The sequence below is a fragment of the Nocardioides sp. GCM10028917 genome, from assembly GCF_042666175.1.
Lineage (GTDB): Bacteria > Actinomycetota > Actinomycetes > Propionibacteriales > Nocardioidaceae > Nocardioides.
In genome coordinates this window covers 341,591-456,475 of the sequence record NZ_JBHTFL010000003.1, presented here as the reverse complement: position 1 = coordinate 456,475, position 114,885 = coordinate 341,591, and the positions used below count along the sequence as shown (strand labels likewise).

At 71.0% G+C, this 114,885-nt stretch carries 98 protein-coding genes and 4 tRNA genes (2 of these 102 only partly in view); 63 read left to right on the top strand and 39 right to left on the bottom strand.

What is annotated here, in order from left to right:
* From ACFQW6_RS05525 to ACFQW6_RS05515, 3 genes are all read right to left on the bottom strand, one after another.
* Nucleotides 1–253 carry the 5' end (the start) of an AI-2E family transporter gene (locus ACFQW6_RS05525; protein WP_378542093.1) on the bottom strand. Its footprint begins 869 nt before the window's first position, so the window shows 253 of its 1,122 coding nt (coding positions 1–253); it begins with the start codon at nt 251–253; the stop codon falls past the left edge of the window.
* Nucleotides 254–358: 105 nt separating this feature from the next.
* A complete protein-coding gene (locus tag ACFQW6_RS05520; protein ID WP_378542091.1) occupies nt 359–2,503 on the bottom strand; it encodes an alkaline phosphatase family protein in 2,145 nt (714 codons plus the stop codon).
* A 91-nt stretch (nt 2,504–2,594) separates the two neighbouring features.
* On the bottom strand, nt 2,595–3,275 hold the full coding sequence (locus ACFQW6_RS05515) for a GAP family protein (RefSeq protein WP_378542089.1): 681 nt from the start codon (nt 3,273–3,275) through the stop codon (nt 2,595–2,597).
* Between the two features lie 295 nt (nt 3,276–3,570).
* Here ACFQW6_RS05515 and ACFQW6_RS05510 point away from each other — a divergent pair, with 295 nt between their 5' ends.
* The 6 genes from ACFQW6_RS05510 (at nt 3,571) to ACFQW6_RS05485 (ending at nt 9,198) form a co-directional block, all read left to right on the top strand.
* Nucleotides 3,571–3,789, top strand: a complete 219-nt coding sequence (locus ACFQW6_RS05510) for a hypothetical protein (protein ID WP_378542087.1) — start codon at nt 3,571–3,573, stop codon at nt 3,787–3,789.
* Between the two features lie 98 nt (nt 3,790–3,887).
* The gene (locus ACFQW6_RS05505) at nt 3,888–4,550 is read left to right on the top strand and encodes a PAS and ANTAR domain-containing protein (protein WP_378542086.1); all 663 of its coding nucleotides are present in this window, start codon (nt 3,888–3,890) and stop codon (nt 4,548–4,550) included.
* 122 nt (nt 4,551–4,672) lie between these two features.
* Nucleotides 4,673–5,071 (top strand): hypothetical protein, encoded by a 399-nt coding sequence (locus ACFQW6_RS05500; RefSeq protein ID WP_378542084.1) that lies wholly within the window; start codon nt 4,673–4,675, stop codon nt 5,069–5,071.
* Between the two features lie 235 nt (nt 5,072–5,306).
* Nucleotides 5,307–6,953 carry a SulP family inorganic anion transporter gene (locus ACFQW6_RS05495; protein ID WP_378542082.1) on the top strand — a complete coding sequence of 549 codons (1,647 nt, stop codon included), beginning with the start codon at nt 5,307–5,309 and terminating at the stop codon, nt 6,951–6,953.
* The gene (locus tag ACFQW6_RS05490) at nt 6,950–7,627 is read left to right on the top strand and encodes a GAP family protein (RefSeq protein ID WP_378542080.1); all 678 of its coding nucleotides are present in this window, start codon (nt 6,950–6,952) and stop codon (nt 7,625–7,627) included. Before ACFQW6_RS05495 ends, ACFQW6_RS05490 begins: the two co-directional genes overlap by 4 nt.
* A 401-nt stretch (nt 7,628–8,028) precedes the next feature.
* Nucleotides 8,029–9,198, top strand: a complete 1,170-nt coding sequence (locus tag ACFQW6_RS05485; protein ID WP_378542078.1) for a tyrosine-type recombinase/integrase — start codon at nt 8,029–8,031, stop codon at nt 9,196–9,198.
* 215 nt (nt 9,199–9,413) lie between these two features.
* On the opposite strand, the gene ACFQW6_RS05480 is transcribed toward ACFQW6_RS05485, so the two are convergent.
* The 3 genes from ACFQW6_RS05480 to ACFQW6_RS05470 are packed head-to-tail and all read right to left on the bottom strand — an operon-like array spanning nt 9,414 to nt 13,086.
* The gene (locus ACFQW6_RS05480; protein ID WP_378542077.1) at nt 9,414–10,679 is read right to left on the bottom strand and encodes an aminotransferase class V-fold PLP-dependent enzyme; all 1,266 of its coding nucleotides are present in this window, start codon (nt 10,677–10,679) and stop codon (nt 9,414–9,416) included.
* A complete protein-coding gene (locus ACFQW6_RS05475) occupies nt 10,658–11,719 on the bottom strand; it encodes a serine hydrolase domain-containing protein (protein WP_378542075.1) in 1,062 nt (353 codons plus the stop codon). The genes ACFQW6_RS05480 and ACFQW6_RS05475 overlap by 22 nt, the downstream gene beginning before the upstream one ends.
* Nucleotides 11,720–11,760: 41 nt before the next feature.
* Complete coding sequence (locus tag ACFQW6_RS05470) at nt 11,761–13,086, bottom strand: alpha/beta hydrolase (protein ID WP_378542073.1); 1,326 nt, start codon at nt 13,084–13,086, stop codon at nt 11,761–11,763.
* A gap of 161 nt (nt 13,087–13,247) precedes the next feature.
* Between ACFQW6_RS05470 and ACFQW6_RS05465 the strand changes: the two genes are divergently transcribed.
* Nucleotides 13,248–13,631, top strand: a complete 384-nt coding sequence (locus tag ACFQW6_RS05465) for a response regulator transcription factor (protein ID WP_378542072.1) — start codon at nt 13,248–13,250, stop codon at nt 13,629–13,631.
* Here ACFQW6_RS05465 and ACFQW6_RS05460 read toward each other — a convergent pair.
* Together ACFQW6_RS05460 and ACFQW6_RS05455 are read right to left on the bottom strand one after the other, a co-directional pair.
* Nucleotides 13,533–15,641: a histidine kinase N-terminal 7TM domain-containing protein gene (locus ACFQW6_RS05460; protein ID WP_378542070.1), complete on the bottom strand. Its 2,109-nt coding sequence runs from the start codon at nt 15,639–15,641 to the stop codon at nt 13,533–13,535. The two genes, ACFQW6_RS05465 and ACFQW6_RS05460, sit on opposite strands and share 99 nt — an antisense overlap.
* 1 nt (nt 15,642) lies before the next feature.
* Nucleotides 15,643–16,962, bottom strand: coding sequence for a histidine kinase (locus tag ACFQW6_RS05455; protein WP_378542068.1), 1,320 nt, complete (start codon nt 16,960–16,962; stop codon nt 15,643–15,645).
* Between the two features lie 230 nt (nt 16,963–17,192).
* Between ACFQW6_RS05455 and ACFQW6_RS05450 the strand changes: the two genes are divergently transcribed.
* Both ACFQW6_RS05450 and ACFQW6_RS05445 read left to right on the top strand, forming a co-directional pair.
* Nucleotides 17,193–17,957, top strand: coding sequence for an ABC transporter ATP-binding protein (locus tag ACFQW6_RS05450; RefSeq protein ID WP_378542066.1), 765 nt, complete (start codon nt 17,193–17,195; stop codon nt 17,955–17,957).
* 3 nt (nt 17,958–17,960) lie between these two features.
* Complete coding sequence (locus ACFQW6_RS05445) at nt 17,961–20,498, top strand: ABC transporter permease (protein ID WP_378542064.1); 2,538 nt, start codon at nt 17,961–17,963, stop codon at nt 20,496–20,498.
* Between the two features lie 52 nt (nt 20,499–20,550).
* Here ACFQW6_RS05445 and ACFQW6_RS05440 read toward each other — a convergent pair whose 3' ends face one another.
* Nucleotides 20,551–21,252, bottom strand: coding sequence for a response regulator (locus ACFQW6_RS05440; RefSeq protein ID WP_378542062.1), 702 nt, complete (start codon nt 21,250–21,252; stop codon nt 20,551–20,553).
* Between the two features lie 39 nt (nt 21,253–21,291).
* Entirely contained in the window at nt 21,292–21,690 is a 399-nt protein-coding gene (locus ACFQW6_RS05435; RefSeq protein ID WP_378542060.1) for a RidA family protein, read from the bottom strand.
* 542 nt (nt 21,691–22,232) lie between these two features.
* On the opposite strand from ACFQW6_RS05435, the gene mobF reads away from it, so the two are divergent.
* From mobF to ACFQW6_RS05420, 3 genes are all read left to right on the top strand, one after another.
* Nucleotides 22,233–25,016: a MobF family relaxase gene (gene mobF, locus ACFQW6_RS05430; protein WP_378542058.1), complete on the top strand. Its 2,784-nt coding sequence runs from the start codon at nt 22,233–22,235 to the stop codon at nt 25,014–25,016.
* A 170-nt stretch (nt 25,017–25,186) separates the two neighbouring features.
* A complete protein-coding gene (locus ACFQW6_RS05425) occupies nt 25,187–25,426 on the top strand; it encodes a hypothetical protein (protein WP_378542056.1) in 240 nt (79 codons plus the stop codon).
* Nucleotides 25,419–25,616 (top strand): helix-turn-helix domain-containing protein, encoded by a 198-nt coding sequence (locus ACFQW6_RS05420; protein WP_378542054.1) that lies wholly within the window; start codon nt 25,419–25,421, stop codon nt 25,614–25,616. The genes ACFQW6_RS05425 and ACFQW6_RS05420 overlap by 8 nt, the downstream gene beginning before the upstream one ends.
* Before the next feature lie 463 nt (nt 25,617–26,079).
* Here the strand turns inward: ACFQW6_RS05420 and ACFQW6_RS05415 are convergent, their stop codons facing one another.
* From ACFQW6_RS05415 to ACFQW6_RS05395, 5 genes are all read right to left on the bottom strand, one after another.
* Entirely contained in the window at nt 26,080–29,874 is a 3,795-nt protein-coding gene (locus ACFQW6_RS05415; protein ID WP_378542052.1) for a PKD domain-containing protein, read from the bottom strand.
* A gap of 1,033 nt (nt 29,875–30,907) precedes the next feature.
* Complete coding sequence (locus ACFQW6_RS05410; RefSeq protein WP_378542050.1) at nt 30,908–31,468, bottom strand: hypothetical protein; 561 nt, start codon at nt 31,466–31,468, stop codon at nt 30,908–30,910.
* Nucleotides 31,469–31,931: 463 nt separating this feature from the next.
* Nucleotides 31,932–32,006 (bottom strand) — tRNA-Val (locus tag ACFQW6_RS05405).
* Between the two features lie 21 nt (nt 32,007–32,027).
* A tRNA-Cys gene (locus ACFQW6_RS05400) sits at nt 32,028–32,098 on the bottom strand.
* Between the two features lie 36 nt (nt 32,099–32,134).
* Nucleotides 32,135–32,207: transfer RNA gene (locus tag ACFQW6_RS05395), tRNA-Gly, on the bottom strand.
* 138 nt (nt 32,208–32,345) lie between these two features.
* On the opposite strand from ACFQW6_RS05395, the gene ACFQW6_RS05390 reads away from it, so the two are divergent.
* From ACFQW6_RS05390 to pyk, 12 genes are all read left to right on the top strand, one after another.
* Nucleotides 32,346–33,173, top strand: a complete 828-nt coding sequence (locus ACFQW6_RS05390) for an aminotransferase class IV (protein WP_378542048.1) — start codon at nt 32,346–32,348, stop codon at nt 33,171–33,173.
* Nucleotides 33,170–33,532 carry a phosphoribosyl-AMP cyclohydrolase gene (gene hisI, locus ACFQW6_RS05385; protein ID WP_378542046.1) on the top strand — a complete coding sequence of 121 codons (363 nt, stop codon included), beginning with the start codon at nt 33,170–33,172 and terminating at the stop codon, nt 33,530–33,532. The genes ACFQW6_RS05390 and hisI overlap by 4 nt, the downstream gene beginning before the upstream one ends.
* The gene (locus tag ACFQW6_RS05380) at nt 33,525–34,169 is read left to right on the top strand and encodes a Trp biosynthesis-associated membrane protein (RefSeq protein WP_378542044.1); all 645 of its coding nucleotides are present in this window, start codon (nt 33,525–33,527) and stop codon (nt 34,167–34,169) included. Before hisI ends, ACFQW6_RS05380 begins: the two co-directional genes overlap by 8 nt.
* Nucleotides 34,170–34,211: 42 nt before the next feature.
* Complete coding sequence (locus ACFQW6_RS05375; RefSeq protein WP_378542042.1) at nt 34,212–34,412, top strand: HGxxPAAW family protein; 201 nt, start codon at nt 34,212–34,214, stop codon at nt 34,410–34,412.
* 78 nt (nt 34,413–34,490) lie between these two features.
* Nucleotides 34,491–35,288, top strand: coding sequence for an indole-3-glycerol phosphate synthase TrpC (gene trpC / locus ACFQW6_RS05370; RefSeq protein WP_378542040.1), 798 nt, complete (start codon nt 34,491–34,493; stop codon nt 35,286–35,288).
* Between the two features lie 2 nt (nt 35,289–35,290).
* Entirely contained in the window at nt 35,291–36,616 is a 1,326-nt protein-coding gene (trpB, locus tag ACFQW6_RS05365; RefSeq protein WP_378542607.1) for a tryptophan synthase subunit beta, read from the top strand.
* Nucleotides 36,613–37,416, top strand: coding sequence for a tryptophan synthase subunit alpha (gene trpA, locus ACFQW6_RS05360; protein WP_378542038.1), 804 nt, complete (start codon nt 36,613–36,615; stop codon nt 37,414–37,416). The genes trpB and trpA overlap by 4 nt, the downstream gene beginning before the upstream one ends.
* Complete coding sequence (locus ACFQW6_RS05355) at nt 37,406–38,002, top strand: SCO family protein (RefSeq protein WP_378542036.1); 597 nt, start codon at nt 37,406–37,408, stop codon at nt 38,000–38,002. Before trpA ends, ACFQW6_RS05355 begins: the two co-directional genes overlap by 11 nt.
* 8 nt (nt 38,003–38,010) lie before the next feature.
* Nucleotides 38,011–38,943, top strand: coding sequence for a prolipoprotein diacylglyceryl transferase (gene lgt / locus ACFQW6_RS05350; protein ID WP_378542034.1), 933 nt, complete (start codon nt 38,011–38,013; stop codon nt 38,941–38,943).
* A 151-nt stretch (nt 38,944–39,094) separates the two neighbouring features.
* Nucleotides 39,095–43,636, top strand: a complete 4,542-nt coding sequence (gltB, locus tag ACFQW6_RS05345) for a glutamate synthase large subunit (RefSeq protein ID WP_378542032.1) — start codon at nt 39,095–39,097, stop codon at nt 43,634–43,636.
* Nucleotides 43,637–43,698: 62 nt separating this feature from the next.
* Nucleotides 43,699–45,183, top strand: a complete 1,485-nt coding sequence (locus tag ACFQW6_RS05340; RefSeq protein WP_378542030.1) for a glutamate synthase subunit beta — start codon at nt 43,699–43,701, stop codon at nt 45,181–45,183.
* A 113-nt stretch (nt 45,184–45,296) separates the two neighbouring features.
* Nucleotides 45,297–46,745 (top strand): pyruvate kinase, encoded by a 1,449-nt coding sequence (pyk, locus tag ACFQW6_RS05335; protein WP_378542028.1) that lies wholly within the window; start codon nt 45,297–45,299, stop codon nt 46,743–46,745.
* Nucleotides 46,746–46,814: 69 nt separating this feature from the next.
* On the opposite strand, the gene ACFQW6_RS05330 is transcribed toward pyk, so the two are convergent.
* Nucleotides 46,815–46,887, bottom strand: a tRNA-Leu gene (locus ACFQW6_RS05330).
* A 40-nt stretch (nt 46,888–46,927) separates the two neighbouring features.
* Here ACFQW6_RS05330 and ACFQW6_RS05325 point away from each other — a divergent pair.
* The 7 genes from ACFQW6_RS05325 to ACFQW6_RS05295 all read left to right on the top strand — a co-directional run bounded on the left by ACFQW6_RS05325 (nt 46,928) and on the right by ACFQW6_RS05295 (nt 53,424).
* Nucleotides 46,928–47,575 (top strand): ANTAR domain-containing response regulator, encoded by a 648-nt coding sequence (locus ACFQW6_RS05325; protein WP_378542026.1) that lies wholly within the window; start codon nt 46,928–46,930, stop codon nt 47,573–47,575.
* A gap of 201 nt (nt 47,576–47,776) precedes the next feature.
* Complete coding sequence (locus ACFQW6_RS05320) at nt 47,777–48,934, top strand: branched-chain amino acid ABC transporter substrate-binding protein (RefSeq protein ID WP_378542024.1); 1,158 nt, start codon at nt 47,777–47,779, stop codon at nt 48,932–48,934.
* A 136-nt stretch (nt 48,935–49,070) separates the two neighbouring features.
* Nucleotides 49,071–50,000 carry a branched-chain amino acid ABC transporter permease gene (locus ACFQW6_RS05315; protein WP_378542022.1) on the top strand — a complete coding sequence of 310 codons (930 nt, stop codon included), beginning with the start codon at nt 49,071–49,073 and terminating at the stop codon, nt 49,998–50,000.
* The gene (locus tag ACFQW6_RS05310) at nt 49,997–51,136 is read left to right on the top strand and encodes a branched-chain amino acid ABC transporter permease (RefSeq protein WP_378542020.1); all 1,140 of its coding nucleotides are present in this window, start codon (nt 49,997–49,999) and stop codon (nt 51,134–51,136) included. The genes ACFQW6_RS05315 and ACFQW6_RS05310 overlap by 4 nt, the downstream gene beginning before the upstream one ends.
* Nucleotides 51,129–52,064, top strand: a complete 936-nt coding sequence (locus tag ACFQW6_RS05305; RefSeq protein ID WP_378542018.1) for an ABC transporter ATP-binding protein — start codon at nt 51,129–51,131, stop codon at nt 52,062–52,064. The genes ACFQW6_RS05310 and ACFQW6_RS05305 overlap by 8 nt, the downstream gene beginning before the upstream one ends.
* Nucleotides 52,048–52,764 (top strand): ABC transporter ATP-binding protein, encoded by a 717-nt coding sequence (locus ACFQW6_RS05300; protein ID WP_378542605.1) that lies wholly within the window; start codon nt 52,048–52,050, stop codon nt 52,762–52,764. The genes ACFQW6_RS05305 and ACFQW6_RS05300 overlap by 17 nt, the downstream gene beginning before the upstream one ends.
* Nucleotides 52,765–52,854: 90 nt before the next feature.
* The gene (locus ACFQW6_RS05295; RefSeq protein ID WP_378542016.1) at nt 52,855–53,424 is read left to right on the top strand and encodes a GNAT family N-acetyltransferase; all 570 of its coding nucleotides are present in this window, start codon (nt 52,855–52,857) and stop codon (nt 53,422–53,424) included.
* A 36-nt stretch (nt 53,425–53,460) separates the two neighbouring features.
* Here ACFQW6_RS05295 and ACFQW6_RS05290 read toward each other — a convergent pair whose 3' ends face one another.
* Nucleotides 53,461–53,916 carry a hotdog fold thioesterase gene (locus ACFQW6_RS05290; protein ID WP_378542014.1) on the bottom strand — a complete coding sequence of 152 codons (456 nt, stop codon included), beginning with the start codon at nt 53,914–53,916 and terminating at the stop codon, nt 53,461–53,463.
* 84 nt (nt 53,917–54,000) lie between these two features.
* Here ACFQW6_RS05290 and polA point away from each other — a divergent pair, with 84 nt between their 5' ends.
* A complete protein-coding gene (gene polA / locus ACFQW6_RS05285) occupies nt 54,001–56,703 on the top strand; it encodes a DNA polymerase I (protein ID WP_378542012.1) in 2,703 nt (900 codons plus the stop codon).
* On the opposite strand, the gene ACFQW6_RS05280 is transcribed toward polA, so the two are convergent.
* On the bottom strand, nt 56,697–57,965 hold the full coding sequence (locus tag ACFQW6_RS05280) for a polysaccharide biosynthesis protein (RefSeq protein WP_378542010.1): 1,269 nt from the start codon (nt 57,963–57,965) through the stop codon (nt 56,697–56,699). The genes polA and ACFQW6_RS05280 overlap by 7 nt on opposite strands.
* A gap of 58 nt (nt 57,966–58,023) precedes the next feature.
* On the opposite strand from ACFQW6_RS05280, the gene ACFQW6_RS05275 reads away from it, so the two are divergent.
* Together ACFQW6_RS05275 and ACFQW6_RS05270 are read left to right on the top strand one after the other, a co-directional pair.
* Nucleotides 58,024–59,700 (top strand): hypothetical protein, encoded by a 1,677-nt coding sequence (locus tag ACFQW6_RS05275; protein ID WP_378542008.1) that lies wholly within the window; start codon nt 58,024–58,026, stop codon nt 59,698–59,700.
* A 78-nt stretch (nt 59,701–59,778) separates the two neighbouring features.
* Nucleotides 59,779–59,937 (top strand): DUF2613 family protein, encoded by a 159-nt coding sequence (locus ACFQW6_RS05270; protein ID WP_378542007.1) that lies wholly within the window; start codon nt 59,779–59,781, stop codon nt 59,935–59,937.
* Between the two features lie 26 nt (nt 59,938–59,963).
* On the opposite strand, the gene ACFQW6_RS05265 is transcribed toward ACFQW6_RS05270, so the two are convergent.
* A complete protein-coding gene (locus tag ACFQW6_RS05265) occupies nt 59,964–61,121 on the bottom strand; it encodes a glycosyltransferase family 4 protein (protein ID WP_378542005.1) in 1,158 nt (385 codons plus the stop codon).
* Nucleotides 61,122–61,168: 47 nt separating this feature from the next.
* Here ACFQW6_RS05265 and ACFQW6_RS05260 point away from each other — a divergent pair, with 47 nt between their 5' ends.
* From ACFQW6_RS05260 to ACFQW6_RS05250, 3 genes are read left to right on the top strand one after another with little or no spacing between them, the layout of a single operon-like run.
* Nucleotides 61,169–61,918 carry a class I SAM-dependent methyltransferase gene (locus tag ACFQW6_RS05260; RefSeq protein WP_378542003.1) on the top strand — a complete coding sequence of 250 codons (750 nt, stop codon included), beginning with the start codon at nt 61,169–61,171 and terminating at the stop codon, nt 61,916–61,918.
* Complete coding sequence (locus ACFQW6_RS05255; RefSeq protein ID WP_378542001.1) at nt 61,915–63,780, top strand: hypothetical protein; 1,866 nt, start codon at nt 61,915–61,917, stop codon at nt 63,778–63,780. The genes ACFQW6_RS05260 and ACFQW6_RS05255 overlap by 4 nt, the downstream gene beginning before the upstream one ends.
* Nucleotides 63,777–65,012: an acyltransferase family protein gene (locus ACFQW6_RS05250; protein ID WP_378541999.1), complete on the top strand. Its 1,236-nt coding sequence runs from the start codon at nt 63,777–63,779 to the stop codon at nt 65,010–65,012. Before ACFQW6_RS05255 ends, ACFQW6_RS05250 begins: the two co-directional genes overlap by 4 nt.
* On the opposite strand, the gene ACFQW6_RS05245 is transcribed toward ACFQW6_RS05250, so the two are convergent.
* Both ACFQW6_RS05245 and ACFQW6_RS05240 read right to left on the bottom strand, forming a co-directional pair.
* Complete coding sequence (locus tag ACFQW6_RS05245) at nt 64,916–69,052, bottom strand: DUF3367 domain-containing protein (protein ID WP_378541997.1); 4,137 nt, start codon at nt 69,050–69,052, stop codon at nt 64,916–64,918. The two genes, ACFQW6_RS05250 and ACFQW6_RS05245, sit on opposite strands and share 97 nt — an antisense overlap.
* Before the next feature lie 78 nt (nt 69,053–69,130).
* Nucleotides 69,131–70,033 (bottom strand): decaprenyl-phosphate phosphoribosyltransferase, encoded by a 903-nt coding sequence (locus ACFQW6_RS05240; RefSeq protein WP_378541995.1) that lies wholly within the window; start codon nt 70,031–70,033, stop codon nt 69,131–69,133.
* A 173-nt stretch (nt 70,034–70,206) separates the two neighbouring features.
* Here ACFQW6_RS05240 and ACFQW6_RS05235 point away from each other — a divergent pair, with 173 nt between their 5' ends.
* Genes ACFQW6_RS05235 through ACFQW6_RS05220 form a run of 4 tightly spaced genes read left to right on the top strand, consistent with a single transcriptional unit; the run spans nt 70,207 to nt 75,514 of the window.
* Complete coding sequence (locus ACFQW6_RS05235; RefSeq protein ID WP_378541993.1) at nt 70,207–71,112, top strand: DUF3068 domain-containing protein; 906 nt, start codon at nt 70,207–70,209, stop codon at nt 71,110–71,112.
* Between the two features lie 33 nt (nt 71,113–71,145).
* Nucleotides 71,146–72,123 carry an AAA family ATPase gene (locus ACFQW6_RS05230; protein WP_378541991.1) on the top strand — a complete coding sequence of 326 codons (978 nt, stop codon included), beginning with the start codon at nt 71,146–71,148 and terminating at the stop codon, nt 72,121–72,123.
* On the top strand, nt 72,120–73,313 hold the full coding sequence (locus ACFQW6_RS05225) for a DUF58 domain-containing protein (protein ID WP_378541989.1): 1,194 nt from the start codon (nt 72,120–72,122) through the stop codon (nt 73,311–73,313). The genes ACFQW6_RS05230 and ACFQW6_RS05225 overlap by 4 nt, the downstream gene beginning before the upstream one ends.
* A complete protein-coding gene (locus ACFQW6_RS05220) occupies nt 73,310–75,514 on the top strand; it encodes a transglutaminaseTgpA domain-containing protein (RefSeq protein ID WP_378541986.1) in 2,205 nt (734 codons plus the stop codon). Before ACFQW6_RS05225 ends, ACFQW6_RS05220 begins: the two co-directional genes overlap by 4 nt.
* On the opposite strand, the gene ACFQW6_RS05215 is transcribed toward ACFQW6_RS05220, so the two are convergent.
* The 3 genes from ACFQW6_RS05215 to ACFQW6_RS05205 are packed head-to-tail and all read right to left on the bottom strand — an operon-like array spanning nt 75,495 to nt 78,483.
* Complete coding sequence (locus ACFQW6_RS05215) at nt 75,495–76,250, bottom strand: decaprenylphospho-beta-D-erythro-pentofuranosid-2-ulose 2-reductase (RefSeq protein ID WP_378541984.1); 756 nt, start codon at nt 76,248–76,250, stop codon at nt 75,495–75,497. The genes ACFQW6_RS05220 and ACFQW6_RS05215 overlap by 20 nt on opposite strands.
* Before the next feature lie 17 nt (nt 76,251–76,267).
* A complete protein-coding gene (locus tag ACFQW6_RS05210; protein ID WP_378541982.1) occupies nt 76,268–77,638 on the bottom strand; it encodes an FAD-binding oxidoreductase in 1,371 nt (456 codons plus the stop codon).
* Between the two features lie 26 nt (nt 77,639–77,664).
* Complete coding sequence (locus tag ACFQW6_RS05205; protein WP_378541980.1) at nt 77,665–78,483, bottom strand: class I SAM-dependent methyltransferase; 819 nt, start codon at nt 78,481–78,483, stop codon at nt 77,665–77,667.
* A 59-nt stretch (nt 78,484–78,542) separates the two neighbouring features.
* On the opposite strand from ACFQW6_RS05205, the gene ACFQW6_RS05200 reads away from it, so the two are divergent.
* From ACFQW6_RS05200 to ACFQW6_RS05190, 3 genes are all read left to right on the top strand, one after another.
* Nucleotides 78,543–79,445, top strand: coding sequence for a phosphotransferase family protein (locus ACFQW6_RS05200; protein ID WP_378541978.1), 903 nt, complete (start codon nt 78,543–78,545; stop codon nt 79,443–79,445).
* A 220-nt stretch (nt 79,446–79,665) separates the two neighbouring features.
* Entirely contained in the window at nt 79,666–81,150 is a 1,485-nt protein-coding gene (gene rpsA / locus ACFQW6_RS05195; RefSeq protein WP_378541976.1) for a 30S ribosomal protein S1, read from the top strand.
* Between the two features lie 110 nt (nt 81,151–81,260).
* Entirely contained in the window at nt 81,261–82,103 is an 843-nt protein-coding gene (locus ACFQW6_RS05190) for a patatin-like phospholipase family protein (RefSeq protein ID WP_378541974.1), read from the top strand.
* Nucleotides 82,104–82,152: 49 nt separating this feature from the next.
* Here the strand turns inward: ACFQW6_RS05190 and ACFQW6_RS05185 are convergent, their stop codons facing one another.
* Both ACFQW6_RS05185 and ACFQW6_RS05180 read right to left on the bottom strand, forming a co-directional pair.
* Nucleotides 82,153–82,407 (bottom strand): hypothetical protein, encoded by a 255-nt coding sequence (locus tag ACFQW6_RS05185; protein WP_378541972.1) that lies wholly within the window; start codon nt 82,405–82,407, stop codon nt 82,153–82,155.
* Nucleotides 82,408–82,460: 53 nt separating this feature from the next.
* The gene (locus ACFQW6_RS05180; protein WP_378541970.1) at nt 82,461–82,619 is read right to left on the bottom strand and encodes a hypothetical protein; all 159 of its coding nucleotides are present in this window, start codon (nt 82,617–82,619) and stop codon (nt 82,461–82,463) included.
* A gap of 94 nt (nt 82,620–82,713) precedes the next feature.
* Between ACFQW6_RS05180 and ACFQW6_RS05175 the strand changes: the two genes are divergently transcribed.
* Both ACFQW6_RS05175 and ACFQW6_RS05170 read left to right on the top strand, forming a co-directional pair.
* A complete protein-coding gene (locus ACFQW6_RS05175; protein WP_378541968.1) occupies nt 82,714–83,664 on the top strand; it encodes a GlxA family transcriptional regulator in 951 nt (316 codons plus the stop codon).
* A gap of 76 nt (nt 83,665–83,740) precedes the next feature.
* Entirely contained in the window at nt 83,741–85,030 is a 1,290-nt protein-coding gene (locus ACFQW6_RS05170; RefSeq protein WP_378541963.1) for an aminotransferase class I/II-fold pyridoxal phosphate-dependent enzyme, read from the top strand.
* Nucleotides 85,031–85,034: 4 nt separating this feature from the next.
* Here ACFQW6_RS05170 and ACFQW6_RS05165 read toward each other — a convergent pair whose 3' ends face one another.
* Nucleotides 85,035–86,882: an ABC transporter ATP-binding protein gene (locus ACFQW6_RS05165; RefSeq protein WP_378541961.1), complete on the bottom strand. Its 1,848-nt coding sequence runs from the start codon at nt 86,880–86,882 to the stop codon at nt 85,035–85,037.
* A gap of 82 nt (nt 86,883–86,964) precedes the next feature.
* On the opposite strand from ACFQW6_RS05165, the gene ACFQW6_RS05160 reads away from it, so the two are divergent.
* Genes ACFQW6_RS05160 through ACFQW6_RS05150 form a run of 3 tightly spaced genes read left to right on the top strand, consistent with a single transcriptional unit; the run spans nt 86,965 to nt 89,353 of the window.
* On the top strand, nt 86,965–87,396 hold the full coding sequence (locus ACFQW6_RS05160; protein WP_378541959.1) for a MarR family winged helix-turn-helix transcriptional regulator: 432 nt from the start codon (nt 86,965–86,967) through the stop codon (nt 87,394–87,396).
* A complete protein-coding gene (gene coaE, locus ACFQW6_RS05155) occupies nt 87,393–87,989 on the top strand; it encodes a dephospho-CoA kinase (RefSeq protein ID WP_378541957.1) in 597 nt (198 codons plus the stop codon). Before ACFQW6_RS05160 ends, coaE begins: the two co-directional genes overlap by 4 nt.
* 41 nt (nt 87,990–88,030) lie before the next feature.
* Nucleotides 88,031–89,353 carry a glycoside hydrolase family 3 N-terminal domain-containing protein gene (locus tag ACFQW6_RS05150; protein ID WP_378541955.1) on the top strand — a complete coding sequence of 441 codons (1,323 nt, stop codon included), beginning with the start codon at nt 88,031–88,033 and terminating at the stop codon, nt 89,351–89,353.
* Nucleotides 89,354–89,512: 159 nt separating this feature from the next.
* On the opposite strand, the gene ACFQW6_RS05145 is transcribed toward ACFQW6_RS05150, so the two are convergent.
* Complete coding sequence (locus ACFQW6_RS05145; RefSeq protein ID WP_378541953.1) at nt 89,513–90,475, bottom strand: RNA polymerase sigma factor RpoD/SigA; 963 nt, start codon at nt 90,473–90,475, stop codon at nt 89,513–89,515.
* A gap of 184 nt (nt 90,476–90,659) precedes the next feature.
* Here ACFQW6_RS05145 and ACFQW6_RS05140 point away from each other — a divergent pair, with 184 nt between their 5' ends.
* The 3 genes from ACFQW6_RS05140 (at nt 90,660) to ACFQW6_RS05130 (ending at nt 93,229) form a co-directional block, all read left to right on the top strand.
* Complete coding sequence (locus tag ACFQW6_RS05140) at nt 90,660–91,379, top strand: 5-oxoprolinase subunit PxpA (RefSeq protein ID WP_378541951.1); 720 nt, start codon at nt 90,660–90,662, stop codon at nt 91,377–91,379.
* Between the two features lie 387 nt (nt 91,380–91,766).
* Nucleotides 91,767–92,369, top strand: a complete 603-nt coding sequence (locus tag ACFQW6_RS05135) for an allophanate hydrolase subunit 1 (protein ID WP_378541949.1) — start codon at nt 91,767–91,769, stop codon at nt 92,367–92,369.
* Nucleotides 92,366–93,229: a biotin-dependent carboxyltransferase family protein gene (locus ACFQW6_RS05130; RefSeq protein WP_378541947.1), complete on the top strand. Its 864-nt coding sequence runs from the start codon at nt 92,366–92,368 to the stop codon at nt 93,227–93,229. The genes ACFQW6_RS05135 and ACFQW6_RS05130 overlap by 4 nt, the downstream gene beginning before the upstream one ends.
* Before the next feature lie 19 nt (nt 93,230–93,248).
* Here ACFQW6_RS05130 and ACFQW6_RS05125 read toward each other — a convergent pair whose 3' ends face one another.
* Nucleotides 93,249–94,550, bottom strand: a complete 1,302-nt coding sequence (locus ACFQW6_RS05125) for a DNA polymerase IV (protein ID WP_378541945.1) — start codon at nt 94,548–94,550, stop codon at nt 93,249–93,251.
* A gap of 191 nt (nt 94,551–94,741) precedes the next feature.
* Between ACFQW6_RS05125 and ACFQW6_RS05120 the strand changes: the two genes are divergently transcribed.
* Both ACFQW6_RS05120 and ACFQW6_RS05115 read left to right on the top strand, forming a co-directional pair.
* On the top strand, nt 94,742–95,734 hold the full coding sequence (locus ACFQW6_RS05120) for a DUF4192 domain-containing protein (RefSeq protein ID WP_378541943.1): 993 nt from the start codon (nt 94,742–94,744) through the stop codon (nt 95,732–95,734).
* A 53-nt stretch (nt 95,735–95,787) separates the two neighbouring features.
* On the top strand, nt 95,788–97,251 hold the full coding sequence (locus ACFQW6_RS05115; RefSeq protein WP_378541941.1) for a glutamate-cysteine ligase family protein: 1,464 nt from the start codon (nt 95,788–95,790) through the stop codon (nt 97,249–97,251).
* Nucleotides 97,252–97,266: 15 nt separating this feature from the next.
* On the opposite strand, the gene ACFQW6_RS05110 is transcribed toward ACFQW6_RS05115, so the two are convergent.
* A complete protein-coding gene (locus ACFQW6_RS05110; RefSeq protein WP_378541939.1) occupies nt 97,267–97,602 on the bottom strand; it encodes a hypothetical protein in 336 nt (111 codons plus the stop codon).
* The gene (locus tag ACFQW6_RS05105) at nt 97,599–97,721 is read right to left on the bottom strand and encodes a hypothetical protein (protein WP_378541937.1); all 123 of its coding nucleotides are present in this window, start codon (nt 97,719–97,721) and stop codon (nt 97,599–97,601) included. Before ACFQW6_RS05105 ends, ACFQW6_RS05110 begins: the two co-directional genes overlap by 4 nt.
* 125 nt (nt 97,722–97,846) lie before the next feature.
* On the opposite strand from ACFQW6_RS05105, the gene ACFQW6_RS05100 reads away from it, so the two are divergent.
* The 4 genes from ACFQW6_RS05100 (at nt 97,847) to ACFQW6_RS05085 (ending at nt 101,684) form a co-directional block, all read left to right on the top strand.
* The gene (locus tag ACFQW6_RS05100) at nt 97,847–98,248 is read left to right on the top strand and encodes a universal stress protein (RefSeq protein WP_378541935.1); all 402 of its coding nucleotides are present in this window, start codon (nt 97,847–97,849) and stop codon (nt 98,246–98,248) included.
* A gap of 84 nt (nt 98,249–98,332) precedes the next feature.
* The gene (locus ACFQW6_RS05095; protein WP_378541934.1) at nt 98,333–98,899 is read left to right on the top strand and encodes an HhH-GPD-type base excision DNA repair protein; all 567 of its coding nucleotides are present in this window, start codon (nt 98,333–98,335) and stop codon (nt 98,897–98,899) included.
* A 147-nt stretch (nt 98,900–99,046) separates the two neighbouring features.
* Nucleotides 99,047–100,537: an RNA polymerase sigma factor gene (locus ACFQW6_RS05090; RefSeq protein WP_378541932.1), complete on the top strand. Its 1,491-nt coding sequence runs from the start codon at nt 99,047–99,049 to the stop codon at nt 100,535–100,537.
* A gap of 139 nt (nt 100,538–100,676) precedes the next feature.
* The gene (locus tag ACFQW6_RS05085) at nt 100,677–101,684 is read left to right on the top strand and encodes a M28 family metallopeptidase (protein ID WP_378541930.1); all 1,008 of its coding nucleotides are present in this window, start codon (nt 100,677–100,679) and stop codon (nt 101,682–101,684) included.
* 7 nt (nt 101,685–101,691) lie between these two features.
* On the opposite strand, the gene ACFQW6_RS05080 is transcribed toward ACFQW6_RS05085, so the two are convergent.
* Nucleotides 101,692–102,852 (bottom strand): CapA family protein, encoded by a 1,161-nt coding sequence (locus ACFQW6_RS05080; protein WP_378541928.1) that lies wholly within the window; start codon nt 102,850–102,852, stop codon nt 101,692–101,694.
* 80 nt (nt 102,853–102,932) lie between these two features.
* Between ACFQW6_RS05080 and ACFQW6_RS05075 the strand changes: the two genes are divergently transcribed.
* On the top strand, nt 102,933–103,475 hold the full coding sequence (locus ACFQW6_RS05075; protein WP_378541926.1) for a hypothetical protein: 543 nt from the start codon (nt 102,933–102,935) through the stop codon (nt 103,473–103,475).
* Nucleotides 103,476–103,488: 13 nt separating this feature from the next.
* Here the strand turns inward: ACFQW6_RS05075 and ACFQW6_RS05070 are convergent, their stop codons facing one another.
* From ACFQW6_RS05070 to ACFQW6_RS05060, 3 genes are all read right to left on the bottom strand, one after another.
* Entirely contained in the window at nt 103,489–104,316 is an 828-nt protein-coding gene (locus ACFQW6_RS05070; RefSeq protein ID WP_378541924.1) for an EamA family transporter, read from the bottom strand.
* A 10-nt stretch (nt 104,317–104,326) separates the two neighbouring features.
* A complete protein-coding gene (locus ACFQW6_RS05065; protein WP_378541923.1) occupies nt 104,327–104,803 on the bottom strand; it encodes a DUF456 domain-containing protein in 477 nt (158 codons plus the stop codon).
* A gap of 109 nt (nt 104,804–104,912) precedes the next feature.
* Nucleotides 104,913–105,161: a hypothetical protein gene (locus ACFQW6_RS05060; protein WP_378542603.1), complete on the bottom strand. Its 249-nt coding sequence runs from the start codon at nt 105,159–105,161 to the stop codon at nt 104,913–104,915.
* 235 nt (nt 105,162–105,396) lie between these two features.
* On the opposite strand from ACFQW6_RS05060, the gene ACFQW6_RS05055 reads away from it, so the two are divergent.
* The 4 genes from ACFQW6_RS05055 (at nt 105,397) to ACFQW6_RS05040 (ending at nt 111,315) form a co-directional block, all read left to right on the top strand.
* Nucleotides 105,397–107,469, top strand: a complete 2,073-nt coding sequence (locus tag ACFQW6_RS05055; RefSeq protein WP_378541921.1) for a type IIA DNA topoisomerase subunit B — start codon at nt 105,397–105,399, stop codon at nt 107,467–107,469.
* The gene (locus tag ACFQW6_RS05050) at nt 107,469–107,996 is read left to right on the top strand and encodes a GNAT family N-acetyltransferase (RefSeq protein WP_378542601.1); all 528 of its coding nucleotides are present in this window, start codon (nt 107,469–107,471) and stop codon (nt 107,994–107,996) included. The genes ACFQW6_RS05055 and ACFQW6_RS05050 overlap by 1 nt, the downstream gene beginning before the upstream one ends.
* 218 nt (nt 107,997–108,214) lie before the next feature.
* Complete coding sequence (locus ACFQW6_RS05045; protein WP_378541919.1) at nt 108,215–109,798, top strand: GMC family oxidoreductase; 1,584 nt, start codon at nt 108,215–108,217, stop codon at nt 109,796–109,798.
* Nucleotides 109,795–111,315: an aldehyde dehydrogenase family protein gene (locus ACFQW6_RS05040; protein ID WP_378541917.1), complete on the top strand. Its 1,521-nt coding sequence runs from the start codon at nt 109,795–109,797 to the stop codon at nt 111,313–111,315. Before ACFQW6_RS05045 ends, ACFQW6_RS05040 begins: the two co-directional genes overlap by 4 nt.
* A 10-nt stretch (nt 111,316–111,325) precedes the next feature.
* Here ACFQW6_RS05040 and ACFQW6_RS05035 read toward each other — a convergent pair whose 3' ends face one another.
* The 4 genes in view from ACFQW6_RS05035 to ACFQW6_RS05020 are tightly spaced (at most 20 nt apart) and all read right to left on the bottom strand, a layout consistent with a single transcriptional unit that may run on beyond the window.
* A complete protein-coding gene (locus ACFQW6_RS05035; protein WP_378541915.1) occupies nt 111,326–111,820 on the bottom strand; it encodes a beta-class carbonic anhydrase in 495 nt (164 codons plus the stop codon).
* A 20-nt stretch (nt 111,821–111,840) separates the two neighbouring features.
* Nucleotides 111,841–113,610: an MFS transporter gene (locus tag ACFQW6_RS05030; RefSeq protein WP_378541913.1), complete on the bottom strand. Its 1,770-nt coding sequence runs from the start codon at nt 113,608–113,610 to the stop codon at nt 111,841–111,843.
* The gene (locus tag ACFQW6_RS05025; RefSeq protein ID WP_378541911.1) at nt 113,607–114,338 is read right to left on the bottom strand and encodes an LppX_LprAFG lipoprotein; all 732 of its coding nucleotides are present in this window, start codon (nt 114,336–114,338) and stop codon (nt 113,607–113,609) included. The genes ACFQW6_RS05030 and ACFQW6_RS05025 overlap by 4 nt, the downstream gene beginning before the upstream one ends.
* 4 nt (nt 114,339–114,342) lie before the next feature.
* Nucleotides 114,343–114,885, bottom strand: the end of a protein-coding gene (locus ACFQW6_RS05020; RefSeq protein WP_378541909.1) for a DNA topoisomerase (ATP-hydrolyzing) subunit A. It continues 1,965 nt past the right edge of the window; the window shows 543 of its 2,508 coding nt (coding positions 1,966–2,508); the start codon falls outside the window, past its right edge; it ends in the stop codon at nt 114,343–114,345.

The following is a 114,885-nucleotide window of genomic DNA, read 5'->3' as shown; positions in this document are numbered from 1 at the left end:
CGAGGGCGGCCAACGTCGCCAGCCAGCTCGGCCAGCGGCTGCGCGCCCACCGGCGGACGGGCAGGACCGCGATCGTGAGCACGAGGGCCAGCACCGCCGGCGCGACGATCCCGGCGGACGCCTTGATGCCGACGCCCATCGCGACGACGCCCACGATGCCGAGCAGGACGACGATCGAGCGGGGCAACGTGCTCGCGGTGGCACCGCCGACGTCGTGGGCGGAGCGCGACCCGTCCGCGGGAACCAAGGGCATGGAGTCACGATAGGAACGAGTGCCCCGACCGGCGTCACCCATGAGGGGTGACGCACGGTCGACGACGCGTCGGTCCGGCCTTGGGAGCCGGCTGACGGGAGCAGGTCATGGCTCGGTGACGTGGATGGGTGCAGCGCCGTCGTACGCGACGCCCTGGCGGTGTCCGCAGTGGCGCAGGATCCCGCACAGCGCCACGTGCATGGCGTCGGCGCCGATGACGCGGTCGGTCGGGAACGGCAGGTCGGCAGGAACCACCACCATGGCCCGGTCCTGCCATCCGCCCAGCCCGCCGTGGCAACCCACCAGCCCCTCGAAGGCGGCGACCTCCTCGGTGCCCGGGTCGACGAGGCTGTTGACGTAGATGTCGGGGGCCTCGGGGCGGTGGGCGACGCGAGTGACGAACTCCGGGGCGTGGAACCCGAACGGCGCGAGAGGGTCATCGCCCTCGATGTGACCGTCGTCGAGCCGGTGTGACCCGCGGTTGCCCAGCGCGATCGGCCCGTCCCGGTCCATCACGACGACGAAACCCACGCCGGGGTGCAGCGCCAGGCCCTCGACCAGCCGGGGGAAGCGCCGCTGGAGCTCGGCGCGGTCCAGGCGAGCCTTCTCGCCCCGCACGTAGATGAGTCCCAGATTGCCTGAACCGAAGACGTGGAAGGTCTCGGCGCCGGTGGCACCGCGATCGGCGGATCGGGCGGAGGTGTCTCCGGGGCTCACCTGCTCGGGCTCGTTGCGGCTGCTTTTGTCCATCGCCCGCGCAGCACTGGTCATCCCGCGTCCACTCACGTTGCCCGCGGAGGCCAGCTCGTCGACGAGGGCCTGCGTGCGGCCCCAGCCCTCGACGCTGTCGTCGGACGCGGCCACGTCGCTGTCGGTGAGGCGCGCCACCAGCGCCGCCAGGTCCTCGCCGTAGCGGTCGGCGAAGACGGCACCCTGGGACTGGCCGTGGTCGGAGAGGATCACGAAGCGGTACCGCCGGGGTGCCGCGGTCGCCACGAGCTCCAGCTGGTGCAGCACGGCGTCGACGGCCTCGAGCGCCTCCAGGCTCTCGGGGCGCAGGACGCCGGCGTGGTGGGCGATCTCGTCGTAGTCGACGTAGTCCACGTAGATCGACCTGGTGCCGCGCAGCATGTGCTGGGCCACGAGGATGGTGTTGAGGTCGCGCAGCGCGCCGTTGGTGACCGCTCTCAGCAGTGCGGTCTCCCACGTGCGCTCGCACCGTGGTTGCACGTCACGCCGGACAGCCCGCTTGGCCTGGAACCGGTCGCGGGTCAGCTCGGACACCGAGCGGGACAGCGCCCTGGTCAAGCCGGACGGGCTCACCACGAAGTTGGCGACCGCCCGTTGGGCGAGCTCCCCGCCGCGCACACGTCGACTCATCGTCAGCACTGCTGCAGGTGCGTCGCCGGTGAACAGGTTGCTGATGCTGACGCCGTCGTCGACGAGCAGCCCCCGGCCGGTGGACATGTCGGCCTCGATGATCGCGGCGTCGGCGGGCTTGTTCGCCACCATCACCTTGTCCCTCGCCCGGTCGTACCAGCGGAAGGCAGGTATCCCGTCGATGACGCCGTGCAGGATGCCCATCTGGCTCGCCGGAGTCGTCGCGGGAAGCTTGGGAGTCCACTCCGTCATCGTGTGGCTACCGGACCGGATCCACCGGGTCAGCGTCGGCACGGTGCCCGCAGAGACGGCCATCTGGAGCACCGGGAACGGAACCCCGTCCATCTGCACGAACAGCACGCCGTCCACCTCGGGGTCCTCGACCTGGACCCGGTGACGCCGATGGCTCGACACGAGCCGCCCCACCAGCACCTGCGAGGTCCCCGCGCTCCCGATCCAGCCCAGGAGCGTTCCGACGAGACCGACCACGATGGCGACGACGAGGGCCGACCAGTAGTCGTCGAGGGTCACCATGGGCAGCAGCCGGGCCGTGATCATCACGACGAGGGCCTGCCCCAGGAAGGCGAGCAGGAGCACCCCCAGCCAGCCGAGCCGGACCGCCGCGCCCACGAGGACCGGTTGCAGGACGACCGCCACGAGCGCCAGGACGGCGGCGAACAGGAACGGACCGCCAGGCGGGCCTGCGTGGAAGCCCGGCAACGCCCAGTCACAGATCCACACGGCGGGGACCGTGACCAGGACGGTCATCACGTAGGCACCGAGCTGAGCGGTCCACGGCCGCCGGAAGCTCTCGCGGGTCAGCTCGCCCGCGACCTGCACGTGGTCCGACCTGGTCTCGTCATTCGCCATGGCATCTCCTCCGGCCCCGCCGCCCGCTCCGATACCAGCCGACCGCGCCCCGCGGCGCCTCACCCGAGGTGGATGAAGAGCAGCTCCCGCCTCAGAGCAGGAGCCGCAACAAGCCGTCCGCAAGGAGAGCCCCGCCGAGGAGGAAGGAGAGCCACGTGCGAAGTCGTGCGCCGTGCGCGCTCACCCACGACTGACCTCGGGCGAGGATCGCCGCGGCTCGGTCGCCCGCGACGACGACGATGCCGATCGGCACCGAGACGAGGGCGGTGGACACGGCGATGTACACCACGACCAGGCCCGCGTCGACGACGTCTCGCAGCCCCGCGTCGGTGACCGCGGCCATGGCGATGAACGTGAGCAGGAGCCGTTTGGGCCCTCCGAAACCGAGGAGTCCGGCCATGGAGGAGGACGCCGCGGGGCCGACATGGCTGAGCCCGTCGAGGATCGCCGCCGCGCGACTGCTCCGTGCCTCCGGTGGTGTCGCCCCCGTACGTCTGGCCTGGACGCCGACCGCGAGCAGGGCGAGGCCGAGCGCCACCGTGATCACGGCCTTGAACGTCTCGTGGGAGTCGAAGCGGGTGACGACAGCCTGGCCGACGGCGAGGCCGATGCCGCAGGCGACGACGGTCCCGAACACGAAGCCGCTCAGGAAGGCGATCCCGTTCGTGCGCGGGCGCGCGCTGCGAACGACGAGGAAGGTCGCGGTCAGCACGAGGAAGCTCGCCGCCGCAGCCAGCGCGTAGAAGACGACCTGCACAGCCGCGTAGATCATCCGCAGCACCGTCCCCCGGAGGCCCCGGTCATGGTTCTTCCTTCCTCAGCGGTGTGGCACGCACCAGCAGACCGAGTGCGAGGGGGTCGCGCCATCACCCGAGGAGGGTGAGCACCAGCATGCTCCCTGACCGGGCGCGGCAGCGTGAGTGCGGGGCCCCCGACGGTCAACCTCACCCTCGGCGGGTGAGGGCTGGCAGCGACGAGGAGCGCATCGTCGTCGGAGAGGCCACCGTCGACCCGGGCGTGGGCTCCGTGCACCGTCCGCACCGTGTGCGCGAGGGAGAGGCGGACCCATGACAGGCATCGGCCGTTCCCGCCCGAGCGGTGTGAGGCGGATCATCGGTGTCGTCAGCGACGGCACCGGACGTTCGCAGGACGAGGTGGTCCTGCTGGCGACCCTGGGCGCGGCCGTGATGATGACCGTCGCCGTGCGGCGAGGCATCGCCTGGGCGGTGCAGACCGCCACGGACCAGGACCCCTGGCCCGACCCGCCGGCATGGAGCCGCCCGTAGCCCCCTGTCTCGGGTCGCCTGAACCTTTCTCGCCGGACGGTTCGGGAGAGCGCGAATTGCCTGTTGAGAAGCGCCTCTGGCGGGTGCACCATGTGCTCATGGACGGACGGAGGGCGGGCGGGGAGCTCCCTGCATCGCGCCCTGCCCTGGTCGGTCGCTTCACGTACCGGCCGAAGACCGACGAGTGGTGGTGGTCGGACAACATGTTCCGCATCCACGGGTTCGACCCGGGCTCGGTCGTACCGACCACCGATCTGGTGATGCGGCACATCCATCCCGACGACGTCGACCGGGCGTGGGAGTCTCGGGAAGCGGTCGTCGAGGAGAAGGAGCCGTTCTCGTTCCTGCATCGCCTGATCACCGCCACCCGGGCCGAGCAGGTCGTCCTGGCCGCCGGGCACCTGGAGGACGACGACGGGGAGCCGGTGGTCAACGGGCACCTGATCGACATCACCGACGTCCGCGAGGACGCGGTGAACGACGAGCTCGACTCCGCGGTCGCCGAATTCGTCGGACAACGGGCGGTCATCGAGCAGGCCAAGGGCGTGCTCATGCAGCTCTACAGCGTCGACGCGGACACGGCATGGGCGTTGCTGCGAGCGTTCTCGGCGGACACCAACCGGAAGGTGCGCGACATCGCGGGTCTCTTGACCACCGCCGCGAGCGCGGACGTGACACCGGTGAAGGGTCGCGCGCCGTCGGCGACGCTGATGCTCGAGCGGCTCTACGTCGGCAACCCCGCCGACGGCGGGCCACGCTGAGCCGTACGCCCCAGGCCGGGGGAGCGCTGCGGTGCAGCAGCGGAGCCTCCTGGTGGCCCGTGTGCGGCCAACGGTTGTGCTGCGGTGACCGGCGCGAGACGATCGGGCGGGAGGTGCGGCGGATGAAGGTGCGACCAGGAGCTGTGGTCCGCGGAACCGGTGTCGCGCTCGCCTGTCTCGCAGGTGACGCCTCCAGGCGCTCGCCCATCCTCCTCACTGGCTTCGCCATCGGCTGGTTCCTGAACAGACCAGGGCTCCAGACCGTCACCGTCATCCCTGACACCGAAGAGCCCTGGAAGCGCACCACGGTGCCCTTCGCGACCTCGGTCGCGTCCTGGTCGGCCGTGATGCTGGCGGCCATGACCGCGCTGCGGAGGACGAGGCTGCCGGTGCCGATCGCTGCGGTGGTGCTCGGAGGCGGGCTCGTCGTGGTCGACTCCCTGCTCGCCGATCTGGGCGAGGCTCGTGACGCCGCTGGCGTCGAGGTGGCTCACGCGGAGACCGAGGCTTCCGCCACCTAGGGTGTCCACCGCGAGGCCTATGGAGCGGTGCGCTCGCCCACACGACGGCCGTGTCACCCGCCGCGGGGGAGCCCCACGCCGAGCGTCGCTAGGCAGTGTGAGCGTATGACGTCACCAGATCCCGGGCGCGTTGGCGCACCTCTCCCTCGATGGCGCCGCTACCCAGGTCCTTGCCCAGCCTGATACGTCATGCGCCTCCTTCCCGAGCTGCGCTCGGAACGGGGCAGGAGGTGTAGTGCAGAAGCCACTCGTCGGATTGAATCGTGCGAACCTCGTCCGCGAGGCGACCGCCGGGATCACCTTGCTCGCGATCGCGATCCCGCTCAACATCGGGTACGCCCAGATCGCCGGGCTGCCGCCGACCGCGGGCCTGTACGCCTTGGTGCTGCCCGGCGTCCTCTACGCCCTGACGGTCTCCTCCCGGCAGGTGGTGGCCTCGCCCGACGCCGCGGCGGCTGCTCTCGTCGCGTCGTCGGTCGGCGCACTGGCCGTGGCCGGTAGCGAGGACTACCTCACGATGTGCCTGGCCCAGGCGCTGCTCTGCGGCGTCATGTTCGTCGGACTCGCGGTGTTCAAGCTGGGGTTCCTGGCGAACTTCCTCTCCAAGCCAATCCTGGTCGGCTTCGTCGGCGGCCTCGCCCTGGACATCGGCGTCAGCCAGGTCGCGAAGATGCTCGGCATCACGATCGACTCCGGTGGCGAGTTCGTCGAGAAGATGGAGGACCTGCTCACCGGGCTCGGCACGGTCAACGGCTGGTCGGTGGCGATCTCGGTGGCCTCGGTGGTCGTCCTGGTCGGCGGCAAGCGCCTGGCGAAGGGCATCCCGTGGGCGCTGCTGGTCCTGGTGGTCGCCACCGTGGTCGTCGTGCTCGGCGACCTTGCGGACGAGGGCGTCAAGGTGCTGGGTGCGGTCGAGTCCGGTCCACCGAGCCTGGTGTGGCCGGACCTCTCCTGGAGCCAGTGGCTGGCCCTGGTGCCGTCGGCGATCGCGCTCACCCTCATCACGACCGCGGAGGGGTTGCTGGTCTCGCGCAGCTACAGCGAGAAGCATGGCTACCGCACGGACCCGAACCAGGACCTGTTCGCCTTCGGTGTCGGCAACGTCGCAGCCGGGGTCAGCGGCGGTTTCGCCGTCGGTTCGTCCACCTCACGGACCGCTGCGATGGACCAGGCCGGCTCCCGCACGCAGCTTCCGTCGATCGTCACCGCCGCTGGCACGCTGCTGCTCCTGGTCTTCGGCACCGCGCTGCTCGAGGACATCCCCTCGCCGGCCATCGGAGCGATCGTCGGCGTGGCGATCCTTCCGTTGCTCGGGATCAAGGAGTTCCGCGAGCTCTGGGCCGCCGACCGCGCCGAGTTCCTCATCGGCGCGGTGTGCTTCGGGGTCACCCTCTTCGTCGGATCCATCGCGGGGATCGTGGTCGCCTTCGTGTTCGCACTGGTCAACCTCGCCCGCCGGGCCGCCAACCCAGCCATCGACGTGCTCGAGGCCGACGGCAATCCCGGCCACTCGCTGCTGGCCGAAGCGCCGACCGGCACCTCGACGGCTCCCGGTGTGCTGGTGATCCGGATGGCTGCGCCGCTGTTCTTCGCCAACGGAGCAGTGTTCGGCGATGCCGTCCGCCGGGCCGTCCGCGCGACCGACGGCATCCGGCACGTCGTGATCGACATGGAGGCGGTCACCGACGTCGACGTCACGGGCGCCGAGGCCTTCGAGGCGCTGCGCACCTGGTTGGCCGGCAGCTCGGTCGAGCTGTCCTTCAGCCGCGTCCGTGACGATGCCCGCCAACGACTCGAACAGCTCGGCCTGCTCACCGACGAGCACGTCTTCGACACCAACCGCGAGGCCGTCGCCGCGCTGACACCGGAGGAACAACCATGAACGTCGTGATCGGCGAGATCCTGCCGCTCGCCCTCGGCATCGCGGTGAGCCCGATCCCGATCATCGCCGCCATCCTGATGCTGCTCTCCCCCAAGGCGAAGGGCACCAGCGTCGGATTCCTCCTCGGCTGGGTCGTCGGCATCGTCGTGGACGTCACCGTCTTCACGCTGCTCGCGTCGGTGCTCCCGGAGAACGACGACGACGCCTCCAACCCCACCGCGGGCTGGATCAAGATCGGGCTCGGCGTCCTGCTCCTGCTGATGGCCGTCAAGCAGTGGCGTGGCCGCCCGACCGGTGACCAGCAGCCCGAGCTCCCGGGGTGGATGAAGGCGATCGACACCATGACCGCGGCCAAGGGAACCGGGCTCGGCTTCCTGCTCTCCGCGGTGAACCCGAAGAACCTGCTCATGGCGGCCGGAGCCGGCGTCATCATCGGCGGCACCGCCGCCGGCCTGGACACGGGGGAGGAGGCGGTGGCGATCGCCGTCTTCACCGTCATCGCGGCAGCGTCGGTCGCCGTCCCCGTCGTCGGCTATCTCGTCGCCTCGAAGAAGATGTCGGGTCCCTTGGAGTCGATGCACCAGTGGCTGGTCAAGGAGAACGCCGTGGTGATGGCCGTGCTGCTGCTGGTCATCGGTGTGGCGATGGTCGGCAAGGGGATCGGCAGCTTCTGACCCCGGCGACCGAGACGGCGACGAGCTCGCCGGGTTGGGGACCAGCATGTCGGGCAGCCATGCCCCCTGGAGGCGGGCCAGCGGCCTCGAGCCTTTCGGTCGACATCCCCTCGTCACCGCCGACCTGCGCCTGTACCTGCCCCGGGACGAAGTCCGCAGTGGAGCCTGGGTGCCACCTCCACTGCGTCCTCTCGGCTGACGGCCCCCGATCGTCCGGTTCTACCGCGATCCGACTGACGCGCCAGAGGCCGGTTCCCTCGCGGAAACCGGCCTCTGACCTGCATGTTCTCTGGTGGGCGATACTGGGTTTGAATTTTTCTGCTTGAGTCGGGGCGATACTGGACAGAAGTGGTCATTAGGCCTCTGACCTGCAGTAATACGATTTTGTATCGCCTCTTCGCGTGGACGCGAACGGACGCTTTCTGACATCCTTGTTGCACGTTGTTGCACGCGAGGGAGAATCAGGGATGGCACGCAGGCGCGGTTTCGGTGCCATCCGGAAGCTCCCATCTGGACGGTGGCAAGCCTCCTACCTCGGCCCGGACACCCTCCGACACAAGGCAGCGGTCACCTTTGAGACGGCTGAGGACGCCGAGGGGTGGCTTACTGACCGACGTCGCGAGATCAACCGCGAGGACTGGACCCCGCCCACGACCAAGCGTCCGATCACGTTCGGGGAGCACGCCGAACGCTGGCTGACCAACCGCACCCTCAAGCCGCGCAGCCGTTATCACTACCGAAAGATGCTCGACGCGAAGCTTCTCCCCACCTTTGGCGACGTAGCGCTCAAGCACATCACGGCCGACCTTGTCGACGACTGGTACTACCGGCTGGGGGACTCGGCCCCTACGTCTCGAGCGCACGCCTACGGGCTGCTCAGGACCATTCTCGGAGACGCCGTGCAGCGTCGCCTCATCACTCACAACCCGTGCCACATCCGCGGCGCCGGGAACGTAAAGCGTGCCAAGCAGATCGAGCCAGCGACCCTGCCGGAACTGGAAGCGCTCGCTCAGGCCATGCCGGAGCGCTACCGGCTGATGGTGCTGCTCGCCGCCTGGTGTGGCCTCCGATTCGGGGAGATCACCGAGCTTCGCCGACACGACGTCGACCTCACCCGCGGCGTGGTGAAGATACGCCGTGCAGTTGTGCGGGTTGATGGCACGTTCGTCATCGGCACCCCGAAGTCAGACGCAGGTATACGAGATGTAGCCATCCCGCCGCACCTGCTCCCCGCAGTCAAGACACACTTGGCCAGCAACATCACCGGAGGCCGTGACGGACTGCTGTTCCCCGCAGCCGGAGACCCGACCAAGCACCTGGCGCCCGCCACGCTCTATAAGGTCTTCTACAAGGCCCGCGAGGAAGCAGGGAGGCCCGACCTCAGGTTCCACGACCTTCGCCACACCGGAGCGGTCTTGGCAGCGAGCACCGGCGCCACGCTGGCCGAGCTGATGGCCCGTCTCGGACACTCCACCGCAGGCGCAGCACTGCGCTACCAACACGCGGCCAAAGACCGCGACAAGGTCATAGCCGAAGCCCTGTCTATTCTGGCGACAAAGAACCTGTCATGAGCCGCGACGTAGCCAGTCCACCGCCGCGTTCAAAAGCGGTTTCGGGTGGCACATCGACGCTGGCGATTCGTCGCTAAATGGTTCGAGGCCTAACCGGGGGAGCAAGACAGAACGGCTCGTGACGTGCGGAAACGCGGGTCACGAACCGTTTCGCATCTCGGGTGTGGAGGCTATGCATCGCCGGCGTGTGAACGGCTGGTCGGCAGGTCCCGAAACTACGTCCCTGGCGACTCGGATGATGGCGGCCCGACAACACCGCTTCGCGGGCCGTTTGACGTCATCTGGCGTGCGGGTGAGGGAAGTGCGTCGATGAGTCTGCGCAGCTCTTCCTCGGTGTTGTAGTAATGGACGGATGCCCGCACGAGGTCGGGTAGGCCTCGCTCGGGAAGATCCAGTCGGGCGTACTCGACGAGGGACACGCTGACGTTTATGCCGTGAGCTGATAGAAGACTCTGCACCTGGCTGGCCGGGATCCCGTCGACCGAGAAGCTGACGATGCCACAGCGGCGGATGCCTTGGTCATGGACTCGAACCCCTTCCACGTCTTCCAAGAGCCGCCGCAGACTGTCGGCCAGCATGGTGATGCGTGCCTCGATGGCCTCCATTCCCCAGGACATGGCGTAGTCGACTGCGACGCCGAGGCCGATCTTGGCCGCGTAGTTGGTCTCCCAGTTCTCGAACCGGCGGGCATCCGGACGAATCTCAAAGCGGTCGACGGCTGTCCACGCTGCTGCGTGGAGGTCCAGAAACGGTGGTTCGAGCAGAGCCAAGGCGCTCTCGCGCACGTAGAGGAAGCCAGTGCCACGGGGACCTCGCAAGTACTTTCGACCAGTGGCGGAGAGAAAGTCGCAGCCGATCCGATCCACGTCGATGGGGAGCTGTCCGACCGACTGGCAGGCGTCTAGGAGGTAAGGGACTCCCGCTTCTCGGGCAGCTGCCCCGATCTCCTCCGCCGGGTTGACAAGTCCACCCTGGGTTGGGACGTGGGTGATTGCGACCAGCTTCACCTGACCACCCCCGGTGCCCAGTCTCCGGCGCAGGTCCTCGAGCGAAAGCTGACCGGAGTCATCGTTGTCGACGACCTCGATGACCGCGCCGCTGCGTCTGGCCACCTGGAGGAAGGCGATGACGTTGCTGGAGTACTCCGCGCGCGCCGTCAGGATCCGGTCGCCCGGCGTGAAAGTGAGCCCGTAGAACGCCATGTCCCAGGCTCGTGTGGCGTTCTCGACGACGGCCACTTCGCGGGGGTTGCAGCCGATGAGCCGAGCGATGGCGTTGTAGGTGTTGTCCACCTGCTCACGCGCAGCATCAGCTGCCTCGTATCCACCGATCGCAGCTTCCCGTCGAAGGTGCGCGATCACCGCGTCGGTGACGGGTGTGGGAGGCAGCGCGGCGCCGGCGTTGTTGAGATGGGTGACGTGCTGGGTCCCGGGGGTGTCGCGACGAGCACGCGCGACGTCTAGAAACTGGGTGAGTTCCATGGGATGCCCTTCAGCTGGGTGAAAAATCGATCGGTCTGCCACGCGGCCGTGGTGTTGGCCACCGCGACGATGGCGAGTCGCGCCTCCGGATAGACGCGCATGGCGTTCCAGAACCCTCCACCCGTGCCGTAGTGCTCCACGAAGCCAGGACTGCGGGAGGCGTCCTCGGGCCTGCGGAACCAGCCGGTCCCGTGGTCGAACCGTTTGCCGCGGATGGTGATCCTCCGCATCGTCTCGATGTCCTGCTGCTGGAGTACCGGGTGCGGGTCGGTGGCTGCAGTTGCGTGCGCTGCCGCGAGGAGCGCGGCGTCACCGGCGGTCCCGACCAAGCCGCCGTAACCGGCACCGTTGACCAGGAACGGGTGAAGGCTCGTGTACCCCCCAGTCTGTGGTCCGACGATGTCGTGGGGCAGCAGTCGCCGCAGCCCCGGCCTGAGGATGGTCGGCATCCGTACGTAGCCGATGGCGCGCGGGGCGGCTGGGTCGTACCGATAGCCGGTCGACCGCATGCCCAGGGGTCCAAGCACGGTGTCCTGGACGCAGTCCTCGATTGGTCGGCCGGTGACCGCCCGAATCACCTCGGCGGCAAGCAGGTAGCCAATGTTGGAGTAGGAGCCCTGAGCGCCGACTGGCTTCACAGGCGTGCCATGGCGTGCGAGGGTGCGGTGCACGAAGTCTGGATGTGGTGGCTCGTTCTCGGGGTGGACCCAGCGGACGGGCAACGGGTTTGCCAGACCGGCCGTGTGGGTGAGGAGGTGTCTGGTGGTGGGGTGGCCGTGCCTCGGATGGGGGCTGTATTTCGGCAGGTAGCTCCCGATCGGCGCGTCAAGGTCGAGGCGTCCTTCCGCGTGCAGCCCTACGGCGGCGGTCGCCGTGGCGATCTTGCTCATCGAGAACCACGGGAACTGGTCCTGCGGGGTCGTCGGCCGACGTCGCGCAAGATCGGCATACCCGTCCGCTCCCGTGAAGAGGATTCCTTCCGGCGTGGCGATCGCCAACGACATTCCGGGGATCCTGTCGCGTGTGATGGCCTTGCGCATGAGTTGGCCGACAATCGGTGCGTAGGTGGGTCGGCGGGAACTCATCGACCTGCCCCCTCCGCCAGCAGCGCGGCGTCGAAGTGGTCGACGACGCGACGTTCGTAGGCCCGAGCCTCGTCGTGGATGGCGTTGGTGTGGCCCGCATCGGGCAGGGTCCAGAGCTCCACCGGCTCGTGGGCGGCCTGAGCGTAGACGCGGGACATGGCGATCTCCGTCGGCAAGCTCCCGGCTGCAACGAAGAGCAGCGGCGTGGGCGAGACCCGGGCGGCGAGCTCGCGCAGCGGGGGACCGGGCGCGGTACCGGACAGCAGCTGCACCGTCGCCATCACAGGCGCCATGGTGATCGTGCTCACCACGTCCCCCTCGAGCACGTCGGCGAGCGAGGCGCCAGTCGCGCCGTCCGCGACGACCGCGCCGATCCGCCGGTCCGTCGACGCCACCTCCAACAGGACGTCCGCGCCGGTCGACAGGCCCAGTGCGCCGATGCGGCCGTCGTCGACATCGGAACGCCTGGTTAGGAAGTCGAGTGCGCCGTCGACGTCATGGTCCCAGTCCCAGCCGTAGCCGTTCGGGCTGCCCTCGCTCTCGCCGGACCCACGGGCGTCGTAGAGCAGCACGCCGTAGCCGTGCTCCACCAGTAGCCGCCCATGCGCCACAGATCCGAGCCGGTCCCCTCCGGCGCTGTTGACCAGGATCACGGCAGCGCGGTTCCGCGACGGCGCGTACCAGCCGGACAGGGTGAGACCGTCCGAAGACTCGAAGGTCACCTCACCGAAGCCGGGTGAAGGCGCTCCGATCTGGTCGCGGAACAAGTGCGTCTGGACGATCCCTACGCACACGGACAGCACGACGAACTGCATGCACAGGCCGACCGCTACGACGGTCGCGATGCGCACGCCCCAGCGCGGCCAGGGGCTGAGTCCCCGCTCGCCACGGTGCAGGAACGGGAGCGCTGCTGCCATGAGGAGCAGCACGGCCCCTGCGGCTGCTGCGAGGACTCCCGTCACGTCGCTGCCGGAGAGCTCGCCCGACGAGACGTGCACCACGTGCAAAGCGCCGTTGGTCACGGTGAGCGACCCGACGACCAGCGCGAGTGCAGCGCGGACGCCGGTGCCGCCGCTGCGGAAAGCGAGCATCGCCAGCGCTGCGCCGAGGGTGACCACGAGGAGCGCGGGGAGGTGCCGGTCGACCGGCACGCCGGGTTGGCGGTTCAGCACCGCGTCGTCGAGCGCGTGCAGCAGGCCGACGGTGGTGGCAGCAGCGAAGACGCGCAGCGCCGAGTCGGTGGACGCAGTCGGCGAGCGTCGCGCGGCCCTCGGCAGGCCGCGGCGGGAAGGACGTGTCAGGACACCGGTCGGGGAGGTCATGGTCCGACGCTAGGAAGTCGCGGCAGAGGTGACGATCGGGTCCTCCGCACAGCCGGCTCGCGGGGCCGCATCCCCCGGGCGGGAAACCACCTCGGCGAGGTGCGGTCACCACCATGCGGCACTCCCGCTCGGTACGGCACCCTGAGGGGAGGAGGTGTGGTGTGGCCGACGTGCGTGTGCTGGTCGTCGACGACCAGGAGCCTTTCCGCGACGCTGCCGCCGCAGTCCTGCACGCCACCAAGGGTTTCGTGCTCGTCGGCTACGCGTTCGACGGAGCAACGTCGCTGCTGGCAGTCGAGCAGCTTCGACCGGACCTGGTGCTGATGGACGTGAACCTGCCCGGCATGGACGGCCTGGAGGCGACCCGGCGCATTCGCGCGTCCGGAGGGCCGCCCGCCGTTGTGCTGGTGTCGACCTACGCCCGCGGCGACCTGGGTGCAGATCTTCTAGCCACCGGTGCCGACGCCTACGTCGCCAAGGTCGACTTCGACTCCGAGTGCCTCCGCAGCGTCTGGACCGGGATCCGACGGCGGGCCCAGGAGTAGACGCAGGGTCATGGTCGTCCTGCCCTCGACCTCGGAGACGTTCACGGACCCGTCGAGTGCGGCCACGCGGTCGTGGATGTGCTCGATCCGTGACGGTGACGGCGGCGGGGGTGGCCCGGTCACCTCCACCTCGAGCGTGCTGGCGACCGTCCGCAGCGCGACCGCGCCGGGTCCGTCCAGCTCGCGCAGGAGCTCGACGACACAGAAGTACGCCGTGCTCTCGACGGCCGGCGCGAGGCGATGGGTCGCAATGCTGGTGCGCACCGGCTCCGCGCCGGTCGAGTCCAGGTAGGCGTCCAGCGCCGCCACCAGCCCTCGCCTCTCGAGTTGGGTAGGGAACACGCCGCGGGTCAGGCTGCGCAGCGACTCCAACGATGTGCGGGTGAGGGCGGACGACTCCGCCAGGACTGCCTCGGCGCCGCCCTTGTCGCTCTCGCTGGTCAGGTCGCGTCGGAGGAGGCTGACCAAGTTGTCGCGCACCACGTGCAAGTCGGGGACCACGGTCCGGCTCAGGGCTGCCTCGAACCGACGTCTCTCCCCGTCCTGGGCCAGCGCGAGCCGGTGGGCCGACGCCTCGAGCGCGACCGTGCTCTCACGCAGCCGACGGACCTGGTTCGTGAGCGCGGACTCGAGGTGCACGTTGCGGAGGGCGCGCGCGAGCTGCGCCGCGAAGTCCTCGAGGAGCCGGAGCTCCTCTGGCTGCAGGGACGTGCGGGGCGGCATCGTCACCGAGAGCTGCCCGAGCGATCCCGCCGCGTCGGCTACCGGCAGTGTGATCGTGTCGCCCAGTCCGCGCGAGGCCTGCTCCGGCCAGGCCACCTCGTGCGTGGCCCGGTCAGTCGTGTCGACCACGATCTTGGCCTGCCGTGCTCCGACGGCGCGTGCCACGCTCTCGGCTACGCGACGGAGGAGCGGCTCGGTCCCAGGGGACTCCTGGAGCCGCTTGCTGAACTCGGTCAGCTCGACGTACGGCGCCGCCCGCCGGCCGTAGACCAGCCGGGCAGCCAGCCGTTCCGCCCACTCGCGGACCGGTTGCACCGCCAACGCGACCAGTGCGGTCGCGAGCAGGGAGGGCCAGAAGCGGTCACGCGCCAGGGGCAACGCCGTGCCGATGAGGACCACCACGGTGACGTAGCCGAGGAAGACGAACCCGGTCAGGATCGTGAGCGTGATGGCGCGGTTGAGGAACACGTCAATGTCGTAGAGGCGGTAGCGCAGGATGGCCACGGCTGTGAAGACCGGCAGGCAGGCGTAGCTGGCCATGAGTGGTTGCTCCCGCACCCAGGTGGGGCCGTCCATGACGGCGGCGAGTGTGTTGATTGACATCCCCGCCAGCAGGACGGCAGCACCCAGCACCATGAGCTGCAGCTGCTGGCGTACCTCCCCTCTCGCCCGGCGCAGCCGCACCCACATCGAGAGGAGCCCCGCGAGCACGCCGACGAAGACCGCCACGCTCGACGCGACCAGCAGGGTGGTCAGGGCGGGCCCCGGCTCGCCCTGGAGCTCTCCCCCCGGGTTGAGCTCGTCGGGGCTCACGGTCATGACCGCGCCGATGTGCGTGAGCAGGCCTGCGATGGTCAGCCACAGTGCCCACCTCCAACGCCGCGACGCCAGGTGCCCGTCCGGCGCGAGGAGGAAGAGGACCGCCAGGAGCGACACCACGAACACGCCGCCGGTCTGGACAGATAGCCAGATGGCGACATGTCCCCCGGGCGCGCCCTCGAGGCTGCCGGACACCGCCCCGTACCCGTAGTCACCGAGGGCGACACCGACCTCGCTGAGGAGCTGCCCCCCGAGGAATAGCCACCCGATGGGGTGGCCGGGATAGCGGCTGATGATGAGCACGCCGACGAACGCGCCGCCGAGCGCACCCAGCGTCACGAGGGGAAAGCCCTCCGCCATCACCTCCTCGCTGAGGAGAGGTCGTTCCTCCAGCACCAGCACGATCACGTGCAGCACGGCAACGACCACGGTGACGCCGAAGAGGATCCAGGCCAGTCGCACGCGCATGTCAGGCCGGCCCCCCCGACTCGCTCAGCCGGGGGCGTGGGACGTGCACGGCGATCCGCGTGCCCCCGCCGGGTCGCCCACCCAGCACGAGGCGGCCTCCGACCGACGCGGCGCGCTCGGACAGGTTGGCCAGGCCGCTGCCCTGGTGTGCCCCCGGCGCGATACCCGACCCGTTGTCCTCGACCGCCACCGACACACCCGCAGGACCTGACTCGAGCAAGAGGTCGATACGTGTGCTGTCCGCATGCTTGGTGGCGTTCTGCACGGCCTCGAGCGCGCAGAAGTACAGCGTGGCCTCGACGCCTCCTGGGAGCCGAGGGACGTCCCCGCCACGGACGAGGACCGGGACGGGATTGGCCGCCGTCGCTTCGCTGAGAGCCGCGGCGAGCCCCTCCTGAGCCAGTGTCGCAGGCAGCATGCCTCTGGCGAGGTCGGTCAGGGTTTGTATTGCGCTGCCGGTGGCTGCCAGCTGCTCCTGGAGGACCTCCCGAGCAAGCTCCGGGTCGGTCCGGACGTGCACCGCGGCCAGCTTGAGGTTGATCGTCAGCGCGACGAGCTGTTGCTGGGCGCCGTCGTGGATGTCTCGTTCCAGCCGGCGGCGCTCGGTGTCTTGGGCGGTGACGAGTGCCACGCGCGCCCGGCGCAGCTCGCGCTCCCTGACGGTGAGCTCCTGCACGCGCAGGGCCAGCTCCTCGCGCAGCTGTGCCGACTCCAGCACCATGCCGGCCTGTGCGGCGAGCCCGCCCAGCAGCCGTTCCGCGGTGGGGGCCAGGGGGCGGTCCTGCCGCCCCATCACGCGCACGACGCCGAGCGGACGTCCGGCGTGGGCGACCGTCACCGCGTGGACGCCGCCCCGCCTCCGGTCGTCGTAGAGCCGCGGAGCCGCCTCGTCGACAACGGCCTCGGGCGGGTGTGTGGCAAGCAGGCGGAGTTCCTCCCCGACCAAGACCCACACCTGAGCCCACTCGAGGGCAAGGCCCTGGACCAGCATGCGGGCGATCAGCGCAGGGGCTCGGTCACCCGCGTCGGAGTCGGCGACACGCGAGAAGTCCGCCAGGACGTCGTACGGCGAGGTGGTATCGCCGAGCTTCTGCGCCCTCGCCTGCTCCGCCCGCGCCCGGACGAGCGGCGCCACCCCCGCGACCAGGGCGGTCGCCAGGATCGAGAGTGGGAGACTCGGTGACTCGGTGCGGCCCATGAGGGCGCCGCCCCCCAGCACAACGGCGAGGTAGATCACAAGGACGGACGCCGCAGCTGCGCCCCACCCCGCGAGCACGACGGACCGCGATCCCTCGTGCCCCACGACCGTCGCCCGGCTCATCCCCCGAGTGTGCTCCCGTCGGGGTCGTCCGGCACAGGCGTATTTCCGCCCCCGGGCAGGACGGGTGACCGCAGGCCGCGGGGCGGAGTGCCGTACGCAGGCGCCGAGGAAGCTCGGCGGCCAGCCACGCGCACCGTGCGCACGACCCCCTGCCACCAAGGGTCGCCGTTCCGTGGAATGGGCTCATCCGGTCGACCGACCGGTCTCGTTCCAGCCAGGAGCTCACTCACATGTCAACACTTCTCTCCGCTCCCAGTGGGACCGGCGCCGCCGTCGCGGCCGCCCGTGCCACGGGCGTCACCAAGGCGTACGGCACCGGCGACGCGCAGGTGCTGGCACTCGACGACGTCAGCGTCTCCATCGAGTCGGGTCGCTTCACCGCCATCATGGGGCCCTCCGGGTCTGGCAAGTCCACCCTGCTCCACGTCCTGGCCGGTCTCGACCGGCCAACCGCGGGGCAGATCTTCATCGGCGACGCGGACATCACCACCATGAACGATCGAGACCTGACCCTGCTCCGTCGTGACCGCATCGGGTTCATCTTCCAGGCGTTCAACCTCCTACCCACGCTCACCGCGGCAGAGAACATCGCCCTGCCGTCGAAGATCGCGGGCCGCAGACCGGACCCCCTCTGGGTCCAGTCGATCGTCGAGACCGTGGGCCTGGGCGATCGGCTCGGCCACCGGCCCTCGGAGCTGTCCGGCGGCCAGCAGCAGCGTGTAGCCGCCGCGCGGGCACTGGCGACCAGGCCGGAGATCGTCTTCGCGGACGAGCCGACCGGCGCCCTTGACTCGCAATCGGGGGAGCAGCTGCTGCAGTTCCTCCAGCACGCCGTGCGTGAGATGAACCAAACCGTCGCCATGGTGACCCACGACCCGGGCGCTGCGGCCCACGCCGACCGGGTCCTCTTCCTCAAGGACGGCGACATCGTCGACGAGATGTCGAGCCCCACCTCCGACGAGGTCCTCGACTACATGAAGCAGCTAGGAGCCTGAGCCATGTTGAGCGCCACGATCAAGGGGATGCTGGTGCACAAGCTCCGGCTCTTCCTCACCGTCACGTCCATCGCGTTGGGCGTCGCCTTCCTGTCGGGCACGCTAATGATGAACAGCAGCATGCAACGGGCCTTCGACGGACTCTTCCGGAGCATCAATGCAGGCACCGACGCCGTCGTGCGCGGTGCGGTCGAGGGTGAACAACCGGGCCCCGGCGAGCCGCGACCAGCGGTGCCGGCCTCGGTCCTCGAGGACGTCCGCGGCGTGGAAGGCGTCACCGCAGCCGAGGGGATGGTCGAGGGCTACGCGCTCCTGACCGACTCCGACGGCCAGCCGATCCAGCCCGCTGGCGCACCCACGCTCGGGATGACCCTCCCGACGGATCCCTCGCTCTTGGGCGAGACCGAGCTCCGCGCCGGCCGGCCACCGGCGAGCGCGGACGAGGTCGCCGTCGACGCCAGCTCGTTCGAGAAGGGAAACCTCGCCCTCGGCGACAAGATCACCGTGATGTTCCAGGGGCCGGCCAGGACGTTCACCGTCGTGGGCGCAGTTGGTTACGGGGAGGCCGACGACCTAGGCGGCGCCACCGCGGCGTACTTCGACGTGGACACCGCCCAGCGGCTGCTCGGCAACAAGGGTTCGTTCGACTCCGTCGTCGTCAAGGCCGCGAACGGAACGTCGGACGACGACCTCACACAGCGGATCCAAGCCTCGCTGCCCGCCGGTCTCGAGGCGATCACCGGCGAGGAGGTCGCCGACGAGCAGACGGAGGCGGTCACGGGCGGTCTCGGCTTCATCACCATGGCGCTCACCGGGTTTGCCGGCATCGCGCTGTTCGTGGGCTCCTTCATCATCTGGAACACCTTCTCGATGCAGGTCGCCCAGCGGACCCGCGAGCTGGCGTTGCTGCGGGCGATCGGTGCGACGCGACGTCAGGTGCTGCGCACGATCGTCGTCGAGGCGGCCGTGCTCGGCGCCGGCGCCTCGGCGATCGGCCTGCTGCTCGGGGTAGGCATGTCACGCGGCCTGACGAGCCTGATGGGGTTCTTCGGGCTGTCGATGCCCTCGGCGCCACTCGAAGTCGAGGCGAGCACGATCGCAATCGGGCTCGCCGTCGGCACGCTCATCACGGTCGCCGCGGCAGTGGCGCCTGCCCGCCGGGCCACCAAGGTGCTGCCCGTCGAGGCGCTGCGCGACACGCCCCCCGCAGCGGAGCGGTTCTCCCGGATCCGGCTCGGCATCGGTGCGCTGATGGTCACGGTCGGGGTCGGGATCCTCGCCACCGCACTCTTCGGACCTGCCGACGCCCTCATGATTCCGGTGGGCGTCGTGGCCTCGATCCTCGGCCTCACCACACTGGCACCGCTCTTCATGCGCGGTCTCGCCGGCGTGATCAGCTGGCCGCTGCTCAGGCGGGGCGTACCAGGCGAGCTGGCTCGGCAGAACGCCATGCGCAACCCGAAGCGGACCGCCTCCACCGCCATGGCCCTGGTCATCGGGCTCACGATGGTGGCCACGGTCTCGGTCTTCGCGGCGTCGTTCAAGGCGTCGTTCGCCGACGCCCTGTCCAGCTCGACGAACGCCGACCTCTACGTGTTGACGCCCAGCAGCCAGTCCAAGGGCTACAGCCCCGAGGTCGTCGACATGGTGCGCGACGTCGAGGGGGTAGAGACGATCTCGCCGACCTCGAACGGGAAGGCTGAGTTCGACGTGGCCGAGGCGGCCTTCACCTCGATCGATCCTGCGACGGCTGGGGATGCCCTGAACCTGGGGATGGTCCAGGGAGCCGTGACCGACCTCACCGATGACGGAGTGGTCGTCAAGGAGGCCGTGGCCAACTCACACGGCTGGGAACTCGGAGACGTGATCGCCGGCTCGTTCCCGGGTGCCGAGCATGCTCGACTCGAGATCCAGGGAACCTACGAGGCGAAGGGCATGGTGAACACCGACTACGTCATCTCGGGCGGCGCGCACACGACGTACTTCCCGGACCGGCTGGAGGGCACCGCCATGGTGCTCGTTGCAGACGGCCAGGACATCGAGGTCGTCGAGGACCGCATCGCCGACGTGATCGTCGACCAGCCGGACGCGACGGTGATGACCCAGTCGGAGTTCGAGGGCGAGGCCAGCGCGGTCATCGACCAGATGCTTGGCCTGGTGACGGTGCTGCTCCTGCTCGCCGTGGTCATTGCCCTGCTCGGGATCGTCAACACCCTGGCGCTGTCGGTCTTCGAGAGGACACGCGAGCTCGGACTCCTGCGAGCGGTCGGCATGACGCGAGGTCAGGTGCGGGCGATGGTCAGGTGGGAGTCGGTCGTGATCTCGCTGATCGGCGCCCTGGTGGGGGCCGGACTCGGGGTCGGGCTCGGCGCGGCGTTGACGCGGGCACTGGCGGATGAGGGTCTAGAGAAGATCGCCATTCCCCTCGATCAGCTGGGGCTGTACGTCGTCGCAGCGGCGCTCGCGGGCGTGCTGGCGGCGATCGGTCCCTCGAGGTCGGCGTCGAACGTCGATGTGCTCCGGGCAGTCGTCACCGACTGACAACCCGTCCGATGGTCCTTCCGGGTCGATGCTCCGACCCGGGAGGACCGTCTCACGACGGACGCTCCCCGCGCGTCGGTCCTCCGGGCACTCCGCCGGCCTCGAGGAACGCCAGCACCGCGCTGACCCGGCGGTTCACCTGCGACTCCTCGCTGAGGCCCAGCTTCTGGAACACGGAGGTGATGTGTTTCTCGACGGCTCGCTCGCTCATGTAGAGCTGCGCGGCAATCGCGGCGTTGCTCAGGCCGGTGGCCATCCGCTGGAGCACCTCGGTCTCCCGGTCAGTGAGGCCCAGCAGCGGTGAACTGGCCCGTTCGGAACCGCGCCGCAGGAGGCCCTCGACGACCTTGGGGTCGAGCGCCGAGCCGCCACGCGCTACCTCGTGCAGCGCACGCACCACCTCGTCGATCTCGGAGACCCGCTCCTTGAGCAGGTAGCCCAGCCCGGAGACCCCATCCTCGAGCAGGTCGAACGCGTACTCCTCCTCCACGTACTGAGACAGCACGACGACGCCGATGGCGGGATAGCGAGACCGGATCTGCTTCGCCACGTCGATGCCCTCGGTGGTGAAGGTCGGAGGCATTCGGATGTCGGTGAGGACCACGTCCGGCTGATGCGTGTTCACGGCCACGAGCAGCGACGCCGGGTCGCTCACCGTCTCCACCAACTCGATGTCAGGCGAGGTCGCGAGCAGAGCCGCCGTACCCGACCGCACGAGGTAGTTGTCGTCGGCGAACACGACACGCAGTGTCATGACGTCGACGATAGACCTGCCGGTCTGGGGTACAGCCCGCTAAGGCTCCTGATCGTTGCCCACGATGGCATCTAACTCGGTCTCGACCAGCCAGGCCGCGTCGATGAACCGCGACACCTCCACGAACGTCGCAGACGGCCGGATGTCGGAAAAGTACTCGCCGTGCACCGCGGCAGCCTCTCGCCAGCGGGTGATGTCGGTGAGCATGATTCGGGTTCGTACGACGTCGCTCAGACTCGCTCCAACTGCGGAGAGTGCCTCCTCCGAGATCTCCAGACAACGTCGGGTCTGCGCGGCGACGTCATCCTCGCCGACGGTCTTCCCGTCGGGGCCGAGGGGCGCAGTCCCGGCTACAGCGACGTGCGACCCGACCCGGGTCGCACGGCAGAACCCGATCTCTGGCTCGAGGGGTGAACCCGAGGACGCGCGTTGTCGCATGAGTCGATCAAAACAGCCGAGGAGCGACGGTCACAACCCATTCAGTCCCTGCGAACTGAACGCGCCCGGGACTGCAGATGGACCTCGGGCCCATCGTGCGCCCTGGCCTGCGCTTTGGAGAACGGCAACCGCAAACGCGCTACGGCCCTGATGGGGCCGTGAGGTGAAAAGGGAGACCCGCTCAACTCAACCGAGAACAGGGCTTCGGGTCAATGACGCGGTGCGAACACGGGCATGGGCGGCGCGTCGGGTATCCGACGAGTGACCAGCTCAAAGCTGCGTAACCAGCGTCCAGGGCGCTGAGATTTCTCAATCGCACACACAGCATCTCCATCTTGCTGCTCAGGCGCCTATCAGCCCTCCTGCCGCTCCAGCCGACCCTTCGTTGACGACGAGAGACGACTCTCGGAACGCGAGCGCCGAAGCACTCCTGAACCTCTGACAACTCTGCGGCACGCATGCTACGAAGGTCCGTAGATCGGTCCGCCCCTCGGGGCGGGCCGAGCGTCATTTCAAGGCTAGGTGACGAGTGCTGACGGGCGGTGACGAGCACGATGCACGGTGGGGTCAAGTTCTACCGGGGGTCTGCGGCCGCCGCGCGCTCATACGTTGAGGCCGACCACTCGCGCGCCGACGACTACTACCTCGCCGAGGGCACCGGGGTGGCTGAGCGATACGTCGCCACCTGTTCCCGGGACGCGGGGGGACGCGGCGTTTCCGCAGTTCAGAACGGGGGGACGCTGGATGGGGACGCCTTCGAGCGGTGGGTCGCCGGCCTCGACGTCGTGACGGGGATGCCGAAGGGTCGGCTGCGTGACGACACCCATGCCCTGCGGTTCGTCGAGGTCGTCGTCAACGGCCCGAAGTCCTGGTCGCTCGCCGCCGCACTTCACCCCGAGATTGCGACGGCGTACGACGCCGCGATGGATCGGGCGGCGGGTGAGGTGATCGGGTGGGTGGCCGAGCACGGCACCACGCGGGTCGGGCCACGTGGCCGTCAGGTGCAGGTCGCCGTGGAGAAGCTTGAGGCGGCTGTCGTGCGTCACTACACCTCGCGGGCTGGTGACCCGCACCGTCACCTTCACGTGCAGATCAACGCCCGCGTGTTCGCGCGCGGGGCGTGGCGTGGTCTGCACTCGGTCGGGGTCGTCGACAGCATCGAGGCGCTCAACGGGATCGGGCACGCGGCCGTGATGTGTGACCCCGAGTTCCGGACCGCGCTTGCTGCGCGGGGTTACACGCTCGACGACGCCGGCGAGATCCAGCAGCTCGCGCCATATGTTGGTGGGTTCAGCCAGCGTGCCGCACAGATCAGCCGCAACGTCGACCGGTACGAGGCGGACTGGCGTGCCGAGCACCCCTACGAGGAGCCGGGGCCGCGGCTGCGCCAGTCCTGGGACCGGCGTGCGTGGGCGGATGCGCGGCCGGACAAGGTCGTGCCTCGCAGCGGCGCCGATCTGGCCGCCGCGTGGAACACGGAACTGCGCGACCTCGGCTTCACGCCACCGACCCGACCGACCCACCCGGCGTCAGCGCCGGGTCTGCAGATCGGTCGGCTCAACCGCGACGTCGCCGCCGACCTCGTGCTCACCCGGCTCGGCGCCAGGCGGTCGGCGTGGAACGCACCCGACATTCGTGGGGAGGTCGAACGACTGATCGCCGCTGTGGGGGTGGTCGCCGAACGACCCGTCCGTCATGAGCTGGTCGAGGACATCGCCGAGCGCGCCAGGACGCGGTCTGTGCCGTTGTTGCAGCGAGGGGACGTACCTGAGCACATCCGCAGCCTGACGTCCGAGCGGGTACTCGCTGTCGAAGCCGACCTGGTCGACACACTGGCGGCGCGCGCCTCGCAACCGGTGACCACTGCGGGCCGGCTCCGCGGCAGCCAGCACCTCGACCCGGCGCAGCAACGCGTCGTCGCGGCGCTGGCCGGCGGCGCTGGTCTGCTCGTGATCGAGGGCGCCGCCGGAACGGGCAAGACCGCGACCCTGGCCGCGGCACGCGCCGTACTCGACGCATCGGAGCGGCGGCTCGTTGTTGTCGCCCCGACGCTCAAGGCTGCCCAAGCGGCACGGCAGCAGGTCGGCGCCGATGCGTTCTCCGCCGCCTGGCTGGCCCACCAACACGGGTACCGCTGGGACGACGACGGCCATTGGACACGAGTCGACACGAGACCCGACGCCGCACCCGAAGCCCGTCCCGATGCACGCGCACGCCTGCTCCCCGGTGATGTCCTCCTCGTCGACGAGGCCGGCATGCTCGACCAGGACACCGCTCGCGCGCTGTTCGCCATCGCCGACCGAGCGCACGCCACCATCGCGCTGCTCGGAGACCGCCACCAACTCCCAGCCGTTGGGCGCGGCGGCGTCCTCGACCTTGCCGCACGCTGGGTGCGACCCGCAGCGCATCACGAGCTCGAGTCGGTCCACCGGTTCAGCGACCCCGCGTACGCCGACCTGAGCCTGCTCATGCGCACTGGTGAGCGGTCTGATGAGGTCTTCGAGAAGCTGCTCGAGCGTGGCCAGATCGTCGTCCACGCCAGCGAGGTCGAACGCACCGCAGCCCTGGCCGCCATCAGCGTCAACTGTGCCCGTGACGGTGCTGATGACGGTGACCAGCTGATCATCGCTGACACCCGGGATCAGGTCAGCTTGCTGAACGCAGCCATCCGCGACGGCCGTAACGGTGCCGGCGAGCGCCTTGGTGAGCAATCTGGTGAACGGTCTGGTGAGCGGTCTGATGAACTGGTCACGCGTCGTGGTGAGCGGATCGGTCTCGGTGACCGGGTCGCCACCCGACGCAACGACCGCGATCTCGGGGTCGCCAACCGGGACACCTGGACGGTGGCCGGGACCGGCGAGGACGGCAGCCTGATCGTCACCGGCCGCGCGGGCCAACGTGTCCTTCCCGCCGAGTACGTCCGCGAGCACGTCGAGCTTGCCTTCACGACCACCGCCTACGGAGCCCAGGGCGAGACCGTCGACTCGGCCCACTTCGTGCTCGGGGAGACGACCGGCGCCGCATCGGCGTACGTCGCCATGACCCGCGGCCGTCACCGCAACACCGCCCACCTGGTCGCCGAGTCCGTCGACGACGCCCGTAGCCAATGGGTCGAGGTCTTCAGCCGCGACCGGGCCGACCTCGGACCACGCCACGCCGCACAGAGGGCCGCCAACGACATCGACCGGTACGGACCGAACGCGCCGTCGCGGCGGTCGCCTGCCGCGGCGATGCAGGCGGCGGCGTTGCAGGAGGGCGCTCAGCGGCGTCCGGTCCCTCAGCCGATCCCGACCTCCACGTCGACGCCGCGCGGGATCGGCCGCTGACCGACTTCCTCGCGTCGAGTGATCGCCCGGACAGACCTGCACGACATAGGTGACCAGGAGAGCTTCCGGTTTCGACAGCAGTGGTCACAGACGTCCGATCTGCCGAGCGCGAAGTTGCTTCTCCTGATGGGCCGCTGAACCCGTCGGCGGCCAGGACGAGAGGCGAAGCGATGGTGACACCCATCGGCATCCCAGACGACTGGGACGACAACAACCTGATCCTGTTCGAGGAGTTCTGTGAGCTCATCCGTACACCGCAACGCACCGTTCGTGACTGGCGCCAGCGGGGCGTCGGCCCACGCTGGACTCGGTTCCAGGGTGTCGGCCGGCTCTACATCACTGTCGCCGAGGCCCGACGCTTCCTCGCCTCGGCCACCGTCACGCGATCGGAGGCGAGGTCCGATGGCTGAGCGACGCGCCATCCCGGTCTACCTCAGCCTCGAGGAGGCTGCTGACTGCATGTCGGTCTCGGTCAAGACGATCCGGCGATGGATCGCCGCCGGCACGCTGCCTGCTTACCGCTGTGGCAAGCGCGCCATCCGGATCAAGCTCGACGACCTCGAGGCCTCCCCTCGGAAGATACCCGCCGCGCGGATCTAGGTCCGTCGGCCACAGCCAGGAGAGCATGTCGATGGTGAACTGGCTATGGCGACATCCGCACATGCCGATGTGCGGTAAGCGAGGGCAGTGGACGGCACCCACTCCGTCGCGCTGGTTGCCGACGAGTGGGCGAGTGCGGATGGCCGCCCTGTAGCCCATCCACGGGTGGCAAGGTCAACCCCCAACGCTCGGTGGTGCCGCGTACGACGCCAGTGGTGCGGGCAGCGACGGCGGGCGTCGCGTCGATGCCGCGCGACCTTCGTGCCAGGCAGAACACGACGGCGGCTGCATGAGGTACGAAGTCGGAACCACGGCGGTGGCAACAGGTCCGCACTGCAGCACCGTTGTTGTGGCCCACGTGCCAATGCGTTGAGGGGCCGCCCGCCCCCGTTGGGGGGCGGGCGGCCGGTGGGCCCCGGCCGTGCGTGGGGTTGGGACCGGGGCCGCGGGGGGAGGCTGTGACTCAGCGGGCGACGCGGAAGCCTTCGACGTAGGCCGTGCCCCGCTTCACGACCAGCCGGAGGCGGTGCGGGCGGTCTGTGCCGAGGCCGGAGACCACCGCGTGCCGGTCGAGGCGCGGGCTGGTGCGTCGGCCCTTGAATGACACCGTCCCGATGCGGGTGCCGTCGATGAAGAGGACGGCCTTGCCGCCCTTCCGGGCCCGGCCCAGGACCAGGTCGATCGCGTCGCCTTGGAAGCCGACCCGCAGGACGTCGCGACCGGCCCGCCTGCCGCCGTTGTCGCAGTAGGACCCGCCCGGCGCGTCACCCTGCACGACGCGCCAGCTGCCAAGGTGGCCGACCGCCCGACCGTGGCACGGCAGGGGCCGGACCAACGCCGCCGGTGCGGCGGACGCCACGACGACCGTGGCCTGACCGGCACCACCCGAACCGCCGCCCGTCCCCGGCGTGCCCGGCGTCCCCGGCGTGCCCGGCGTCCCCGGGGCAGGCGTCGGGTCGGTCGGGGTCGGCTGGCCGGGTTGCGGCGTGATGGTGATGCGGACGGTCGCGGTGTCGGTGAGACCGGCGGCGTCTGAGACGGTCACCGTGGCGTCGTACGTGCCCGGGTTGCCGTACACGTGCTCGACGACAGTACCGGTGGCGTCCTTCGACGTCCCGCCGTTGCCGAGGTCCCACGAGTACGTGAGAGCACCGGGCGTCTCGGCGTCGGTGCTCCCGCTCGCGTCGAGCGTCACCCGGGTACCGGGCGCGCCGCTGGCGGGCGTGGCCGTGGCCGCGGCGTCGGGAGCGGTGTTCGCCGTGGGCGTGGGCTCGTCGCCGTAGCCGTAGTCGAACGGCGCACACCCTTCGCCGAGGGTGAACCGGACGTCGCCGGTCAGGTCGCCGTCGGACGCCTGCGGACCCTCGCCGGCTTCCGTGCCGTCGCCGTTGCCGGTCATGTCGAGCACGTCGAAGGTCAGGCAGTCGTAGTCGAACTCCCAGTTGCCCGACGCGCTACTCGGGTCTGCGTAGTTGTCGGTCCAGCCGTCGCCTGCGTCGGAGAAGTGCGTGTCGCCGGCGGCGTCGGTCCAGGCGGCGTCGGCGAGGTCGGGCGTGTCGCTGCCCGGCTCGGGCTGGCTGTCCAGCGGCGACTGGGCCGGCGGATCGTCCGTGCCGGCGTTGCCGTAGCCGTGCGCCTCATCGGTGTAGGCGGCGTAGAGGCCGGACGCGAACGCGGGCGCGCCGCGGTCGGCCTGGCCGTTGCCGTCGAGGTCGAAGCCCGAGCGGTCGCGCATCTCCAGGTAGTACGCGTGGTCCGAGGGACCCTCGGCGCCGGCCGCGACGTACTGCCAGCCCTGGCCGCACGTGCCCGGCCCGTCGGCTCGGCAGCCGCCGTTGAAGACGCGCGGGTCGTCGGTGGTGCCGCTGTCCTCGAAGTCGGTCGCGTAGATCTCCCGCGTCGAGCCGTCGGGCAGCGTCGCGGTGATCTTCACGTCGTCGATGAACCAGCCGGGTCGCGCCAGGCCCGGGTCGGTGGCGTAGCTGAGGCGCAGCACCGGGGTGTCCGAGCCGACCAGGTCGGAGATGTCGTAGGAGTCGGCGAGGAACACCATGTCGGGGGTGTTGCCGAGCTTGCGGTCGGTCGCCTCCGAGCCGGCCGCGTAGGAGCCGGACGTGCCGGTGATCCCGTTGTCGTACGTCGCCTGGCACCCGTTCTGGTTGGGGTTGCCGGCCAGCGGGTCGGTGTTGGAGGTGGTGTAGCCGTTGGCGGAGGGGTGCGAGGCGAACTCTTTGCCGCCGTCCTTGGAGGTGAGGACGTAGCCGTAGTCGTAGTCCCACTCGATGTCCCACATGGACTTGAAGTCCAGCGAGAGCTTCGTTCCGGCGGGCAGCGACGCGGCCTCCGGGATCGCGAGGTCGAAGTTGTGCCCGCCGTTGTCGGTCGAGCAGCCGAAGTCGTTGCCCGAGCGCGACCACCAGGTGTGCGACGCGGACGCCTTGTCGCCGGTGTCGAACTTGGCCGGGTCGAGCAGCACGCGGCCGGGCAGCTTGGCGACGTACATCTGGGTGTTCTGCACGCGGCCGACGCCGCCCTGCCCCTCGGTGAGGGTGTACGCCGTACCGGCGGGGGTCTGCCACGTGATGGCGTTCGTGTCCTGCTTGGAGTCGGTGATGCCGGACTCGGTGCGGTCGGAGTCGAGCACCTCGGGAACGACCCAGCCGAGCTCCTGACGTCCGAAGGCGTCGATGTTGTGCGACTTGTCGGTCGCCATGAGGTTCCAGTCGCCGTAGGTCTCACGGCTGCCGGTGGAGTAGAAGTCCGGCAGGCCGAGCGAGTGGCCGTACTCGTGCGAGATCACCGACGCGTGGTCGATCGCGGTCTCCGGGTTGAGGTTGTAGGGCCCGACGCGCACGAACACCTTGAGGGCCTCGCCCTTGTCGACGGTCGTCATCGCCGAGTACGAGTCGTCGGTGTACCAGAGCGGCTCGCCCTCGAGGTTCTTCAACTGGTCGTCGGTGGTGAAGCCGGGCAGGCCGGTTGCCGGGTCGGTGTAGTAGAACTCCAGGCTCGAGGAGTGCGGCCAGATGTTGTCGTACGGCAGGTCGGGCGCCCCGGTGTTCGGGTTGGGCAGGTCGCAGCCGGCGACGCTCAGCTGGGACGCGCCGTTGCCGCCGCAGCCGGCGAAGACGGCCATGAAGAAGTCCACGACGCCGTCCTTGTCGGTGTCGTAGTCGGAGTAGTCGATCTCCGGGTCGGCGATGGCGGCGGCGTCGACGACGATCTTGCCCGTGGGGCCGCACCCGGAGTCGATCTGCTGCAGTGCACCAACCCCGGCCAGCGAGCCGATGACCGCGGAGCCGTTGGCGTCCGAGCCGTAGTAGCCGGTGGTCCCGGGCAGCTGGTACACGCCGTCACGGATGCGCTCGGTGTAGAGCGGGTTCGTCGGGAGCGGGCTGTCGGCGTACGTGACGCCGGCGCAGGTCTGACCCGGCACGACCCTGGTGAACGGGAACGGCTTGTCGCCGCCGGTGGAGGTGTTGCCCGGGTAGGTGAAGTCCGCGGTCGCGATGCCGGTCGAGGGAACCGTCCCGTGCGGGTAGAGCTGGCCGATGCTCATCTCCTGGAACAGGTTGAACGTCGATCCCTCGTAGGTCGGGTCGTTGATGACGGTGTCGAGCGAACGGTCGTGGGCGCCGTAGTCACGGTCGGTGTAGGCGACGGGCACGACCGGGAACGGTCGGTCGCCGTAGCGCGCCGTGTCGTACTCCGAACCCGGTGGGATCACCTTGGGGCCGTGGCTGGTGAGCGCCTTCGTGGCGCCCGCGGCGGTGACGGTCGCGGTCGTCGACAGGTCACGCCACACGATCGTGGGCAGTTGGGCGAGCGTTGCCGCGCGGCTCTCGAGGACCAGCGTCCTGCTGGATCCCTCCGCGAGGGTGCCGACGTCCCAGGTGTACGTCCCGGCGTTGACCGTCGCGGTACCGGCCTTGACGATCGTGCTTCCCACCGGGGCTGCGACGGTGACCGTCGCGCCGGAGACAGGAAGGGGCGAGGTGTTGCGGACAATGACCCGCGAGGGGTACGTCTCACCGGGCTTGACCCAGCCGACCGCGGAGACGAAGGAGTTCTCGACCTCCAGGCCGCCCACGACCCCCTCCGAGTCGACGGCGTCCGACGACGCTGGAGCGCGCGGCGCGGGCGCGGCGCTGGCGGAGCCGGTGCTGACCGCGGTGACGGTCAGCATCCCGGCGAGGAGGACGGAGGCGGCTGCAGTGCGCAACAGGTGGACCGGCTCGGGCCGACGAGATCGGGACATCGGGAATCCTCGGGGTGCTGAGGACGCGTGCGAAGGCGCGTCGATGACCGATGAACGAAGCGGCGGCCCGGAAGTTACTGGGGGTCGGCTCGTTTGCCTCCAGCTAGCGGCCACTCGGCCTTCGTCCGGGGGTTCATGCAGCGAGCGGCCCCGCGCCTAGCGGGGGTTGGCGGACCGGGGCCGCTCGCTGCGCCCATGTGCATCCGGCCGATTGGGGGGCGCGGCCGGCGCGGGCAGCACGAACCGTAAAGGAAGCGCTGGGACAGATCACTGGCGGGGTCGTCCGTCTCGACGACCAGATGGGTTGAGACCCCATGCGCGCGCCCTCGTTCCGAGGGGGGAGGGACGAGGGCGCGCGCTCATGGGGTGCGCAGACCGTAGCGAGGCACACAGCGCGTGGTCTGCCCCCGCCTCGGTGGGATACGCAAACTTGAGCAAACCTTTGCCGCGTGTCCAAGCCTTGGCCAATCTGCGCCCCGCGCGTTAGAGCCGCCGCTTCCGACGTCGGCGCGCCGATGGGCAGTTCCTGGCGGCGGACAAAGCTGCAGTCGTTGGACGGATGCGATTGGGGATGGGTGAGGCTTGATGGTGCACGCCATTGCTGGACACGATCCTGTTGAGCTGGCCCGAACCACACCACCTCACGGGTCGCAACCACATCTGATGGGCAGCGGCGAATGAGAGCGTCCCGCCGATCATCTGGATCAGAGTCTGGCCAGACACCGATCCTGCGGGAAGTCTCCTAGCAGCAGCGATGAACGCACGATCTGCGGATGTCGGGACACTCGGCCAAGCCAATGAATTCTCGCGACCAGCCGTAACACTTGGCCCATTTCGGACGCTGCAGGAGACGGATCCCCCGGCCCCCGTGTTCCGACCTCCCGCCGGTTCACGGGGTCCCCCCAGTGCCGGGGCATCCGCCCACACAGGGCGGCGTCGCGATTAACAGCTGGAGGATCGCGTCGCCGTTCTGGTCTGCGGTCAGGGGGCGAGAGAGGATCGTGGCCAGGCCGCGACCGGGAGCGCGTGTCCCTCATGAATGAAACGGCAGCGCTGCGCGACGATTCGCCCTTGACCTGCCTGTCGCTACGGCTCGGGTGGGCCAGCGCATGAAGAGCTCGCGGCCGCCGACTGCGAGGAGTGCCGCGAGCGTCCAGAGTCCGACCGAGATGGACAGGTAGTGAACGCCGTCGTACAGGTTGCGATGGTCAGGGTCAGCCACCGCGTAGGCGATGAACGGCAAGGCGGCGGCCCACAGTGTCGCGAGGGTCGGAGCCAACCAGATCGGCCGGCGGCGGGCGAGCGCCCATCCGCCGACCAGGGCGCTGAGCAGGAACACTCCGAGGCCCATGGGGGCTCCCAGGAACGGCAGTGCGAGGAGGGCCGCGAGTCGCCAGAGCTTGGAGCGGCCGGTCAGGCGCGCGCCTCGGACCAGTCCCAGTCCTAGCCCGCCGATCGCGGCACTGATGATGATCGCCAGGGTGCCGGACCAGGTGAACGCCTCCGGATGGACCACGATCAGTCGCATCCACAGGCGCGCGAGCGCGCCGACCCAGGCACCCAGCAGCAGTCCTAGCGCGCCCCAGGCGAGCATCGGTCAGACCACCGGCGAGCGCGCGACCGTCATAAGGTCGCGGACGCGATGGCCCTGAAGGTTGACCCGCTCCTGTGTGGCGGGGTCAGCGCCACGGGAGACGGCGACGGCCATACAGCATTGTCAGCATGACCCGGCGACCCCGGCAAGGGTTCTTCGGACCGCGGGAGCCGACGGAGAAGCCGTCGCGGAACTGTGAGTCGCACGTGGCGCGACCAACTGGCCTGGATCTGCCCGGACACCCCGACGGCCACGTCCGGCGACTGCCCCAATCAGCTTGTCCCAGCGTCTGACCGAGGACCAGAGGCAGATCTGCTCCCCGCGTGGCTGCCTTCGGGACCACGCCGCGTTAAGCGGGTCTGGAACGTGCGACTTGCCACGCGGCGTTCGTTGCCTTGTTGCACGTATGTTGCACGAGAGGCCGTTTCCCAAGCGGGAAACGGCCTCTGACCTGCATGTTCTCTGGTGGGCGATACTGGGTTTGAACCAGTGACCTCTTCCGTGTCAAGGAAGCGCGCTACCGCTGCGCCAATCGCCCGGGTCTTGAGTTGTGACTGCGAGGTGGGTACGGGATTTGAACCCGTGTAGACGGATTTGCAGTCCGTTGCCTCGCCTCTCGGCCAACCCACCGTGGAGGTTCCGGAAATGTACGGGGGAGACCTTCCGAGCGGACAACGAGACTCGAACTCGCGACCTCAACCTTGGCAAGGTTGCGCTCTACCAACTGAGCTATGTCCGCCTGCATCCCTGTGCCGTTTCACCGGCCCTGAGTGCGAGTGGAACAGTAGTACATGCCCGACGAGGCGCCAAAATCGCCCCCCTCGTCCGCGGGTCCCACCCGTCTCAGGAGCCACCTCCGGACCTCTAGAGTGACGCCATGCGCGCGTGGATCGACGGTGACCTGCTGGCCGACCCGACCCAGGGGGCGATCGCGGTCACCGACCACGGCTTCACCGTCGGCGACGGTGTGTTCGAGGCGGTGAAGACGCTGAACGGCGTGCCCTTCGCGCTGACGCGGCACCTCGCCCGGCTGGAACGGAGCGCCTCCGGCCTGGGGCTGCCGGCGCCCCAGCTCGACGACGTACGTCGTGGCGTCGAGGCCGTGCTCGACGGCGCCCAGGACGACCCGATCGGTCGCCTGCGGATCACCTGGACCGCCGGGCCGAGCCCGATGGGGTCGGGACGCGGTGGGGGACCGGCGACGCTGGTGGTGGCCTACAGCGCGATCGACCACGCGGCCGCCGAGACCGCGGTCGTGACCGTCCCGTGGACCCGCAACGAGAACGGCGCCACCGCGGGGCTCAAGACCACGTCGTACGCCGAGAACGTGATCGCGCTCGCGCACGCCCGGAGGGACGGCGGGACCGAGGCGATCCTCGCCAACACGGCCGGCGACCTGTGCGAAGGCACCGGGTCCAACGTGTTCTACGTCCTCGACGGCGAGCTGCGCACCCCGAGCCTGGCGTCGGGATGCCTCGCCGGCATCAGCCGTGAGCTGGTCCTCGAGTGGTGCGGCGCCACGGAGGTCGACGCGCCGCTGACTGAGGTCCGGGCACGTGCGAGCGAGGCGTTCCTCGTCTCCACGACGCGCGACGTCCAGGCCATCGCCCGCTGGGACGACCGCGAGCTTCCCGCGCCCGGCCCGGTCACGCAGCGCTGCGCCGAGACGTGGGCCGCCCGCGAGGCTGAGACCATGGAGCCATGACAAGCCCCGACTCCGCCCTCGACCCGGCGATCTCCGCTCGCCTGCGGCACACGGCCGAGGGCCTCGTCCCCGTCGTCGTCCAGCAGCACGGGTCGGGCGAGGTCCTGATGCTGGCGTGGGTCGACGACGAGGCGCTCGCTCGCACCATCGACACCGGGCGGGCGACGTACTGGTCCCGGTCGCGCCGGGAGTACTGGGTCAAGGGCGACACCTCCGGCCACGTCCAGTGGCTGAAGGAGGTCCGCCTCGACTGCGACGGCGACACGCTCCTCTTCGTCGTCGACCAGGAAGGTGCTGCCTGCCACACCGGCGACCACACCTGCTTCGACGCCGACCTGGTGCACCGGGTCGATGGCTGACCCGGGGACGGAGCACGAGGTGCGACCCGCGACGACGCGGCGCACCTTCGGGCCCGTCGTCGCGCTGGGCCTAGCCTCGGGCGCGCTGGGGGCGTGGGCCGGCAGCAAGCCCTGGGTCGACGGCACGGGAGCCGAGTCGGCACCCGGCATGGGTTCCGAGGGGTGGGGCATGGCGTGGGGTGAGGTCGCCACGTCGCCGCTCGCCACGGCCCTGGCCTTCGTCGTCCTCGCCTGCTGGGGCGTCCTGCTGGTCACCCGCGGGAGGTTCCGCCGGGCCGTGGCCGCGCTGGCCGTGCTGGCCGCGCTGGGCTACGCCGCGACCGTCGTGTGGGCGCCGTTGAGCCTTCCCGACCACCTCGTCGAACAGGTACGTCGCCGGACCGGGCTCACGCTCGACGACACCTCGCTGACCGGCTGGTACTGGCTCGCCGCCGTCGCGGCGCTCCTGGTGCTCGCCTCCACCGTCCTCGCCCTGCGCCTGGTCCGCACGTGGCCCGAGATGGGCTCGAGGTACGACGCGCCGACCGGCGCCCGCGGCCACGACGGCGCCGACCAGTCCGAGGCCCCCGCCGACCGCCCGACCGACAACATCGACATCTGGAAGGCCCTCGACGAGGGCAGGGACCCCACCGCCTAGACTCGTCGCGCACACCGCTCGACTGACGAAGGAGCACCAACGATGGCTGCTGGCCACGGCAACACCCCCGCTGCTTGGACCGCTGTGGCGATCGCGATGGTCGGCTTCGTCGTGGGCAGCGTCGCCCTGCTGCAGGTCCCGACCCAGATGACACTGCTCTGGATCGGCATCGCCATCGCCGTCCTCGCGTTCCCGCTGTTCCTCGTGCTGTCCAGGCTCGGCTTCAACTCCTCCGAGCACTGAGTCGCACCCCGCCACGGGCACGTCCGTCCACTGGGCACCGGCCCCGGACGGAGTAGGCGCGGGTGAGAGGCTGAGGTCATGCCAGCGACCGGTTCCGTCCTCGACGACATCGTCGCGGGAGCACGCGAGGACCTCGCCCGCCGCGAGGCCTCGCTCCCGCTGGGTGAGCTGCGAGCCCGCCTCGTCGACGCCCCCACGCCGCGCGACCCGATGCCGCACTTCCGCGCGACCGGGTCGAGCGTGATCGCGGAGGTCAAGCGGCGCAGCCCGAGCAAGGGCGCCCTCGCCGACATCCCGGACCCGGCGTCCCTCGCGCAGGCCTACGCCCGCGGTGGTGCTGCGGCGATCTCGGTGCTGACCGAGGAGCGCCGCTTCGGCGGCAGCCTCGACGACCTGCGCACCGTGCGCGCCGCGGTGGACACCCCGGTCCTGCGCAAGGACTTCATCGTCGAGAGCTACCAGCTCATGGAGGCCCGCGCCGCCGGCGCCGATCTCGCGCTGCTGATCGTCGCTGCGCTCGACGACGACACCCTGCGCCGCCTCCACGACGAGGCGACCGCGCTCGGCCTCACCGTCCTGGTCGAGGTGCACGACGAGGCGGAGGCCGAGCGGGCACTGGCCCTCGAGGCCGAGCTGATCGGCGTCAACAGCCGCAACCTCAAGACCCTCGAGGTGGACCCCGACGTCTTCGGGCGCCTCGCCCCCCAGATGGAGGGCCACGCGGTCCTCGTCGCCGAGAGCGGCATCACCGGTGTCGCCGACGTCCAGCGCTTCGTCTCCGAGGGAGCAGGCGTGGTGCTGGTCGGCGAGGCACTGGTCAAGGACGGCGACCCCGAGGCCGCCGTACGAACGATGACAGGAGTGACGGCGCCGTGAGCGTGCAGTCGAACAGCCAGGTGAGCGGGCAGACGAGCGGGACCGGCCGGTACGACGCCGACGAGCGCGGCTACTTCGGGGTGACGTGGGGCGGGCGCTTCATGCCCGAGGCCCTCGTCGCGGCGCTGGACGAGCTGACCGAGGCCTGGCGCGAGGCGATGGCCGACGAGGCGTTCGTCGCCACCTTCGAGCGGGTGCTGCGCGACTACGCCGGCACGCCGAGCCGGCTGTACCACGCCGAGCGGCTCTCCGACCTCGTCGGTGCGCGCGTGCTGCTCAAGCGCGAGGACCTCAACCACACCGGCGCCCACAAGATCCGCAACGTCCTCGGTCAGGCCCTGCTCACCAAGCGGATGGGCAAGACCCGGGTGATCGCCGAGACCGGCGCCGGCCAGCACGGGGTCGCCAGCGCCACCGCGGCCGCGTGGTTCGACCTCGACTGCACCGTCTACATGGGGGCCGTCGACACCCGGCGCCAGGCGCTCAACGTCGCCCGCATGCAGCTCCTCGGCGCCAAGGTCGTCCCGGTCGAGTCCGGCAGCGCGACGCTGAAGGACGCGATCAACGAGGCGCTGCGCGACTGGGTCGCCAGCGTCGACCACACCGCCTACCTCTTCGGCACCGCCGCCGGGCCGCACCCGTTCCCGAGCATGGTGCGCGACTTCTGCCGCGGCATCGGCGACGAGGCGCGCGCCCAGTGCCTCGAGCAGTACGGCGTCCTCCCGGACGCCGTCGCGGCGTGCGTCGGCGGCGGCTCCAACGCCATCGGTCTGTTCACCGCGTTCCTGGAGGACGAAGGCGTGGAGATCCACGGCTTCGAGCCCGGGGGAGACGGCGTCGAGACGGGCCGGCACGCGGCGACCATCCACGCCGGCGAGGCGGGTGTGCTGCACGGTGCCCGCACCTACGTGCTCCAGGACGACGACGGCCAGACGATCGAGTCCCACTCGATCTCCGCCGGCCTCGACTACCCGGGCGTCGGCCCCCAGCACTCGTGGCTGGCCGCGTCCGGGCGGGCGACGTACACGCCCGTCACGGACAGCCAGGCGATGGAGGCGATGGCGCTGCTGAGCCGCACCGAGGGCATCATCCCGGCCATCGAGTCCGCCCACGCGATCGCCGGTGCGCTCGACGTCGCCAAGCGGCTCGGCGAGGAGAAGGGCCCGGACGCGACGGTGCTCATCAACCTCAGCGGCCGCGGCGACAAGGACATGGGCACGGCCATCGAGTGGTTCGGCCTCGGTGACGCCGACCTCGGGCCGGACGCCGACCTCGAGCAGGTCGAGGCCGACGTCGCGTCCGACGTCGACACGGAGGCGCAGCAGTGACGTCGACCAGCACCGCGTTCGACCGCGCGAGGGCCGAGGACCGTGCCGCCCTGATCGGCTACCTCCCCGCCGGCTACCCGAGCGTCGACGGCTCCATCCGGGCCATGCGGGCGATGGTCGAGGCCGGCTGCGACGCCATCGAGATCGGCCTGCCCTACAGCGACCCCGTGATGGACGGCCCGACGATCCAGGCCGCCGCGCAGGCCGCGCTCGACGGCGGGATCCGCACGGTCGACGTGATGCGCGTGGTCGAGGAGGTCGCCGCGACGGGCGTGCCCACCCTGGTCATGACCTACTGGAACCCGGTCGAGCGCTACGGCGTCGAGCGGTTCGCCACCGACCTGGCCAGGGCCGGCGGCGCCGGCCTCATCACGCCCGACATCACCCCGGACCACGGCGGGGCGTGGGTCGCCGCCGCCGACGAGCACGACCTCGACAAGGTCTTCCTCGTCGCGCCCAGCTCGACCGACGAGCGCATCGCGATGACGGCCCATGCCAGCCGCGGCTTCGTCTACGCCGCCGCCGTCATGGGCGTCACCGGCGCGCGCGACGCCACCTCCGACCTCGCCGGCCCCCTGGTGCGACGGGTCCGCGCCGCGGGCGACGTTCCGGTGGCGGTCGGCATCGGGGTCAGCAACGGCGACCAGGCCGCCGAGGTGGCCGGCTTCGCCGACGGCGTCATCGTGGGCTCGGCGTTCGTCCGCTGCCTGCTCGACCACGAGGGCGACCAGGCCGCCGGCCTCGAGGCCCTCCGCAGCCTGACCGCCGACCTCGCCGAGGGCGTACGACGTGCGCGCTAGGGCACTCGCCGTGGTCCCGCTGCTGGCGCTGCTGGCGGCCTGCGGCGGGGGAGCGGAGTCGAGCGAGCTGACCGGCACTGTCCTCGACCCGCCGTTCGAGGTGTCGTCGACACCGCTGGTGGACACCGACGGTGCGGCCTTCAGCCTGGCCGACGACACCGACAAGGACCTCACGCTCGTCTTCTTCGGCTACACCAACTGCCCCGACATCTGCGGCCAGGTGATGGCGACGCTCGCCGGCACCCTCACCCGGTTCGACGAGGAGCAGAAGGAGCGCGTCGACGTCGTCTTCGTGACCACCGACCCGGCGCGCGACGACGAGGCGGTGACGCAGGACTACGTCAGCGCCTTCGACCCGAGCATCATCGGCCTCACCGGCGACCTCGACGACATCGTCGAGGTGGGCGAGAGCCTCGCCGTCGGGATCGCCAAGGGGGACAAGCTGCCCAGCGGCGGCTACGACGTCACCCACGGCACCCGCGTCTACGCCGTCGACGCCGACGACGAGGCGCCGATCATGTGGGACCACGACGTCTCGCAGGCCCAGCTGGCCCGCGACGTCACGATGTTGCTCGACGAAGGATGATGCTCCCCATGCTGACCGTGCCGTCCGTCATCGGATCGCCCCTCGTGACCCTGATGTCCATCCCGAGCCCCGCCGACGGCGTGTGGAACCTCGGGCCCGTGCCGATCCGCGGCTACGCGCTGAGCATCATCCTCGGCATCGTGCTCGCGATCTGGATCGGCGAGCGGCGCTGGGTCGCGCGCGGCGGCATCGCGGGGGAGGTCAGCGACCTGGCGATCTGGGCGGTGCCCTTCGGCCTGATCGGCGGCCGTCTCTACCACGTGATCACCGACTGGCAGCTCTACTTCGGGGAGGGCCGCAACCCGATCACCGCCCTGTACATCTGGCGCGGTGGACTCGGCGTGTGGGGGGCCATCGCCCTCGGCGCCTTCGGGTTGTGGCTCGGCGCGCGGACCAAGGGCATCAAGATGCTCCCGCTGATCGACGCTCTGGCACCCGGTGTGCTCGTGGCGCAGGCGGTCGGGCGCTGGGGCAACTGGTTCAACCAGGAGCTCTACGGCCGGCCCACCGACCTGCCGTGGGGCCTGGAGATCGACGTCGCGCACCGGCCGTCGCAGTACCTCGACCAGGCGACGTTCCACCCGGCCTTCCTCTACGAGTGCCTGTGGAACCTGGCTGCCTTCGCCCTCATCATCTGGCTCGACCGCCGCTTCCGCCTCGGCCACGGCCAGGTGGCCGCGCTCTACATCATGCTCTACACCCTCGGCCGCGGCTGGATCGAGAACCTCCGCATCGACGACGTGCAGATGGACGACGTCATGGGGCTGCGGCTCAACGTGTGGACCTCCATCGTGCTGTTCGTCCTCGCGGCGGCCTGGTTCATCTGGTCGGCAGTGAAGCACCCCGGCCGCGAGGACGTCGTGCGCACCCGGGAGCCCGAGGTCGAGCACGTCGAGGTCGAGCCCACCCAGGACGGACGTCCTGCCGGTCCCACGGCCTGACACACGGAGCGCCGGCGGCTCCCGCCGGTGATAGGTTCCGTCTTGCTCGGGCCAACGTCGTCCCCAGCGGTAACGTCCACCCCCCTCGCCTGTCGTGGACCAGCAAGATCCAGGTCCGCGGCGCGCGGAGACGACGACGGGAGAATGCCCCATGCACGCATTCCCGCCGAGCCAGGGTCTCTACGACCCTCGCCACGAGAAGGACGCCTGCGGTGTCGCCATGGTGGCGACCCTGACCGGTGAGGCCAGCCACGACATCGTGGCCAAGGCGCTCACCGCCCTGCGCAACCTCGACCACCGAGGCGCGGCCGGCGCCGAGGTGAACTCCGGCGACGGTGCCGGGATCCTGATGCAGGTGCCCGACGCCTTCCTCCGCGAGGTGGTCGACTTCGACCTCCCGCCCGCGAGGGCGTACGCCGTCGGCACCGCGTTCCTGCCCGGTGACGCCGACGCGGTGGCCAAGACCCGCCAGCGCATCGAGGAGATCGCCGACGAAGAGGGCCTCACGGTCCTCGGGTGGCGCGAGCTGCCGGTCGACGACAGCACGCTCGGTGCCACCGCGCGCAGCGTGATGCCGAGCTTCGCGCAGGTCTTCGTCGCGGGCCGTGGCTCCCGGGTGAGCGGGATGGCGCTGGAGCGGCGGGCCTTCTGCCTGCGCAAGCGCGCCGAGTCCGAGACCGAGGTCTACTTCCCCTCCCTCTCCTCACGCACCCTCGCCTACAAGGGCATGCTCACCACCGACCAGCTCGACCGGGTCTTCCCCGACCTGACCGACGAGCGGGTCGCCTCCGCGATGGCGGTCGTGCACTCCCGCTTCTCCACGAACACCTTCCCGAGCTGGCCGCTGGCCCACCCGTTCCGGTTCATCGCCCACAACGGCGAGATCAACACGGTGATGGGCAACCGCAACTGGATGCGTGCTCGCGAGGCGCTCCTCGAGAGCGACCTGATCCCCGGCGACCTCGAGCGGATCTTCCCCATCTGCACGCCCGGCGCCTCGGACTCCGCGTCGTTCGACGAGGTCCTCGAGCTGCTGCACCTCGCCGGCCGCTCGCTGCCGCACGCGGTGCTGATGATGATCCCGGAGGCCTGGGAGAACCACCGCGAGATGGACGCCAAGCGACGGGCGTTCTACGAGTTCCACTCGATGCTGATGGAGCCGTGGGACGGACCGGCGTGCGTCGTGTTCACCGACGGCACCCAGATCGGCGCCGTCCTCGACCGCAATGGCCTCCGCCCCTCGCGCTACTGGGTCACCGACGACGGCCTCGTCGTGCTCGCCTCCGAGGTCGGCGTGCTCGACCTCGACCCCGCCACGATCGTCCGCAAGGGCCGGCTCCAGCCGGGCCGGATGTTCCTCGTCGACACCGAGGAGCACCGGATCATCGAGGACGAGGAGATCAAGAGCCAGCTCGCCGCGGAGCAGCCGTACGACGAGTGGCTGCACGCCGGGCTGATCCACCTCGACGACATCGACGACCTCGAGCACATCGTGCACACGCACGCCTCGGTCACCCGTCGCCAGCAGATCTTCGGCTACACCGAGGAGGAGCTGCGCGTCCTGTTGAGCCCGATGGCCAACACCGGGGGAGAGGCGCTCGGCTCGATGGGCACCGACACGCCGATCGCCGCGCTGAGCGAGAAGCCGCGGATGCTGTTCGACTACTTCTCGCAGCTGTTCGCCCAGGTCACCAACCCGCCCCTCGACGCGATCCGCGAGGAGCTCGTGACCTCGCTCAGCGGGTCGATCGGGCCGGAGGCCAACCTGCTCGACCCGACCCCGGCCTCGTGCCGCCAGATCGTGCTTCCGTTCCCGGTGTTCTCCAACGACGACCTGGCCAAGATCCGCCACATCAACCGCAACGGCGACATGCCGGGCTTCCAGGTGCACGTGGTGCGCGGCCTGTACGCCGTCGAGGGCGGGGGAGCGGCGCTCGAGGCCCGCCTCGACGAGCTGTGCGCCGAGGTGTCGGCGGCCATCGCCGAGGGCGCGCGCATCATCGTGCTCTCCGACCGGCACTCGACCGCCGAGCTCGCCCCGATCCCGTCGCTCCTGCTCACCGGCGCCGTGCACCATCACCTGGTCCGGGAGAAGACCCGCACCCAGGTCGGCCTGCTGGTGGAGGCGGGCGACGTCCGCGAGGTCCACCACGTGGCCCTGCTGGTCGGCTACGGCGCGGCGGCGGTCAATCCCTACCTCGCCATGGAGTCGGTGGAGGACCTCGCCCGCGAGGCCTACTACGTCAAGGTCGACGCCGAGAAGGCGGTCGCCAACCTGATCAAGGCGCTCGGCAAGGGCGTGCTCAAGGTGATGTCCAAGATGGGCGTCTCGACGGTCGCGTCCTACACCGGGGCGAAGATCTTCGAGTCGGTCGGGCTGTCCCAGGCCGTCATCGACCGCTACTTCACCGGCACGGCCTCCAAGCTCGGCGGCATCGAGCTCGACACGATCGCCGAGGAGGTGGCCCGCCGCCACGCGACGGCGTACCCACGTGGCGGCATCGCGCCCGCGCACCGCGAGCTCGCCGTCGGCGGGGAGTACCAGTGGCGTCGCGAGGGCGAGCCGCACCTGTTCGACCCGGAGACGGTCTTCCGGCTCCAGCACGCCACCCGGTCCGGCAGCTACGACATCTTCAAGATGTACACCGACCGGGTGAACCAGCAGTCCGAGCGCCTGATGACGCTGCGCGGCATGTTCACGTTCAAGGACGGGCTCCGCGACCCGATCGACATCGACGAGGTCGAGCCCGTCTCCGCGATCGTCCGGCGCTTCTCCACCGGTGCGATGTCCTACGGCTCGATCAGCCAGGAGGCGCACGAGACCCTTGCGATCGCGATGAACCGGCTGGGCGGCAAGTCCAACACCGGTGAGGGCGGCGAGGACCCTGACCGGCTCTACGACCCCGAGCGCCGCTCGTCGATCAAGCAGGTCGCCTCGGGCCGCTTCGGCGTCACGTCGGAGTACCTCACGAACGCCGACGACATCCAGATCAAGATGGCGCAGGGCGCCAAGCCCGGTGAGGGCGGCCAGCTGCCCGGCCACAAGGTCTATCCCTGGGTGGCCAGGACCCGGCACTCGACGCCCGGCGTGGGCCTGATCAGCCCGCCGCCGCACCACGACATCTACTCGATCGAGGACCTGGCGCAGCTGATCCACGACCTCAAGAACGCCAACCCGTCGGCGCGCGTCCACGTGAAGCTCGTCTCCGAGGTCGGCATCGGCACCGTCGCGGCGGGCGTGTCCAAGGCGCACGCCGACGTCGTGCTGGTGTCCGGCCACGACGGTGGCACCGGCGCCTCCCCGCTCACCTCGCTCAAGCACGCGGGCGGTCCGTGGGAGCTCGGCCTCGCCGAGACCCAGCAGACGCTGCTGCTCAACGGCCTGCGCGACCGGATCGTGGTGCAGGCCGACGGCCAGCTCAAGACCGGCCGCGACGTGATCATCGCCGCCCTGCTCGGTGCGGAGGAGTATGGCTTCGCGACCGCGCCCCTCGTGGTCAGCGGCTGCATCATGATGCGGGTCTGCCACCTCGACACATGCCCGGTCGGCGTCGCGACCCAGAACCCGGTGCTGCGCGAGCGCTACAACGGCAAGGCCGAGTACGTCGTGAATTTCTTCGAGTTCATCGCCCAGGAGGTCCGTGAGCTGCTGGCCGAGCTCGGCTTCCGCAGCCTCGACGAGGCCATCGGCCAGGTCGGCACGCTCGACGTCGCCGGTGCCGTCGACCACTGGAAGGCCTCGGGGCTCGACCTCACGCCGATCCTCCACCAGGCCTCGGCCCACGGGGAGTTCGGGCAGTTCGAGCACCAGGACCTGCGCAACACGAAGACGCAGGACCACGGCCTCGCCAAGGCGCTCGACAACGAGCTCATCGCCATCGCCGCCCCGGCGCTCGAGAGCGGCGAGCCCGTGCGCGCCCAGGTCGCGATCCGCAACGTCAACCGCACCGTCGGGACCATGCTCGGCCACGAGGTCACCAAGCGCTACCGGGGTGACGGGCTGCCCGACGGCACGATCGACATCACCCTGACCGGCTCCGCCGGGCAGTCGTTCGGCGCGTTCGTGCCGCGCGGGGTGACCCTGCGGCTCGAGGGCGACGCCAACGACTACGTCGGCAAGGGCCTCTCCGGCGGTCGGCTGGTGGTCCGGCCCGACCGGGCCGCGACGTTCGAGGCCGCCGAGCAGATCATCGGCGGCAACACGATCGGCTACGGCGCCACGTCGGGGCAGATCTTCCTGAGCGGCCGTGTCGGGGAGCGGTTCTGCGTCCGCAACTCGGGCGCCACGGCCGTCGTCGAGGGTGTCGGCGACCACGGCTGCGAGTACATGACCGGCGGCGTCGTCGTCGTCCTCGGTCCCACGGGCCGCAACTTCGCCGCCGGCATGTCGGGCGGCTACGCGTTCGTGCTCGACCTCGACGAGCAGCGGGTCAACCCCGAGCTGGTCGAGCTCGCGCCGGTGACCGGCAAGGCCGCCGACGAGCTGAGGGCCCTGGTCGAGCAGCACGCCGAGGAGACCGGCTCCGCCGTGGCGACCTCGTTGCTGGCCGACTGGGACGCCTCCCTCACCCGCTTCACCGAGGTGATGCCGAGCGACTTCAAGCGGGTCCTCGAGGCCCGCGAGGAGGCGCTCGAGGACGGCCTCAGCGAGGAAGAGGCCGCCGCCCGGATCATGGAGGTGCTCCATGGCTGACCTGGCGGCACCGCACCACCGTCCGACGACCACACCCTGTCCTGCGAAGAAGGTGAACCAGCATGGCTGACCCGAAGGGCTTCCTGAAGCACGGCCGCGAGGTCGCTTCCCGTCGCGAGGTCGCCGAGCGCGTCCAGGACTGGGACGAGGTCTACCCCGACGGCATCGGCCGCGCGCTGCTGCCGATCATCAACACGCAGGCCGGGCGCTGCATGGACTGCGGCATCCCGTTCTGCCACCAGGGCTGCCCGCTGGGCAACATCATCCCGGAGTGGAACGACCTGGTCTGGCGTGACGACTGGGACGGCGCGATGGACCGGCTCCACGCGACCAACAACTTCCCCGAGTTCACCGGCCGCCTGTGCCCGGCCCCCTGCGAGACCGCCTGCGTGCTGGGCATCAACCAGGACCCGGTGACCATCAAGAACGTCGAGGTCTCGATCATCGACCGCGCCTGGGGCTCGGGCTACGTCCGCCCCCAGCCGCCGGAGTGGCTCTCGGGCAAGACCGTGGCCGTGATCGGCTCCGGCCCCGCCGGCCTGGCTGCCGCCCAGCAGCTCACGCGGGCCGGTCACACCGTCGCGGTCTACGAGCGGGCGGACAAGATCGGCGGGCTGCTGCGCTACGGCATCCCCGAGTTCAAGATGGAGAAGAAGCACCTCGACCGGCGCCTGGACCAGATGCGCCGTGAGGGCACGGTCTTCCGCGCGGGCGTGGACGTCGGCGGCGACCTGACAGGCGACAAGCTGCTCGACCGCTACGACGCCGTGGTGCTCGCCATGGGTGCGACCGCGGCGCGAGACCTGCCCGTGCCCGGCCGCGAGCTCGGGGGGATCCACCAGGCCATGGAGTTCCTGCCGCAGGCCAACCGTGTCGCACTCGGGGAGGCCGCGACCGCCGACGGCTCGGAGCAGATCGTGGCGACCGACAAGGACGTCGTCATCATCGGCGGCGGCGACACCGGCGCCGACTGCCTCGGCACGTCGATCCGCCAGGGCGCCCGCTCGATCACGCAGCTGGAGATCATGCCGCGGCCCGGCGAGGACCGGCCCGAGGGCCAGCCGTGGCCGACGTACCCCATGACCTTCCGGGTGTCCTCGGCCCACGAGGAGGGCGGCGACCGGGTCTACGCGGTGTCGACGCAGGAGTTCGTCGGCGACGACGACGGCCACGTCGCCTCGCTGCGGGTGGTCGAGGTCGACGCGAAGTTCCAGCCCGTCGAGGGCACCGAGCGCGACATCCCGGCACAGCTGGTGCTGCTCGCGATGGGCTTCACCGGTCCCGAGCGCACGCGCCCCGACGGTCCCGGCCTGCTCGACCAGCTGGGGGTGGACCTCGACGAGCGCGGCAACGTCCGGCGCGACGCGTCGTACGCCGCCTCCGTGCCCGGTGTCTACGTCGCCGGTGACGTGGGCCGCGGGCAGTCGCTGATCGTCTGGGCCATCGCCGAGGGCAGGAGCGCCGCCGCCGCCGTCGACGCCTACCTGACCGGCTCGACCACGCTGCCGGCGCCGATCAAGCCGCACGAGCGCCCGCTCGTCGTCTGAGCCGTCGCGGGCGGTGAGTGAGGCAGGTTTCTCCTCGCGAAAACCTGCCTCACTCACCGCTCGGCGCGGGTCAGGGGCTTTGGAACGATCCAATCTCCGATAGGGTGAAGCACGTGCGTAGAGCAAAGATCGTCTGCACCCTCGGTCCTGCGGTGAACACCCCCGAGGGGATCCGCGCCCTCGTCGAGGCCGGCATGGACGTCGCGAGGCTCAACATGAGCCACGGGGCGTACGCCGACCACGAGGCTGTCTACCGGCTGGTCCGGCAGGCCTCCGACGACACCGGCCACGCGATCGGCGTCTTCGCCGACCTGCAGGGACCGAAGATCCGCCTCGAGCGGTTCGCCGACGGCCCGGTGAAGCTCAAGCGGGGCGCCACCTTCACGATCACCACCCGTGACGTCGAGGGCACCGTCGACATCTGCGGGACGACGTACAAGGGGCTGCCCGGCGACGTGAAGCCCGGCGACCCGATCCTGATCGACGACGGCAAGGTCCGCCTGAAGGTCGTCTCGGTCGACGAGACCGACGTCGTGACCGAGGTCGTCGTGCCCGGCAAGGCATCCAACAACAAGGGCATCAACCTGCCCGGCGTCGCCGTGTCCGTCCCGGCGCTGTCGGAGAAGGACACCGAGGACCTGCGCTGGGCGCTCAACCTCGGCGTCGACTTCATCGCGTTGAGCTTCGTGCGCCATGCCGGCGACGCCGAGGACGTCCGCGCCGTGATGCGGGAGGAGGGCATCTTCGTACCGGTCATCGCCAAGATCGAGAAGCCCCAGGCGATCGACAACATCGACGAGATCGTCGACGCCTTCGACGGCATCATGGTCGCGCGCGGCGACCTCGGGGTGGAGTGCCCGCTCGAGGACGTGCCGATCCACCAGAAGCTCATCATCGACAAGGCCCGCCGCAACGCGAAGCCCGTCATCGTCGCCACCCAGATGCTCGAGTCGATGATCACCTCCCCGGCGCCGACGCGCGCCGAGGCGAGCGACGTCGCCAACGCCGTGCTGGACGGTGCCGACGCGGTGATGCTGTCGGGCGAGACGAGCGTGGGGGAGCACCCCATCGTCGCCGTCGAGACGATGGCCCGCATCGTGCAGTCCACCGAGGAGCACGGGCTCAGCCACATGGCGGCCGTGGAGTGGCAGCCGCACACCCGCGGGGGCATCATCGCGAAGGCGGCCGCCGAGGTCGCCGAGCGGGTCGAGGCGAAGTACGTCGTCGCCTTCACCGTCAGCGGCGACTCCGCGAAGCGGCTCTCCCGCTACCGCGGCCCCATCCCCGTCCTCGCGTTCACCCCCGTGCCGCGCACCCGCTCCCAGCTCGCCCTCACGTGGGGCGTCGAGACGTTCCTCGGTGCCGACGTGGAGCACACCGACGAGATGGTGCGCCAGGTCGACGAGGCGCTGCTCCACATCGGCCGGGTCAAGAAGGGCGACCTCGTCGTCATCATCGCCGGCAGCCCGCCCGGCATCCCGGGCTCGACCAACGCGCTGCGGATCCACCGGATGGGCGACGCCATCGACGGGGCCGCGCCGGCCTACCGCCGCACCCACTGAGCCGTCCTGGCGGTGCCCGAGCCACCGTCGGCGCGCCGCGGACGTGGCTCGGCCACCGCTGGGTCTCGGTGCCCCGGGTGAGATTCGAACTCACACTGGATGGTGTTTGAGACCACTGCCTCTGCCGTTGGGCTACCGGGGCGAATCGGCGTCGGAACCCTATCCGAACTAGCCTTGCCGTCGTGACGCAGCCCGTTGAGAGCAGCACCCCCGCAGACGGCGTACGCCGGGTCGTGATCGCCGAGGACGAGGCGCTCATCCGCATGGACCTCGCCGAGATGCTCGGCGAGGAGGGGTACGACGTCGTGGGCCAGGCCGGCGACGGTCAGCGGGCGATCGAGCTCGCGCGCGAGCTGCGTCCCGACCTGGTCATCCTCGACGTCAAGATGCCCGTGCTCGACGGGATCGCAGCCGCCGAGACGATCGCGGGGGAGCGGATCGCCCCGGTCGTCATCCTCACCGCGTTCTCCCAGCGCGACCTCGTCGCCCGGGCGCGCGACGCCGGCGCGATGGCGTACCTCGTCAAGCCGTTCCAGCGGGGCGACCTGGTGCCCGCGATCGAGATGGCGGTGAGCCGCTACGCCGAGATCACTGTCCTGGAGCGGGAGGTCTCAGACCTCCAGGAGTCCCTGGCGACGCGCAAGTCGGTCGATCGCGCCAAGAGCGTGCTTCAGGAGAAGCTCGGGCTGAGCGAACCCGATGCCTTCCGCTGGATCCAGAAGACCGCGATGGACCTCCGGTTGTCGATGAAGCAGGTCTCCGACGGTGTGGTGGAGCACGGGGTGGCCGGGCTCGCCGCCGGCGACCGCGGACCGACGGACGCCTCCTGATCCAGCGCTCGTCAAGGTCTGGTCAAGGCCGCGACCCGCATCCCGTGTTTCGAGCGGGTTTCCGGTACAGACCGGTTGGTCACGAAACTGCAACGGCACGCAACTCACGCGGTGCAATCGTGTCCCGGGCCACATTCCGAGTGTTAGGTTCCCGCCGAGAGGCTGCCGAGGTGGACAGCCCATAGAACTGTGGAGGGATCAATGATCCGCTCATCCAAGACGTGGCAGGCTGTCGCGTTCACGGCTGTGGCCGGCCTCGCGCTGACCGCGTGCGGCACGACCGACAGCGACGGCGGCAGTGACGCCGGCGGCGGCGAGGAGTGCAACTTCAAGATCGGTGCGATGGGTGCCCTCTCCGGCGCCAACGCCAGCATCGTCCTCCCGTCCGTGGACGGCGCCGAGCTGGCGATCAAGCAGTGGGACAACGACGAGTGCGAGGTGACCCTGGAGCGCTTCGACACCGAGGGTGACCCGGCCAAGGCCACGCCCGTCGCGACCCAGATCGCCGGCGACGACACCTTCATCGGTGTCCTCGGTGGCGCCTTCTCCGGCGAGACCCGCGCGACGAAGACCATCTACCAGGATGGCGGCGTCCCGATGATCAGCCAGTCGGCGACCGCGACCGACCTGACCCAGGAGGACCCGGTCGAGGTCTTCCACCGGCTCGTGCCCTACGACGACTACCAGGGCGCGGCGATCGCGAAGTACCTGACCGACGAGGTCGGCGCTTCCAAGGTCTTCGTCGTCGACAACTCCGAGGCCTACGGCGAGCCGCTGGCGGACCGCGTCGAGGAGACCCTCGGCGACGCGATGGTCCAGCGCGACAAGACGCAGGTCGGCCAGACCGACTTCGCGCCGACGATCTCGAAGATGGAGTCGGCCGAGCCCGACGCCATCTTCTACGGCGGCTACATCGCCGAGGCGGCTCCGCTGCTCAAGCAGATCCGCGACGCGGGCATCGAAGCCCCGTTCGTCGGTGGTGACGGCCTCTACGGTGCCGACTTCGGCAACGCCGTGGGCGACGCCGGTGAGGGCGCGGTCGTGATGTGCCCCTGTGCCCCGATCGAGGAGGACAGCACCTTCGCTGCCGACTTCGAGGAGGAGTTCGGCAGCGCGCCCGGCGCCTACGCCGCTGAGGGCTACGACGCGATGAGCGTCTTCCTCGCTGCGCTGGACGACGGCGCTCGCACCCGCGAGGAGGTCCTCGAGTTCGTCAGCAGCTACGAGGGCGAGGGTCTCAGCAAGGACATCGCGTTCGACGACGCGGGCGACGTCCCGAAGGAGCAGGTCTCCTACTGGGCGTACAAGAACGAGGGTGGCACGCTGACGCCCGAGGTCGAGGTCAAGCCCGAGGGCTGATCGAGGCACCATGCATGACACCGCGGGGGCGGCCGGCACTCGGCCGCCCCCGCTCCATGGCCCGGACCGGGCCGCACTACTGGGAGGGCCCTGAGTGGACTTCGACGCCTTGATCAGCGGGTTGGACCGTCACACGTTGGACGGCATCACCCGCGGATCCATCTACGCGCTCGTCGCGCTCGGTTACACCATGGTGTACGGCGTGATGAAGCTGATCAACTTCGCCCACTCCGAGGTGTTCATGGTGGGTACCTGGACGGTGCTCGGCGTCTACACCGTCCTCGGCGCCACGGCCGGCATGGGAGTCGGCGCCGTCATCGGCGCCACCGTCCTGGCACTCCTCGCCGCGATGCTCGCCTCGGCCGGCACCGCACTGGCCGTCGAGCGGATCGCCTACCGGCCGCTCCGCAAGAAGGGTGCTCCGCCGCTGATCTTCCTGATCACCGGCATCGGCTGCTCGATCGTGCTCGTCGAGACCTTCGGCCAGGTGCTGAAGGAGTTCTTCGGCCCGCCCTTCGGCCGCGTGACGGTCAACGTGCCCTCCGTGATCGAGACCAAGGTCGTCTTCACGATCCCCGGCCTCGACCTGCCTGTCACCAACACCCGGCTGCTGATCATCATCGGCGCCATCGTCATGATGGTCGCGCTGGACACGTTCGTGAACAAGAGCCGGCTCGGCCGCGGCGTCCGCGCCGTCGCGCAGGACCCGGACACCGCCTCCCTGATGGGCGTCAACCAGGAGCGCGTGATCATGCTCGTCTTCGTGCTCGGTGGCGCGATGGCCGGCGTCGCCGCCCTGCTGTTCACCATCCAGTACGACATCACGAAGTTCGACATCGGGTTCATCATCGGCATCAAGGCGTTCACCGCCGCGGTCCTCGGCGGCATCGGCAACCTGCGCGGTGCGCTGGTCGGCGGTCTGCTGCTGGGCGTGGTCGAGGTGTACGCCTCCCAGATCTGGGACTCCAGCTGGACCGACGTCACCGCCTTCATCGTCCTCGTCCTGGTCCTGATGTTCCGGCCCACCGGACTGCTCGGTGAGTCCCTCGGAAAGGCACGCGCATGAGCCAGATCTCCGACTCCCTCCGCGGCCTCCAGATCGGCAACCGCTGGGACCGAGCCCCGAAGTGGGTCCGCACCGTCGGCCTGCTGCTGGTGATCGCCTTCGCGTTCTACCTGCCGTTCCTCAACATCCTGCCGTTCGCCTACATCCGCACCGACCTGAACCCGACCGGTTCCGACTGGTCGAGCGTGCTGTTCCTCATCGTCGTCTACATGATCGTGGCCGTCGGCCTCAACGTGGTGATCGGGTTCGCCGGTCTGCTCGACCTTGGCTACGTCGGCTTCTACGCCCTCGGCGCCTACTCGGTGGCCCTGTTCGGGTCGCCCTCGTCGCCGGTCGTGGAGTCGCTGCAGTCGCGCTTCGGCCTGTCCGACGAGTGGGCGGTCCCATTCGTCATGTGCATCCCGATCGCGATCGCGATGTCGCTCACGGCGGGTGTGATCCTCGGCGCCCCGACGCTGCGGCTGCGGGGCGACTACCTCGCCATCGTCACTCTCGGGTTCGGCGAGATCATCCGCATCACCGCGCGCAACCTCGACCCCATCACCGGCGGTGCCGCGGGCATCACCCAGGTCCCCGTGCCGCCCGGGCCGGAGATCGACGGGCGGTCCTTCTTCAACACCATCGACGCCGAACGCTGGTACTGGCTGGCGCTCGTCATCCTCATCATCATCGTCTGGCTGGCCAGTCGCCTGGAGCACAGCCGCGTCGGTCGTGCCTGGCTGGCCATCCGCGAGGACGAGGACGCCGCGGCCGTGATGGGCGTCGCGGGCTTCAAGTTCAAGCTGTGGGCCTTCGCGATCGGCGCGTCCGTCGGCGGGCTCGCCGGGCTGCTGTTCGGCAGCAAGCAGCAGTACGTCGAGCCCAACGCCTTCATGCTGAACCTGTCGTTCCTCTTCGTGGCCATGGTGGTCATCGGAGGCTCGGGCAACATCGTCGGCGTCCTCGTCGGTGCCTTCCTGCTGACCTACCTCCCCGAGCGGTTCCGTGAGCTCCAGGAGTGGCGTCCCTTCGCCTTCGGGCTGGCGCTGGTGCTGGTGATGGTCCTCCGACCCCAGGGCCTGGTGCCGAGCAGACGACGAGCCGCAGAGATCGAAGATCGACGACACGAGGCCGAGGAGGCTGCCGCAGATGCCTGAGCACGAGATCGAGGGCGCCGAGGTGCTCGAAGACACCTCCGACCACGACGTGATCGCCCTCGAGACGTCCGGCGCCGTGGGTGAGGTCCTGCTCGAGGTGGACCACGTCACGCTCCGCTTCGGCGGCGTGGTGGCGCTGAACGACGTCAACTTCGAGATCCGCCGGGGTGAGATCCTCGGCCTGATCGGTCCCAACGGCGCCGGCAAGACCACCTGCTTCAACGCGATGACGGGTGTCTACACGCCGACCGAGGGGACGATCCGCTTCAAGGGCCAGGAGATCGCGGGCACCAAGCCGCACAGGATCAACCACCTCGGCATCGCGCGCACGTTCCAGAACATCCGGCTCTTCCCGGAGATGTCAGCCCTCGAGAACGTGATGGTCGGGTGCGACGCCCGCCACAGGACGAGCGTGCTCGGAGTGCTGTTCCGTGCCTACCGGGTCCGCCCCTCCGAGAAGGAGCTGCCGTCGAGCGGCATCCGCCGCAGCTTCGCGAAGGTGTTCGGCATCAGTCGCCACACGCTCGAGGAGCGGGCCGGTCGGCGCCGGTCGATGGAGCTGCTGCGCTTCGTCGGCATCGCCGATCGGGCCAACGAGACCGCGCGCAACCTGCCCTACGGCTACCAGCGTCGCCTCGAGATCGCCCGAGCCCTGGCCACCGAGCCCGAGCTGATCTGCCTCGACGAGCCGGCGGCCGGCTTCAACCCCGCGGAGAAGGAGGACCTGATGGGTCTGATCCGCCGCATCCGCGACCTGGGCCACACGGTCCTGGTCATCGAGCACGACATGAAGCTGGTCCTCGGCGTGACCGACAGGATCGTCGTGCTCGAGTTCGGCCAGAAGATCGCCGAGGGCACCCCGGAAGAGGTCGCCCGCAACCCGAAGGTCATCGCCGCCTACCTGGGAGAGCCTGACGATGCTGCTTGAGATGAAGGACGCCGTTCTCAGCTACGGCAAGATCGAGGCGCTGCACGGCATCAGCGTGCAGGTCGCGGAGGGCGAGGTCGTCTCGCTCATCGGCGCCAACGGCGCCGGCAAGACCTCGACCATGCGCGCCCTCTCGGGCGTGCGCGGACTCTCGGCCGGGTCGGTGGTGTTCGACGGCCAGGACGTCACCAAGATGCGTGCCGACCAGCGCCTGCGCAAGGGCCTGGTGCTCTGCCCCGAGGGCCGCGGGATCTTCCCGGGCATGACCGTCACCGAGAACCTCAACATGGGCGCCTACACCCGCAAGGACAAGGCGGCCATGGAGGAGGACTACGACCGGGTGTTCGATCTCTTCCCGCGCCTGCAGGAGCGCAAGAAGCAGATCGCCGGCACGTTGTCGGGCGGCGAGCAGCAGATGCTCGCCATCGGACGGTCCTTGATGTCGCGTCCCAAGCTGTTGATGCTCGACGAGCCGTCGATGGGCCTCGCCCCGATGTTGATCCAGCAGATCTTCGACATCATCACCGAGATCTCGCAGCAGGGCACGACCATCCTCGTCGTGGAGCAGAACGCCAAGCAGGCGCTCTCGCGCAGCGACCGGGCGTACGTCCTCGAGACCGGCAACATCGTGAAGTCCGGCACGGGTGCCGAGCTCCTCGACGATCCCTCCGTGCGCGAGGCCTACCTCGGCGTAGCCTGATCCCGGCAACGGGGATAGGGTCTGTCCCGGCGTGGTGCCGCGAGAGGGCGGCAGGGGGCCACGGTGGGTGCTCGAGGAAGTGGTGGATCGATGAGTCGGACGCCGGTGACCGTACGCGTGGCGGAGACCACGGACGTCCCCTCCCTGCGTGAGCTGTGGGGCGACATCCTCCGTCGCGGTGCGCTCGACGAACAGCTTGCCGACGTGGCCGGGATCGTGGCCACCGCCGATTCCCGCGAGGACCAGTGCGTGGTCGTGGCGGAGGTCGACGGCGAGGTCGCGGGCGCGGTCTACCTCGAGGCGACGACGTTCACCCCGCTCAACCTCGAGCGGGCCGTCCTGGCGGTCTCACCGCACGTGTTCAGCCAGTTCCGACGCAAGGGCGTGGGCAGCGCGCTGATGGAGGCGGCCTGCCGGTTCGCCGAGCAGCACGGCATCAGCCACGTCCAGACGGCTGCGGCCGCCGAGGCGCGCGACGCCAACCGCTTCATGGCGCGCCTGTCGTTCACCCCGCAGGCGACCCTGCGGGCGGCCACCACGAGCGCCGTGCGCGCGCGGCTGCCGCAGTCGCGGCAGGCCACCCAGGCGGCGACGAGCAGGCAGCGCATCGACCGGGTCCTGGCGGCCCGGCGGATCCGCCGCGAGCGCGTCCCCGGCTGAGCCGGGGTCCCCGCTGCCAGGCGCCCTCGCGGTGCGTCAGGGCTTCGGGGCGTCCAGCAGCGCGCACGTGATGCGCGAGGTGCATACGCGCCGGTCCTGCTCGTCGGTGACCACGATGTCGTACGACGTCGAGGACCGGCCGAGGTGGATGGCGGTCGCGACGCCGGTGACCAGGCCCGAGGTGGCCGCGCGGTGGTGGGTGGCGTTGATGTCCACCCCGACGGCGATCTTCGCCGGATAGGCGTGGATGGCGGACCCGATGGAGCCCAGGGTCTCGGCGAGCACGACGGACGCGCCGCCGTGCAGGAGGCCGAACGGCTGGGTGTTGCCCTCGACGGGCATGGTGGCGACGACCCGCGCCGCGGATACCTCGACCAGCTGCACGCCCATCTTGTCGTTGAGGCGACCGTTGCCCTGCGGGAGGAAGGCGATGAGCTCCTCGACGCTCAGGTCCGCCAGCGACGTGGGAGGGGTGCCGGGTGTCTCGCTCATGGCGTCATTGTGTCGGAGCCGAGCGGGGTGACGGCGCCGGGGCTGGGGACGTCTGCTGTCGGTCGCGACGGATAGAGTCGGCGGGTGCCTGAGACGAGCGAGACGACCCGCCCCCGCCTCCTCCTGCTGGACGGCCACTCCTTGGCCTACCGGGCGTTCTTCGCGCTGCCGGTGGAGAACTTCGCGACCGCCTCCGGGCAGCACACCAACGCGGTCTACGGCTTCACCTCGATGCTCGTCAACGTGCTGCGTGACGAGCAGCCGACCCACGTGGCGGTGGCGTTCGACAAGTCGCGCCAGACCTTCCGCTTGGAGGAATACAGCGACTACAAGGCCAAGCGCAACAAGACGCCCGACGAGTTCGGCAGCCAGCTGCCGCTGATCCGGAAGGTGCTCGACGCGCTCCACATCCAGCACCTCTCGATGGAGGGCTACGAGGCCGACGACATCATCGCGACCCTCGCGACCCAGGCGCTCGCGGAGGGGATGCAGGTCCTCATCATGACCGGCGACCGCGACTCCATCCAGCTCGTCACCGACGACTCCACCGTCCTCTACACGATGCGGGGGGTGAGCGAGCTGGCGCGGCTGACGCCCGCCGCGGTGCAGGAGAAGTACGGCGTCCCGCCCCACCGCTATCCCGAGCTCGCGGCGATCGTGGGGGAGACCTCCGACAACCTGCCGGGCGTGCCGGGCGTCGGCCAGGGCTACGCGGCGAAGTGGATCAACCAGTTCGACGGCCTCGACAACGTCATCGCCCGTGCCGACGAGATCACCGGCAAGAAGGGCGAGGCGTTGCGCGCCCACCTCGGCGACGTCATCCGCAACCGCCGGCTCAACGCCCTCGTGCGCGACCTGACCCTGCCGGTGCGTCCCGACGGTCTGGCCCGGCAGCCGTGGGACCGCACCGCCGGCCTCGAGCTCCTCGACGAGCTGGAGTTCCGCGGCGAGCTGCGCACCCGGCTGCTCGACACGATCGACCCCGACCCGGGCGACGTGGCCGAGGCCGAGTCCGGCTTCGAGCTCGACGGACGCCGCCTGGGCGCGGGCGAGGCCGCGTCCTGGCTCGCCGAGCACGCGCCCGCCGGCACGCGGGTGGGCGTGTCGGTGCAGGGCAGCTGGCGCGCCGGCACGGGCGAGGTGCTCTCGCTCGCCGTGGCGACCCGCGAGGGGCAGGCGGCCTGGATCGACGTGGCCGACATCGGCACCGACGACGACGCCGCGGTCGCGACGTGGCTGGCCGACCCGGAGCGTCCCAAGGCGATCCACGACGCCAAGGGGCCCGCGCTCGCCCTGGCTGCGCGCGGGTGGGGACTGGCCGGCCTCGAGGTCGACACCGCGCTCGCCGCCTACCTCGTCCAGCCCGACCAGCGGTCCTACGACCTCGCCGACCTGACGCTGCGCTACCTCAAGCGCGAGCTGCGACAGGACACCGTCGACGCCGACCAGCTCAGCTTCGACGCGATGGACGACACGACGGCCAGCGACACCGCGATGCTGACCGCTCGGGCGGTCCTCGACCTCGCCGACGCGCTCGACGACGCGGTCGAGGAGCACGGCGGCACCCGCCTCCTGCGCGAGGTCGAGCTCCCGCTCATTGCCACCCTCGCCCGCATGGAACAGGTGGGCATCGCGGTCGACATCGACTACCTCGAGGCCCTGGAGTCCGAGTTCAGCGACCAGGTGCGTGCCGCGGCGACCGACGCCTACGACGTCATCGGCAAGGAGATCAACCTCGGCTCGCCCAAGCAGCTGCAGGTCGTGCTCTTCGACGAGCTCGACATGCCCAAGACCAAGCGCACCAAGACCGGGTACACCACCGACGCCGACGCCCTCCAGCAGCTCTTCGAGAAGACCGAGCACCCCTTCCTGCAGCACCTGCTGCGCCACCGCGACGTGATCCGCCTGCGCCAGACCGTCGAGGGCCTGCTCAAGACCGTCGCCTCCGACGGCCGCATCCACACGACCTACAACCAGATCATCGCGGCGACGGGCCGGCTCTCGAGCACCGACCCCAACCTGCAGAACATCCCGATCCGCACCGAGGCGGGTCGCCGCATCCGCGAGGGCTTCGTCGTCGGCCCCGACGGCGAGTCGTTGATGACCGCCGACTACAGCCAGGTCGAGATGCGGATCATGGCCCACCTGTCCGAGGACGCACTGCTCATCGAGGCGTTCCGCTCCGGGCAGGACTTCCACTCGATCACCGCCGCCCGCGTCTTCGGCGTCGCCGCCGAGGACGTCAGCGTCGAGCAGCGCGCCAAGATCAAGGCGATGAACTACGGCCTCGCCTACGGCCTGTCCGCCTTCGGCCTCTCGCAGCAGCTGCGCATCGACACCTCGGAGGCGCGCGGGCTGATGGACGAGTACTTCGAGACCTTCGGCGGCGTCCGTGACTACCTCGGCGGCATCGTCGACGAGGCCCGCCGCTCGGGCTTCACCGAGACCATCCTGGGCCGCCGCCGCTACCTGCCAGACCTCACCAGCGACAACCGCCAGCGCCGTGAGATGGCTGAGCGGATGGCCCTCAACGCGCCGATCCAGGGCTCGGCAGCCGACCTGGTCAAGGTCGCCATGCTCGGCGTCGAACGCGCGTTGGTGGAGCAGGGGCTGCGCTCCCGCATGCTGCTCCAGGTCCACGACGAGCTCGTCTTCGAGGTGGCACCGGGGGAGGGCGAGGCGCTCGCTGCCCTCGTCCGGGCGGAGATGGGTGGCGCCGCCGACCTCGCCGTGCCGCTCGACGTCTCCATCGGCACCGGGCGCAGCTGGCACGACGCCGCTCACTGAGCGGTCGCGCGCTCCTTCAGCTTGACGAAGCTGATGGGGAGCAGCACCGCCAGGAGCACGAGCTCGACGGTGAGCACGACCGCCAGCAGCCCGGCCACCGTTGACACGGTCGTCGAGGCGACGACCACCACGACGAGCAGCGCCACCCAGACGAGCACCATGGAGGCGGTGCCCTGGCGCGCCAGCACCGAGTAGACGAGCAGCTGGAGGACCGCCATGCACGTCCCGAGGAGGGCGAACACCCACAACAGGTCGGAGACTTCCTCGTAATCCTGGCCACCCGCGAAGACCAGCACCAAGTCCGGCAGGACAGCCGTCGCGAGGACGCAGGCCCCACCGAGGGCGCTGACGGCGGCGATGCTTGCGAGGAGCGCGCGGACGGGGTTGAGGCTTCCTGACATCGAGGGGAATGCGACGACGACGACGAACTGCGGCAGGAACATCACGGCCCGCGAAACGATCAGGCCGGCGGCGTAGAGGCCCGAGTCGTGCGAGTCCAGCACCGAGCGACCGATCAGCATGTCGACGTTGGTGAGCGCGAAGTAGGCGAACAGTGCCTGCGAGTTGACGGCCGCTTCCTTGATCACGGGCAGGAAGCCATGACGTTGGTGGGTGTCGCCCGACTCGCGGACGTGCCGCAGGACGACGAGTCCGTAGAGGAACGGCGCGAAGTAGCCCACAGCGACGCCGAGGAACGCCATGAGTTCCGTGGGCCGCCAGAGGATCAGTGTGAGACCGATGACCAGCCGCGGGACTCCAGCGAGCACGTACATGATCGCAAGCTCGCGCCAGCGGCGCTCGCCCTGCAGGATGCCCATCTGCGCACCCGTCATCGTCATCGGCACGGCCGCGACCGCGATCAGCATGGCCATCGGGACGCTGTTGAGATCGAGCAGGTGGTTGATGAGTGGGGCGCTGAGGAGCAGAACGCCGCCGAGCAGCAGAGATGCGCGCGACGACACCCGCAGGATTCCGCGCTCGATCTGGCCGACGTGACCCGGGTCGGCGCTGATGCGGCGGGCAGCCGTTGCCTGGAGGCCGAGCATGACGACACTGACGATCATCACGAGGTTCATCAGCGCGAAGAAGGCGCCGTAGGGGACGGGGCCGATGATCCGTGCGGCGACCATGGTGAACGCGTAGGTGGCGACGTTCATAAGCATCATCGCGACGGCGATCTGCCCACTGCCGGTCAGCAGGCCGCCAGATCCGCGGCGAGGGCCGGTCGCCGCCTGCGACCGGTCGCCGGCTCGTGTGGACATGCGGCACACCCTAAGGTGTCCCACCGTGGGAGGACGGGTCGATGCGGGGACGCCACGCATGCGCGGGCTCCTGCTGCAGACGGCCTGGGCTGCGGTGCTCGCGGTGCTGCTGCTCGGCGGCGCGCTCGGCCCTGGCTACGTCCTGAGCTACGACATGGTGTGGGTTCCCGACCTGGCCCTACGTGGGGACGTGCTCGGACTCGGGTCAGCGCTCCCGCGTGCCATCCCGTCCGACGCAGTCGTCGCCGCCCTGGACGAGGTGCTCGGCGGCATGCTGCTGCAGAAGGTCGTCCTCGTCGGCGTCCTGGTGGCCGCGGGCACGGGCTTTGGTGCCCTGACCCGCGACCGGACGACCGCCGCGCAGCTGGTGGCGGTGAGCATCGGCCTGTGGAACCCCTTCGTCGTCGAGCGACTCCTGCTCGGACACTGGCCCCTGCTGCTGGGCTATGCCGTCCTTCCGTGGCTGGTGGTCGCGCTGAGCGACCTCGACGCAGGTCGTGCCCGCCTACCCGCCCGCGTGCCGGCACTGCTGGTGCTGGGCAGCCTGAGCGCCAGCGCGGGCCTGGCATCGGCGCTTGTCGCGTTCGCCGTCGCCGGGCGGCGGCTGGGGCGCCGCGGGTCGGCACTCCTGGCGGCCTGTGTGGCCGGCGCCAATGCGCCCTGGATCGTGGCAGGGCTGGTCAGCCCCGCCACGTCGTCGTCCGACCCCCTGGGTGCCCTCGTCTTCGCCACGGCGGACGAGGGGCTCATGGTGGGTCCTGTCGCGGCATTGTCGTTCGGCGGGGTGTGGAACGCCGAGGTGGCTCCCGGATCGCGTCTCGGGCTCGCGGGACTGGTCGGCACTCTGCTCCTGGTCACGGCGGCCGTCGCGGGAGCGGTGCGGATCGCGCGTGGCGCGCGTGAGCCGCGCCTCCCGGCGCTCGCAGCGTGCTGGTGCGTCGGTTGTGGACTCGCCGTCGTCAGCTGGGCGACACCCGGAGCGATCGGCTGGTTGAGCGAGAACATGCCGGCCGGGGGATTGCTCCGCGACGGTTCACGCATGCTCGGGCTCACGGTTCCGCTGGTTGTCGTGCTCGTGGCCGTCGCGGTCGACGGGGTGATCGGCCGGCTGCCCGACCGGGCGACTGTCGTTGTCGTCGGTGGAGCGCTGGCACTGCTCCCCGTTTCGCTGATGCCCGACGCGGCGTGGGGTGCTGGGGGGAAGTTGGACGCGGTGCGCTATCCCGCGGCGTACGAGAGAGCACGAGCTGCGGTGGCCGGCGCGCCGCGGGGAGCAGCCGTATCGCTGCCGTTCGTGTCCTACCGGGCCCCGGCCTGGAACGGGGGTCGTCGGGTGCTCGACCCGCTGCCCCGGTACCTGGACCGGCCGACGGTCGTCAACGACGTCCTGATCGTCTCAGGCCGCGGGCTGGCCGGGGAGGATCCGCGGTCGGCGACCGTCGCGCGCGCCTTGCAGGCACCGACACCGGCAGAGCGCTCGACGGCCCTGCGCGCCGCGGGGATCTCGGTCATCGTGGGGGAGGAGATCGAGGGCTATCCGGTCCCTGACGTTGAAGGGGAGAAAGTGCTGGTCGGCGATCTGTCGGTGACCGTCCTCGGCGTTGCCGAGCAGCGCGACGTATCCCGTGGCCGCCTTGCGGTGCTGGCGTCGGCGTGGATGGTGTGGGTGGCCGTGCTGCTCGGACCGCTCGCCCTGCTCGCCCGCCGCATACGCGCGTCGGTGACTCGCCAGTAGGTTTTCCTCCCGAGATTCCTCGTGCCGTCCCTTCGGCTGCTACGGTGGCCGTCACACTCTGGGAAGGACACTCGCATCATGGGTTCTGTCGTTGCGCCGATCGTGAGCATCGTTGCCGGCGCCGTCCTTGGCGTCTCGACGATCATGGGGGTCGTGTCGTCCCAGACCGCGGCACCTGAGAACTCCCCGGGCAACGCCGAGTCTCCGACGCTGGAGTACGGCACCCTCACCGAGTGACTCGGGCCGGCTGAGCTGGCCCCGACTCATCCCTCGTCGGGGTCTTGGCTATCGATCATCTCTCCGGCCAGTGCTCCCTCGAGCACGCGTGCGAACGACTCCTGCGCGTGCTGCCAGGTGAACTGGTGGCTCATGTGGTTGGCGCCCTCGCCGAGTCGACCTCGCTCCGCGTCGTCGGACAGCAGACGGTCGATCGCCGCGGTGAACGCATCCTGGTCGGTGACGAGCAGGCCGGAGCGGCCGTCGGCGATCGACTCGCGCGTGCCGCCCGCTGCGGCGTACGCCACCGTGGGTGTGCGGTGCATGCCCGCCTCGCCGATCACCAGCCCCCAGCCCTCCTTGAGCGAGGGCAGGGCAAGCAGCCACGACTGCTCGTAGATCTCGTGCTTGCGGCGCTCGTCGACATGACCCTCGAAGACGACCGTCTCCCCAGCCCCGCGGGCAGCCGCGTACTCGTGCAGCTCGGCCTCCCACCAGCCGCTGCCCACCACGTACAGGCGCAGACCGGGGTGGCGCTCGCGCAGCGCGACCGCAGCGTCGATGGCGTGCTCGACCTGCTTGTGGGGGACCAGCCGGCCGACCACCGCGATGCTCGGGTGCACGCTCTTGCCGACACCAACCGGGACGACCGGGTCGGTCCCGTTGTGGACCACGGCGATCCGGCCACGGTCGACGCCGAGGCCCACCAGCTCCTGTCGCGTCGCGCTCGAGACGGCGACGTACTGGCAGGCGCGGTAGAGCCACGGTGCGAGCCGGCGCTCTATCCACCACCCGACCCGCCCGCTGAGCCCGGGGTAGACGACCGGCCACTGCTCGCGGTGCACGTGATGCACCAGGACCACGACCGGCTTGCGGGTCGCGACGCGGGTGAAGAACGGCAGGCCGTTCTGAACGTCGACGACCGCGTCCACCCTGCCGAGCTCGCGGCGCAGCAGCGCCCGGACGCCTCCGACGTAAACTGTGAGCTTGGAGCCACGGCGCACGAAGCGGATGCCGTCGACGACTTCGTCCGGCGGCGCGGCCGCGTGGGCAGCGCACAGGATTGTCACCTTCGCCCCACGGTCGACGAGCCCACCCGCGACCTTCTCGAGGTAGCGCTCGGCGCCTCCGCCCTCGGGATTGTGGGTGTCGCGCCAGCTGAAGAAGGCGATGTGGCGCCCGGCGAGATCGTGGTGATGAGTCATGTCAGGGGAACCCTACCGCCGAGTCACTTGTCGGATAGGGTCTCCGGATGCTGACGAGGACCCGCCCGTGGAAGGCCGACCTCGCCCGCTCGGTGCACCTCTTTCGGGAGTTCCGCCACGAGCAGTCGGACCCGGCCCGCTTCTACTCCGCCCTCGCCCTCGACTCGGTCCAGCAGGTCTCGCAGTATCACGACCTCGACGGCCAGCTCCTGCTCGACGTGGGTGGCGGGCCAGGTTACTTCCGCGACGCGTTCCGCGCGGCCGGCGCCGCCTACCTCGCGCTCGACTCCGACGTCGGCGAGCTCGCCGGCGCGGGCGACATCGGTGCCGGCACCGTGGTCGGCAGCGGGATGGAGCTGCCCTTCCGCACCGCCTCGGTGGACGTCTGCTACTCCTCCAACGTGCTCGAGCACGTCCCGGACCCGTGGCGGATGGCGGAGGAGATGGTGCGCGTCACCCGTCCCGGTGGGCTCGTCTTCATCAGCTACACGACGTGGTTCGGCCCCTGGGGCGGGCACGAGACCTCGCCGTGGCACTTCCTCGGCGGACGTCGGGCCCGCCGCCGGTACGTCGCGACGCACGGACACGAGCCGAAGAACAAGTTCGGCGAGTCGTTGTTCGCTGTCACCGTCGCGGACGGCCTGCGGTGGGCGCGCCGGCAGGATCAGGCGCGCGTCGTCCACCTCCTGCCGCGGTACAACCCCTGGTGGAGCCGGTGGCTGCTCCGCGTGCCAGCGGTGCGGGAGGTGGTGACGTGGAACCTCGTGCTGGTGTTGCAGAAGAACGGAGCCCCATGAGCCACGCGGACATTCGTGCCCGCGCCATCGTGGACATCGCCACCAGGCCGTTCAGGTCGAGCCACGGAGTCCTCCTCGCCGGCGCGCTGATGATCACCGCGCAACTCGCTTACCGCGCGTGGGCGCTCTACGGCGGCTACTTCCTGATCGACGACTTCGGGTTCCTGGCCAAGGCGGTCACCAGTGATCTTGACTCAGACTTCCTCTTCACGCCCTACGGTGATCACCTCCAGCCCCTGGGGTTCCTCATCGTCTGGATCGTCGGACACTCGGAGCCGTACGACTGGGTCCTCGCGAGCTCGATCACGCTCGTCATCCAGGCCATGGCGAGCACCGCCTGCTTTGCATTCCTGGTGCGGCTGGCGGGGCGCACTTGGAGGGTTCTGATCCCCCTGGGCTTCTACCTCTTTGCGGTCGTCACGCTCCCGGGCTTCATGTGGTGGGCCGCCGCCATCGTCCAGGTGCCGCTCCAGCTGGCGGCCTTCCTGGCACTGACCGCGCACCTGGAGCACCTCCGCACCAGGCAGACCCGCTGGATCGCGATGACCTCTGCAGCTCTGCTGCTCGGCATGATGTGCGACGTCAAGATCGTCTTCGTCGGGATCGCGATGCTGTTCATGTCGCTCTACCTCAACGACGGCCACGGGGTACGCGGACGCGTGCAGGATGTCCTCGCACAATGGCGGGCGTGGGTCAGCTACGGGCTTCTCTTCGTCGGTTACGTGGGGGTGTACCTCAACCTCAACCCCGCGGGCGATCGCGGCCTGGTCGCGCCCGGCGCGATCTTCGACACCATGGTGCGCTTCGTCCTCGGCCCGCTCTTTCTCGGCGGACCATGGAGGTGGGGGAGCGTGGGCGATGCGCCGCTGCCGGCCCCGGCTCCCCCGGAGTGGGCCGTCACGCTCACCTGGGTCGTGGTCGCGACGTTGGTCGTGCACGTCGTACGTAGGCGCCGGCCGGCCTCCGCCGCGCTGGTGCTGCTGCTGGTCGCCGTCACCGCCAACACGGTTATGGTGTCGCTCGCCCGAGGGGAGATCTTCCGTGGTGCCGCCGCGCTGGAGGTCCGCTACCTCGGTGACCTGGCGCCGATCCTAGTCCTGGTGGTCGCGTTCGTCGCCGTCCCGCTGGAACCCCGGAGACCGCCGCGGCACGAGCTGGGAGCCACTTCTGCGCCGGACGCGGTGCCGTCCTCCCGACCCCGCGTGGCCCTCATCGGGCTGGCGTTCGCCCTCGTCCTGGGCGGGGCGATGGTGTCAAGCACCCAGTACGTCCTCAACTGGCACGCGAGCTACCCCGCTCGCACCTTCTTTGAGAACGTCGTGGCGCAGGCCGAGGATCGCCAGCTCATGCTCCTCGACCAGCAGATCCCGCTCACCGTCATCCCACGGGACGGACCGACGGGCTTCGAGGTCCCGTCCCAGGTGTTCACCCCGCTGGGGGACCGCGTTGTGGCTGGGATGCGGATGAACGATCCCGAGGTCCTCGACCCAAACGGCATCGCCTACCCGGCCTCTGTGCAGCCGCGACGGGTGTCGACGCCTGGCCCGGTGGAGGGCTGCGGCTACCGCGTCGGTCGCACGTCCCGGTCGATCACCCTTGGAGCCGTCCCCGGGGCGGAGCCCGTCGGTGACTTCTGGTGGGCCTCGATCGGGTACCTCGCCAACAGGGACGGCGTGGCGACCTTGTCGTTCAATGGCGTCTCCACGGACATGGAGGTACGCCGCGGGCTCCACGACTTCTTCTTCCTCGGTTCCGGCCCGGCGGACGAGGTGACTCTCACGTCACGCTCGGACATCATCCTGTGTGTCGACAACGTCCGCGTCGGTACGCTGGCGCCGTTGGAAGGGGTGGACGTGCCATGAGTGCCGAACCAACGACCGAGGCCGTCGCGGCAGCCAGCGCCGTCGAGACCGCTCGGGTCGTCCCCGCCCTCGACAGCGTGCGCGCGGTCGGCGCCCTGATGGTCCTCGTCACGCACGTTGCGTTCTGGACGGGCAGCTACGACTTCGACCTTTGGGGCACGTTCCTGTCGCGGCTGGACTCCGGCGTCGCGCTCTTCTTCGTGCTGTCCGGGTTCCTGCTCTCGCGTCCCTTCATCCTGCGTCGACGGATCGACCGCCCCGCACCGTCGTTGCGCGGCTACCTGTGGAAGCGCGCCGTGCGGGTGCTCCCCGTCTACTGGATCGTGGCGGTCCTTGCCCTGGTCTTCGTGGAGAAGAACGCCGACGCAGGACCGACGGAGTGGCTCCGCGCCATGACGCTGACCGATATCTACGTGGCCGACATGGTCCCCGCGGGCATCACTCAGACCTGGAGCCTGGCCACCGAGGTCGCCTTCTACGTCGCGCTCCCGGCACTGATGTTCGTGTGGAGCCGGGCGACCGGCGGGCGTCGCTCGGACGCAGCCGTCGTCGCCCTGACCGGCCTGGCCCTCGTGGTGTCGGTGCTCTGGATCGTCGAGGTGTCGCCATCGCTCGCCAACGCGGCTCCGCTGCACCACCAGTGGTTGCCGACGTTCCTGCTGTGGTTCGCGATCGGGATCGCGCTCGCGCACGTGCACGTGCACCACGTCGAGCACCCGGCCGACGACGACGGGCGCGACCTGCTGGGCTGGATCCCCGTCCTGGGGCGTCAGCCGGGCGTGTCTCTCGTCATCGCCGCGGCCGTCCTCCTCGTGGCCTCCACCCCGATCGTCGGCCCGCCAGTGCTGCTCCCGGCCACCGACCTGCAGATCGCGACCAAGGCGGTGCTCTACGCCGTGCTCGGCGGGCTGGTCGTGCTCGCCGCCCTGTACGCCCCCGCGAACGGTGCGTTCGCCCGCGTGCTGTCTCACCCGGCCCTGCGGCACCTCGGGCACATCTCGTACGGCGTGTTCTGCGTCCACGTGCTGGTCCTCCACCTCGTGACCTACGTCCTCGGCTGGGAGCAGTTCGCGGGAGGGTTCCTGCGGCACCTGTGCGTGACCCTCGCGGTGAGCCTCGTGCTGGCGGAGATTCTCTACCGGCTCGTCGAGCGACCGCTGTCGCGCCTCAAGCCGCGTGGCGCCACCAGCGCCGAGCCGAGCAGTGCGAGCGGGACCACCAGCAGGAGCTGAGTGAACGCGTAGCTCCCGCCCCAGTCGGCGGTGCCACCCCACGGGTGGAACGAGTTCCAGATCCCGACGACCGCGAGCGGCGTGGTCCCGGCGAGGACGGCCAGGTCGACGCTGTGGCTCGCGAGGAAGAGTAGGGCCAGCAGGCTCACCCCCACCAGGGCGAAGCCCGCCCAGTCGGCGACGAGCCCGCCTGCGAGCACGACTCCTGTCGCAGTCACTGCTCCGGCCAGCCGGCCTGGTCCCACGGGGCGGTCGGAGGTCCGGTCCGGCCGACGTCGTGACCAGAAGAGGTGGAGCAGGACACTGCCCAGGAGCAGCGCGCCGCCGAGCGCGAGACCACCGCGGTAGACGCCGTCCGGCGCGAACGAGACGTCCGTCGAGCGGCTGCCGCTCGGCAGCCGAAACCCTTGCTGCCATCCGTCGATGGTCACGGGTGCGGCGTCGTCGTTCCCCGAGCGCGCCGTCCAGCCCCGGTTGACGTTGCGGCGCAGGACGAGCAGGTCGCCGGACGCGAGGGTGTAGGTGTCGTCGGCGACCTCGACCGTGCGCGGCGGCGCCGGTTCAGAAGCTCCTCCCTCGCGCGTGAGGACGAGCGACACCGGACGGAACGCAGGGGTCGCCCCGAGCTCGATCCGGGTGGAGCCTCCAGCGAGGCTCAGTTCGTCGGTGCCGCAAAGCCTGGCCGCGACGGCCCGGCCGAGGTGCAGGTCCAGGGGCGCGGCCCCCACCGCGGTCCGGATGGTGTCGCCGTCGACCGTGAGGTCCGGGCCTGAGCCGCAGCCGTAGTCGACCTCGGCCGTGCCGACCGAGATGGTGGCGAAGGCCGAACCGTTGAAGCGGAGCTCGCTGATGCCGACGCCGAGCGGCGACCCGGGGCCGTCGGAGTCGAGGTTGCCGCCCTCGGTGGCCTGGTCGACCAGGATCGAGAGCGAGGCAGTGCGGAAGGGCTCGAGCGTCGCGACGCCGTCATTGGACACGCGCACCGACTGGGACCCGCCGGGGTAGGTCACCGTGATCCGCTCGACGCGTCGCGCGGGTGCGTCCGGGTCCAGCAGGAGGTCGATGGAGCGCACCGTGCGCATGCGCAGCCAGCGGAGGTTGAGGGACGGGGCGGCATCGGTCCACGACGAGATCCAGGTGGTGCCGGGGTTGCCGTCGACGGCGGCCACCGCGCTCGAGACCGAGGCGCCGGAGTTGGCCCGCGACGAGGCCTCGACGGTCACCAGTTGGCCGTCCTGGAGCAGCTCCGGAACGGCGTCCCCTGCCCGGGGCGCGACCATGATCCGCGGCTCATAGACCCCCGGACTGGGGAGGTCGAGGATCCGGTGCAGTCCGGAAGCCTCCTCGCCCTCGTCGAGGACCTGCGGGCGACACCGGATGCTCTGGTCCAGCTGGACGCAGCCGGTGCTCAGGTCGGCGTGCGCCGAGAGCGAGATGACGTCGGGCACGCCCCAGTCTGCTGGCACCGACGGGGGGCGCAGCCACCGGGTCACCGACAGGCCGGGCACCTCGAGCTCGGCGATGGAGAGCTGCCGGCCCTTGCGCAGCTCGGCGTCCTCCACCTGAATCCACGAGGTCGGGCCGGCAGGCAGCGGGATCGTCGCCGTGTCACCGGCTCCCATCACCACGGCCTCGCCGACGCCGGCCTCCGTGCGGACGCGTACGTCCGACAGGGTGCCTGGAACCTCGCCGAGCGTGAGGCGGATCGAGCCGGTGCTCAGCTGGTCCTCGAGATCGAGCCGGAGGTAGGGCGCCTCGCCGATGTCGGATCGCGAGACCCAGGCCGTGTGCGGATCCCCGTCGACCGCGGCGTAGGGGAGCCGCCCCGTCCTGGCCCCTCCGATGGTGTCGGCATCTGCCTCCGAGGAGGACGCCACGAGATCGGCCACACCCTCGTACTCGGCGCGGGTGAACCACTGCGCGTCGGCGGTGACCTCGTAGTCGCGTCGGCCCTCGATGGCGTCGGCCTCCCGGGTGGTCAGGGTGGCCGACGTCCCGTCATGCATGTTGGCGAAGTAGCGCTCGCGCAGCCGCATGCCGTCGGTCAGCACGAGCGGCCCGGAGGACTGGTCGTCCTCGCTGACGTCGTAGCCGAGGACGGTCGGCTCGTCCGCGATGACGCCGTCCTCACTGAGGTCCAGGAGACTCTCGGGATCGCCGATAACACGCGTCGTCCCGGTGGTGGAGACGGCCGGCGAGGTCATGCCCGAAACCTCGAAGACCTCGATGGCCGCGTAGGAGTCCTGCCAACCCTGGTTGATCGCGACCTCGACCCCCTCGCGTTCGATCTTCGGCTCCCCGCCCACGACGGGCCCGAAGGCCTCGACCAGCTCGACCCCGGGTGTCGAGGCCAGGGCCTGGTGGACCAGCACCGGATCCACTACGTCGCTCGAGCGCTCGAGGTCGTTGCGGACCAGCAGGAACCGTACGCCGAGGCGACGCAGGTAGTCGGTCAGTCCCGCCGATCCCCGGCCCTGGTGGAATCGCTCCTCCAGTGCGTCGAGGGCGCGGATGTTGGCGACCGGAGCGAGCGGGATGGTATTGCGCACCGCCCACGGAGCCCGCGCGAGGGGCTGGATCGGCTCGTCCTGCGTCGTGCCCCAGATGTACGCGCCGAAGTCCGAGCCCGGGAGGAGGAGCGTTCGCGCCTCTGGGTCGCGCTCCGCGACCCAGGCGGCGGCGTCGCTCCAGTAGTCGGGGACCTCGCGGAACGAGTCGCCCGGTGCGAGCCGGCCCGTCCAGGCCGGCTGGGCGGCTCCGGCGACCGCGATCACGGCGAGACCGACGACGGCCAGGTGCCGGATGCGGAACGACAGCCTTCGCGAGACCGACTCGTCCACGCTGGCCCTTGCGTCGCGCCAGGCCGAGATCAGCCTGTCGACCAGGTGGGCCAGGCCCAGCACCAACGGAACCCGGATCACCGGGTCGAACTTGTGCACGTTGCGCAGGGGAGCCAGCACACCGTCGAGCCACTCCTTCTGCTCGGCGGCGAACCAGCCCGGGAAGCCCCCGGTGTGCCCGAAGGTGACCATCAGCAGGCCGACGAGCAGTCCGGCAACCGCGAACACCCGGTGCGGGTTGTCCCGGCGGGCGAGGCCCACGAACCCGAGCACGAGCACGACGGTGCTGTGCTGGATGAGCAGCGGCGTGGTGATGAGGTCGGCACCGGCGCGCCAGCGCGGCTCGAGGTAAGGTACCCAAGCGCTGGTTCCGCGCAGGGCATCGAAGAGCGTGGTGGGGTAGGTGGTCAGGGCCGCGGTCTCGATGTAATCCAGGAACGGCGGGCTGTAGGCCCCCAGCACGAATAGGGGAATCAACCACCACAGGCAGCCGGTCAGCGTGAAGACGGGCCACCACACCATCAGGGCTCGTCGTCGTGGCCCGGGCTCCCTCGTCAGCAGCCACACCACGCCGAGGGGGATCACGGCGAAGGTCGCGGCGGCGTTGACGCCGCCGACCATCGCGACGCCGAGACCAGCAGCGAGGGCGTGGCGGCGCGCCGAGCCCTGGCGCGACCCGAGCACCAGGGCGAGCAGGACCCACGGTGCCATCGCCGAAGGCCAGGCCTCGATCGAGATCGGTCCCACCGTCGTGAGCATGCGCGGCGAGAGGGCGTAAGCCAGGCCGCCGAGGATGACGGCGAAGTCGTCTTTGACGCCCAGTGCGCGCAGCAGCCGGGCGCAGCCGACGAAGGCCGCCACGAGGACGAGCGCCAGCCACAGCCGCTGCACCACCCACCCCGGCATGTCGAGGAGGTGCCCGACCCAGAAGAAGGGGCCCATCGGCCACAGGTAGCCGTAGGCCTGGTTGCCGACCTGGCCGAAGGCGCCGATTGGGTCCCACATGGACAACGCCTTGACCAGCATGCCGCCGGGGTCGACAACGAGGTCGAGCTTGGTGTCGGCGGTCTGGGCGCCGGGGCTCTGCGCGAACGCGAGGCCGACCAGGGCCGCGCAGGTGGCGACCAGCCGGAGGGCCAGGCGCCTGCCGTCGCCCTCGGGCCGCGCGGGTGCCTCGGGTGGGGTGCCGCCTTCACCCATGGTCGACCGGGCGCAGGCGACGAGACATGGGCGGGACCTTATAACGGTGCGTCGGGGTCTGGCCTACTCCTGGACGGGTCATGCGTACAGGCCTGCGACGACGACCACCAACCACGTCGCGGCCATGACTTGGAGCATGCCATCTTTGAGCGCTATCTCCTCCGGCTCGCCGGCCGTGCCCGCGTCCACGTCCACCCCATACCGGAGCACCGCTACCACGAACGGTGCGATGGAGATCTCGGACCACGGGAAGGACGCGTCGGGGGACATTTCGAACGCCCACAGGCTGTAGCTCATGATCAGCAGGGCCGCCGCGGTCGTCCAGACGAACCGGAGGTAGCTCATGGAGTAGCCGTTGAGCGAACGCCGGGTCTCCGCACGCCCCTCACCGACCAGCTGCGCCTCGGCGTACCGCTTGCCAGCAGCCATGTAAAGGGCTCCGAAGGAGGCGACGAGCAGGAACCACTGCGAGAGGGGGATGTCGTTGGCCACGCCGCCGGCCACCGCGCGCAGGACGAAGCCGAGGGCGATCGTCGCGATGTCGATCACGGGCTCGTGCTTCAATGCCCACGAGTAGGCGAGGTTGATCACGCAGTAGGACGCCAGGACGAGACCGAGTTCCCACGACAGCGCTGCGCCCAGGCCGACGGCGGCGAGCAGGAGCAGCACTGCGGCGGCGCCGGCCGTGCGGGACGAGAGGTGCCCTGCCGCCAGTGGGCGGTGGCGCTTCAGCGGGTGGGCGCGGTCCTCCACGAGGTCGCTCACGTCGTTGAGCAGGTAGACGCCCGAGGACGCCATCGAGAACAGCAGCACCGTCACGAGGCTGCGCCATAGCGTGCCCGGGTCGGTAAGCTGGCCGGCAAACACGGGGGCCGCCAGAACGACGACGTTCTTGATCCACTGCCGCGGTCGCAGCGCCGCCAGGAGGGGGAGACGAGGTCGGGGCCGATCCTGGGTGGCTCGGTCGTCGCTCGGGGTCACGCCGCGCACCCTACCGAGCGCAACGCCCTTCCGAGGCCCTGACCGGGGAGACGGCAGGAGTTCGAAACAGGATGCGCGGACCCACCGCAAGACGAGTTTCGCGATGCGCGACACGGGTCGCCTACTTGCTGGTAGCCTGCGGCGACTCGCTCGTTCCTGGGAGGAAATCCGTCGTGCGCAGAATCATTGGCTGGGTGCTGCTGGCACTCGGGACCTTCTTGGTCGTCATCGGCCTCATGGCCGCCCTCTGGGCCCCCGGACAGGTCAAGCGGACGCCGCTCGACACCAACAGCGTCACCAAGCTGTCGGGCAACGCCGACAAGCTCAACCCCGGCACCGGCGAGGTCGAGAACATCGACATCCAGGCGACCAGCATCACCAAGGCCGACACGGAGTACTCCGACGACGACGTCATCGTCTTCGAGAACACCCTGTGTCTGGTGATCGACGACGGCAGCGGCAACGTTCCCGACTGTGTCCCGGCGGACGACCCGCAGGAGCGGCTCGTGACCGCGTCGACCGACGTGTTCGCCACTGACCGCCGCGACGCCACCGCGGTCAACGACGCCGCCTACGTCCCGCCCAGCGCCGAGGAGAAGGAGGGCCTGGTCAACAAGTGGCCCTTCGACGCGAAGAAGGAGACGTACCCCTACTGGGACGGGATCCTCGGTGAGGCGGTCGACGCCGAGTACGACGGCACGGAGACCATCGACGGGCTCGAGACCTACCGCTACCACGTCTTGGTCGAGGAGCAGTCGGCGGAGGTGCTCGACGACGTGGACGGCATCTACTCGCAGGACAAGTACATCTGGATCGACCCCGTCACCGGCTCGATCGTCAACCAGACCCAGGACGAAGTGCGGGAGCTCGCCGACGGGTCGACGCTGCTCGACATGCAGCTCGCGTTCACGGACGAGCAGGTGCAGGCCAACGTTGAGGACGCGAAGGACAACGGCAGCACGCTCGATCTCCTGACCGGGACGGTTCCTCTCGTGGGCGTCATCGGCGGCATCGTCTGCCTCCTGGTCGGGGCGTTCCTCCTGTTCGCCGGACGTGGCCGAAGGGCCGAGGCGGCCTGAGGCTCGTCGTCCAGCGACGCAGGTCTTCACAGGATGACTGAGATCTCGACGGTCGATGCCAGCGACGTCCAGTGGTACGCCGATGCCTTCGACCGCGTGGCGAGCAACGTCGAGTCGGCCGTGCTCGGCAAGAGGCATGTGGTCCGTCTCGCCCTGACCTGCCTCGTGTCCGGTGGTCACCTGCTCCTCGAGGATCTGCCCGGCACGGGCAAGACGATGCTGGCCAGGGCGCTGGCCAAGTCCCTCGATTGCTCGTTCGCGCGCATTCAGTTCACCCCCGACCTGCTGCCTTCCGACGTCACCGGCGTCACCGTCTACGAGCAGGCGCGGGGCGAGTTTTCCTTCCACCGCGGTCCGATCTTCCACAGCCTGGTGCTGGCGGACGAGATCAACCGAGCATCACCCAAGACGCAATCGGCGCTGCTGGAAGTCATGGAGGAGGGCCACGTCACGGTCGACGGCAACACCCATGACGTGGGTCGCCCCTTCATGGTGATCGCCACGCAGAACCCCATCGAGCAGGCCGGTACCTACCAGCTGCCCGAGGCCCAGCTCGACCGGTTCCTCATGCGCACGAGCGTCGGCCACCCCGATGCCGAGTCGACCGAGGCGCTGCTCGCCGAGTCGCGCATTCGCGACCGTGCCGCCGGGCTCCTGCCGGTGGTCAAGGGGCACGAAATCGAGCAGATGGGTCAGCTCGCTGACATGGTCCACGTCGACCGTGCGGTGATCGGTTACGTGCGCCGCCTCGCCGAGGCCTCGCGCGAGGTTCCCGAGGTGAGGATCGGGCTGTCCACCCGCGGCTGTCTGGCGTGGATCCGCGCTGCCAAGGCGTGGGCACTGGCCGAGGGCCGCGGCCACGTGGTGCCCGAGGACGTCGCCACGCTCGGCCATCCTGTGCTGGGCCACCGGCTGCTGATGGAGTCCGGAGCCGCGTTCGCTGGCACGACGTCCGCAGACGTCATCGAGGGTCTGCTCGCGCAGGTGCCGGTTCCCCGCGACCGCGCGTGAGTCCCGTGCGCCGGTCGACGTGGGCGGCTCCGCTGCGGTGGCTCACGCCGCTCGGCCGCGGCGTGCTGCTGCTGGGCGTGCTCGGTACCGGTCTCGGCTCTTGGCTCCACTGGCAAGAGTTCACCCAGCTCTCGGCGCTTGCCGCGGCGATCCTGCTGCTCGGGCTCCTCTGGCAACTGCTCCCCGGCGCGCCCGTGGCACGGCTGCGGCTGCGCCAGCAGCGCGCCGTGGAGGGGACGCCCGCGCCGAGCGTCGAGGTCGAGGTTCAAGCCGGCACGGCGCCGATGCTGTTCCCCCGGCTCGTGGTCCCCGCGGGCAGCGCGACGGTCCAGCTACGGCTGCCCTCGCTGCGCCCGTTCGCGCGCCACACAGAGGCCGCCGTCCCGCTGCCCGGCCTGCCTCGAGGGGTGCACAGGGTGGGCCCGGTGGTCTTTGAGAGGACCGATCCCGTCGGGGTGATCAGCCGGCCGATCGAGACCAGTGAGAGCGTGCTGCTGCGCGTCTCGCCCGTGGTCACCGACCTCCCCGTCTTCGCCGGTGGCCTCGCCAACGACCTCGACGGCGCCACCAGCCAACAACTCTCGATGAGCGACCTCGCCTTCCATGCGCTGCGCGAGTACGTCGCCGGCGACGACCTGCGCCACGTGCACTGGCGCTCCTCGGCCAAGGCGGGCGAGCTGCTTGTCCGGCAGTTTCACGAGTCGCGACGCGGCCACATCACCGTGCTGGTCGACCCTGCCGCCGCGTCGTACCCACGCCGGCGCGACTTCGAGCTGGCCGTGTCGGTGGCCACCTCGGTCGCCTTGCGCGCGGTGCGGGACGACTTTGACACCTACTTGCGGTGCGGCTTCCACCTCGCCCGCGGACGAGAGGCACTGGCGATGACCGACGTCGCCTGCCTGTTCGTCCTCGACGACGCATCCGGTGCCGTTGCGGACTACCTCGCGCAGGCCGCGGACGCGGCCGAGACCATGGGTGGCACGGGTCTGGTCGTCCAAGTGACGGGCGCGGCGCGCGACCTCATCGAGCTGGACCGGGCGGCCGCGAGCTTCGGGCTCGGGGCGGATTGGCTGGTGGTGCGGGCCGACAGCTCGGCGCAGGCCCGCGTGCGCGACGACCGAGCACTGCGCGAGATGATCGTCCCCGACTTACCGCGGTTGCAGGCGCTGATGGCGCGGGGCATGCGATGAGGCGAGGTGCGTGGCTCGACGCCACGGTGGTCGTCGTGGTGATGGGCGTGTTGCTCTCGATCCTCGATGATACCTTCGCCAACCGCTCCTACCTGGTCGCCGGCCTCGTCCCGGTCGTAGCGCTGGTGGCTCTCGCACTGGGGGTCCGCAATGTCCCGGAGGGCGGCTGGCTGTACGCCCTCGCCGGCCTCGTCGTGTTCTCGCCGCTGGGCGCGCTCGCCGCGCTGCGGGAGCCGGGGCCCTACCTGCTGCCGACGCTCGACGCGATGGGCGGCCTGCTCGCCGACAGCATCGGCGCCCCGGTGACGCTCGTGAGCACGGTGCCCCCCGTCGATCCGACGGGCGAGGTGATGCTCGTGCCCTACATGATCGGCTTCCTCGCGACCTTCCCCGCCGCCTGGCTGGCCATCGGGACGGCCCGCCCGCTCGCACCTGCTGTCCCGCTGGCGCTCGGCCTCGCCGCGACCATCCCGGTCGGGGTGCTGGTCCCCACGCTCCTAGTGCCGCGCGGCATCGTGGTGGCGATCGTGCTGGTCGCGTGGGGCGCCGTCCGTGCCCGACGCCGCGAGCCCATTGTGGGGGCGGCAAGCGGGACCGCTGCGAGCACGGTCACGGCGGTCGTCATCATCGCGGTCCTCGCCTGCTTGGTCAGCCTCCTGGTGCCCGACGAGGACACGACCGACCGGGTGCTGCTGCGCGGCGACGACGTGACGCCCCTGGTGGCGGATGCCAGCCTGACAATGCCCTCCACCGAGCAGGCGCGCTACCGCGTCCTGATGAAGGCCGTCGGCGTCCCGGAGGGCCGACGACTCCGCTTCGCGGTCCTCGACGTCTATGACGGGCGGGAGTGGGTAGCGGGGGAGGAGTCGCCCGGGTCCGAGGGCTACGGGACATTCAAGAGGATCGGTAGCGAGGTCTCGCCGCTACACCTGGGGCGCACGGTCGTGGTGCGGGTGCGGATGCAGCCGGGCTACGACGCGGACTGGCTGCCCCTGCTTGGGGAGCTCACCAGCATCGACCTCGGCTGGAACCCCGGACGCACCGCGGTCTCGGACCTGCGCTACAACCAGGCGACGGGAACCGCGCTCGTCCTCGGTGGCGTCGACCCGCGGGACGCCTACTCTTTCGAGTCGGTGCTTGACGAGGACGACACCTTCACGAGGCGCGACGCGACCCGGGAACCCTCCGACGACCAGAGGCAGCCGCTGGGCGTTGCGCTGGACGAGGCCCTGGAGCCGTTCGCGCGCTCCGAGCTGCTGCCGCTCGAGCGCGTGCTGCTGCTCGCCCGCTACCTCCGCGCGAACGGGACGACCCGCAAGGGCATCGACGCTGCCCAGGCCCCCGACGACCTAGTGCGGCTGATGGACCCGCGGCGCATGACCGGGACCGGCTACGAGTTCACCACCCTCATGGCGCTCGGCTCCTCGCGTCTGGGTGTGCCCGCGCGCGTGGTCACCGGCGCCCCCGTCGACCGGCGCGACCTCGTCTACAACATTGACGTCGAGTCGTGGGTCGAGCTGCAGTTCGCTGACGGCACGTGGCGGCCCCTCTACCCCGAACGCTACCTCGGCTCGCGTAGCGCCGCACCCGGGTCCGAGAGCGACGAGCTGGCGCCCGCGGAGGACTTCGTGGAGGATCAGCTCGCTGCGGCCGCCGACGGCAAGGACCGCGAGATCCGACCGCCGCGCGGCTCCACGAACCCGGACGGCACGGCCACGCCCGACCGACCCGCGTGGCAACTGACCGCGGCTGCCGCCGGCGCGCTCGTCTGGCTCGGCGTTCTGGCGCTCCTACAGGTGCCGGTGGTCAAGGCTGTGCGCCGGCGCCGCCGACAGCGCGCGACCTCGTGGTCGCTGCGCTGGGTAGGGGCGTGGCAGGAGGTCCTCGACGTCGCCCGCGACCGCGGCACGCCAGTCCCCGAGGGTTGGAGCCGGGTCATGCAGGCGACGGCGCTCGGAGCGGGGATCGATCTCGCGCGGCGCGCCGACGCCGCGGTGTTCGCTCCCGGCACGACCGACGACAACGCCGAGCAGTTCTGGCAAGAGTGCCAACGGCTGTGCAACGAGCTGCTCACCGCGGTCGCCCGCCCGCGGAGGTGGTGGGCGCACCTCAACCCGGCCTCGCTGGTGGCCGGGTGGGCCCGGCGAAGCGCCGGACGCGCTCACCCGCCTAACGGGGACCTCACAGCGGGAGGCGCCTGAAGACCGGGCGTGGCAGGTGCCGTAGCGCCGACATGACGTACCTCATGCGGGCGGGCACCCAGACCTGCTCGCGCCTGGCGGCCACGGCCTGCCGCACGGCCTCGGCGACCTCGTCGGGGGTGGTCGCCAGGGGGGCGGGGTCCAGACCCCTGGTCATCCTGGAAACCACGAAGCCGGGACGCACCACCAGCACGCGGCCGCCATGCTGCCGCAGCGCCTCGCCCAAGCCCGTGTAGAAGGCGTCGAACCCGGCCTTGGTGGAGCCATAGACGAAGTTCGAGCGGCGCGGGCGCTCACCAGCAACGCTCGAGAGGGCGACGATCATCCCGTGCCCCTGCTGCCTGATGCGCGCGCCGAGCTCCACACCGACGGTGACCGCGGCCGTGTAGTTGACGCTCACCATCTCCTCCGCGACCGACGCGTCCTGCCAGGCCACCTCGTTGTCGCTGAGGACGCCGAACGCGATCACGGACAGGTCGACGTCGCCACCCTCCCACGCGCGGTCGACGACCTCCCGGTGGCCCTGCGTCTGCTCGGCGTGAAAGTCGATGGTGCGTACGCCCGCCCCGGAGGCAGCCAGCAGGTCGTGCGCCGCGTCACGGCGCGGACCCGGGCGCGCCGCCAACACGACCTCGGTGGCGCCGGGCCGAACGAAGGCTCGGGCGATCGCGAGCGCGATGTCTGACGTGCCGCCCAGCAGCAGCACCTTCTGGGGGCGCCCGGTGGCGTCGATCATCAGGTGGGGATCCTTCGCTAGAGGTCGAGACGGCGCGCGAGGTCGGAGGAGAAGACACCGGTGGGGTCCACGTCGCGCCTGATGCGGCGGAACTCGTCGAGGCGTGGATAGCCGGCGGCCAGGGTGGCCGCGGTTGTCCGCGCGTCCTTGGCGAGGTAGAGACGGCCGCCCGCGCCCAGCACCACGGCATCCAGCGCGTCGAGGAGGTTGTCGAGGCCGTCGCGCGCGGGCAGGTCGACCGACATCGTCCACCCGCGCATCGGGAACGACAGCAGGCCGTCGTTGCCCGGCCCGAGCCGCTTCAGCACGTTGAGGAAGGACACGTGACCCGAGGAGCGAATTAGCCCGACGCACTCGTGGATCGCAGCGGCCGCGGAGGCCGGGACGACGAATTGGTGCTGGCAGAACCCCGCCGGCCCGTAAAGGCGGTTCCAACCGTCGATACCGTCGAGGGGGTGGAAGAACGCCGAGGCGTCCTGGACCTCGCCGGTGCGGTGCCGGGGTGCTTTGCGGAACCACATCTCGCTGAACGCCCGCGCGGTCGCCGGGGTGACGATGCCGCTAGGCAGCACGTCCGGGATGCGTGCGACGCGCGCGGAAGGCAGGATCAGCGGCCGGGTCCGCTCACGTGCTGGCAGCTCGTCCGGAAGCGCCGGTCGGGCGCGGTAGACCACGCCGCGCCCCGCCGTACGGGACCCGGCCGCGTCGAACCACGCCACCGTGTAGGGGTAGGCGGCGTCACCGTCTTCCAGCAGCCCCATCGTGGCGTCGAGGTCGTGCGTACGGTCGGTGTCAACGGTGAACCACGCGGTCTCGGTGCGGGTCAGCCGTAGGTGGGCCCGGGTGATGACCCCGGTGAGGCCCATCCCGCCGATAGTCGCCCAGAACAGGGGATCGGCCGGGGTGAGCCGGTGCTCCTCCCCGTCGGCCGTGACGAGCCAGATCGCGCGCACGTGGTGCCCGAACGAGCCGGACCGATGGTGATTCTTCCCGTGCACGTCCGAGGCGATCGCGCCTCCGACCGTGACGTGCCGGGTGCCGGGCAGCACGGGCACCCATAGCCCGAACGGCAGCACGGTCCTCATCAGCGCGTCCAGACTCACCCCGGCTTCGACGACCACGCCCGGGTCCTCCGGGTCGACCGACAGGACGCGGTCGAGTCCAGTCAGGTCGACGACGACGCCGCCGGCGTTCTGCGCAGCGTCGCCGTATGAGCGCCCGAGGCCGCGGGCGAGGACTCCGCGACCACCCGCGCCCTTGATGGCGGCGCGCACGTCGTCCACCGAGGAGGCCGGCAGCCACGTGGCGACGCTCGGGCTCGTTCGGCCCCAGCCGGTAAACCGCCGAGCACCTCTGGCGTCCCGCTGGCGCTGAGGGTGGCCGGTCATGCGCTCAGGTTACTGGTCGGTGGGCGTCAGCCCGGCAGGTACGCCACGAAGATCGCGGTCCCGGGCGTCAACAGGCCGCGGGTGCGTGACCAGCCACCCCAGACCCGGTCGTGGTCCTCGGGCCACTCGGGCTCGACGAGGTCGACCAGCCTGAAGTCGTGCCCCGCGAGCAGGCGCACCCAGTCGCCCAGGGTGCGGTGGTGCTCGACGTACGAGACCACCCCCGTCGCGTCGTCGACCTCCACGTAGGGCGTGCGGTCCCAGTAGGACTGCGTCGCGGTGAGGCCGGCCTCGCCCGGGTCGTCAGGGAACATCCACCGCGTCGGGTGGGTGACCGAGAAGGCGAACCGGCCGACCGGCCGCAGCACGCGGGCCACCTCTGCGACTGCGACGTCGATGTCGCTGACGAACTGCAGGGCGCCGAAGGAGCAGAAGACGACGTCAAAGCTGCCGGGCGCGAAGGGCAGGGCAGTGGCGGTGCCGCGCACGGACGGCACGGCCACGCCTGTCTCCCCGTCGAGGCGCAGCGAGTGCTGCAGCTGCCGGTGCGACAGGTCGAGGCCGAACCCGCGGCCCCCGTGCGTGCGCACCCAGCGCGAGCACTGTCCGGCGCCGCTGCCCACCTCGAGGACGTCGAGGCCGGTCACGTCGCCGAGGATCCCGAGCTCGTCCTCGGTGTGCCCCTCGGGCCCCCAGACGAACCCGGCATCACCGAGGAAGGTGCCGTGGGTGGCCTGGTACTCGTCGGCGTAGCGGTCCCAGTCCGGTCCGTTGGCACCGCGCGACTCGTGCTCGGAGACGGGCCGCCGCTCGACCCGCACCGACTGCGGCAGGTGATCCTCCACCCTCGGAAGCCTAGTGGGGGTGCGGGCGAGCCCGACCTGCGTGTGCCACGATCGCTCAGGTGAGCGACCTCGGAACCACGCTGCAGCCACTGGCCGGCGGCCACTCCGGGCGGACGTTCCTCGGGGACATCGGGGGTGAGCGCGCCGTCGTACGCCTCTACGCGCCTGACGATCCTCGTGGTGACGCGGCTCCCGAGGTGGACCAGGCGGTGCTGCGGCTGGTGCGCGGCCTGCTGCCCGTACCGGAGGTGCTCGAGGTACGCCGGGCGGACGCGGCGACGGGAAGGCCCGGGCTGCTCGTGACGTCGTGGCTGCCGGGGGAGCGGGGCGACCTCGTCGTGGAGCGGCTCTCCGCCACCGGCGACGCCGACGGGCTGAGCAGGCTCGGGAGCAGCACGGGAGGGGTGGCTGCCGCGCTCGCGGGGATGCCCCTGCTGCGGCCGGGACCGTTCGTCGACTCCGAGCTCACGGTGGGCAGCTTCGCCGACGGCGGTCTGGACGAGTGGGTCGACGCGCGACTGGGTCACTGGCCGGACGCGGAGCGCGTCGCGCTCGCCGGGGTGGCCCGGCACGCACAGGACCTGCTCGACACCGTGCAGCGGACTAGCCTGGTCCACAGCGACCTCAACCCCAAGAACCTGCTCGTCGACCCGCGCACCCTCGAGGTGACGGGAGTGCTCGACTGGGAGTTCGCCCATGCCGGGCACCCGTGGACCGACCTCGGAAACCTGCTGCGGTTCGAGCGCGACCCGTCCTACGTGGCTGGCGCGCTGGACGCCTGGACGGCCCGGCACGGGGGCTCGGTCGACGCGCTGCTCGACGGCGCGCGGGCAGCGGATCTTTGGGCACTCGTCGACCTCGCCGCCCGAGCGGGCGAGAACCCGGTCGCCGACCGGTCCGCGACGCTGCTGAAGGCCATCGCGGAGAGCGGCGACCTGCACACCTGGCCGCACGGGACGTGACACCGGTCTGAGCGTGGGCTGAGCGCCCCGTGCCGGTTGGACGCGGGACGCGACCCACGCGTAGGCTTGGGTGTTGCGCCAGTCGTCTGCCCGGCTTCCATACCGAGCGAACCCGGGCTCGCCGCGTCGCCGCGCGTGATTCAGTCACCGTCGGGGAGCAGTGAAACGGACGGTTGCACGCGTCCGCACGACTCCATCCATCCAAGGAAATTCCTTCCATATGACGAGCACGCTCTCCACTCTTCCGGACTACGACGCCCCGCAGGTGGCTGTCAACGACATCGGGTCCGAAGAGGACTTCCTCGCGGCGATCGACGCGACCATCAAGTACTTCAACGACGGCGACATCGTCGACGGCACCATCGTCAAGGTGGACCGCGACGAGGTCCTCCTCGACATCGGCTACAAGACCGAGGGCGTCATCCCCTCGCGCGAGCTGTCCATCAAGCACGACGTCGACCCCAACGAGGTCGTTTCCGTGGGCGACAAGGTCGAGGCCCTGGTCCTCCAGAAGGAGGACAAGGAAGGTCGTCTGATCCTGTCCAAGAAGCGTGCTCAGTACGAGCGTGCCTGGGGCACCATCGAGCAGGTCAAGGAGGAGGACGGCGTCGTCGAGGGCACCGTCATCGAGGTCGTCAAGGGTGGCCTCATCCTCGACATCGGCCTCCGTGGCTTCCTCCCCGCCTCGCTGGTGGAGATGCGTCGCGTCCGCGACCTGCAGCCCTACGTCGGCCAGACGCTCGAGGCGAAGATCATCGAGCTCGACAAGAACCGCAACAACGTGGTCCTGTCGCGCCGCGCCTGGCTCGAGCAGACCCAGTCCGAGGTCCGCCACGGCTTCCTCACCCAGCTCCAGAAGGGCCAGATCCGCAAGGGTGTCGTGTCCTCGATCGTCAACTTCGGTGCCTTCGTGGACCTCGGTGGCGTCGACGGCCTCGTCCACGTCTCCGAGCTCTCCTGGAAGCACATCGACCACCCGTCCGAGGTCGTCGCCGTGGGCGACGAGGTCACCGTCGAGGTCCTCGACGTCGACATGGACCGCGAGCGTGTCTCCCTGTCGCTGAAGGCGACGCAGGAGGACCCGTGGCAGCACTTCGCCCGCACCCACCAGATCGGCCAGATCGTGCCGGGCAAGGTCACCAAGCTGGTGCCCTTCGGCTCGTTCGTCCGCGTCGAGGAGGGCATCGAGGGCCTGGTGCACATCTCCGAGCTCGCCGAGCGTCACGTCGAGATCCCCGAGCAGGTCGTCCAGGTCAACGACGACGTCATGGTCAAGATCATCGACATCGACCTCGAGCGTCGCCGGATCTCGCTGTCGCTCAAGCAGGCCAACGAGACCGCTGCCGCCGCCGACGTGGAGGAGTTCGACCCCACGCTCTACGGCATGACCGCGACCTACGACGAGCAGGGCAACTACGTCTACCCCGAGGGCTTCGACCCCGAGACGGGCGAGTGGCTCGAGGGCTTCGACGAGCAGCGTGCGGTCTGGGAGGACCAGTACGCCAAGGCGCACGCGCGCTGGGAGCAGCACGTCAAGCAGCAGGCCGACGCCAAGGTCGCCGAGGCCGAGGCCGGCGAGGCCACCTCGTACTCCTCCGGTGGCGACGACACCGAGGGCGAGACCGGTGCCGACACCGGCGGCTCGCTGGCGTCCGACGAGGCGCTGCAGGCGCTCCGCGAGAAGCTCACGGGCGGCCAGGCCTGATCGGCTGACCACCACGCACGACACGACGGCCCGCCGGGGAGACCCGGCGGGCCGTCGTCGTCTCCCGACGTGCGTGGTCATGGTCAGGGTCGGTCCGCTACAACTGGGCCATGACAGGACGCGGCACGTCGGCTCTGGTCCTCGGTGGCGGGGGCATCACCGGGATCGCCTGGGAGCTCGGCATCCTCACCGGACTGGCACGGGCCGGGGTCGACCTCACCGGGGCCGACACCGTCGTCGGCACCTCGGCCGGGTCGGTGGTCGGTGCCCAGGTGACCAACGGCCTGCCGCTCGAGGAGCTGTACGCCGAGCAGCTCGAGCCCGCTGACGCCGAGATCGGCGGCCGGCTGTCCCGCATCGCCGCGCTCAAGCTCGTCCCGCCCTACGTGCTGCCCGGCAGTGGCCGCGACAAGCTCGCTCGCGTCGGTCGGGTCGCCCACGCGTCCCACGCCCCCGGCAGCGTCGACCGCGAGGGCGTGATCCGTTCGCGGCTCCCGGTCCACGACTGGCCCGACCGCGACCTGCGCATCACCGCCGTCGACACCACCAGCGGCGAGTTCACCGTGTTCGGACCCGACTCCGGCGTCGACCTGGTCGCGGCGGTCGCGGCCAGCTGCGCCGTCCCCACCGTGTGGCCGCCCGTCGAGATCGGCGGGCGCACCTACATGGACGGCGGCATGCGGTCCACCGCCAACGTCGATGTGGCCGAGGGAGCCGAGCGGGTCGTCGTGCTCGCACCGCTCCCGCGGTCGGTGAGCAAGAAGACGTCCATCCGCGCCCAGCTCGAGCGGGTGGGCCCACGTGCCTGGTCGGTGGTGACGCCCGACGCCGACGCGCTGGCCGCGTTCGGCCGCAACCTCCTCGACCCCGCCAAGCGCGCCGTCGCGGCCGAGGCCGGCCTGCGGCAGGCCCGCGACCTGGTCGACCAGGTCGGGCCGGTCTGGTCCGCATGAGGGCGCCCGGCCCGGCCCGGAGCCGCCACGCCTCCACCTCGGTGGTGCTTCACCATGTGATGTCGGGAAGCACCACGCTTCCTCGGGTTGGTTGCGCTGGGGAAGTGCGCATCCAGCGACATCCCATGGTGAAGCAGCAGCGGAGGATCGGCTCGAGGATGCGGTCACGCTCGGCGTCGGCGAGCGCCGGGTGGAGCGGGACGGGGAACACGCCGTCGGCGAGCAGGGCGAGCACCAGGTCGACGTGCGCCGGCGAGCCGGGGACCAGCAGCGCCACGCGGCCACCGACGAGCAGGCTTTCCATCTCGCAGGTGCGGACCAGGGGGAAGTTGCCCGCCCGCGCTCGTCGAAACGCGCTCAAGAGCGCGGGACGAGGTGGTGCCGCTCCTCGATCGGGCCGAGGTCGTCGATCGGGTGGGCGGTGGAGGCGGGGCCGGCGAACCGGTCGTGACGGGCGTAGCTGACCAGCAGTGCGACGACGGCGGCCAGGAACAAAAGGGCGATGATCGTGTTCATGGCAGTAATCATTCGCTCATTTACTTCCTGCCACCAGTGGCAGGAATGCCAGTATCAGTTGATTTCCTGCCACCACCCGTGGCAGGCTGCTGGCATGCAGAAGGTCGCCGTGGTCGTGCAGGAGCAGCCCGAGCCGTTCGGGCTCGGCGCGTTGTGCGAGGTGTGGGCCGAGCCCTACCACCCCGAGGACGACAACCCCGTCTTCGACTTCAAGGTCGTCACGCCTCGTCCCGGACGCCTGCGCACGCGCGCGGGCTTCGACCTGCACGTCGAGCACGGGCTGGACGAGGCGGCCGACGCCGACCTGATCTGCCTGGCGCCCAAGAGCGACCACCGCGGCAGCTCACCCGAGGTCTCCGAGCTGCTGCGGTCCGCCCATGCTCGCGGCGCGATGATCTTCGCCCACTGCTCGGCGACGTTCATGCTGGGCGAGGCCGGACTGCTCGACGGTCGTCGCTGCACAACCCACTGGAGGTACGCCGCCGAGCTGGCGGCCCGCTTCCCCGAGGCGGTCGTCGACCCCGACGTGCTCTACGTCCAGGACGGCTCGATCGTGACCGGCGCGGGGTCCGCCGCGGCCATCGACGCGGCGCTGCACGTGATGCGCCAGCAGTTCGGCGCCAAGGTCGCCGCCGCCACCGCGCGGCGGATGGTCGTGCCGCCGCACCGCGACGGCGGTCAGGCCCAGTACATCGCCCGTCCGGTGCCCGTCTGCGAGTCCGAGGCGCTCGCGCCGTTGCTCGCGTGGATCAGCTCCCACCTCTCCGACGACCTCGACGTCGAGACGCTGGCCCGCCAGATGCACATGTCGGCCCGGACCTTCGCCCGGCGCTTCAAGGAGGAGACCGGCACCACGCCCTACAGCTGGATCCTGGGGGAGCGGGTGCGCGCCGCACAGGAGCTGCTCGAGCAGTCGGACCACTCGATCGACTGGGTCGCCTCGGAGGTCGGCTTCGGCAACGCCGCGACCCTGCGCCACCACTTCGGTCGCGCCCGCGGGGTCAGCCCCCAGGAGTACCGGCGCACCTTCCGGATGAGCGCCTGAGCCTCGACGCCGGCGAGCCCGTACCACGGGGAGAACGGCCGTGAGGGCGCGGCCGGGGGACCTCTAGGCTGGAGCCGTGAACGCGACTGCGCTGGCCGACCTGTCCGCCGACGACCTCACCGCGCTGCTCGACGAGCAGCGGGCTGCCTACGAGCAGCTGATGGCGCAGGGGCTCAAGCTCGACCTCACGCGGGGCAAGCCGTCCGCCCAGCAGCTCGACCTCGCCGACGACCTGCTGCGCCTGCCGACGACGACCAAGGACGCCAGCGGGGTCGACGTACGCAACTACGGCGGGCTCGAGGGCCTGCGCGAGCTGCGCGAGATGTTCGCCGAGCTGCTGTGGGTCGAGCCCGACCAGGTGGTCGCCGGCGGCAACTCCAGCCTGTCCATCATGCGCGACTGCCTCGTCTGGATGATGCTCTTCGGGGCGGTCGACTCGGAGCGGCCCTGGGGCAAGGAGGACAAGGTCCGGTTCGTGTGCCCGGTGCCGGGCTACGACCGGCACTTCACGCTGCTCGAGAGCCTCGGGATCGAGATGGTGACCGTCCCGATGAACGACGACGGCCCCGACGTCGACGCCGTCGCCGCCGTCGTCGCCGACGACCCGAGCATCAAGGGCATGTGGATCGTCCCGACGTACGCCAACCCCTCCGGCGCGATCTGCAGCCAGGACGTCGCCGCCCGGCTCGCGGCGATGCCCACCGCAGCGCCGGACTTCAAGATCTTCTGGGACAACGCCTACGCGCTGCACCACCTCACCGAGGAGGAGGCCAAGAGCGCCGACATCCTCACCCTCGCCTCTGCCGCCGGTCACCCGGACCGGCCCGTCATGTTCGCGTCGACCTCGAAGATCTCCTATGCCGGTGCCGGCGTCGCCTTCCTCGCGGCGTCGGAGAACAACGTCCGCTGGTACCTCGGGCACCTCGGCAACGGCTCGATCGGACCCGACAAGGTCAACCACCTGCGGCACGCAGAGTTCTTCGGGTCCCCGCAGGGCGTGCGCCACCACATGGCCAGGCACCGCGAGATCATCGCGCCGAAGTTCGCCGAGGTCGACCGCGTGCTGACCGAGCGGCTCGGCGGCCGCGGCGTCGCGACGTGGAACACCCCGACCGGCGGCTACTTCGTCAACCTCGACGTCGTGCCCGGGACCGCCAGCCGCGTCGTCGCGCTCGCCAAGGACGCGGGCATCGCGCTGACGCCCGCCGGCTCGTCGTTCCCCTACAAGCAGGACCCGGACGACACCAACATCCGGCTCGCCCCGACGATGCCGCCCCTCGCCGAGGTCACCCAGGCCATGGAGGGCGTCGCGACCTGCGTGCTCCTCGCCGCGGCGGAGAAGGCAGCGGGGGAGACGGCGGCCTGACGCCTCACGCGGCCACGGGCTCGGCGCCGAGGCCCCCGCGGACGAGGTCCGCGTAGCGGCCGCCGAGGAGCAGGAGCTCCTCGTGGGTGCCGAGCTCGACGACGCGCCCGGCGTGGAGCACGGCGATCTGGTCGGCGTTGCGCACGGTGGACAACCGGTGCGCGATCGTGATCGTCGTACGGCTCCGGGTCACCTCGTCCAGCGTGGCCAGGATGGCTCGCTCGGTCTCGTTGTCGAGCGCGCTGGTGGCCTCGTCGAGCACGAGCACGGCCGGTTCGCGCAGCAACGTGCGGGCGATCGCCAGCCGTTGCTGCTCGCCGCCGGAGAACCTGTGCCCGCGCGACCCGACGACGGTGTCGTAGCCCTCGGGCAGCGAGGCGATGACGTCGTGGATGCGCGCGGTGCGGCAGGCCTGCTCGATCTCGGCGTCGGTGGCCTCGGGACGGGCGTGGCGCAGGTTGTCGCGCACGCTCGCGTGCATGAGGTAGGTCTCCTGGGTGACCACGCCGACGACGGCAGCGAGGTCGACCGCGGCCAGGTCACGCACGTCGACCCCGTCGACCAGCACCCGCCCGGACGTCGCGTCGTGCAGGCGCGGGACGAGCGAGGCCAGGGTCGACTTGCCACTTCCGGTCTCGCCGACCAGCGCGAGCGTGCCCCCCGCCGGGACGACGAGGTCGACGTCCGCCAGCACCGCCCGCTCACCGTCGTACGAGAAGCCGACGCCCTCGAACCGCACCTCGCCACGCACACGTCGCGAGTCGAGCCGGACCGGCTCGTCGGGCTCGGCGATGTCGACCGGGAGGTCGGCGTACTCGAAGATCCGGCTGAAGAGCGCGAGCGAGGCGGTGAGGTCGACGCCCACGTTGAGCAGCCCCATGAGCGGGCGGAACAGGGTGCCCTGCAGGGCGATGAACGCGACGAGGGTGCCGATGGTCATCCCGCCGGACGTCGCCGGGAACCCGGCCGCGAGGTAGATCGCGGCGGGGACGGCGGCGAAGACGACGTTCATGGTCGCCATCCGCCAGCGGCCGGCGAGGCGGGACCGGATCTCGAGGCCGACGAGGTCGGAGGAGGTCTCCTCGAACCGCGCGGTCAGCCGCGGGGACGCGCCGAGCGTCTTGCTGAGCAGCACCCCACTGACCGAGAGGCCCTCCTCGATCTGGACGTGGAGGTCGGCCAGGCGTCGTTGCCGCTCGCCGGTGATCCGGTGCCGCATCCGGGCGACCTGACGGGTCAGCAGCACGGCCGGCGGCAGCACGACCAGCGAGATCAGCGCGAGGCGCCAGCTGAGGGCCACCATGGCGACGGCGGTGCCGACCACCACGGTGACGTTCGCGGCGATCGACGTCGCCGTCTGGGTCACGACGCCCTGCATGCTCCCGATGTCGTTGACGAGGCGCGACTGCACCTCGCCGCCGCGGGTGCGGGTGAAGAAGTCGAGGGACTGCCGCTGCAGGTGGGCGAACAGGTCGCTGCGCAGGCGGTGCATCACGCGCTGCCCCACTGCGGTGGACAGCCAGGTCTGCACGACGCCGATGACGGCGGTGGCGACGGCCACGCCGAGCATGGCCCCGACGAGGAGCAGCAGGAGGCGGACGTCCTGGCGGGGCAGCGCCTCGTCGATGACGTGCCGGACGAGGAACGGCTGGGCGAGCCCGACGAGGGAGCTCAGCACGATGAGCGCCACGACCACGGCCAGCGTGGCGCGGTGCGGGGTGAAGAGCCGGGCGATGCGGCGCAGCGACACGGGTGAGTCGGCGAGCTGCCGGAGGTCGGCGGGATCAGGGCGTCCGCCGCGTCGGCGTCCGGACGAGTCTGCAGGGGATCGGGAGTCGGTGTGGTCAGCCATCCGACCAGCTCCTCTCGGGGTTCGAAGTGGTGAGGTAACCTCACTATGAGGTCACAACCGGACGTGGGGCGGAGGTATTCCCGTGGGGCGCGACGAGCGGCAGGACCCGGCGACGGGCGACCTCGTGATCGCACTGGCCCGGCGCGTACGACGCGCGCACGTCGAGGCGCTCGCCGACTGGGAGGTCACCCCGGGGCAGGCCCGCGCGCTGCGGGTGCTGACCGGTGCCGACGCGATGCGCCCCTCGGAACTCGCCGACGCGCTGCGCATCGCCCCGCGGTCGGCCACGGAGGTCGTCGACGCGTTGGAGCAGCGGGGCTGGGTGCGCCGCGAGCCCGACCCCACCGACCGCCGGGCCACCCGCCTGGTGCCGACCGACGACGGCCGGCAGCTGGTGGAGCGGATCGACGACGTACGCCGGGAGGCGTCGCAGCGGGTCCTCGACGTGCTCACGCCGGCCCAGCGTCGTACGCTCCACCAGATCCTGGCCGTCGTCGTGGGGGAGGACCTGTGACCGTTCGTGTCGGCCTGACCGGGGGCATCGCATCCGGCAAGAGCACCGTGTCGGCGGTCCTCGCCGAGCTCGGGGCCGTCGTCGTGGACGCCGACCTCATCGCGCGCGAGGTCGTGGCGAGGGGGACGCCCGGGCTGGCCGCGGTCGTCGAGGAGTTCGGACCCGACCTGCTCACGCCCGACGGCGACCTCGACCGGCCCGCGATGGGCGCCCTCGTCTTCGCCGACCCCGACGCCCGCCGGCGGCTCGAGGCGATCATCCACCCGCTCGTCCACCGCCGCAGCGCCGAGCTCGAGGCGGCAGCGCCCGCGCACGCGGTCGTCGTCCACGACATCCCGCTGCTGGCCGAGGTCGGACGGGCCGGGTCCTTCGACGCGGTCGTCGTGGTCGACGCCCCGGCCGAGCTGCAGGTGCAGCGGATGGTCGAGGACCGGGGCTGGACCCGCGAGGACGCCGAGGCCCGCATCGCCGCGCAGGCGACCCGGGAGGAACGGCTCGCGATCGCCACCCACGTCGTCGACAACACCGGATCGCTCGCCGACCTGCGCCGCCAGGTCGAGGCGATCCACGAGGAGCTCGCGCGGCGGGCGTGACGTTTCCGGGTCGCGGGGGTCGGGCGGGTAACCTCCCCGGCGTGTTCTCGACCCGACCCCGCCTGGCCGTGATCGCGACGGGCGTCCTGCTCGTCAGCGGGTGTGCCGGGCTCGGCCAGACGCCCGACGACACCGAGCCGGCCACGTCCAGCCCGTCGTCCTCCGCGTCCGCCCCGGCGTCCGACGACCCGGCCGCGCCCGAGGCCGAGGCGACCGACGACCCGGACGCTCCCACGACGTGGGGCCCGACGACCGGTGAGCTCGAGCAGGCGCAGGAGCTCGTCGCCACGTGGAGCCCGGAGCAGCTCGCCGGGGGCGTCATCGTCGGACGCTTCCACGGCACGGACCCGCAGGAGCCGGCCCGCATGGTGCGCGACCTGCACCTCGCCGGCGTCTCGGTGACCGGGGCCAACGTGCTCGACCGCGACCAGGTGCTGGCGATGACGTCGGCGATCGCCGAGGCCGCCGCCGCCGACGGCCGCGACCACCCGCCGGTCGTCGGGGTCGACCAGGAGGGCGGCTACGTCTCGCACCTGCGCGGCATCGCCACCGACTTCCCGCACTTCCAGTCGGCGGGGCTCGCCATCGCCGCGGACGCCCGTCTCGGCCGCCGGGTGACCCGGGAAGCGGCCCTGGCGACCGGCCTGGAGCTGCGCGACCTCGGCTTCACGTGGGTCTTCGCGCCCGTCGCCGACGTCACCATCGGCGCCGCCGACCCGACCATCGGTGCGCGGTCACCCTCCCAGGACCCCCGGCTCGCGTCGCAGGCCGTGGGCGCCGCGATCAAGGGCTACGACGACGCGGGCGTCGTCTCGACGGTCAAGCACTTCCCGGGCCACGGCGGCGCGACCAGCGACAGCCACGACACGTTGCCGCTGCTCGACTCGACGCTCGCCGAGCTCGAGGCGCACGACCTGCCGCCCTTCGAGTCCGCGTTCCGCCAGCAGGCGCCCGCCGTGATGCTGAGCCACCTCGACCTGACCGACATCGCACCGGGGGTGCCCGCCAGCATGGCGCCCGAGGTGTACGACCTGCTGCGCGACGACCTCGGCTTCGAGGGGGTCGCCATCACCGACTCGCTCGGCATGGGTGCGGTCGGCGGCCGGCCCACCCCGGCCCTGCAGGCCCTCCAGGCCGGGGCCGACCTGCTCCTCATGCCCGTCGACACCGCGACCACGCACCAGATCGTCGCCGACGCCATCGACTCGGGCGTGGTGTCCCGGGCGCGGGTCGAGGAGGCCGCCGCCCGGGTGGTGGCGGTCCAGCTGTGGCAGGCGCGGGTGGCAGCACGACGGCCCGTCCCCGCCGACGTGGTCGAGCGGGCACGGGCCGCGAGCGCGGACCTGGAGTCCGCGGCGTACTGATCGTCACGGCCGCGTGGCCGACGCCCCGAGCGGTGCGTGACGCAGGTTTCGGGCGTGCGAGAGGTGTCTCACGCACCGCTCAGGACGGTCGGAGCGGTTCTGACATGACGAGACCGCCGGACGTGGTCCGGCGGTCTCGGCTTGCGGCGTACTGACTGGTCAGGCAGCCAGGTCCGGGTCGCCGGCGCGACGGAGCTTCTGCAGCGCCTCGCGCTCGAGCTGACGGACCCGCTCGGCGGAGATGCCGTGGCGGGCACCGATGTCGGCGAGCTTGTGCTGGCGGCCGTCCGCGAGGCCGTAGCGGGCGCGGACGATGTCGGCGGAGCGCTCGTCGAGGATCCCGACGAGGTCCTCGAGCCGCTGCCGGGCCTCGGCGTCGAGCACGTTGAGGTCCGGGCCGGGCGCGGTCTCCTGCGCCATCAGGTCACCCAGCGACGTGTCGCCGTCCTCGTCGACGGGCGTGTCCAGCGAGACGTGGTCGCGGCCCCAGCTCATCAGGTCGAGGACGCGGTCGAGGTCCATCCCGAGCTCGGTGGCGATCTCCTGCGGCTCCGGGTCGCGGCCGAGCTGGCGCTCGAGCGTGCGCCGGGCGCTGCCGACCTGGTTGAGCTCCTCGACCACGTGCACTGGGAGCCGGACGACGCGGGCCTGCTGCGCGATGCCGCGCGTGATGGCCTGGCGCACCCACCAGGTGGCGTAGGTCGAGAACTTGTAGCCCTTGGTGTAGTCGAACTTCTCGACCGCACGGATCAGGCCGGTGTTGCCCTCCTGGATCAGGTCGAGCATCGGCATCTGCGAGCGGCCGTACTTGCGTGCGATGGAGACCACGAGGCGGAGGTTGGCCTCGATGAACCGGTCGACGGCGAGCTGGCCCTGCTCGGCGAGCCACTCGAGCTCGGCCTCGCTGGCGCTCATCGGGGCACCGCCCTTGCGGCGCCCGACGCGGCCGGTGTCGAGGAGGTGCTGGGCCAGCAGGCCGGCCTCGATGGTCTTGGACAGCTCGACCTCGGTCTCGGCGTCGAGGAGCGGGGTGCGAGCGATCTCGTCGAGGTAGAGGCCGACGCTGTCGCGGCCCTCGATCTCACGAGTGGTGGTGGTGCGCTTTGCCTGTGCGGTGCTCATCTCGTCCTCCTGCTCTCGTGCGACCACCCCGTGTCGCACATCTGTCCAACGCCCGTGTCCGCCGCGAGATTCCCGCCCCGGATGTGGTGCCTTCACCTGCCTTGACGAGCCAGTACCCACCGGAGTTGCACGATCGACCAACTCTCAGGGACTTCTCAGGGGGTTCCCCGGGGACACTGGGCCCATGCACACCGCCGGGCACCCCCGCCGCGTCGACCTCAACGCCGACCTGGGGGAGGAGATCACCGACGACGAGGGCCTGCTGGCCGTGGTGACGAGCGCCAACGTGGCCTGCGGCTTCCACGCCGGGACGCCGGCCACCATGCAGGCCGTCTGCGCCGGTGCCGTACGCCGCGGGGTGACCCTCGGCGCGCAGGTGTCGTACGACGACCGCGCCCGCTTCGGCCGGGTCGAGCTCGACGTGCCGCCGGAGGTTCTGCGCGAGCAGGTGGCCGAGCAGGTCGGCGTCCTGTCGGCCATCGCCGCCGCCGAGGGTGCAGAGGTGGCATACCTGAAGCCGCACGGAGCGCTCTACCACCGGGTCGCCCGCGACGAGGACCAGGCCGCGGCCGTGCTGGACGGCTCGGGGCAGCTGCCCGTGATGGGGATGCCCGGCTCGGTGCTGCTGTCGATGGCGCACGCGCGTGGTCGCGCCTGGCGGCTCGAGGGGTTCCCCGACCGTGGGTACGGCGCCGACGGCCGTCTGCTGCCGCGCGACCAGCCCGGCGCCCTGGTGACGGACCCCGACCGGGTGGCGTCGCGCGCGGTCGAGCTGGCCGCGTCGGTCGACTCGGTGTGCGTGCACGGCGACTCCCCGGGGGCGGTGCGGACCGCCGCTGCCGTACGACGTGCGCTCGAGGCGGCCGGGCTGGCCGTCGTCACCTGCTGGTCCTCCACAGCCTGAGCCTGCGTCTGTGGAGGGCTGCCCCCCGGCTGTGGAGCAGCGGACGACTTCTGTGGGGAACCCTGTGGGACCGCGGGTTTGTGGTCCGGGACCCTTGCGGGGTCGCGTCCGGACCACGTAGAACTCTCCCTACCGGCACCGCTTCGGCGGGGTCGGGGATCGGATCGGACGAACAGCTCCACACGGCGACTTGCTCGCCGCGCAGGCCCGGTGGCGGGGACTGTGGGAGCCGGGGACCGGTTCGGTGGATCGGACGTCACCATCCCGATCACATCGAGGGGCTCCTGATGCTCATACCATCGGGAGCCCCTCACCTGTGTGCGCCCACGAGGCTGCCAAAGGTCCGTCGCCCGTGGCAACTCCTGTCGGTGGACGCTCGGGTGAACAATGACCGACGTGATGGTCGTGGACGTCGGGACGCGCGCCTGCCTGGTCGAGGTCGAGGACGCCGTCGCGGCCGCCTCGCTCGCCACGTGGGTGCGCGCGGCCGGTCTCCCGGCCGAGGACGTCGTGCCGGGGGCCCGGACTGTCCTGCTCGACGGCGTCGACCCCGCGGCGGTGCGTGAGCTCCTGCCGCGGTGGGCGGCACGGCACGCAGCACCACCCGGCCCGCTCGTGCGCGTCGCGGTCCGCTACTCCGGCCCCGACCTCGCCCGCGTGGCCGACCACTGGGGATGCACGACGGAGGAGGTCGTCGACCTCCACACGTCGTTGGAGTTCACCTCCACGTTCTGCGGGTTCGCCCCCGGCTTCTCCTACCTCGCCGGACTGCCCGCCGAGCGCGCCGTGCCCCGGCTGGAGTCGCCGCGCGCCCGGGTGGCGCCTGGATCCGTCGGGCTCGCCGACACCTGGTGCGGCGTCTACCCGACCGCCTCGCCCGGCGGCTGGCTGCTGATCGGCACCACCGACGCCGACCTGTGGGACGTCGACCGCGCCGAGCCGGCGCTCCTGGCTCCGGGCACCCGGGTGCGGTTCGAGGCGCAGCAGTGACCACCGACGGCCCCTTCGGCGCCGTCGAGGTGGTCGACCCCGGCCCGCTGTCGACGCTCCAGGACCGCGGCCGGCGAGGCTGGGCGCACCTCGGCGTGCCCCGGGCGGGAGCACTGGACCGGGGCGCGGCGGCCCTGGCCCGCCGCCTCGTCGGCGGGCGGCCGGACGACGCCGTGATCGAGACGACCGTCGGCGGCGTCGTGCTGCGGCCGCGGCGCGCGGTGACGCTCGCGGTGACCGGGGCGACCTGCGCCGTCCGGTCCGACGGCCGCGCCGTCGCCCACGGCGCGGCCACCACGGTGCCCGCGGGAGCGCTGGTGACCGTCGGCCCGGCCGTGACCGGGGTGCGGTCCTACGTCGCCTTCGCCGGCGGCATCGCGGTCGCGCCCGTGCTGGGCTCGCGCTCGACCGACACGCTCGCGTGGGTCGGTCCGCCCCGGCTCACCGCGGGCGACCTGCTCGCTCTCGGCCCGACCGGACCTCTGCCCGAGCCGCCGCCGGCGGTCGTCGTACGACCCCGCGAGCCGGTGCTGCGCCTGCGCCGCGGGCCACGCGCCGACTGGCTCGACCGGACGGGGTGGTCGCGGCTCGACGGGGCGTCGTACGCCGTCGCGCCCGACAGCGACCGGATCGGGCTGCGGCTCACCGGGCCGCGGCTGGAGCGGCGCGGCGGCGAGATCGCGAGCGAGGGGATCGTGCTCGGCGCCGTCCAGCTGCCACCGTCCGGGCAGCCCGTGGTGTTCCTGGCCGACCACCCCACGACCGGCGGCTACCCGGTCGTCGCCGTGGTCGAGGACGACGACCTGGACCTCTGCGCCCAGCTGCGACCCGGCGACGACGTGCTGCTGCGGCTGGTGTGAGGCTGGTTCCAGGCCGGTGTCACTCCTCGGCCGGGGGTTCCCAGCGGTGCAGGGCCGGGTCGTCCACGCGGAAGCTCCGCACCGGTCCCGGCGGGGTGTCGGCCGTCTCGAACCGCACGGTCACCACGCCCGATCCGGAGCCCCACACCCAGCCCGCGCCCATCTCGTCGTGCACGACGTCCGCGCCCGGCGGCCAGGTGCGCCGTGGCGGCTCGGGGAGCACGACCTCGACCTCGTCGTCCTCGGCCGTCTCGCCGAAGAGGTCCTCCTGCACCCAGTCGGCGAGGCCGGAGACGCCCACACCGAGGAGGCGCACGCCGCCGGTGGTGTCGAGGTCGGCGAGCAGCGAGCGTGCGATGCGGGCGATGGTCGCGCCGTCGTCGGTGGGGCTGGTGAGGGTGCTCGACCGGTTGAGGGTGGTGAAGTCGTAGAGGCGGACCTTGATGGTGACGGTCCGCCCGGAGATGCCGTTCTTGCGCATCCGGGCGCCCACCTCGCGGGCCTGCCGGCTCAGCAGCCCCTCCATCAGCCTGCGGTCGGTGAGGTCGGAGTCGTAGGTGCCCTCCACGCTGATCGACTTGGCCTCCCGCTCGGCGACCACCGGGCGGGAGTCCTGCGCCCGGGCCAGCTGCCAGAGCCCGTGGCCCTGTGCCTGGCCGAGCAGCCGCACCAGCTCGCCCTCCGCGACGGCCTCGAGGTCGGCGACGGTGTGGATGCCCGCCCGACGGAGCCGCTCGGCGGTGGCCGGGCCCACGCCCGGGATGACCTTGACCTTCATCGGTCGGAGCAGGTCGAGCTCGGTGCCGGGAGCCACGACCGTCATCCCGTCCGGCTTGTCGAGCTCGCTCGCGACCTTGGCGAGGAACTTCGACGATGCGATGCCCACCGTCGCGGTCAGCCCGCCGGTCACCTCCTGCACGCGCCGCCGCAGCTCGGCGCCCGTCGCCGTCACGGTCTCCACCTCCAGGTCGGGGAGATCGGCGGCCGCGAGGTCGACGAACGCCTCGTCGAGCGACAGCGGCTCGACCAGCGGCGACAGCTCGCGCAGGACCTGCATCACCCGCTTGCTCGTGTCGCGGTAGGCGTGGAACCGGCCGCTCAGGAACGCCGCGTGCGGGCAGCGGGCCCGCGCCTCCCGTCCTGACATCGCCGACCCGACGCCGAACTCGCGCGCCTCGTACGACGCGGTGGACACCACGCCCCGACCACCGGTGCCGCCGACGATGACGGGCTTGCCGCGCAGCGACGGCTTGTCGCGCTGCTCGACGGCGGCGAAGAAGGCGTCCAGGTCCAGGTGCAGGATCGACGCGGTGCTGCGCATCAGCCGGTGAGGCCGGAGGAGGACAGCGTCGTCACAGGACCATCCTCCCGCATCCCCTCGTCCGCCGGCGGTGCGCCCGGGACCCTGTCGCTCGCCACGAACCGTCCACAGGACGCACGGATCTCCGCCTGTCCACAGCCAGCCCGACCGCGGGGCGTGATCGGTCGGTGCTGGCGGGCAGCGTCACCGGCATGGAACCCCACGACCTCGCCCCCGTCCCCCCGTCCGCCTCGCGCCCCACCACGCTCCGGGTCCGCACTCCGGGCGACATCGCCGCCTTCGTGCCGCTCGCCATGGGCTTCGTGCCCCAGCGGTCCGTCGTCGTGGTGAGCGTCGGTGCCTCCGGGGGAGGCATGCACGCCCGCGTCGACCTGCCCCACGACCCCGACGACGTCGACGACGTCGTCGAGGCCCTGCTCCGGCCCGCGCGGCGCAACGGAGTGCGCGACGTGGTCGTGGTGGTCTACGACGACGAGACGACGGTCGCCGACGAGGCGGCCTGGTCGGTCCACGAGGAGTTCACCGCCGCGGGCATCGGCGTGCGGGAGGTGCTGCGCGTCCACGACGACCACTGGTACGCCGTGCTGCCGGGAGCGCCCCTGGCCGCCTACCGCGGCGTCCCGTTCACCCGCGCCGAGCACCCGTTCACCGCGCAGGCCGTCTTCGAAGGAAGGGTCACCCACGCCAGCCGGGACGCACTGCGGGAGACCGTGGCGCCGGACGCCGGCGCGGTCGCCCGCAGCCTGCCCCACCTCGTCGACGCCACGCCGCTCCCACCCGGCGGCCTCACGGCACTGGTCCGCCGCCACGTGCGTGCCGGCACTACGTTCTCCGCCTCCGAGCTGGCGTCCGTCGCCGCCAGCGCGAGCACGGGGGAGCAGCGCGACGAGGCGTGGGCGTGGCTCGCGCGCGCCGATGCGCGCCAGGCCGTCGAGGTCTGGTCCGACGCGGTGCGCCGCCTTCCGGCCACCCACGTGGCCGGTCCCGCCGCCGTCCTGGCCTTCGCGGCGTGGCTCGCCGGTGACGGCGCCCTGTCGTGGTGCGCCGTCGACCGGTGCCGGGAGAGCGATCCCACCCACTCGCTCGCCAGGCTCGTCGCGCAGCTGCTCGAGTCCGCCACGCCGCCGGACACGTGGGCGATGCTTCAGCCCGAGGTCGGGGCGAGCGGGGACCCGGCGGCGTGAGACCAGCCCTGCGGACGGTGTCCGGCGGGGGCGCGCGTGACTAGGGTGCCGTCATGGGCGAAGAGGTCGATCAGCAGGAGTTCAGCCGCGCCGACCGGACGCGCCACCGCGAGAAGGTGCGCCGCAACCTCGACGTGTTCGCGCGCATGCTGCGCGAGGCGGCCTTCGAGACCGACGACCCGATGACGGGCCTCGAGATGGAGCTCAACCTCATCGACGAGGCCGGCGACCCGGCCCTGAAGAACGCCGAGGTCCTCGAGGCCATCGCCGACCCCGACTTCCAGACCGAGCTCGGCCAGTTCAACATCGAGATCAACGTGGCGCCGGCCAAGCTGCGCGAGGGGGGCCTCTCGAAGTTCGAGGAGAGCCTGCGCCGCTCGCTCAACGACGCCGAGGCGAAGGGGTCCAAGGTCGGCGCCCACCAGGTCATGATCGGGATCCTCCCGACGCTGGCCGAGGGGCACATGAACGTGTCCTCCCTCAGCTCCAACCCGCGCTACAAGCTGCTGTCCGAGCAGATCCTCGCCGCGCGTGGGGAGGACATCACCATCAGCATCTCCGGCAAGGAGCGGCTCACCACGACGTCGGACTCGATCGTCCCGGAGGCCGCCTGCACCAGCACGCAGTTCCACGTGCAGACCTCGCCCGACCAGTTCGCCGCCCACTGGAACGCCGCCCAGGCGATCGCCGGCGTGCAGCTGGCGGTGTCGGCGAACTCGCCCTACCTGCTCGGCAAGGAGCTGTGGCGCGAGACCCGCATTCCGCTCTTCGAGCAGGCGACCGACACCCGCAGCGAGGAGCTGAAGGCCCAGGGCGTCCGGCCGCGGGTGTGGTTCGGCGAGCGGTGGATCACCTCGGTGTTCGACCTCTTCGAGGAGAACGTCCGCTACTTCCCGGCCCTGCTGCCGGTGACCGACAGCGAGGACCCGCTCGAGGTGCTGGAGTCCGGCGGCACCCCGGCCCTCCACGAGCTCAAGCTCCACAACGGCACGATCTACCGCTGGAACCGTCCGGTCTACGACATCTCGCAGGGCATCCCGCACCTCCGCGTGGAGAACCGCCTGCTGGCCGCCGGGCCGACCATCGCCGACACCATCGCCAACGCGGCGCTCTGGTTCGGCCTGGTCCGCTACCTCGTGGAGAGCGAGCGCCCGCTGTGGTCGCAGATGTCGTTCTCCGCCGCCGAGGAGAACTTCCACGTCGCCGCCCAGATGGGCGTCGACGCCCAGGTCTACTGGCCGGGCCTCGGCCAGGTCCGCGCCACCGAGCTGGTGCTGCGGCGCCTGCTCCCCATGGCGCGCGCCGGCCTCGACTCGTGGGGCGTCCCCTCGGAGGAGAGCGACCGCTACCTCGGCATCATCGAGCAGCGCTGCCAGAGCGAGGCCAGCGGCGCCGGATGGTTCGTGGACCGCGTCCGTGAGCGCGGGGGAGTGGACCGCTACGACGCCCTCCGGGCGACGCTGCTCGACTACACCGAGCGCATGCACAGCAACGAGCCCGTCCACACCTGGGACTGACCGTCCCCACGCGGGTCAGCGGCGGGCGGACAGAGGACGTGGCCGCAGCCGCCGCCACTCCCGGCGTACGTCACTGACGGGGTCGAACCACCCCCGGCGGGTCACGACGACGAGCCCGACCGGCACCCCCAGGGCCTGGGCGGCCCACGCCGCCGGACCGAGCCAGCGCAGGTCGTCGTCGTGCGGGCTGAGCTCGCCCGGCCGCGTCAGCCACAGCGTCGGGCGCTGGGCGAGCGAGGCGCCGGCGCGCAGGAGTGCGAGGACGACGTCGGCGCGCCCCCCGGAATCGGGCAGCGGCGGGTCGTCCACGTGGCGCGCACACCGACCCGGCACCCCGGCGTGCAGCGTCACCGGGAAGAGCGACGGTCCTCGTCCTCGACCAGGGCGAGGGTGGCCGCCCGCAGGACGGCGTGGGTGTGCCGGTCGATGGGTGCCTGGAGCGCCGGCTGCCGGGCGAGCGGTGGGGCCACCGGTCAAGACTGCCCCAGCGACGGCCGTCCGACCCACCCCTCCACAGGCTGCCGAAGGCGAGTCGTTTCCGTTACGGTGCCAACAGGCCCGCGGCGAGGCGTCGTGGCCCCCGAGAGGAGACACCATGGGCACCGTCGTCGTCGGATACGTCCCCAAGCCGGAGGGTGAGGCCGCCCTTGCTGCCGGCATCAACGAGGCCAAGCTGCGCGGGAGCAAGCTGGTCGTGGTGAACTCCCACCGGGGCGGGCAGGAGTTCGACGGATCCGCTGCCCGGGCCGCCGAGGACGAGATGACCGGCATCCAGAAGCGGCTCGACGAGGCCGGTGTCGAGCACGACGTCCGCCAGCTCGTCCGCGGTTTCGAGCCTGCCGAGGACCTGATCAGCATCGCCGAGGCCAACGGTGCCGAGCTGCTCGTCATCGGGCTGCGGCGACGCTCGCCGGTGGGCAAGCTGATCCTCGGCAGCAACGCCCAGCGCGTGCTCCTCGACGCCCCCTGCCCCGTCCTGGCGGTCAAGGCGCAGTAGTCGCGCCCGGGCCCCGCGAGCCGGTCGCGCGCCTCCCGCGGAGCAAGCGGCCCGCGTCGGGCGTACGTCGGGCAGGATGGCCCCATGGGCTTCCAGATCACCGGCGACCCCGCCGCCGACAAGGTTCTCGACGACTCCGCGTTCGCGCTGCTGGTCGGCATGATGCTCGACCAGCAGTACCCCATGGAGCACGCCTTCCGCGGCCCGGCGAAGGTCCTGGACCGCTTCGGCACGGTCGAGCCGGACGCGATCGCCGCGGCCGATCCCGAGGAGTTCGCGGCGATGGCGTCCACCCCGCCGGCCATCCACCGGTTCCCCGGTTCGATGGCGGCCCGGCTGCAGGAGCTCGCGCGCATCGTCGAGGAGACCTACGGCGGTGACGCCTCCCGGCTCTGGACCGAGGCGGCCGACGGCAAGGACCTGCTCAAGCGCGTCATGGCGCTCCCGGGCTTCGGCAAGCAGAAGGCGCAGATCTTCGTCGCGCTCCTCGCCAAGCAGCTCGACGTGCGTCCCGACGGGTGGGAGGCCGTGGTGGGCGACTACGCGCTCGAGGGCCACCGGTCCGTTGCCGACGTGGTGGACGCGGACTCGCTGCAGAAGGTGCGCGACTTCAAGAAGGCGAAGAAGGCCGCTGCGAGGGCCGCGGACTGATCGAGGGGCGCAGCCGACCGCCAGCGAGGTGCGTGACACGCGCGGTGCGCGGCCGGATGTCGGGCCGTCTGGATGGCCGTGGCAGAATGACGACGCGGCTCTTGACGTCACCGGGCCTCGCCGCGCCCCGAAGTTGCTCGACGAGAGGTGTTCGTGTCCTCACACGCACGCAAGTTGCTTCCTTCAGAGGTGCTCACGCACCCCTCCATCGCTGCCCTGGTCGCCGGTGCAGCTCCCACCGGCACCGTGTCCCCCGAGGACGTACGGCGCGCCAGTGACGAGGCCGGGGTCGAGCCCCGGCACCTGAAGGCCCTGCTGGTGCACCTCAGTGGCCTCGGGATCTCGGTCCAGATCGATGCCTCGGGCATGCGTGCGGTCGCCGCGACCAGCAAGCGGACCGCGACCTCGTCCGCCGCCAAGAAGGCTCCGGCCAAGAAGGCACCCGCCAAGAAGGCGACCGCCGAGGCCAAGCCTGCCGCCAAGGCTGCAGCGCCGGCGAAGAAGACGGCTGCCAAGAAGGCCGCGCCCGACGAGGTCGTCGACCTCGGCACCGTCGAGGCGACCGTCGTCGGTCCCGACGGCAAGAAGGTCCTCCCGGACATCCCGGACGCCGAGTTCGAGAAGGACGTGGCCAAGGACCCGACGATCAAGGAGGACGAGAAGCAGGCCTTCACCGTCTCCGCGGCCGACGAGACCGACGAGCCCGAGCAGCAGGTCATGGTGGCTGGTGCCACCGCCGACCCGGTCAAGGACTACCTCAAGCAGATCGGCAAGGTCCCCCTCCTCAACGCCGAGATGGAGGTCGAGCTGGCCAAGCGGATCGAGGCCGGCCTGTTCTCCGAGGAGAAGCTCGCCAAGGGCGGGCGGATCAGCCCGAAGATGCTCGAGGAGTACGAGTGGATCGCCGAGGACGGTCGGCGGGCGAAGAACCACCTGCTCGAGGCCAACCTGCGACTCGTCGTCTCGCTGGCCAAGCGCTACACCGGTCGCGGCATGCTCTTCCTCGACCTCATCCAGGAGGGCAACCTCGGTCTGATCCGCGCGGTCGAGAAGTTCGACTACACCAAGGGCTACAAGTTCTCGACCTATGCCACGTGGTGGATCCGCCAGGCGATCACCCGCGCGATGGCCGACCAGGCCCGCACGATCCGCATCCCGGTGCACATGGTCGAGGTCATCAACAAGCTCGCGCGCGTCCAGCGCCAGATGCTCCAGGACCTGGGCCGCGAGCCCACCCCGGAGGAGCTGGCCAAGGAGCTCGACATGACCCCGGAGAAGGTCATCGAGGTCCAGAAGTACGGCCGCGAGCCGATCTCCCTGCACACGCCCCTCGGCGAGGACGGCGACTCGGAGTTCGGTGACCTGATCGAGGACTCCGAGGCCATCGTCCCGGCCGACGCCGTCTCGTTCACCCTCCTGCAGGAGCAGCTGCACGCCGTGCTCGACACGCTCTCCGAGCGCGAGGCCGGCGTGGTCTCGATGCGCTTCGGCCTGACCGACGGCCAGCCCAAGACGCTCGACGAGATCGGCAAGGTCTACGGCGTGACCCGCGAGCGGATCCGTCAGATCGAGTCGAAGACCATGTCGAAGCTGCGCCACCCGAGCCGGTCCCAGGTGCTGCGCGACTACCTCGACTGAGCTCGACCCTCTCCGCGCGTGATGAGCAGCGTCGCCCTCCGGGGCGGCGCTGCTCGCCACTTCGGGCCGCTGGGTCCCCACGCGACGTGGTAGCCCCTCGACGGCTGCCGGACGTGGTCGGGGCTGGCAGGCTGGCCGCGTGACGAGGGGACGCACCACGCGACGATGGCTGGGTGCGTCCGGGGCCGTCGTGCTGCTGGCGATGGGCGGGTGCTCGTCGGACCCGTCTCCGCCCGAGGAGACGACGGCACCGTCCTCGAGCGACGAGGCCACCACCGAGCCGTCCCGGTCGACTGCAGCAACGCCGGTCCCGCCCGACCGGGAGGCCCTCGAGCCGCTGGACGCGGCCGACCCCGACCCCGCAACGGCGGTCCGCGCCGTGCGCCGCCTGGCCGGCAGGATCGGTCCGCGCGAGGCGACCAGCCCGGCGTACGAACGCGCTGCCGGTTGGGTGGCCGGTGAGCTGACCCGGCTCGGGTACGACGTCGCACGCCAGCGCGTCGACGTACCGGCGGGGGAGTCGTGGGGCGTGAGCGTGCCGGCCGGACGCTCGGCCAACGTGGTCGCCACACCGCCCGGGTTCGAACCGGCCGAGCCGCACCTGGTGGTCGGCGCGCACCTGGACACGGTGCCGCAGGCGCCCGGCGCGGAGGACAACGCCTCAGGAGTGGGGGTTCTGCTCGCAGTGGCCGAGGCGGCCTCGGTGCGCAGCACGCGCCTGCCGGCGGTGTTCGTCGCGTTCGGCGCCGAGGAGCCGCGCGGACCCACGGACGACGACCACCACTACGGGTCGCGGCACTACGTCGACCAGCTCGGGCCCCGCGAGCGGGCGGCGGTGCGGGGGATGGTCTCCCTCGACCGGGTCGGGGTGGGCGACCGGGTGCCGGTCGGGTCGGCCGGCAACACCGACCCCGTCCAGCGGGCACTCCTGGCGGCGGCCCGACGCGCGGGCGCCGCGACCGTCGCCGACGGCGGGCAGCGCAGCAGCGACCACTGGTCCTTCGTCCGGGCCGGGCTGCCCGGCGCGCGCCTTGGCTCGACGGCGTACGCCGGCTACCACTCGGCGGGCGACGTGCCCGCCGTCGTGTCCGGAGCCCAGCTCGAGCGGGTCGGCCGGATCGTCGCCGCGTGGCTGGCCCCGCGCTGAGGAGCGTTCACCGCAGCCCGGCGCACTCGCGCAGCGCGGTGCGGCGGTCCCGGGACGCCGCTGCTGCGGCTCCGGAGTCCGGTGAGGCGAGCCCGTCCGCGCCGATCGTCGCGGGCCACCAGCGGGACGCGGTGACTCGCGCCCGGCCCGCCGGCTCCCGCGGCGGCTGGACCGTCAGCGTGAGGACACCGGCGGGACCGGGGGCGTACCACGCGAAGTTGCCCAGCCCGTAGGCGACGTAGCCCGGTCCGAGGCGTCCGTCGCCCTGGAGCTCGTGGGCGTGGCTGCCCACCACGACGTCGGCGCCGGCTCCGACCAGCCGACGGGCCAACGAGCGCTGGTCGGACGACGGGCAGCGCTCGCCCTGGACGCCCCAGTGCAGGTAGGTGACCACCACGTCCGCCTCGACGTCCGCTCGTCGTACCTCCCGGAGCAGGCGCCTCGGGTCGTTGGCGTCCGCGACCCCGGGCGTGTTCGGACCTGCCGCCCACGCGCCGGTGGGATCGGCCGTGGGGTCCTGGTCGGCGGCAGAGGCGGCGATCGTCGCCACGCGGGTGCCGTCCACGTCGGTGACGGCCGGGGCGAAGGCGCCGTCCTCGTCGGCTCCGAGCCCGACGACGGACAGCTCAGGCCGTGCCGCGGCCGCGGCCCGCAGGGTCGACGGGAGCCGTGCCCGACCGAGGTCGAGGGCGTGGTTGTTGGCCATGCTCGCGACGTCGATCCCGGCCGCGGCCAGCGCCTCGAAGGCCGCCGCGCCGGCGGAGAAGACGAACCGCTTGCCGGGCTCGGGGCGTCCGCCCGAGCCGACAGATGTCTCGAGGTTGACGATCGCCACGTCCGCGGCCGCGAGCGCAGGGGTGGCCGGCGTCAACGCGGCGGCCGGGCGGAGCAGGCGCGCAGCCAGCGTCCCCTCGAAGTGCACGTCTCCCGCGACCGCGATCTCCACCGGACCCGGTCGCGGCTCACGAGGGGCGGAAACCGTGGTGGTCGGGGTGGTGGCCGGGGTCGGGGTCGGGGTCGGGGTCTCGGTCGTCGACCCTGCTGGCGCCCGGGCCGAGCCCGGGGACGACGGCTCCGCGGTCGGGCTGCAGCCCGCGGCAGCACAGGCCAGGACCAGCGCGAGCACGGCGCCGCAGCGGCGCACGCCCCTGCTGACGTCCCCGGTCATGGCGTCATGGTGCCACCGCCCCGCGACACACCACCCGAAGTGGGTGGGGCGCTGTGGGCAGACGGTGACACACTCAGGTCATGAGGACTCGGATCTCGCTCCTGGCCGTCCCCGCGCTCGCGCTCGTCGCCCTCACAGCCGCACCGGCGCACGCGGAGTTCTACAGCATCGACGACCCGGCCGACGCCAAGGGGTCGCTGACCGACATCTACGGGTTCGAGGCCAACCACGGGGCCGACAACGTGCTCGTCAAGGTGCGATTCAACGAGCTGATGCGGACCAGCGCTGCCGGTGTCTCCGTGTTCTTCGACACCGACCGCGGCACCAAGGGGCCGGAGTACGTCCTGAGCAGCGGCCTCGGCGACGGGACCGACTACGTGCTGACCGAGGCCGACGGGTGGCGCGGCAGCGACGACCGGGTCCGGTGCGACTACTCGGCCCGGCCCAAGTGGGGTCGGGACGTGTTCCGCGCCGTCGTCAGCCGTGAGTGCTTCGACCGGGTGCCGTCCGTGCGCGTCTCGGTGAAGATGGTCGACCAGGCGGACGGGTCGACCCCGGTCGTCGACTGGGCGCCCAAGCGGCAGCGCTGGAGCCTGCCGATCGGGTCCGGGCTCGGCGCCTGATCGACGCCCCCGGTCAGGCGGCGGCGACGAGCCCCACCGCCAAGCCGCAGAGCGCCAGCCCGAGCGCCTGTGCGGCGTGGACGCGTTCGTGCAGGACGAGTGCCGCGAGGGCGATCGTGACGGCCGGGTAGAGCGACGTGACCACGGACGCGATCGTCAGCAGCCCGGTCTGGGTGGCGAGGAGGAACGCGGCGGCTGCTGCGGTGGACAGCACACCCGCGACCGCACCCCACGCCTGGGAGGGATGGTCCGGGACCCAGCGCGCCCCCAGCACGGCTGCGGTGACGGCCACCGCGACCACACCCACCCCCTGGGCGACCGCCAGCGGTGCGAACCCCGCCGCCTCGGGCACCTGCCCCATCGCGGCGAACAGCAGCCCGAAGCCGACGCCGGCGAGGACACCGTCGAGGATCCCTGCCGCCAGGTCGCCCGAGCCGCCGGGCTCCCGGCTCACGAGCCAGATGCCGGGGACGGCAGCCGCGATGCCGGCCCACACGAACAGGTCCGGACGCTCGCCCGCGGCGACGCCGACGCACACCGGCAGGAGAGCGGCACCGACCGCCGAGATGGGGGCGACGACGCCCATCCGCCCGGCCGCGAGGCCGCGGTAGAGGAAGGCGCCGCCCACGCCGCTGCCGACCCCGGCGAGGGCACCCCACCAGAGGTCCGTGCGGGTCGGTGAGCCCTCGGTCAGCAGGGCAAGCGCCACCGCGCCCACGAAGGCCACGGTCGTGCCGACGAAGGCGACCGGCCATGCCGACGTACGACGCGCGGCGAGGCCGCCGACGAAGTCCGAGAGCCCGTAGGCGACGGCTGCCGCGAGTGAGAGGAGGACGGCCACGGCGGCGCCCTCAGGTGGCCGCGACGCCGGCGACCCACACGATCGCCGCGAGGCAGGCCGCCACGAGCTCGATGAGGATCGAGACGCCCACGGCACGCAGCGCGCCCTTGGTCGAGGGCCAGGCCAGTGCGCCCCCGACCCGCGCCCGCTCGGCGACGTAGACGCCGAGGACGAACCCGATGAACATGCCGATGACGGGGATCACGAAGAACCCGATGAAGCCGAGCAGCGCGCCGACGAGTAGCGTGCGGTTGGGCACCCCGGCGGTCTTGAGGTTCCTGCCCGGCACGAGGTACTTCACGACCGACCCGCCGACGAGCAGCACCGCGCTGACGGCGAACACGGCCCAGGCCGTCGTCGTACCGACCTCGAGGGTCCACACGAAGATCGCGCCGAGCACCAGGATCGTGCCGGGCAGGACGGGGACGATGATGCCCGCGATGCCGACGGCGATCACGATGGAGATGAAGATCTCGGTGGGGCTCACGGCGCACAGCCTCCCAGACGGCGTTCGTGCTGACGGACGGGGACGCAGAACGGCCCCGGAGAGCGTGTCCGGGGCCGTTCTGGAAGTCGGTGGGTGTGGACGGTGTGGCTCAGGCCTCGCTGCTCGCGGAGGGGGTGTCCAGCTTGTGGGTCTCGTCGTGGACGGCCGCGGCGATCTCGCGGAGCTTCTCGCCGTGCTCGCGGGCGTGGTGCGCGCAGAACAGCAGCTCGCCGCCGGTCTGGAGCTCCACCCGGAGGTAGGCCTGGGCGCCGCAGCGGTCGCAGCGGTCACCGGCCGTGAGGACGGCCTGGGTGGGTGCGGTGGCAGTGGTCACGTCAGCCTCATTTCTAATGTTCATCGGTGTCTGGCCCAACGTAGCCAGTGGGACAAAGATTCCCTGCTGTCGTTTCAGGTTCGAGAACTCGTCAAGTCAATCACGTCACACCCTTCCCCGCTGGCGTTGTCCTCAAGCGTGGACCAGCCGTTGCGGAAGCGATACCTGCTCGGTGCCCCACGCTAGACCGGACCATGCACGGCCGGGGGCAGGCGTGCCTCCGTCGGCGCCCGGCGTGTCGCGGGTAGGTTCTTCCCTTGTGGCAGCACCGGCAGACAACACGTACAACGCCGCACACCTCCTCGTGCTCGAGGGGCTCGACGCGGTCCGCAAGCGACCGGGCATGTACATCGGCTCGACCGACACGCGCGGCCTGATGCACTGCCTCTGGGAGATCATCGACAACGGCGTGGACGAGGCACTGGCCGGCGTCGCGCACACCGTCGAGGTGACGCTGCACGACGACGGATCAGTCGAGGTGTACGACGACGGGCGAGGCATCCCGACCGACAAGGAGCCGAAGACCGGCCTGTCGGGCGTCGAGGTCGTCGCGACCAAGCTGCACGCCGGCGGCAAGTTCGGCGGCGGGTCCTACGTCGCCACCGGCGGCCTGCACGGCGTCGGCCTGTCCGTGGTCAACGCCCTCTCCGCCCGGATGGACATCGACGTCGACCGGTCGCCCTCGCAGCAGGGCCTGTCCTTCCAACGCGGTGTGCCCGGCGTCTTCGACGGCGACGGACCGGGCGCGTCCTTCACCCCGCAGTCCGGCCTGACCCGCAAGGGCAAGCGGGTGGCGAAGGGCAGGACCGGCACCCGGATCCGCTTCTGGCCGGACCGGCAGATCTTCACCAAGGACGCCCGCTTCGAGATGGACGGCCTGATCGGCCGCGCCCGCCAGACGTCGTACATCGTCCCGGGCCTCGAGCTCGTCATCCGCGACCAGCGCTCCTCGGAGATGGTGGAGGAGAAGTTCCGCCACGACGGCGGCATCGCGGAGTTCGTCGAGTTCCTCTCCCACGGCGAGCCGGTGACCGACATCCTGCGCCTGCAGGGCACCGACACCTTCACCGAGACGGTGCCGCTGCTCGACGACAAGGGGCACATGACGCCGCAGGAGGTCGAGCGCGAGCTCACCGTCGACGTCGCGGTGCGGTGGGACACGGCGTACGACACCGAGCTGCGCTCGTTCGTCAACGTGATCGCGACGCCCAAGGGCGGCACGCACGTCAGCGGCTTCGAGGCCGCGCTCACCAAGACGTTCAACGACTCCATGCGCGCCGCCAAGGTGCTCAAGGCCGCCGACACCGACGTCATCAAGGACGACGTGATGGAGGGCCTCACCGCGGTGGTGACCGTGCGGCTCGCCGAGCCGCAGTTCGAGGGCCAGACCAAGGAGATCCTCGGCACACCGGCCGCGCGGGGCGTCGTGCGCAAGGTCGTGGCCAGCGAGCTCAAGTCGTTCCTCACCTCCACCAAGAGGGCCGAGAAGGCCCAGGCCAAGCTGCTGATGGAGAAGGTCGCGGGCGCGTCGAAGACCCGGCTCGCGGCACGCCAGCACAAGGAGAACCAACGCCGGAAGAATGCGCTGGAGTCGTCGGCCCTGCCGGCCAAGCTGTTCGACTGCCGCAGCACCGACACCGAGCGCACCGAGCTGTTCATCGTCGAGGGCGACTCGGCGATGGGCACCGCCAAGGCGGCGCGGAGCAGCGAGTTCCAGGCGCTGCTGCCGATCCGCGGCAAGATCCTCAACGTCCAGAAGGCCACCGTCGGCGACATGCTCAAGAACGCCGAGTGCGCCTCGATCATCCAGGTCGTCGGTGCCGGCTCCGGCCGGACGTTCGACCTCGAGGCGGCCCGCTACGGCCGGATCATCCTGATGGCCGACGCCGACTCCGACGGCGCCCACATCCGCTGCCTGCTCGCGACCCTGTTCTTCAAGTACATGCCCGAGCTCGTGCGCGACGGGCGGCTGTTCTCGGCCGTGCCGCCGCTGCACCGCATCGAGCTGTCCAACCCCAAGAAGGGGATGGACAAGTACATCTACACGTACTCCGACGACGAGCTGCAGCGCAAGCTCGCCGAGCTCAAGAAGAAGAACGTGCGCTGGAAGGACCCGGTCCAGCGCTACAAGGGCCTGGGTGAGATGGACGCCGACCAGCTGGCCGAGACCACCATGGACCCACGCCACCGCACGCTCCGCAAGCTCACCATCGACGACGTCGACGAGGCGAGCAAGGTCTTCGACCTGCTCATGGGCTCCGACGTGGCCCCGCGCAAGGAGTTCATCGTGCAAGGCGCCTACGAGGTGGACGTGGAGACGCTCGACGCGTGATGTCCGACCTCGACGTGGCAGTCGTCGAGCAGGTTGCGGAGACCGTGGTCCTCGACGAGCTGTGGCCGCTCTACCGCACCGTCTTCGGGGACTTCGACGACCTCGACACGTGGTGCGAGCAGGTGTGGGACCGGCACTCCGCGCGGGCAGGATTCCGTGTCGCGCTCGCCCGCACGGGCGGGCGGCTCGTCGGGTTCGGCTACGGCTACACCGGCGAACGCGGCCAGGGGTGGACCGACACCGCCGCGACGGTGCTGCCGTCCCAGGTGGCCTCGGACTGGCTCGGCGGTCACTTCGAGCTGGTGAGCATCGGGGTCGACGAGGCGGCGCGCGGCACCGGGATCGGGCGCCGGCTCCTGGCGGCGCTCACGGACGGTGTGGACCAGTCCCGCTGGATGCTCATGACGTCCTCGGACCCGGACGATCCTGCGCGGCGTCTGTATCGCTCGACCGGCTGGGCCGTCATCGGGCCCGGGTTCACCGACGACCAGGTCATCATGGGGCGCGCATGGCCGACGAGACCCTGAACGCGGCGCGTCGGACGACCACAAGTCGGTCCGACCTCCTGGCCTGACCGTGACGGCACCAGCCGATCGGGACTTCTGGTCGTCGGACGCGCCGGTCGGGTCGCCCCCCGGAGAGTGGTTGTTCATCGTCGTCGCGGGTGGCCGTGACAGTGGTTGTGTCGCCATCGCGCCGGCCGTAGGTTTGTGGCCCGCGTCACATCGCCGTCGACAGGGAGCCCATGCCCGACGAAACGTTCGACCACATCGTCATCGGATCGGGCAGCGCCGGTGGCGTGGTCGCCGCACGACTGAGCGAGGACCCGGACGTCCGGGTGCTGCTCCTCGAGGCCGGTCCCGCCGACGACGACGACAACATCCACATCCCGCTCGCCTTCTCGGCGCTCTTCAAGACCAGGTGGGACTGGAACTACGAGACCACGCCGCAGAAGCACCTCGGCGGGCGCCGGGCCTACTGGCCCCGCATGAAGGCGCTCGGCGGCTGCTCCTCGATGAACGCGATGATCTACATCCGCGGCAACCACGCCGACTACGACGAGTGGCGCGACGTCTACGGGGCGACGGGGTGGGGCTTCGACGACGTGCTGCCCTACTTCCGCAAGGCCGAGCGCAACACCCGCCTCGGCGGCCCCTTCCACGGGAGCGACGGTCCGCTGCACGTGGAGGACCGGGCGTACGACCACGAGCTGAGCACCGCGTTCGTCGAGGCGGGCGTCGCAGCCGGGCTCAAGCGCAACGACGACTTCAACGGGGCTGAGCAGGAGGGCGTCGGGCTCTACCAGGTGACGTGCAGGAAGGGGCGGCGCTGGTCCGTCGCGGACGCCTACATCCACCCGGCAGACACGCGCCCCAACCTGACCGTGCGCACCGAGGCCTTCGTGACGCGCATCGTGCTGGAGGGCAACCGCGCCGTCGGTGTCGCCTACACGCGCCGCGGCGAGCACCTCGTCGCGAGGGCGGACGCCGAGGTCGTCCTCAGCGGCGGCGCCGTCAACAGCCCCCAGCTGCTGATGCTGTCCGGCATCGGCCCCGGCGCCCACCTGCGCGACATGGGCATCGACGTCGCCGTCGAGTCGTCGGGGGTGGGCCAGAACCTGCAGGACCACCCCGCGGCGGGCATCCTCACCTACACCCGGGACACCACCGACATCGCGGAGCTGCTCGGACTCGGCAACCTCGTGAGGTGGAAGGCGACCGGCAAGGGTCCGCTGAGCTCCAACGTCGGTGAGGCGGGTGCGTTCTACACCTCCCGCGACGACCTCGCGCTGCCCGACATCCAGCTGCACGTCGCACCGACCGGCTTCTACGACAACGGCATGCACGAGCCCGTACGCCGCGCGCTCACCACGGCCATCACGCTGGTCAACGTGCAGAGCTCGGGCCACGTCAGGTTGCGCTCGGCCGACCCCACCTGGCACCCCGAGATCGACCCGGGCTACTTCGACGATCGCGCCGACCTCGAGGCGATGGTCAGTGGCTTCCGCACGGCCCTGGAGGTCCTGCGCCAGGGTCCGATCGCGAGGTTCGTCGACGAACCGTGGGTCCCGGCGTCGACCGACCCGAGCGACGACGCGATCGTCGACGGGATCGCGCGGCTGGGCCAGACGCTCTACCACCCCGTCGCGACGTGCGCCATGGGCACCGTCGACGGCAGCGTGGTCGACCCCGAGCTGAGGGTCCACGGCGTCGAGGGCCTGCGGGTGGCCGACGCCTCCGTGATGCCGAGGGTCCCGCGAGGCAACACCAACGCCCCCACCATCATGATCGGCGAGAAGTGCGCAGATCTCATCAAGGAGTCCGCATGAGCACCACCCTCGACCCGACCGCGACCCCGACCCCGGGCGCGGCCGAGACGTTCGACTCCCTCGACCCCGCCACCGGGGACGTCGTGGGCACGCACCCGGTCGCCGGTCGCGAGGAGGTCGACGCCGCCGTCGCCCGCGCCCGTGAGGCGGTGGACTGGTGGGGCAACCTGTCGTTCGACGAGCGGGCAGAGCTCCTCCTCACCTGGCGCTCGGTGATCACCCGCCGGATCGCCCAGCTGGCGGACCTGTCCCACCGCGAGACCGGGAAGCCGCACGGTGACGCCCAGCTCGAGATCGTCCTCGCCATCGAGCACATCGCCTGGGCGGCCAGGAACGCCAAGAAGGTGCTGGGGGCGCGCAAAGTCGGCTCCGGGCTGCTGATGGCCAACCAGTCCGCCACCGTCGCCTACCACCCGCTCGGCGTCGTCGGGGTGATCGGGCCCTGGAACTACCCCGTCTTCACCCCGATGGGATCGATCGCGTACGCCCTGGCCGCGGGCAACGCGGTCGTGTTCAAGCCCAGCGAGTACACGCCCGGTGTCGGCCAGTGGCTCGCCGACTCGTTCCGCGAGGTGGTGCAGGGCCGCGACGTGCTGCAGGTGGTCACGGGCCTGGGCGAGACCGGCAACGCGCTGTGCCGGGCGAGGATCGACAAGCTCGCCTTCACGGGCTCAGCACGGACCGGCAAGCTCGTCATGGCCGCGTGTGCCGAGAACCTGACGCCGGTCGTCATCGAGGCGGGGGGCAAGGACTCGCTCATCGTCGACGAGGACGCCGACCTCCAAAAGGCCGCGGAGGCCGCGCTGTGGGGCGGGATGGCCAACGCCGGGCAGACCTGCACCGGCACCGAGCGCGTCTACGTGCACCGCAACGTCTTCGACGACTTCATGACCGAGATCCTCGCCCAGGCGGACGGCCTGCGCGCCGCGGCCGACTCGGCCGCCCAGATCGGGCCGATCACCATGCCGTCCCAGCTCGGGATCATCCGGAGCCACATCGACGACGCCGTCGCCAAGGGCGCCAGGGTGGCGCTCGGCGGCCCCGACGCCGTGGGGGAGCGGTTCGTGCAGCCGACGATCCTGACCCACGTGCCCGAGCACTCCACGGCGATCACCGAGGAGACCTTCGGCCCGACGCTGACGATCAACCCCGTCGACAGCATGGAGGAGGCCGTACGCCTCACCAACGCGACCCAGTACGGCCTCGCCGGCGCGGTGTTCTCCCGAGCCAACGGCATGTCGATCGCCCGTCGCATCCGGTCCGGGATGACGTCGGTCAACTCGGTCATCTCCTTCGCTGCCGTACCGGCCCTGCCCTTCGGCGGCGTCGGGCAGTCGGGGTTCGGCCGCATCCACGGGGCCGACGGGCTCCGGGAGTTCACCTACGCCAAGGCGATCACCCGGCAGAAGTTCGCGCCGGTGATGAACCTGACGTCCTTCGCGCGCGACGCTGCGACCGACGGCAAGGTGGCGCAGCTCATCACCCTGCTGCACGGTGGCAAGCAGACCCTCAAGTAGCCAGAGGGGCTCACACGTGCTCGGTGAGCAGGCCCGAGTCGACGTCGTAGAGGAAGCCGCCCACCTTGGCGCGCTCGCCGATGAGCGGGTGGGTGCGCACCTTGGCGACGTCCTGGCGGAGCTGGTCGAGCTGGTCGGTGACGACGCCGAACGACGCCCAGCTTGCGTCGACGCCCGCCGACTCGCCGATCTTGACCCGGAGCTCCTGCTCCGACGACGAGGCCATGGCGCAGCGGGTGTGTGGGACCACGAGGATGCGCTGGACGTTGAGCAGGTGCACGCCGAGCACGAGGGCCTCGAGCGCCTGGGGGGTCACGCGGGCACCGGGGTTGCGGAAGATCTTGGCGTCGCCGTGCCTGAGCCCGAGCATGCCCAGGGGATCGATGCGTGAATCCATGCACGTGACCAGGGCGATGCCGGCGTGGGCCTTGCCGTCGAAGCCGCCGAGGTCGAACGTGTCCGCGAACGCGCGGTTGGCCTGCAGGAGGTCGTCGAAGTCGCTCACGACCGGCAGGTTAGCGCCCCTCAGGCGCCGCCGGTGAAGACGTCCCGCGCCGCGAGCCGCGTCGGGCGCACCTGCCGGAACAGCACGAGCGCCAGCCCGGCCGCCACCACCGCGCACCCGGCGGCGCCCCAGAAGACCGCGTGCTCCTGGGCGATGCCCGCGACCCGCAGCAGGTCGGAGAACTCCTTGCACCGGCTCTTGCCGTCGCACACGTCCTGCACCGGCGGCACGGCGAGCTGCTCGGCGTAGTAGCGCCGCAACCCGATCGTCGTCAGGGCCGAGATGCCGACCAGCATGCCCACCATGCGGGCGACCACGACGAAGGCGCTCGCCACGCCGTGGGCGTCGTCGTCGGTGGATGCGAGCAGGGCGGCGTTGACCGGCGCGAGCGCCAGCCCGAAGCCCAGGCCGCCGGTGACCAGGGCGAGGTTGGCGACGGGCTCCTCGATGGTCGTGAGCCCCCACCGGGTCATCAGCACGAAGCCGGTCGCGGCGAGCAGCATGCCGAACGCGGTGACGAGGCCCGGGGAGAGGAAGCGGATGAGGTAGCCGCCGAGCACCGCCCCGACCGGCAGCGCGAGGAGGAACCGGACCAGCACGAGGGCCGCCGGGAGCTGGTCGTCGGGGTAGACGGTGGTGCGGGCGAACAGCGGGATGTCGATGAGGGCGGCGATCAGCGCGGCACCGACGAAGAAGCTGACCAGCAGTGCCCCCCATGCCGGCGTACGACGCAGCGCGCCGCGCGGCACCAGCGGCTGCGCGGCACGACGTACGTGCCACGTGAACGCCGCTGCCGCCACGAGGGCGCCGAGGAGGTACCACCGGCCCTGGGGCGAGAACACCTCGACCTTGGGGTCGGCGGTCGCGAACGCGAGGATCACCCCGCCGAGCGCGGCGGCGAGCAGCAGGGCGCCGACCAGGTCGGCGTCGACGAGCACGCGGGTCCAGCCGCGCAGGTCCAGAAGGGGGTGGGGCGCGAACCAGCACCACGCCAGCAGCAGGACGAGCGCGACGACGGTCGCCATGCCGATCGGGGTCAGCCAGCGGCCGTCACCGGCGAACGGGATGAAGAGCCGACCCCAGGTCAGGTCGCGCATCAGCGGGGCGGGGCGCAGGAACACCACGGCCGCGCACGCGAAGGTGGCCAGCAGCAGGAGGAGGCCGACGACGTCGGGCCGGCGACGGGCTCCCGCCGGTCTTCGCTGCGGGGCCAGCGCGCGGATGGCGGCCGCCAGCACGAGCCCGACGGCGAGGTTGATGGCGAAGATCGCCCGCCAGTCGGCGACCGCCAGGACGGCTGCACCGAAGAGCGGACCGAGGACGGAGCCGATCTCCTGCACGGCCGAGACGACGCCGAGCGGGACGCCCCGGCGCTCGACGGGGTAGAGGTCGGCCACCAGCGCGAGGGTCGCCGGCACGAGGCCGCCGCCGCCGACCCCCTGGAGGAACCGGCCGGCCACGATGCTCGGCATGTCGTAGGCCACCGTGGTGATGAGGGAGCCCAGCGCGAACAGCACGAGCGCCATCACCAGCACCGGCACCCGTCCGCGCAGGTCGGCGATCCGGCCGATCAGCGGGAGCATCGCGACGTAGCCGAGCAGGAAGCCGCTGACGATCGGGGCCGCGCGCTGGAGCTGGTCGATCGGCACGCCGACGCCGGTCATCATGTCGGGCAGCGCCAGCACGACGACGTACGTGTCGGCTGCCGCGAAGGCGACCGCGACCGCCGCCATGGCGAGGAGCGCCCGCGAGGTGCGGGAGACCGCGGCCTCGCCCGTGGCGGTGCTCACGGCGCGGTGATGTCCTTCTCGGTGCCGTAGTCGGCGAACTCGACGGTGTAGGTCATGGGCTCGGCACGGGGGTAGAAGACTCCGGTGAGCTCGGCCTTGCGCAGCTCGCCGTCGTCGGTGACCTGCCACTCCACGTCGAAGGTGTCACCGGACGACGAGGGGATGATCGCGTCCATCGCGTCACCGGGCACGGTGCCGGTGTAGGTCGTGAGGATCTCGGTGTTGTCGGCACCGCCGCGCACGCTCTCCCCGGCCTCCAGCGACTCGGTCAGCTCGAGGAGGCCGGCGAAGCCGCCCTCGCCGACCAGGTTCGAGGGGTCCGGGGCGCCGTACTCCTTGGGGTTGACCTTGTTCCAGCCCGGGGTGAAGGGGAGCTGGGCGTAGACGGTGTCGTCGACGGCGATGACGGGTACGTCGACGGTCTGGCCGGCGAACACGACCGTGATCGAGCCGTCGAAGGCCGGCGCCTGGGTGACCGTGCCGGTCGCCTGGGTGATGCCGGAGACACCGTCGGGCAGCGACGGGGTGGACAGCGTGAGGTCGACGCCGCTCGTCTCGGTGAGGGTCGTGGCCGCCTCGGCCAGCACCTCCTCGGGGGTGGGGCCCTCGTCGCCGCCTCCTCCGCTGCCACCGTCGTCGCCGGAGCAGGCGGCCAGGACGGGCAGGGCGAGGACGAGGGCGGCGACCGTGGTGGTGAGCCGCCCGGACGTGCGGGCGCGAGCGAGCATGGCGTCAGCCTTCCACAGGGGCGGCTGCGTCACCGGCGTCCGCGCCCGACGCCGCGCGGGCCGCGACCTGCGCCGCGACCGGCGAGGCCACCGCCGCGATGGGCTGCGGGGCGGGCACTCCGGAGCCGTCGCGCCGGCCGTTGGCCTCGGGCAGGTCGATGGGCGCACCGCTCGAGGCGGCCGCGCGGGCCGGGCCGGGGCCGGCCCAGGCGGTGACCAGGGTGTCCTCGCCCTTGAGGAAGCGGTGGCTGCGGACGCCGCCCGTGGCGCGCCCCTTGCCGGGGTACTCGGTGAACGGCGTCACCTTGACCGCTCCGGCCTCGGTGCCCGGCAGGGCCGTCGAGGAGCCGGACGCCGTCACGACGACCGCGTCGGTGGGGTCGAAGGCGCCGAAGAAGGCGGCCCGCTGACCCGCGCCGAGCTTGATGCCGGCCATGCCGCCGCCGGATCGGCCCTGGGGACGCACACCGGAGGCGGGGAAGTGCAGCAGCTGCGCGTCGGTGGAGATGAAGCAGAGCTCCTCCTCGCCCGTGGCCAGCTCGACGGC

Coding starts and splice junctions, on each gene's coding strand:
- ACFQW6_RS05185 (WP_378541972.1), bottom strand. CDS start 82,407: ATGGAAAGCCTGCTCGTCGGTGGCCGCGTGGCGCTGCTGGTCCCCGGC.
- ACFQW6_RS05455 (WP_378542068.1), bottom strand. CDS start 16,962: ATGAGCCGGGCGACGGTCGTGGGGCACGAGGGATCGCGGTCCGTCGTG.
- ACFQW6_RS05445 (WP_378542064.1), top strand. CDS start 17,961: ATGTTGAGCGCCACGATCAAGGGGATGCTGGTGCACAAGCTCCGGCTC.
- ACFQW6_RS05025 (WP_378541911.1), bottom strand. CDS start 114,338: ATGCTCGCTCGCGCCCGCACGTCCGGGCGGCTCACCACCACGGTCGCC.
- ACFQW6_RS05515 (WP_378542089.1), bottom strand. CDS start 3,275: ATGATCTACGCGGCTGTGCAGGTCGTCTTCTACGCGCTGGCTGCGGCG.
- ACFQW6_RS05450 (WP_378542066.1), top strand. CDS start 17,193: ATGTCAACACTTCTCTCCGCTCCCAGTGGGACCGGCGCCGCCGTCGCG.
- trpC (WP_378542040.1), top strand. CDS start 34,491: ATGCCAGCGACCGGTTCCGTCCTCGACGACATCGTCGCGGGAGCACGC.
- ACFQW6_RS05475 (WP_378542075.1), bottom strand. CDS start 11,719: ATGCGCAAGGCCATCACACGCGACAGGATCCCCGGAATGTCGTTGGCG.
- ACFQW6_RS05125 (WP_378541945.1), bottom strand. CDS start 94,550: ATGCGCAGCACCGCGTCGATCCTGCACCTGGACCTGGACGCCTTCTTC.
- ACFQW6_RS05145 (WP_378541953.1), bottom strand. CDS start 90,475: ATGAGCACCGCACAGGCAAAGCGCACCACCACCACTCGTGAGATCGAG.
- hisI (WP_378542046.1), top strand. CDS start 33,170: ATGACAAGCCCCGACTCCGCCCTCGACCCGGCGATCTCCGCTCGCCTG.
- ACFQW6_RS05435 (WP_378542060.1), bottom strand. CDS start 21,690: ATGCGACAACGCGCGTCCTCGGGTTCACCCCTCGAGCCAGAGATCGGG.
- ACFQW6_RS05135 (WP_378541949.1), top strand. CDS start 91,767: ATGACCGACGTGATGGTCGTGGACGTCGGGACGCGCGCCTGCCTGGTC.
- ACFQW6_RS05255 (WP_378542001.1), top strand. CDS start 61,915: ATGAGCCACGCGGACATTCGTGCCCGCGCCATCGTGGACATCGCCACC.
- ACFQW6_RS05320 (WP_378542024.1), top strand. CDS start 47,777: ATGATCCGCTCATCCAAGACGTGGCAGGCTGTCGCGTTCACGGCTGTG.
- ACFQW6_RS05375 (WP_378542042.1), top strand. CDS start 34,212: ATGGCTGCTGGCCACGGCAACACCCCCGCTGCTTGGACCGCTGTGGCG.
- ACFQW6_RS05310 (WP_378542020.1), top strand. CDS start 49,997: ATGAGCCAGATCTCCGACTCCCTCCGCGGCCTCCAGATCGGCAACCGC.
- ACFQW6_RS05390 (WP_378542048.1), top strand. CDS start 32,346: ATGCGCGCGTGGATCGACGGTGACCTGCTGGCCGACCCGACCCAGGGG.
- ACFQW6_RS05115 (WP_378541941.1), top strand. CDS start 95,788: ATGGGCGAAGAGGTCGATCAGCAGGAGTTCAGCCGCGCCGACCGGACG.
- ACFQW6_RS05440 (WP_378542062.1), bottom strand. CDS start 21,252: ATGACACTGCGTGTCGTGTTCGCCGACGACAACTACCTCGTGCGGTCG.
- ACFQW6_RS05270 (WP_378542007.1), top strand. CDS start 59,779: ATGGGTTCTGTCGTTGCGCCGATCGTGAGCATCGTTGCCGGCGCCGTC.
- ACFQW6_RS05490 (WP_378542080.1), top strand. CDS start 6,950: ATGAACGTCGTGATCGGCGAGATCCTGCCGCTCGCCCTCGGCATCGCG.
- ACFQW6_RS05095 (WP_378541934.1), top strand. CDS start 98,333: ATGGGCTTCCAGATCACCGGCGACCCCGCCGCCGACAAGGTTCTCGAC.
- ACFQW6_RS05165 (WP_378541961.1), bottom strand. CDS start 86,882: ATGGCTGACCACACCGACTCCCGATCCCCTGCAGACTCGTCCGGACGC.
- ACFQW6_RS05250 (WP_378541999.1), top strand. CDS start 63,777: ATGAGTGCCGAACCAACGACCGAGGCCGTCGCGGCAGCCAGCGCCGTC.
- ACFQW6_RS05190 (WP_378541974.1), top strand. CDS start 81,261: ATGACAGGACGCGGCACGTCGGCTCTGGTCCTCGGTGGCGGGGGCATC.
- ACFQW6_RS05460 (WP_378542070.1), bottom strand. CDS start 15,641: ATGCGCGTGCGACTGGCCTGGATCCTCTTCGGCGTCACCGTGGTCGTT.
- ACFQW6_RS05410 (WP_378542050.1), bottom strand. CDS start 31,468: ATGCTCGCCTGGGGCGCGCTAGGACTGCTGCTGGGTGCCTGGGTCGGC.
- ACFQW6_RS05060 (WP_378542603.1), bottom strand. CDS start 105,161: ATGAACATTAGAAATGAGGCTGACGTGACCACTGCCACCGCACCCACC.
- ACFQW6_RS05425 (WP_378542056.1), top strand. CDS start 25,187: ATGGTGACACCCATCGGCATCCCAGACGACTGGGACGACAACAACCTG.
- ACFQW6_RS05295 (WP_378542016.1), top strand. CDS start 52,855: ATGAGTCGGACGCCGGTGACCGTACGCGTGGCGGAGACCACGGACGTC.
- ACFQW6_RS05305 (WP_378542018.1), top strand. CDS start 51,129: ATGCCTGAGCACGAGATCGAGGGCGCCGAGGTGCTCGAAGACACCTCC.
- ACFQW6_RS05380 (WP_378542044.1), top strand. CDS start 33,525: ATGGCTGACCCGGGGACGGAGCACGAGGTGCGACCCGCGACGACGCGG.
- ACFQW6_RS05100 (WP_378541935.1), top strand. CDS start 97,847: ATGGGCACCGTCGTCGTCGGATACGTCCCCAAGCCGGAGGGTGAGGCC.
- ACFQW6_RS05050 (WP_378542601.1), top strand. CDS start 107,469: ATGTCCGACCTCGACGTGGCAGTCGTCGAGCAGGTTGCGGAGACCGTG.
- ACFQW6_RS05140 (WP_378541951.1), top strand. CDS start 90,660: ATGCACACCGCCGGGCACCCCCGCCGCGTCGACCTCAACGCCGACCTG.
- ACFQW6_RS05415 (WP_378542052.1), bottom strand. CDS start 29,874: ATGTCCCGATCTCGTCGGCCCGAGCCGGTCCACCTGTTGCGCACTGCA.
- ACFQW6_RS05215 (WP_378541984.1), bottom strand. CDS start 76,250: ATGATCGACGCCACCGGGCGCCCCCAGAAGGTGCTGCTGCTGGGCGGC.
- ACFQW6_RS05470 (WP_378542073.1), bottom strand. CDS start 13,086: ATGACCTCCCCGACCGGTGTCCTGACACGTCCTTCCCGCCGCGGCCTG.
- ACFQW6_RS05420 (WP_378542054.1), top strand. CDS start 25,419: ATGGCTGAGCGACGCGCCATCCCGGTCTACCTCAGCCTCGAGGAGGCT.
- ACFQW6_RS05075 (WP_378541926.1), top strand. CDS start 102,933: ATGAGGACTCGGATCTCGCTCCTGGCCGTCCCCGCGCTCGCGCTCGTC.
- ACFQW6_RS05275 (WP_378542008.1), top strand. CDS start 58,024: ATGCGCGGGCTCCTGCTGCAGACGGCCTGGGCTGCGGTGCTCGCGGTG.
- ACFQW6_RS05175 (WP_378541968.1), top strand. CDS start 82,714: ATGCAGAAGGTCGCCGTGGTCGTGCAGGAGCAGCCCGAGCCGTTCGGG.
- ACFQW6_RS05340 (WP_378542030.1), top strand. CDS start 43,699: ATGGCTGACCCGAAGGGCTTCCTGAAGCACGGCCGCGAGGTCGCTTCC.
- ACFQW6_RS05480 (WP_378542077.1), bottom strand. CDS start 10,679: ATGGAACTCACCCAGTTTCTAGACGTCGCGCGTGCTCGTCGCGACACC.
- ACFQW6_RS05245 (WP_378541997.1), bottom strand. CDS start 69,052: ATGGGTGAAGGCGGCACCCCACCCGAGGCACCCGCGCGGCCCGAGGGC.
- ACFQW6_RS05500 (WP_378542084.1), top strand. CDS start 4,673: ATGAAGGTGCGACCAGGAGCTGTGGTCCGCGGAACCGGTGTCGCGCTC.
- gltB (WP_378542032.1), top strand. CDS start 39,095: ATGCACGCATTCCCGCCGAGCCAGGGTCTCTACGACCCTCGCCACGAG.
- ACFQW6_RS05040 (WP_378541917.1), top strand. CDS start 109,795: ATGAGCACCACCCTCGACCCGACCGCGACCCCGACCCCGGGCGCGGCC.
- ACFQW6_RS05220 (WP_378541986.1), top strand. CDS start 73,310: ATGAGGCGAGGTGCGTGGCTCGACGCCACGGTGGTCGTCGTGGTGATG.
- rpsA (WP_378541976.1), top strand. CDS start 79,666: ATGACGAGCACGCTCTCCACTCTTCCGGACTACGACGCCCCGCAGGTG.
- ACFQW6_RS05230 (WP_378541991.1), top strand. CDS start 71,146: ATGACTGAGATCTCGACGGTCGATGCCAGCGACGTCCAGTGGTACGCC.
- ACFQW6_RS05290 (WP_378542014.1), bottom strand. CDS start 53,916: ATGAGCGAGACACCCGGCACCCCTCCCACGTCGCTGGCGGACCTGAGC.
- ACFQW6_RS05505 (WP_378542086.1), top strand. CDS start 3,888: ATGGACGGACGGAGGGCGGGCGGGGAGCTCCCTGCATCGCGCCCTGCC.
- ACFQW6_RS05280 (WP_378542010.1), bottom strand. CDS start 57,965: ATGTCCACACGAGCCGGCGACCGGTCGCAGGCGGCGACCGGCCCTCGC.
- ACFQW6_RS05080 (WP_378541928.1), bottom strand. CDS start 102,852: ATGACCGGGGACGTCAGCAGGGGCGTGCGCCGCTGCGGCGCCGTGCTC.
- ACFQW6_RS05210 (WP_378541982.1), bottom strand. CDS start 77,638: ATGACCGGCCACCCTCAGCGCCAGCGGGACGCCAGAGGTGCTCGGCGG.
- ACFQW6_RS05260 (WP_378542003.1), top strand. CDS start 61,169: ATGCTGACGAGGACCCGCCCGTGGAAGGCCGACCTCGCCCGCTCGGTG.
- ACFQW6_RS05045 (WP_378541919.1), top strand. CDS start 108,215: ATGCCCGACGAAACGTTCGACCACATCGTCATCGGATCGGGCAGCGCC.
- ACFQW6_RS05180 (WP_378541970.1), bottom strand. CDS start 82,619: ATGAACACGATCATCGCCCTTTTGTTCCTGGCCGCCGTCGTCGCACTG.
- ACFQW6_RS05510 (WP_378542087.1), top strand. CDS start 3,571: ATGACAGGCATCGGCCGTTCCCGCCCGAGCGGTGTGAGGCGGATCATC.
- ACFQW6_RS05520 (WP_378542091.1), bottom strand. CDS start 2,503: ATGGCGAATGACGAGACCAGGTCGGACCACGTGCAGGTCGCGGGCGAG.
- ACFQW6_RS05120 (WP_378541943.1), top strand. CDS start 94,742: ATGGAACCCCACGACCTCGCCCCCGTCCCCCCGTCCGCCTCGCGCCCC.
- ACFQW6_RS05265 (WP_378542005.1), bottom strand. CDS start 61,121: ATGACTCATCACCACGATCTCGCCGGGCGCCACATCGCCTTCTTCAGC.
- lgt (WP_378542034.1), top strand. CDS start 38,011: ATGCTGACCGTGCCGTCCGTCATCGGATCGCCCCTCGTGACCCTGATG.